The sequence below is a fragment of the Sphingomonas sp. Leaf22 genome (assembly GCF_001421715.1).
Lineage (GTDB): Bacteria > Pseudomonadota > Alphaproteobacteria > Sphingomonadales > Sphingomonadaceae > Sphingomonas.
Genome location: NZ_LMKP01000023.1, coordinates 1 through 115,343, shown reverse-complemented (window position 1 = coordinate 115,343; position 115,343 = coordinate 1). Strand labels below are relative to the sequence as shown.

Below are 115,343 nucleotides of genomic sequence, written 5' to 3'. Positions count from 1 at the left end.
GTCCGGCCGATTTCCTGCGCGCGAGCCTTGACCAGCTCGACGGTGTCGAGTGCGTTGGCACCCGCCGCCAGCCGGACGCCGAAGCCCGATGCCGGCTTCCCGTTATACTGCACGTCGAAACCGTAATTCTCGGCCCCGATCTCGACCCGCGCGACATCGCCCAGCCGGACGACCGCGCCGGTGGCATTGGTCTTCAGCCGGATATTGGCGAATTGCTCGGGGGTCTGCAGGCGCGACTGGACGCTGACCGTGGCGTTCAGCATCTGCTCCTTGGGGGCCGGCAACGCGCCGATCTGCCCGGCGGAAACCTGGGCGTTCTGTGCCTGCACCGCCGCCGTGACGTCGCCGATCGTCAACTGATAGCTGTTCAGCTTCAGCGGATCGACCCAGATGCGCATCGCATATTGCGCGCCGAACACCTGCAATTCGCCGACGCCGGACACGCGGCTGATCGGGTCCTGAAACTTCGAAACGACCATGTCGGACAGGTCGTTGTTGCTGTGCGATCCATCGGTCGACACGAGGCCGACGACCAGCAGGAAGCTGGCGGCGGACTTGGTGACCTGAATCCCCTGCCGCTGGACTTCCTGCGGCAGAAGCGGGGTCGCCGCCTGCAACTTGTTCTGGACCTGCACCTGCGCGATGTCGGGATCGGTGCCCTGTTCGAAGGTCAACGTGATCGACACCGTCCCCGCCGAAGAGGACGAGGACGAGAAATAGCGAAGGTTGTCGATGCCCTTGAGCTGCTGCTCGATGATCTGGGTCGTCGTGCGCTCCAGCGTCTCCGCATCGGCACCCGGATAGGTGGCGGTGATCGCCACCGCGGGCGGCGCGATTTCGGGGAACTGCGCGATCGGCAGGCTGCGGATCGCGATCGCGCCGGCCAGCATCATGACGACGGCGATGACCCATGCGAAGATGGGCCGGTCGATGAAATAACGGGACATCAGCGGTTACTTCGCCTGTGCCTGCGGACCGCCCGCAGCACCGGGGGCAGCGCCCTGCGGTGCCGCGCCGGCGGTCTGCGGAGTCCATGGATAGCCCTTGACCGGGGTGCCGGGCTGCAACATCTGCGCGCCTTCGACGACGACCTTGTCGCCGGGCTGCAACCCGCCGGTCACCAGCCATGCGTCGCCGATGGTCCGGTCGGTGGTCAGCGGACGCGGGGCCAGCTTGCCGTCGGCCCCGATGACCAGCACCGTCGCGCTGCCCTTGGGATCGCGGGTCACCGCACGCTGCGGCACCAATATCCCGTTCGCCTTGGTCCCCTGCGCCAGTTCGGCGCGGACATACATGCCCGGCAGCAACAGACCGCGCGGATTGGCGAAGACCGCCCGGATCGCCTGCGTCCCCGTGGCCGGGTCGACGGTCACGTCGGTGAACTTCAGCGTCCCCTCGATCGGATAGGTGCTGCCATCCTCCAGCTTCAGCCGGACCCGCGCCGCGCCGCTTCCGCGCGACAGGTCGCCGTCCATGATCTGCTGGCGCAGCTTCAACAGGTCGGCGCTCGACTGCTGGATATCGACATAGATCGGGTCGAGGCGCTGGATCGTGGTCAGCGCCTCGGTCTGCGCCGCCGACACCAGCGCGCCGGTCGTGGACACCGACCGGCCGATCCGGCCCGAAATCGGCGCGGTGATCGTGGTGCGCGACAGGTCGATCTGCGCCTGCCGCAACGCGGCCTGCTGCGCGGCGATGTCCGCCTGCGCCTGCTGCGCGCCGGTCACCGCATTCTCATATTCCTGCCGGCTGATCGCGTTGATCTTGACCAGTTCGCCATAGCGGCGGGCCAGATTGCGGGTGGACGCGATCGATGCCTGCGCCCGCGACAGGGCGGCACGCGCGCTCGCCACCGTGGCCTGATAGGGTGCCGGATCGATGCGATAGAGCGGCTGCCCCTGCCGGACCGTGTCGCCCTCCTGGAACAGGCGGGCGAGGATCAGGCCGTTGACCTGCGGCCGGACTTCCGACGTCTCATAGGCCGCTGTGCGACCGGGCAACTGGGTGGTCAACGTCACCGGCTGTGCCTGCACGGTCACGAAGCCGACCTGCGGCGGACCCTGCGGCGCCCCTTGTTGCTGTTGCGACTCGCCGCCACCCCCGCCACAGGCCGAAAGAATGAGCGCCAGTGCCAATGGGGCCATGCGATTTTTCATGAACGTCCTCAACGGATGTGCTAAACGTGAGTGATCGATCACTCACACATTGGCTGCGCGTACGCCGCCCGGTGGAAACTGGCAAGGGCTTACAGGTGAATCTGACGTGAATTTGTTGCAGTGCGAAGTCGCATGTCGGGCGAGTAAAGCAACGGCCCGGCGCGAAAAACTGGTGGCGGTCGCGCGGACGCTGTTCGCCGAACATGGCTTTCACGGTACTGGAGTCGCGCAGATCGCGGCGGTTTCCGGGATTAAGGTCGGGCAGATCTATCGCGACTTTGCCGACAAGGAAGCGATCGTCGCCGCGATCGTCGAGGGCGACCTCGCGACCTTTCTGCATGAGGCGGAAATCGAGCAGGCGGTCGAAAGCGGCGACATCGCGGCGATCCGCCACTGGCTCCAGATGTTCCTGCAATGCGGCAGGGACCTCGAGTCGCGGCAACTCATGCCCGAGATCATCGCCGAGGCCGCCCGCAACGACCGCATCAAAACCATCGCGCATGACGTCAACCGCCGGGTGAAGCAGGCGCTGTTGCGGTCGCTGACCGGCCTTGCCCCCCGTCCCGAGCAGGCCGAGTCGCGCGCCGAACTGGCCGAAATGATCATGACCATCGGCGCGGGGATCATGCATCGCCGTATCGCGGACCCCGATTTCGATGACGCGACGGCCTATCGTCGGCTGACGACGCTGGTAGAGCGCTGGGTTGACCAATTGTTGGACAGTCGGACGTACCCAAGTCTCCAAAAGAACCATTGCGGATTTGTTGCAGTGGACTAAACCGGTCCGGCGCACTCCCTTGCGCTGCCGTCGCAGGCCCCGTCCGGTCCCCCGGGCGGGGCTTGTCGTTTGGGGCATCATCGCGACAGGTCGCGTTGCAACACCACGAACGACAGCGGCTGGCGCGGCAGGCCGAACCGCACGTCGTCCATCGGGAACGGCCGGTTTTCGCCGGTCCTGACATAGCCCTGCCGTTCATACCATGCGATCAGCTCGCCGCGCGCGGCGATGACCGTCATCTCGATCCGCCCGGCACCCTGAACGCGCCCCGCATAGTTTTCCGCCGCCGCCACCAGCCGTCGCCCGAGCCCGCCGGCCTGCACGTCCGGACGTACCGCCAGCAGGCCCAGTGCCGACAGCCCCGGCGCGATGCGTGATACCTGAACGCAACCGGTCGCGTCGCCGGTCATCAGGATCGTCCGGTCGGGATCGGCGATCACGTCCGTCAGCGCGGCGCGATCGGTGCGTTGTCCGTCGAGCAGATCGGCCTCGTGCGTCCATCCGGCCCGCGCCGCATCCCCGCGAAACGCCGATTCGACCAGATCGTGCAGCGCCGGAATATCGGCCGCCGTCGCCACGCGGATCATGTCTCCGCCCCCCAGCCGCCGCCCATCGCCTGATACAGCGCGACCAGCGCGGTCAGCTGATCGGCGCGCACCTGTTCCAGCGACAGTTCGGCGCTGAACAACGCGCGCTGCGCGTCCAGTTGCTCCAGATACGGGCTGTATCCCGCACGGTAGCGATTGGTCGCATGGCGCAACGCTTCGGCGGTCGCGGTCCGCTGCGTTTCCAGCGCGCGCCGCTGCACCGCCAGCCGATCGACCGCGGCCAGCGCATCCTCGACCTCGCGGAACGCGGTCAGGACGCTGCGCTGATAGGCGAACGCCGCCTGATCGCGCCGCGCCGTCACCGCGTCGTAATTGCCGCGCAACTGCCCGCCCCGGAACAGCGGGGCCAGCACACTCGCCCCGATCGACCAGATGCCGACCGGGTTGGGCAAGGCGCTCGACAGCACCTCGCCGGTCGATCCGGTCAGTCGCAGCGACGGCAGGAATTGCGCCCGCGCCACTGCCAGCGACGCATCGCTCGCCGCCAGCGTCGCTTCGGCCTGCGCGATGTCGGGCCGACGGCGGAGCAGATCGGAGGGCAGCCCCGCCGGGATCGGCGGCGGGACAAGCGCGTCGAGCGAACGCCCCCGATCGATCGCGCGCGGCGGCGTTCCGGTCAGCAGCGACAGCGCGTTTTCCTGCCGCCGCGCCAGCAGTTCGAGCTGCGGCAGCGTCTGCGTCACCCCGGCATATTCCGCCTCGGCCTGTCGCAGTTCGAGTTGCGACGTATAGCCCGCCTCCGCGCGCGACCGGGCGATCCGCAGCGCCTCGCCGCGCGACGCGATCGTCGCCCGCACCGTTGCGATCCGGGCATCGAGCCCGCGCAACGTCACATAGCCGCTGGCGGTGGCGGCGGCGACCGCCAGCCGGACGCTGTCGGCGGCCGCCGCAGCGGCATCGCCGGTCAATCGCGCCGCCTCGATCGTCTGCCCGACCCGTCCGAACAGGTCGATCTCATACGCCGACTGGAACACCGGTTGCAGCGACGTACCGGTCGATGCCGTCCCGAACGCGTTGAGCGCGCGCTGTTCGATCAGGCCGACGCCGGCATCGAGAGTCGGGAAGCGGGCCGCCCGCGCCACCCGCTCTTGCCCGCGCGCTTCCGCGACCCGCGCGGCGGCGATGGCAATGTCGGGATTATTGGCCAGCGCCGCCTCGACCAGCCGGGTCAGTTCGGGGTCGCCGAACGCCTGCCACCAGGTCGCGGTGATCGGCGCGCTGCCCGGCAGCGGCGTCCGCCACCCCGCCGGCGGCGCAACCGCCGCCGCCTCCGGCCGGGGACGTTCGGCCGGGGCGCACGCGGCCAGCATCGCCAGCACTGCCAAGGCTATCCGCCGCTTCATCGCGCTGCCGGCGACACGCCGCTGCGGGTATCGACCCGCGCCTCGACCGACATGCCCGGCCGCAAACGCCCGAACAGGGGATCGCGCGGATCGATGGCGATGCGCACCGATATGCGCTGCGCGACCTTCACGAAATTGCCGGTGGCATTGTCCGCGCGGATCACGGCGAACTCATTGGCGGCGGCAGGCGCGATGCGTTCGACCCGCCCCCGCAATTCGGCGCGGTCGAGCGCGTCGACCCGGACGCGGGCCGGCTGGCCCGGCGCCATGCGCGCGGTCTGCGCTTCCTTGAAATTGGCGGTGACCCAGACGGTCGGCGGCACGAGGAACATCATCTGTGTCCCCGCCGTGACATATTGCCCCAGCCGCACCCCGACCTCGCCCAGCCGCCCGTCCTGCGGCGCGCGGATGATCGTGTTGGCCAGATCGATCTCGGCCAGCCGCACCGCCGCGCGGGCATTCTCGACCGCCGCGTTCAGCCCGCCGCGTCCGACCGTCACCGTGCGCACCTGTTCCTGCGCCACGCTGCGTTGCGCCTGTGCCTGCAACACGCCCGCCTGTGCGGCGCGCAGCGCCGCCAGCGTCTGGTCGCGTTCGCGCAGCGACACCGAACCTTGCGCCACCAGATCGTTGACCCGCGCCATATCGGCCTGCGCCCGCGCCAACTGCGCCTGCGCATTGACGACCGCTGCCGCCTGTCCGCCCAGACTGGCCTCGCTCGACCGCTCGCTCTGCTGCGAATTGGCGAGGTTGGCCTGCTGCGCCGCCAGCCCGGCCTGCGCCTGATCGACGCGCTGGCGATAGATGCGGTCGTCGATCCGCGCGAGCACCTGTCCCGCCTTCACGTCCTGAAAATCGCGGACCAGCACCTGCGTGACATAGCCGTTCACCTGCGGCGCGATGATCGTCGTCTGCCCGCGGACATAGGCGTTGTCGGTCGCCTGAATGGCGCTGCCGAACGGCCACAACCCCCACGCGTACAGCGCCAGCGCGATGCCGCCCAGCAGCAGCGCGACGAACCCGATCGTGGATTTCAGCGACCCGCGCGGGGGTGCCCATCCGCGCGCGCGCGCCGGTTCGCTCGGCACCTCGACCGGATCGATCAGTCGCTGCTTTTCGTCTTCGGAGAGTTTCGTATCGGTCATGACATCTGCTGCTGTCGCATGCGTTGAACGGCGGCGAGATCGGCGGCGAGCGGGTTCACGCCCTTCCACCGGAAGCGCAACCACAGCGCCCCCAGCCACACCACCATCGCCGCCGACAGGATGGCGACGGCAAGGAACACGTCGTTATAGGCGAGGATATTGGCCTCCCGCGTCACCTGTTGCCCGAGCAGCCCCGCGCCCGACGCCTGTCGCAGCGTCGGATCTCCGAGGACGCGGGTATAGGCACCACCCAGTTGCTGGATACGCTGCACGACCAGCGGGTCGGTGACGGTCAGGCTCTGGGTCAGTTCGAACGCATGAACCTTCTCGCGCACAATCTGGAACGAGCCGAGCAGCGCGGTGCCGGCAAGGCCGCCCATCGTCTGCGAAATGCTGAAGATCGCCGAGAAGCTGATGATATGGCTCGGCCCCCGCGCCAATGCGCGGAAGATGCCGATCATCACCATCGGCCCCAGAAAATAGAGCGCGGCAAAGGCGATGATCGCCTGACTGACATACAGGCTCGACGGGCGGGTCAGGTTGGTCGAATCCGAATCCATCCACGCGCCGAACCCGATCAGCGCGATCGCGATCACCACCGGCTTGTACAGGTCCTGCATGTTCAGCGTCTTCAGACAGACGACCAGCCCGGCGATCGACGCCAGCGTCATGACGAGGCTGAGCGTCACCATCTGGTCGTTGCCCATGCCGACCACGGTCAGCAGCCCGACCGTGCCGAACGTCTGTTCGGACAGCAGGATGCGCAGCGACGCGGCGACGATCGCGAAGCGGACGATGTTGCGCCCCAGCATCCAGCGGGTGTTGAGCAGCGGATTGGCGCGGTTATGCTCGACCAGCAGCGCCGCCCCGATCAGCGGGATCGCGGCGGCGGTGGCATAGCCCAGCCACGGCGTCGACCACCACTGGATACGCCCCTGCACCAGCACCGCGCACAACAGCGCGATCCCCGGCGCGAACAGCGCGAAGGTCAGGAAATCGATCCGTTCGAACGCCAGCGTCCGGTCCGACGGCGGCAACCGCAGCAGCGCGACCGAGGCGAGGCACATCAGCGTCAGCCCCAGTTCGAACAGGAACAGCGCCTCGATCCGCCCATCGGCCAGCAACAGCGGCGACAGGGTGCGCGCGAGCGGCAACGCCACCTGCGACGCGCCGAAGCCGATGATCATCCCCGACAGCCGCGCGGCGGCAGGCAGCGCCTGCATGATATACAGGAAGCACAGCGTCGTCAGCGCGCTGCCCGCGACCCCCGCCGCACCGCGCACGAGCAACTGCACGCCATAGCTGTGCACGAACACCTGCAACACGTTCAGGATCAGGAACGCGATCAGGAAGATGCGCGTGAACCGCTGCAATCCGAATTGCTGGCGGAACTTGATGAGCAGCATCGACATGCACACGCTGGTCATCGAATAGATCGCGGTCAGCCACCCGCCCTCGACCGGCGTCAGCCCCAGCGACCCTTGAATCTGCGGCAGGTTGGCGATCAGCAGTCCGTTGTTGAACCCGCCGGTGATCCCCAGCAGCATGCCGATCGCGAAATAGCCGATCCGCCGCGCGAACGGGTGCTCGGGCGTGGCGGGCGAACCGGGCAGGAACGGCCGTTCGTGCGGTTTGAATTCATAGGCCGTGGCGATCGCCGTGGCTCCATATCGGGATATTGCTCGGCAACAACTTGTAACGGAACAGATCGTTCCGGTTGAGGAATGGACGGCGGCCCTACTCCCCTCCCTTGTCAGGGAGGGGAGAAAGCTGGCGTCCTCCTCTGCATCCGCTACCATGGTGCCATGCGCACCCTGTTCCTCGCCGCCGCCCTTCTCACCACCGCCGCCACCGCCCAGTCCCCGCTCGAAGCCCCCCTGCCGCCCGTCCGCCCATGGCACGGGGCCAGCGAGAAGCTGGTCGCCAAACCGACCGACTCGTGGATCACGCCGGCCGAGGCCAGCGCCTTCGTCACCACCCCCAGCTACGCCGAAACCCGCGCGTGGCTCGACAGGCTGGTCGCCGCCTCGCCGCTGCTGACCATCGAAACCTTCGGCAAAAGTCCACAGGGCCGCGATCTCTACGCCGTCCGCGCACACAAGGGCGTAGCGGGCAAGCCGGTCGTGCTGGTGCAGGCGGGCATCCATGCCGGCGAGATCGAGGGCAAGGACGCCGGGCTGATGCTGCTGCGCGACATTGCGCTGCGCGGCAAGGACGGCCTGCTCGACAAGGTCGATCTGGTGTTCGTGCCGATCTACAATGTCGACGGCCACGAACGCTCCGGCCCCTATAACCGTCCGAACCAGCGCGGGCCCCGGGACATGGGCTGGCGCACCACCGCGCAGAATCTGAACCTCAACCGCGACTATCTGAAGGCCGATGCGCCGGAGACGCAGGCGATGATCGGCCTGATCCGGCGGCTCGACCCGGTGCTGTATCTCGATCTGCACGTCACCGACGGCATCGACCATCGCTATGACGTGACCTATGCCTTTTCCGGCTGGCGTGGGCTTTATGCGCGGTCGGCGGCGATCGGCCGGTTCCTCGACACGCGGTTGCGCCCGGCGATGGATGCCGCGCTCAAACGCGGCGGCCATACGCCCGGCTATTATGTCAGCACGCTCGACAATCGCGAGCCCGAAAAGGGCATGAGCCAGGACGTCGACACGCCGCGCTTCTCGACCGGCTATGGCGACATCGCCCACATCCCGACCGTGCTGGTCGAAACGCATTCCTTGAAACCCTATCGCCAGCGCGTGCTCGGCACCTATGTCTTTGTCGAGGAAGCGTTGCGCATCGCCGCCGGACAGGCATCGGCACTGCGCACCGCGATCGATACCGACCGCGCCGACCGCCCGGCGACCGCGACGATGACGTGGAAGGCGAACCCGACCCCGCTCTACAGCGTCGACTTTCTCGGGCTGGCGCACGACAGCTACCGGTCGCCCGCGTCGGGCCGCGACGAACTGCGCTGGCTGCCCAAGCCCGTGACGTTCAGGATGCCGGTGTTCGGCAGCCTGCCCGACAAGGTGGTGACCCTGCCGGCGGCATGGTGGGTGCCCGCCACCCTGCCCCATGTCATCGACCTGCTGAAGTTGCACGGCATCCGCTACGAAACCGTCGACGCCCTGCGAACGCTCGATCTCGACATGGCGCGCGCGACCGAACCGAAGCTGCAAGCCGCCAGCGAAGGCCATGTCCCGCTGGACGCCAGGATCGTCCACGAACGCCGCCGCGAAACCATGCCGTCCGGATCGGTCCGCGTCCCCGCCGACCAGCCGCTGGGCCTGCTGGCCGCCTTCCTGCTCGAACCCGAAAGCGAGGACGGGGTGCTGGCATGGAACATGGCCCCGGCAATGCTCGCCCGCACCGAATATATCGAAGGCTATGCGATCGCCCCGCTCGCCGACCGGATGCTGGCGACCGATCCGAAATTGAAGGCCGAATTCGACGCCAGGCTCGCCGCCGACCCCGATTTTGCGAAGGATGCCACCGCGCGGCTGCAATGGTTCTATGCCCGCACGCCCTATTACGATGCGCGCTACCTGCTGTATCCGATCGGGCGCGAGAATTGACCGGACGCCGGCCAGTGCTTAGCCCAAGCTGATCTCCCCTCCCTGACAGGGAGGGGCCGGGGGTGGGTCGGCCTGCAAGGGCCGGTAACGCCCGCCCCGACCCTACCCACCCCAACCCCTCCCTTGTCAGGGAGGGGCTTTATACCGCCTCAACCCTGCCGGGATGCCCATGATGATCCGCCTTCGCGCAATCCCCTTCGCAAGCCACCCCGCATGACGGCACCGTCGATCATCGTCGTCGAGGACGATCCCGCGCTCCGCACCCTCACCGCCCGCGCGTTGCAGGAAAATGGCTATCTCGTCCGCACCTGCTCCGCCGCCCCCGAAATGTGGCTGGCGCTGGAACAGGGACCGGTCGACCTGATCCTGCTCGACATTATGCTGCCGGGCACCAGCGGCATCGACCTGTGCCGCCAGATCCGGCAGAACAGCGCCGTGCCGATCATCTTCGTATCGGCCAAGGGCAGCGAGGTCGACCGCGTCATCGGCCTCGAACTCGGTGCCGACGATTACCTGCCCAAGCCGTTCGGCACCCGCGAACTGATCGCCCGCGTCCGCGCCGTGCTGCGCCGGGGCGAATTGAACGCGCAGGCGGCGCAGCGCGAGGAAGGCATCTACAGCTTCGAAGGCTGGACCGCGAACCTGCCGCGGCGCGAACTGACCTCGCCGACCGGTGCCGCCGTCGACCTTACGGGTGCCGAATTCGACCTGCTGGTCGTGCTGCTCGACCATGCGCAGCGGGTGATCGCGCGCGAACGGCTGATCGAATTGTCGCGCACCCGGCTGGGCGATTCGTCGGACCGCAGCATCGACGTGCTGATCAGCCGCCTGCGCCGCAAGCTGTCGACCGCGGGCGGCACCCCGCCGATCGTCACCGTTCGCGGTGTCGGCTATATGCTGAACGTACCGGTCGAGCGGCGCTGACGCCGTGCCGGCGCGGCGGATACCGACGCTTCCCGTCGGCCTGATCGGGCGGATCGTCGCGATCCTGCTGTTGACGATCGTCATCGAATTCGGCGTGTCGGTCCTGTTGTACGAACGCGCCAGCCAGTTTTCGGTGCGCGACGACGAAGCCCGCCGGCTGGCCGAACATCTGGTGATCGCGCGGCGGATCGTCGAGGAACGCACGGTCGGCGAACGCGCCGGCATGGCGGCCGAACTGACCACCGAACGCTATGCCGTCCAATGGCGCGCGACCGCGCCCGAACTGCCCGCCAGCGGCACCGAACTGCGCGAGATGGAACAGCAGGTGGTGGCGTGGGAACCGACGCTGGCCCCAACCGGCCTGCACCTGACGCTGATCGGACAGGGTCGCCGATCGGTGGTCAGCGGCGCGCTCCGGCTCGATGACAAGAGCTGGCTGTATTTCCGCACGCTCGAACCGCTGCGTGCCTTCGACCTCGCCATCGGCCGCATCCTGCTGGCGCTGATCCCGGCGATCGCGCTGATGGTGGTCGGCGGGCTGCTGATTCGGCGGACGCTGCGCCCGATGCGGCAACTGGCCGATGCCGTCGACCGGTTCGGCCCCGGCAGCGGATCGTCGCTGCCGATCGTCGAGGAAGCGGGGCCGAGCGAGGTGCGCCGCCTCGTCGTCGCGTTCAACGGGTTGCAGGCGCGCATCCACCGCCTGATCGACGAACGCACCCGCGCGCTGGCGGCGGTCGGCCACGATCTGCGCACCCCGCTTGCCCGGTTGCGGCTGCGCACCGATGCCATTCCCGACCGCGACGTCCGCGACACGGTGCAGAACGATCTGGCCGAAATGGAGGCGATGGTCACTTCGCTGCTCGCGTTCCTCGGCGGGGAGAGCGAGCCCGAACGCCCGGTGCTGGTCGACCTCGCGGTGCTGTGTGCCAGCATCGTCGACGATGCCGCCGACCACGGCCATGACGCACGCTATACCGGCCCCGACCATTTCGAGCGTGCCGTGCGACGCTCCGGCTTCCGCCGCGCCGTCGTCAATCTGGTCGAAAACGCGATCCATTACGGCGGGAGCGTCACCGTATCGCTGGCGGTAGAGAATGGCGCGACCGTCGTCCGGGTCGAGGATGACGGCCCCGGCATTCCCGACGAATCGCTGGGCGACGTGCTCGAACCGTTCGTCCGGCTCGACACCGCACGCAAACGCGACACGGTAGGCTTCGGTCTCGGCCTGTCGATCGTGCAGCGCGCGGTGGATGGCGAAAGCGGACGGCTGGAGCTTCGGAACCGCGAGAGCGGCGGGCTGTGCGCCGCCATCATCCTGCCCGCGCCGTTCGACGTTCAGCAATAATTCGTTACGCAGCAGGCGAACGCAGCAAGAATCTCCCGGCTATACCCTTTCCAAAGGGCGCAAGCGTGCGACCGGCCGAAAGTTTGAGGGAGACGAGCGTGAACGACGTGATCGGCCGGGTATTCGGGTTCGAAAAGGACGTGTTCGGCAGCGATGCCGACCTCTATTCGAAACTCGCGACCGATGGGCAAAGCCCGAAGGTCCTGATGATCTCCTGTTCCGACTCGCGCGTCGTGCCCGAACATATTCTTCAGGCAAAGCCGGGCGACGTGTTCGTCATCCGCAACGCCGGCAACATCGTCCCGCCCTTCACCCAGCAGAATGGCGGCACCACCTCGACCGTCGAATATGCGGTCGCCGTGCTCGGCGTCACCGACATCATCGTGTCGGGCCATTCGGGTTGCGGCGCGATGGGCGCGCTGATGAAGCCCGAAACGCTGGAGGGGCTGCCCAGCGTCGCCGCATGGCTGCGCCACAGCCACGCGGCGCACTCGGTGGTCGAAAATAGCTATCCCGATCTCGACGATGCCGCCGCGGTTCGCGCCGCCAGCCTCGAAAATGTCGTGGTCCAGATTTCGCACCTGCGCACCCATCCGGCGGTCGCGTCGCGCATCGCCAAGGGCGAACTGACGCTGCACGGCTGGTTCGTCGATATCCATACCGGCTCGATCCTCGCGCTCGACGGCACGACCGGCCGGTTCGCGCCGATCAACCCGGATCGGGCGCTGCCGGTGGCCTTGCCCGCCGCCAAGCGGCTGGCCGCAGATTTCGTGACGGCGGAAGCCGCCGAATAGCCGTTCCCGCGAGATCGGCGGGGCGAACCTTCCCTCCCCCGTTCCGTCGATCCCGGGCACCGCGCCGGGCGTGCTTCCCCCAAGCGCGCCCGGCGCACCACTTTTCAGAACAAGGCAATGCCTGCCATGTCGCAACCATCCCTGCTCGCCAATCTGCGCCAGGACATTCCCGCCTCGATCGTCGTCGCGCTCGTCGCCCTGCCGCTGTGTCTGGGCGTCGCACTGGCATCGGGCGCGCCCTTGTTCTCGGGGCTGATCGCCGGGATCGTCGGCGGCATCGTCGTCGGAGCGATCAGCAAGTCGCCGCTGTCGGTCAGCGGCCCCGCCGCCGGCCTGACCGTGATCGTGCTCGACGCGATCACCAAGCTGCCGAGCTTCGAGGCGTTCCTGCTCGCAGTGTTCCTTGCCGGCTGTCTTCAAATCCTGCTGTCCTTTTCCCGCTCGGGCGTGCTGGGCGAATTCGTGCCGTCGTCGGTCATCACCGGCATGCTGGCGGCGATCGGTCTGATCCTGATCCTGAAGCAGGTGCCGCACGCGATCGGCTATGACGGCGATCCCGGCGGCGATTTCGCCTTCCGCCAGGGGGACGGGCTGAACACCTTCAACACCATCCTCTTCGTCGCACGCGAACAGGTCGTTTGGGGTGCCACGATCATCGCCGCGATCAGCATCGCCTTCCTGTTCTGGTGGGACAAGAACAAGCCGAAGGACGGGCCGCTGCGCTTCGTTCCCGGCCCGCTGGTCGTCGTCCTCGGATCGATCGCGATCAACGCGCTGCTCGGGCTGATCGCCCCCGCCATTCAGGTGAAGCCAACCCATCTGGTCAGCGTGCCGATCGCCGACGGTATCGGCGGGTTCGTGAAGCTGTTCAGCCTGCCCGACTTCGGCCAGATCGGCAACGCGACGGTGTGGACGGTCGCGGTCACGCTGGCGATCGTCGCCAGCCTCGAATCGCTGCTGTCGGTGAAGGCGGTCGACGAACTCGATCCCAAGCGCCGCGTGACGAACAAGAACCACGAACTGCTGGCACAGGGTACCGGCAACATCGTCTCGGGGCTGATCGGCGGCCTGCCGGTCACCTCGGTGATCGTCCGGTCGTCGGCCAATGTCGATTCGAACGCCGCGTCGAAACTGTCGACGATCCTGCACGGCACGTGGCTGTTGCTCAGCGTCCTGCTGATCCCGTTCCTCCTCAACCTGATCCCGCTGTCGGCGCTCGCCGCGGTGCTGATTCAGACCGGCTATAAATTGACCAAGCCGGAACTTTTCGCCATACGCTGGAAACAGGGCATGACCCAGTTCGTGCCGTTCGTCGTCACCATCGTCGCGATCCTATTCACCGACCTGCTCAAGGGCATCGTCGTCGGTCTGGTCGTCGGTTTCGTGTTCGTCATCGCCCGCAATTTCCGCCCGGCGGTCACGTTCGTGCAGGACGGCGAAGGTCCCGGTGCCAGCTGCATGGTCCGCGCCAAGCGCAACCTGTATTTCATCCACAAGGTCGAACTGACCCGCGAACTGGAAAAGGTGCCCGACGAGTGCACCGTGGTGATCGATCTGTCGGCGACCAGCTATGTCGATCTCGACAATATCGACATCATCAACGGCTTCATCAAGAATGCCCAGTATCGCGGGATCAACGTACTGGTGCGCGGCGATATCGGTGAAAAGACCGCGCCGCAGATCATGGCGCCGCGCAAGGAGGTTGCCTACGCATGAGGGAATACAAGCATCTGCTCCTCGCCAACAAGGCATGGGCCGCCGAACGGCTCGAGGAAAATCCCGACTATTTTGCGCGCCAGACCGCCGGCCAGCAGCCCGAGTTTCTGTGGATCGGCTGTTCGGACAGCCGCGTCGCCCCCGACCAGCTGACCAATACCGAGCCGGGCGGCATGTTCATGCACCGCAACATCGCCAATCTGATCCACCCCGAGGACCAGAATCTGATGTCGGTGGTGCAATTCGCGGTCGAGGTACTGAAGATCGGCCACATCATCGTCTGCGGCCATTATGGCTGCGGCGGCATCCACGCGGCGCTGGAAGGCGGCGTGCAGGGCCATGTCCATGACTGGCTGGCCATCGCCCGCGACGTGATCGACAGCCACCGCGAGGAACTGGACGCCCTGCCCGCCGAACAGCGCGCCAACCGGCTGGTCGAACTGAACGTCCGCGACCAGCTGGTCGCCCTCGCCAAGACCGATATCGTGCAACACGCGTTCGCCGCGGGCCAGCCGCTGGAACTGCATGGCTGGGTCTACGACCTGCGCGACGGATTGCTCAAGCCGCTGATGGAAATCGACGCGACGACGCCGTTGGGCGCGGTGCCGACGCCGGAGAAGGTGCTGGTCTGACGACGCGGCTCCCTTCCTCGGGCAAGGAAGTATCTGGGGCGGGCAGGCCAATAGAAGCCACGAAGCCCCGCAAAAACCCCGTTCGGTTCGAGCAGCTTCGAGCCTGTCGAGAAGCGTCCGTCGAGAACTCGGTCGTTTGGGGCACCCCCTTCTCGACTACGGTTCTCGAGAGGCTCGAACCCCCGCTCGAAGCAAACGGGGGAATGAGGAAAGACTCGAAAACATCCCGCGACCGTTCGTCCTGAGTACCCATTGAGCTTGTCGAAACGGCGTATCGGAGGACCGCGAAAGAGGCTTCGATACGCCTTTCAACTTCGCTCAGGCCCTACGCAGCACGAACGGTTGCAAGTGGCGAAGATCGAAACCCTACCACGCCACCCCGATCTTGCCGAAATGATCGCCACCCTCCTGATACCGGAACGCCTCGGCCAATTCGCCCAACCCGAAGCGCCGGTCCACCACCGGCCGTATCCCGGTCACTTCCAGCGCGCGGACGAAGTCCTGCTGCTCGCGCCGGCTGCCGACGATCAGCCCCTGCAACCGCGCCTGTTTGGCCATCAGCGCCGCGGTCGGCACCTCGCCGCCGCGCCCGGTCAGCACGCCGATCAGCGAAATATGCCCGCCGACCCGCACCGCCGCGATCGACTGCGCCAGCGTCGCCGGGCCGCCGACCTCCACGACATGGTCGACGCCACGCCCGTCCGCCCATTTGGCGACGGTCGCACCCCAGTCGGGATCGCTGCGGTAATTGACGGTGAAATCCGCGCCCATCGCCGCCGCGCGCGCCAGCTTGTCGTCGCTCGACGAGGTGATCGCGACCTTCGCACCCATCGCCTTGGCGATCTGGAATGCCCAGATGGACACGCCACCGGTGCCGAGCAGCAACACCCGGTCGCCCGCCTTCAGCCCGCCATCGACGACCAAGGCGCGCCACGCGGTCAGTCCGGCAGTGGTGATCGTCGCCGCTTCGACGGCGTCCCAGCCCTTGGGCGCTAGGGTGAAGGCGGTCGCAGGCAGCACGACCACTTCCTGCGCGAACCCGTCGATGCCGTCGCCCGGCGTCCGCGCAAAGTCACCGATGGACGGCGCGCCGTCCTGCCAGTCGGGGAAGAAACACGACACGACCAGATCGCCGACCGCGAAGTCGCGGACGCCCTCACCCACCGCCTCGACCGTGCCCGCCCCGTCGGCCATCGGCACCCGACCGTTCTCGGCGGGCGACTTGCCACTGGCAACGATATAGTCGTGGAAGTTCAGCGAGCTGCCATGCAGCTTCACCCGTATTTGGCCTGGCCCCGGCTGCCCCGGGTCGGCGCGATCGACCAGTTCCAGCCGGTCGAGCCCGCCGGGCGCGCGCAGTTCGACCGCCTTCATGCGTCGTCTCCCACGGCATCGACTACCGCCTGCGTCATGCCGTTCGGCGACAGGATTTCGATCCAATAGCCATCGGGATCGGCGATGAAGGCGATATCCTTCATTCGCCCCTCGTCGGGCCGCTTGCGGAAATCGACGTCCAGTTCCTCGAACCGCGCGCAGGCAGCGGCGACATCGGGCACGCTGATGCCCAGATGCCCGAACCCGCGCGGATCGTCATTGCCGTTGTGATAACCGGCGAAATCGGGATCGTCCTCGGTCCCCCAGTTATGCGTCAGCTCCAGCGTCGTCTCGCGGCTGAACACGAACCGCGCGCGTTCCCTGGGATCGGCTGGCACCGTCTCGCCATCGCGCAGGAAACCAAGGAAATAGAGCGAGAACGCCGCCTCCTCGAAATCCAGCTTCTGGAGCAGCGTCATGCCCAGCACGTCCTGATAGAAGGCGATGCTGGCGCTCGGGTCGCGGACACGCAGCATCGTCTGGTTGAGGGTAAAGCCCTCGGTCCCTTCGGGTCGGGTCATCGCAATTTCCTTCAACGGTCGGTTGGGGTGCCCGCCAGCCCGGCGATCGCGCGGGCCAGTTCGGCCTCGCGGAACGGCTTGGTCAGGCGCGGCAGGTCGGGTGCGAGGCCGTCGATATCGGCATAGCCCGATACGATCAGCACCGGCAGTCCGGGATGCCGATCCTCAATCGCTCGGGCCAGCCAAACGCCGGTCCGGCCGGGCATCAGATGATCGGTCACCACCAGGTCGAAGCGCCGCTGCGCCAGCATTTGTTCCGCCTCGGTCGCGCTGTCGGCCTCGACCGTTTCGTAGCCGAGGCTCTGGAGCATGTCGGCGGTCGTCATCCGCACCAGCGCCTCATCATCCACTACCAGCGCCCGGCCCCGGAACCCGGTCTCGCCGTCGACCTCGTCGTCGCTCGCCTCCGCCGGCCGCGCGACTTCGCCGCTGACCGGCAGCCACAGGTCGATTCGGGTGCCGAGGCCCGGCGCGCTGACGATCGCCATCGTGCCGCCCAGTTGCAGCGCCAGCCCATGGACCATCGACAGACCCAGCCCCGTCCCGCGCCCGATGCCCTTGGTCGAAAAGAACGGCTCGACCGCGCGCGCCGCCGTCTCCGCATCCATGCCCGTGCCGGTATCGATCACCGACAGCCGCACATACTGGCCCGGCTCCACCCCCGCCGACGCCGTCGCTGGCGGATCGGGCGCATCGGCGGCGATGGTCAGCGTGCCGCCATCGGGCATCGCGTCGCGCGCATTCACGCACAGGTTCAGGATCGCCATTTCCAGCTGGTTCGTATCGGCCAGCGCCGGGGGCAGATCGTCGGCAATAGCGCTCCGGACGCCGACCGGCGATCCGACGGTACTGGCAATCAGATCGGTCATCCCGCCGACCAGCGCCAGCAGATCGACCGGTCCCGACTGCAACGGTTGCCGCCGCGCGAACGCCAGCAGCCGATGGACCAGTGTCCGCGCCCGTTCCGCCGATTGCAGCGCACCGTCGACCAGCCGCGCCTCCCGCGGCGACAGGCTGCCGCGCCGCTGCAACAGGTCGAGGCTGCCGAGGATCGGGGTCAGCAGATTGTTGAAATCATGCGCGACACCACCGGTCAGCTGGCCCATCGCCTCCATCTTCTGCGCCTGGCGCAACGCGGCCTGCGCCTCGCCCAGCGCCGTTTCGGCCCGGCGGCGGTCGGTCACGTCGGTGACGAACTGGAACGCGCCGATCTGTTGGCCCGCGCCGTCGCGGACCGAATTGAACTTCATCTCGTACACGCGGCGCATATGGCCACGGGCCGGGTCTCCGAACTCGGCAGTCGCAGTATATTCCTCGCCGGCCAGGGCCGGGTCCCATGCCGCCCGCACCGCCGCCTGCTGATCGGGCAGGTCGGCGAGCAGATCGAGGATATTGTCGCCGACCTGCGGCCGCTGACCGAACAACGCCTCGAACGCATCGGCCCCGGCGCGATTGATCGCCATCCAGTGATAATCGAGATCGATGACGTTCACGATCGAATCGGTCGTCTCGACGATCGAGGCGAGCAGGTTGCGCTCGGCCGTCCGCTGATCGACGCGCAATTCCAGCGTGCGGTTGAACTGGCGCAGGTCGTTCAGCGCCGTGGTCAGCTCGGCCTGGCTGCGTTTCAGCGCCGCATCGGACAGCACCCGCGCCGTCGTCTCGTTGGTGAAGATGAACAGCCCGGCGATGTCGCCCTGCCGGTTGAGGATGCGCGAATAGGAAAAGCTCCACCACGTGTCCGCCGCACCCCGGTCGGTATCCAGCTTCCACGGCACATCGACATAGCGCGGGCTATTCCCGGCAAAGGCCGCGTCGATGATCGGCATCGCCTGTTCGAGGCCATCGGCCCAGACCCGGTCGAAGCGTTCGCCCATTGCCCAGTCGAGCCGTGGCCCCAGCAACGGGAAATAGGCGTCGTTGAAGAAGAACCAGAGTTCCGGTCCCCAGCACAGGATCATCGACTCGGGCGAATTGACGACCAGGCTCAGCGCACTGCACAGCCCGTCGGGCCATCGCTCCGGCGGCCCCAGCGGATGATCCGACCAGTCGCGGGCGCGGATCATCTCCGCCGCGCGACCGCCGCCGTTCAGGAACGGCGCGATCGTCATGCCGGCCCCAGCGCCAGCGCATCAGCCGTCGCGCGCGGAATTCGCACCAGCGACCCGTGCCGCGCGCCCGCCGGCATCGACAGCCGGGCGCTGACGTCGCGCCACCGCACGAAATCGCGCGTCGCCGCCGCACCCCATTTGCCGTCGCGATAGACGTCCCAGTAACACACCGTTTCACCATCGATCGCGGTCGTCATCGGTCCTTCGACCCAGGACGGGGTGAACGGCGTGCCCGGCTTCCCGAACGGCCCGGTCGGCGACGCGGCCGAGGCGACCTGCAGATATTTGCGCGGCGGGGTCAGCGTCTCGTCCTTGACAATTAGGTGCAGCCGGCCGCCCGGTGCGCGCGCAAACGTCCCGTCGATCACGCTGAACCCCGGATCGTACAGCACCGCCGGATCGCTGAACGACACGAAATCGCGCGTCGTCACATACCATAGCCGGTGGTTGTAACCGGACTCGGACGTCCCCGCCGTCTCCGCGAACCGCCCGGCAACCGTGCTCGACCAGAAGATCACGAAGCGTTTGCTGCGCGCGTCCCAGATCGCCTCGGGTGCCCAGCAATTGCGCGTGCCCGGCACGCCCGCCATCACCGGCAGCGCGCGCTGCGGCGACCAGTGGCGCAGGTCGCGGCTGGTGGCGTGACCGATCGTCACCCCGTCCCATGCGGTCGTCCACACCATGTGCCACGCGGCGTCGCGCCCGGCCCCGCGAAACACGAACGGATCGCGCATCAGCTTCGCCTCGCCGACCATCGGTGCCAGATAGCTTTGCCCGCCGCCCAGTTCGCGAAACGCGAACCCGTCGTCGCTGATCGCGAGCTTCAGGCCCGTCGCCTCGCCCTTGCCGGTGCCGAAATAGGCGAAGAGCAGCGGATCGTCCTTCCGCGCGGCCAACGCCCCCGACGCGATCGGCAGGGAAGCAAGCGCGCCGATCATCTTCCGCCGGTTCAATCGCATAGTGCGCGCACTCGTCCCTGTTTCATGCCAGACGGCACGATTGCCGCACTCGCCGGTCGACCGCAACCATCGGTGCGCCAATGTCACAGCAAGGTCGGTATTCGTACCCCGCACGGTTGACGCGCATCGTATCACGGGCAACGATCATCCGTCCGTCCGTTCGAAAGGCCACCCCTTGCCCGCCGTATCCCGTCTCGCGCTGGTCGCGCTGTTGCTCGCCTCGACGCCCGCTTTCGCCGATCCGATCCGCCAGACCAAGGGCGACTGGCAGGACAAGTTCCGCCAGCTTGAGGGGGAGGACTGGCCGACGCCGACCGATTATCGCAACGCATCGGGTGCGCCGGGCTATCGCTACTGGCAGCAAAAGGTCGATTACGACGTCAAGGTATCGCTGAACGAAGCGACGAAGGTCGTGACCGGCACCGAGACGATCCGCTATCGCAACAACTCGCCCGACGCGCTGCCCTACCTCTGGCTGCTGCTCGACCAGAACCAGTATAAGCGCAGCTCGATCGCGCAGATGTCGCAGACCGTGCCCGACGCGACGACGATCAGCATCGGTGACATCCGCCGCGCCGAAGCGATGCAGAAATGGGAAGGCGGCTTCACTATCGCGGGCGTCCGCGGGCCGGACGGACAGCCGCTCGCCCACCGCGTCACCGACACGCTGCTGCGCATCGAACTGCCGACCCCGGTCGCGGGCAATGGCGGGGAGGTCACGCTGTCGATCGACTGGTCGTTCCCGATGGCCGAGCAAAAGGTCGTCGACGGTCGCTCGGGCTATGAATGCTTCACCGGGGCCGGCGAGGACGGCAACTGCATCTTCGAAGGGGCGCAGTGGTTCCCGCGCCTCGCCGTCTATTCGGATTACGAAGGCTGGCATAACAAGGCGTTTCTCGACGCCGGCGAATTCACCCTCGAATTCGGCGATTACAAGGTCGCGTTGACCGTACCGTCCGATCACGTCGTCTCGGCGACCGGCGTGCTGCAGAACGCCGATCAGGTGCTGACCGCGACCCAGCGCCAGCGTCTGGAACAGGCGAAGTCCGCCGCCGCGCCGATGTACATCGTCACCCCCGACGAAGCCGCCGCCGCCGAACGCAACCGCGCCTCGGGCACCAAGACCTGGACCTTCGCCGCGCAGAACGTCCGCGACTTCGGCTGGGCATCGTCGCGCAAATTCGCATGGGACGCGATGAACGTGCGGCAGGATTTCGCCGCCAATCCCAACGTCATGGCAATGTCCTTCTACCCGAAGGAAGCACGTCCGCTATGGGATGCGTACTCGACCAAGGCGATCGCCCATACCATCGACGTCTATGGCAAGTTCGCCTTCCCCTACCCCTATCCGGTGGCGCAGTCGGTCAACGGGCCGGTCGGCGGCATGGAATATCCGATGATTACCTTCAACGGGCCGCGCCCGGTGAAGGACGCCAAGACCAGCCAGCTGACCTATACCGAACGCGCCAAGACCGGTCTGATCGGCGTGGTGATCCACGAAGTCGGCCACGACTGGTTCCCGATGATCGTCAACAGCGACGAACGCCAATGGACGTGGATGGACGAAGGGCTGAACACCTTCCTCCAGTTCCAGGCCGAAAAGCTGTGGGACAAGGACTTCCCGTCGCGCCGTGGCGAGCCGAAGGACATCGCCGAATATATGCTGTCGAACAATCAGGTCCCCCTGATGACGCAGTCGGATTCGGTGCTGCAATTCGGTGCCAACGGCTATGGCAAACCCGCCACCGCGCTCACCATCCTGCGCGAGACGGTGCTGGGCCGCGAGCTGTTCGATCGTGCCTTCCGCGAATATGCAACGCGCTGGCGCTTCAAGCGGCCGACACCCTATGACTTCTTCCGCACGATGGAGGAAAGCTCCGGCGTCGATCTCGACTGGTTCTGGCGCGGCTGGTTCTATTCGACCGACCATGTCGACATCGCGCTGGACAAGGTGGTCGAGGGCCGCATCGCCGGGCGCGATCTGGACGCCAATGCCCGCGAACGCCGCGCACTGCGCGATGCCGAGAACACCTCGCTGACCGTGCGCAACAATGCCGGGCAGCGCACCGTCACCGAACGCGATCCGTCGACCCGCGATTTCTACGACCAGCAGGACGACCTGGCCGTCAGCCCGCAGCAGCGCCGCGACCTTGCCGAAAAGCTCGACAAGCTGACGCCCGAGGAACGCGCCGCATTCGACGTGAAGGACAAATTCTACCGCTTCTCGTTCCGCAACCTCGGCGGGCTGGTCATGCCGATCCCGCTGAAACTGACCTTCAGCGACGGCAGCAACGCGATCGTCCGCATTCCTGCCGAAGTATGGCGCTACGATCCGAAGGCGGTGACGTGGCAATATGTTACGGCCAAGACGATCACCGGGGCGGAGGTCGATCCGCTACTCGAAATCGCCGATGCCGACCGGTCGAACAATGTCTATCGCGGTGCCATCCGCCCGGCGGTGCTGGAGATCGAGGATATCGAGGATCTGGCCAACCGCATGAAGGACTTCGACGTGCAGGTGAAACCCGGCTCGCTGCGTACCTATCCCGCGCCGGTGGCGAAATGAGGGGGGCGCTCGCGCTCCTCGCTGTCGTCGCGGTGATCGCCCCGGCACAGGCGCATCGCGGCCACGACTCGCTCAGTGTCGTGACGCTGGCCGATGGCACGGTCACCGTGTCGCACCGCTTCGAAGCGCACGACATCGAACCGGCGCTGGCAAAGATCGCGCCGAAGGCGCAGACCAGCCTCGACGATCCCGAAGCGATGGCGGCACTGCGCGCCTATATCCAGCGCCGCTTCGTCCTGATGATCGACGGAAAGCCGGTCCCGCTCACCTATGCCACCACCGACCTGTCGCACGCCGAAGTCCGCATCGACTATACCGGCCGCGCACCGCGCAAGCCGAAGTCGGTCGCAGTCCGCTCGAGCGTGTTGACCGACGTCTATCGCGGACAGGTCAATCAGGTGAACGTCCGGCAGGGTAACACGGTGAAATCGCTGACCCTGCGCGGCGCGGGCACGGGTAGTGTGACGCTGTAACCACCGCCCCCGTCACTCCCGCGAAGGCGGGAGTCCATACACGCTGACGTCGCCCCTCCTGCCCAAGCGGCAGCGTCCATGGATTCCCCGCCTGCGCGGGAATGACGATAGATCGGGCAGTACCGCGAAACCCGGCCGTACCCCCGCGCAGGCGGGGGCCCAGAGCCAGGCAGAACAACGGTTTCGTGTTCCCCCCCCCCCCCGCCAGCGCGGGGCTACGGGCAAAATGGCTCTCCCACAGCCCCCGCACACGCGGCAACGGCGAAGGGTTCGCGCAGGTCCTTACCCCTCGCATTCCACGCGCATCGCCCGCGCACTCGCCGCCGTCATCCCGCCGCGATGCATCGCGCACGCCCGCCCGTCGCCGCCGATCGCGACGCTGAACGGCAGCCCCGCCGTCTTCGCCAGCAAATCGCCACGCAGTTCGGTCAGTCGCTCCATGTCGGGCCGCCACAGTTGCTCGGCGGGCACCGCGCGCAGCATCGCGTCGGTCGCGCGCCCGCGATCGATCGGCACCACCAGCACGCGGTACGCCCCCGCACCGGCCGCGATCGCCGGCAACTGCCGCAGCTCGCCGTGGCACGGCGCGCACCAGGAGGCGACGAACAGCAGGATCGATCGCGGCGGATAGCGCGCCGGTTCGGCCGGGGCGGCTCCGGTCAGCAGCAGCGCGCCGGCGATCAAGGTCCGATATCGTCGCATTCGTCCATCCCGCCCATCGACGCTGTCACATTGGCGTGCTTTGTTGCCGGGGGACAAGGGGATGACGAATGATCGACGCGATTTTGCACGGGCTGATGGCAGTGGCACAGGCGACCGCGCCCGCCGCACCCGCCGCCCCGGCCAAACCGGCAACGCTGCAGGCACAGTTCGACGCCGCCAACGCCGCCTATGAAGCCCGCCGGTGCAGCGACGCGATCAAGCTGTACGACGCGATCGAGGCACGCACCGCCGGGTCGACGAACGCGCTGCTGGTCGGCGCGGTGAAGGTGCGCAAGGGCATCTGCGTCACCCGCAACGGCGATACGCAGGGCGGCGCGGCGCTCATCCGGCAGGGCCTGCCCGCGCTGACGAAGAACGGTGCCGAATTCACCGCCGACCTGCGCGACGCCCATCTGGCGCTCGGCACCGCCGCGTCCGATGCGTTCGACTATGACGCGGCGGCAGCGTCGTACCGCGACGCGCTGGCGCTCGCGACCGGCATCGACCGGGTCGCCCCGCTGCTCGCGCTGACGCGGACGCTCGCCTTCGACCGCGATGGCAAGGCGCTGGCCTATGCGCAGGAAGCGCGCGACCTGGCGACCAAAACGCCCGGCGTCGGCAAGGACGTGCTGGCGCTGATCCAGACGCGCTACGCCCGCGTCCTGCTGAACGAAGGCAAGAAGGCGGAAGCCTATACCGTCCTGAAGGATTCGCTGCGCAAGCAGGGCGGTCTCGACCAGCGGGTCAGTTCCTCCGAAGTCGCCACCCGCGCCGACCTCGCGCTCGCGGCGCTGCTCAACGGCGACCGGCAACAGGCGCAGGTCTACATGGCCTATACCGGTGCCGGCCGGATGAAGGACGACGCCTTCGCCGCCGCGATCGACATGAAATCCGCGCCATGCGGATCGGCGACCGGCCTCAAGCCCGACGATTTCGCGGTCGTCGAATTTTCGGTCAGCGACACCGGCACCGTCGAGGCGGTGAACCCGATCTATACCACCGGCGGGCGCGACGTCGCAGTGGCCTTTGCCCGTGCCGTGTCGGACTGGTCATGGTCGCCGACCGAATCGGTCAAGATTCCCGCCTTCTTCCGCAACGCGACCCGCATCGAACTGAAATGCTCGACCGCGGCCGACCGGCCATGGCTCGGTCAGCCATTGAGCGACGCGTTCGACGCCTGGGTCCGCACCCGGGGCCATCGGCAGGACTGGTCGGACGTCGCCCCGGCGCGCGCCTACCCGCTGGTCCGGGCAGAGGCGACCCGCGCCCGCGCCGCCGGTGACAAGGGTGCGCTGCTCGCCGCCGATGCGTGGATCGCCAATTCGTCGCTCCCGACCGAGGCGGAGCGCATGGCGGCCGCCACCGAAGCGGTCGCGCTGGCCCGGACGATGCAGGCCCCCGCGCCCGTCACCACCTTTCTCGCGCTGATCGAGATCGACGCCGATCGCAGCCAGTACGATCAGAGCGTGCGCAGGCGGACCGCGCTGCTGACCCGCCCGGAAATCAACGGCGACCCGCTGTCGGCCGCGACGATCCGGATGATGCTCGCCAACCGCTCCTACCCGCCCGCGCCGAAGGGCGAGGCCGAGCAACTGCTCGCCGCCGTCATCGCCTCGCCGCTACCGGAGAATCATCCGCTCAAGGTCGCGGCACTGCTGCGGCAGGCCGATCTGCTGGCGCAGCGTGGCGACGTGGCGCAGGCGCGAGCCGTATTCGATCGCACCGGGCTGACCAGCGACCAGTGCGCGCTGATCGCGCCCAGCCCGGTCGTGCAGCGCAGCGGCGCGATGAGCAGCCTCTACCCGACCGAAGCGGTGCAGATGGGATTCCAGGGCTGGGCGCAGGTCGAATTCGACATCGCCGCCGACGGCCGGACCATGACCCAGCGGACCATCGCCGCCTATCCGCCGTTCGTCTTCGGCGATGCCGCGCAGAAGATGGTCGGCGCGACCCGCTATCGCAGCAGCTTCCGCCCCGAAGGCAACACCGCCTGTTCGGCTAATATCCAGCGATTCCGCTTCCAGCTTCCCGGCTGAGCGGCAGGGTGACGGTGGCGATCAGCCCGCCGCCGTCCGCCTCCCCCAGCGTCAGGCCCCCGCCATAGAGCGCCGCCAGATCGCGGACGATGGCAAGGCCGAAGCCATGGCCGTCGCCGCGCTCGTCCAGCCGGACGCCGGGATCGGTCGCCCGCACCCGGTCGGCGGCGGCGATGCCGGGGCCGTCGTCACTGACGGTTAGCACCGCCATGCCCCGCTCGACCGCCGCCGACAGCCGCACGCGCGACCGGGCATGGCGCGCGGCGTTGTCGATCAGATTGCCGACCAGTTCGTCCAGATCGGCCGCATCGACCGCTACCGACAGGGCCGGCACATCCGTGCCTATGGTCAGCCCGCGATCCCGGTGCAGCGCCGCCACCACCGCCACCAACCCCTCGACCGCGGGTTGCAGCGCGGTCGCCGCCCGCCGGTCGACCGTCCCGCCGCGCGCGCGCGCCAGATGGTGCCGGATCGTCGCATCGATCCGCGCCACCTGACTTGCGCGCGCGTCATTGCCCAACTCGATCGCCAGCGTCGCCACCGGCGTCTTGAGCGCATGGGCAAGGTTCGCCGCCGACGCCCGCGCCGTCGCCAGCGCCGCTGCATTGTCGCGGACCAGCGCGTTCAGCTCGATCGCCAGCGGGCGCAATTCGTCGGGCTGATCCTCGGGCACATCCGCCGCCGCCCCGCCGCGCACCGCCGCCACCCGGTCGCGCAGCGCCCGCAGCGGTCGCAACCCCAGCCGCAACTGCACCAAGGTCGCCACCGCCAGCACGACCGCCACGATCGCCAGCGTCAGCAGCATCGGCAGCATCGCCCCGCGCAACGGCTGGTCGATCTGACGGCGCGGAACCGCCACTGCCACGCGCCCGCCATCGCCGGGCAGGTCGAGCATCAGCCCATGCACGCGCGTCGCATCGGGCAGGGTCAGGTCGAACGGCGCGCCGAATCCCGGCCCCCACCCCGGCGGCGGTCCGCGCTCCGGTCGGCCCGGCGGCCCGCGTGCCGGCACCGCATCCAGTATCGGCAGACCTACGCCGACCGTGCCGCCCGGCGTATCGATCCGCCACACCGCATCCGCGCCGATCGCCGTCGCCAGTCCCGACCGGTCGAGCAGCGCCCGGTCGATCGTCCCGTCCTCGCGCACCACCGCGCGCAACAACCGCAACCGGTCGCCCAGCCGCGCGTCGATATTGCGCGTCACGAAATGGTCGAGCACCCCGCCGATCGCGAACCCCGCCACCGGCAGCGCGACCAGCGTCGTCGCCACCGACAGCGCCAGCATCCGGCCATGGATCGAACGGGGGATCGACCGGGCCAGCCTCACGCCGCGCCCGCCGTCAGCCGGTATCCCCGCCCGCGCACCGTCTCGATCAGCGACGCGCCGATCTTCTTGCGCAGTCGCCCGATAATGACTTCGAGGCTGTTCGAATCGACATCGGCATCGCCCTCATAGACCCGTTCCATCAAATCCAGCCGTTCGATCACCGCTTCCTTCGCCAGCATCAACGCGGCCAGCACCCGATATTCGAGCGCGGTCAGCTTGATCGGCAGCCCGTCGAGCTCGAACACCCCGGTCTGCGTCTCATAGGCCAGCGGACCGCAGGTCACCCGCGTCGCGCCATGCCCCGCCGCCCGCCGCACCAGCGCGCGCAGCCGCATCATCAATTCCTCGACCCGGAATGGCTTGGTCAGGAAGTCATCGGCCCCCGCCTTGAACCCGGCGACCTTGTCCGACCATCCGTCGCGCGCGGTCAGGATCAGCACCGGCAGGTCGCGGCCACCCTCGCGCCACCCCTTCAGCACCGCCGTCCCCTCACGATCGGGCAGCCCCAGATCGAGCACCGCCACGTCATAGCGTTCGGTATCGCCCAGATGCTGCGCGTCGATCCCGCTCGCCACCAGATCGACCGCGATATGCTCCGCGCGCAGCGCCCGCGCGATGGCAGGCCCCAGATCGGGATCGTCCTCGACAAGCAGGATACGCATGATCGTTCACTCTCCTTCCCGGCGACACCCGTTCCCGCTGCGCCGGGGCTGGACGACGTCGACGACCCGTATCGAAGCAGTTGGCGCGAAAATCCTTCGACAGGCCCGACGGCACCGGCACGAACCGTACCGCCCATGCCGACCGCGCTTAAACCGAAACTGAACCGCGGGGTTCAGCGTGGCGAGGGGGCGAATCGCTAGAACGGCTTCATCGAACAACGAATGGAGCGAAACACATGGCGAAATTTTCTCTCGGCGGTCCGGGCAAGCTGGGTCTGGGCGTGGCGATCGGCCTCGCCATCGGCGCGGCGGGCGGGGCGAGCGCGGTGTCGCTGACCCGCCCGGCGGTCGAAATGGCCCCGACCATCGCCACCCCGGTCGCAAAGCTCGCCGGCGGTAACGGCGTGGTCACGGTCAAGGGCCGCGTCGCCGAAGTCTTCGGCGACCGCTTCGTGGTACAGGACGGCACCGGGCGGACGATGGTCGACGCCGGGCGCGACGCCTCGGTGACGAAGGGCGCGCCGGTGCAGGTGCAGGGCCGCTACGACAACGGTCAGCTCCGCGCCTCCTATCTGGTCGACGCGAATGGCAAGGTCAATCCGGTCGGCCCACCCCCGCCGCGTCCCGGCCACGGCCCGAAGCACGGGCCCGAGGGCGCACGCGGTCCCGGTGGTCCGGGTGGTCCCGGCGGACCGGGCGCTCCCTGTGCCCCCGGCGCAATGCCCCCGCCCCCGCCCGCCGACGGCGCAGCCCCGCCGCCGCCCCCGGCCAACGGCCAGCTCCCACCGCCCCCGGCGGCAGGCACGGCACCGACAGCAACGCCGCCGCTGCCCAACGCAACGGTCCGCCCGACCCGCTAACCCCGGTGCCCTGACCAGCTCCGGCCCCCGCCGCAAACCCCAAGCGTACCCCTGCGCAGGCGGGGGTACAGGGTCCCGGGCACAGGCGGTGGTAATGCCTGGCTCTGGCCCCCCGCCTGCGCGGGGGGCGCGCCTGCTTCAACGACTGCTCTAATCCCGGATATTCCGCCGGAACGTCTCCGGCAGGAACAGCACGCCCAGCACCAGCGTCACCACCGCCAGCACCACCGGATACCAGAGGCCGTAATAGATATCCCCCGTCGCCGCGACCATCGCGAAGGCCGTGGTCGGCAGGAACCCGCCGAACCAGCCATTGCCGATATGATAGGGCAGCGACATCGACGTATAGCGGATGCGGCTGGGGAACAGTTCGACCAGCAACGCCGCGATCGGGCCATAGACCATGGTCACCAGCAGCACCATGAACCACAGGATCAGGATCACCAGCGGCTTGTCGATCGCCGCCGGATCGGCCTTTGCCGGATAGCCGGCCTCCGCCAGCGCCGCTGCGACCTCGCCCTGATAAGCGGTGATCGCCGCCGCCCGCGCCGGCCCGGTCACCTCCGCCGGATTGGGGGCGACCAGCATCCGGTTGCCTACTGCCACGCTGGCGATCGTGCCCGCCGGTGCCTCGACATTGGTGTAGCTGATGCCGTTCTTCGCCAGATAGGATTTGGCGATATCGCAGCTTTTCGCGTCGAACTTGTTGCGGCCGATCGGATCGAACTGCACCGAACAATCATCGTCATGCGCGGTGACGCGCACCGGCGACGCCGCCTGCGCCGCCGCCAGTGCCGGATTGGCGGCGTTGGTCAGCGCCCCGAACAGCGGGAAATAGGTCAGCGCCGCCAGCGCGCAGCCCGCCATGATGATCCATTTCCGCCCGATCTTGTCCGACAGCCAGCCGAAGAACACGAAGAACGGTGTCCCCAGCGCCAGCGAGATCGCCAGCAGCACGTTCACCGTCGCGCCGTCGACCTTCATCATCTTTTCGAGGAAGAACAGGACATAGAATTGCCCGGTGTACCACACCACCGCCTGCCCCATCGCCGCGCCGAACAGCGCGATCAGCACCAGCTTCAGGTTCGGCCAGCGCAGGAACGCCTCGGTCAGCGGGGCCTTCGACGTCTTGCCCTCTTCCTTCATCTTCAGGAACACCGGGCTTTCCGACAATTGCAACCGGATCCACATCGATACGGCCAGCAGCAGGATCGACACGAGGAACGGCAACCGCCACCCGAACCCGCCGAACGTCTCCTCGCCCAGCAATGTCCGGAACCCGATCACGACCAGCAGCGCCGCGAACAGCCCCATCGTCGCCGTCGTCTGGATAAAGCTGGTGTAGAGCCCCCGCTTCCCGTCGGGCGCGTGCTCCGCGACATAGGTCGCCGCGCCGCCATATTCGCCGCCCAGCGCCAACCCCTGAAGGATGCGCAGCGCGACGAGGATCACCGGTGCCGCGACACCGATACTGGCATAGGAGGGCAGCAGGCCGACCGCGAAGGTCGACAGGCCCATGATCCCCATCGTCACCAGAAACGTGTTCTTGCGCCCGACCAGATCGCCGATCCGCCCGAACACCAGCGCCCCGAACGGCCGCACCGCGAAACCGGCGGCAAAGGCGCCGAGCGCAAGAATGAACCCCGTCGTCTCGTTCACGCCCGAGAAGAACTGTTTGGAGATGTACGTCGCCAGCAACCCGTACAGGTAGAAATCATACCATTCGAACACGGTGCCCAGCGACGACGCGGCGATCACCAGCTTCTCGTTCTGGCCCTTGGGGGTCGCCCCGGCCGTCCTTGTTCCCGCCATGGCGGCATCCTCTCTTTTGCCCGACCGTTGTCCGATCCACGCGTTTCACTCCCCTCCCTGACAAAGGAGGGGCTGGGGGTGGGTAGGCCCGTTGTAGCGCGCCCACCCCTCCCTCGCGGGCCCACCCGCCCCCGCCCCTCCCTTATCCAAGGAGGGGAGTAAGGAGGAAACCAACCCGGTGCCGGGGCGCGATCGTTCGCCGCATCTCCCTGCCGCGCCAGTGTCATCTGCACGGGCCATGGCGGCCAGTACGACCTTGGTCGTAGCGGTATACGGGTTGACGCCCGCCCCCTCGACCACGGATCAAGGGCATAGGAGAGAGACATGACCCAGACGATTCACCCCGCCCCGCACGACGATGCCGCGCGCGTGGACGCGACCGAGTACGAAGCGCGCTACGCCGCGTCGGTCGCCGATCCCGAAAGCTATTGGCGCGAGGGCGGCACCTGCATCGACTGGTCGCGGCCCTATACCGAGGTCAAAGACACCTCGTTCGACGAAGCCGATTTCCGCATCCGCTGGTTCGCCGATGGTCAGACCAACGTCTCGGTCAACTGCCTCGACCGCCACCTGGAGAAGCGCGGCGATCAGACCGCGATCATCTGGGAAGGCGACGAACCGGGCGAGACCCGCAACGTCACCTACCGCGAACTCCACCAACAGGTCTGCTGCTTCGCCAATGTGCTAAAGGCCAGGGGCGTGAAGAAGGGCGACCGCGTCACCCTGTATCTGCCGATGATGGCCGAAGCGGCGGCGGCGATGCTCGCCTGCACCCGCATCGGCGCGATCCATTCGATCGTGTTCGGCGGTTTCAGCCCCGACAGCCTCGCCAACCGCATCGTCGATTGCGACAGCAAGCTGGTCATCACCGCCGACGAAGGCTGTCGCGGCGGCAAGCGCATCCCGCTGAAGGCCAATGTCGACAAGGCACTGGCCAACGCCCCCGGCGTCGAGACCGTCATCGTCATTCGCCGCAGCGGTGCCGACGTACCGATGGTCGAGGGCCGCGATGTCTGGCTACACGACCTCCTCGCCGACGCCTCGTCCGACTGCCCGGCCGAACCGATGGACGCCGAAGACCCGCTGTTCATCCTTTATACCAGCGGCTCGACCGGCAAGCCCAAGGGCGTGCTGCACACCACCGGCGGCTATCTGGTCTGGGCGCACACGACCTTTCGCGACGTGTTCGACTATCGCGACGGCGAGGTGTTCTGGTGCACCGCCGATATTGGCTGGGTCACCGGGCACAGCTATGTCGTCTATGGCCCGCTATCGAACGGCGCGACCACCGTCATGTTCGACGGCGTGCCCAACTATCCCGACCATGGCCGCTTCTGGGAAACGATCGACCGGCTGGGCGTCAACATCTTCTACACCGCCCCCACCGCGATCCGCGCGCTGATGCGCGAGGGCGACAGCTGGGTCACCAAATCCAGCCGCCAGTCGCTGCGCCTGCTCGGCAGCGTCGGCGAACCGATCAATCCGGAGGCATGGGACTGGTATCACCGCGTCGTCGGCGACCGCCGCTGCCCGATCGTCGATACCTGGTGGCAGACCGAGACCGGCGGCATCCTCATCTCGCCGCTCCCCTACGCCACCGACCTGAAACCCGGCAGCGCGACCAAACCGCTGCCCGGCGTGCAGCCGGTGATCGTCGATGCCGAGGGCAAGGTGCTCGACGGTGCAGCGCAAGGCAATCTGTGCATCGCCGATAGCTGGCCCGGACAGATGCGGACGGTGTGGGGCGATCACGACCGCTTCTTCCAGACCTATTTCACCACCTATCCCGGCAAATACTTCACCGGCGACGGCGTGCGCCGCGATGACGACGGCTATTACTGGATCACCGGCCGGGTCGACGACGTCATCAACGTCAGCGGCCACCGCATGGGCACCGCCGAAGTCGAAAGCGCGCTGGTCGCCCACCCCAAGGTCGCCGAAGCCGCCGTCGTAGGCATGCCCCATGATATCAAGGGGCAGGGCATCTACGCCTATGTGACCCTGAACGCCGGCGAGGAACCCTCCGACGAGCTGCGCGCCGAACTGCGGAGCTGGGTCCGGCAGGAAATCGGTCCCGTCGCCACCCCCGATGCATTGCAATTCGCGCCCGGCCTGCCGAAAACCCGCTCGGGCAAGATCATGCGCCGCATCCTGCGCAAGATCGCCGAGAACGACACGTCGAACCTCGGCGACACCTCGACGCTCGCCGATCCGAGCGTGGTCGACACGCTGGTCAGCGAACGCATTCGCCCGGCGTGAGCATTTAGCAGCGAGCATCGCCCTCACCCTTCCCACCGGCTCACGCCGGCGGGCCCCTTCCCTCTCCCGGCGGGAGAGGGAGGGAGCGGCGAAGTCGCGGAAGGGTGAGGGTGACGGCACGACGACCGGAAAGGATGCAATGACGACCATCCTCATCGCCGACGACCACCCGCTGTTCCGGCAAGCCCTGACCCTTGCCGTCACCCAGGTCCGCCCGCAAGCCCGCATCCTCGAAGCCGGCTCGCTCGACCGCGCGGTACAGGCGGTCCGCGAAGCAACCGACCTCGTCCTCATCCTGCTCGACCTCAACATGCCCGGCGCGGTCGGCTATAGCGGCGTGGCGCTGCTCCATGCCGAGGCACCCGACGTCCCCATCCTCGTCATCTCCGGCGCGGACCGCGCCGCCGCCTATGCGCAGGTCGCCCGCTTCGGCGCGGTCGGCTTCGTCGGCAAGGACGCCCCGCTCGACCATATCGAGTCCGCCATCGCCGCCGCCCTGTCCAGCGAGCGCATGACCCCCGACACCGCGCCCGAGGACGACATCGCCGCCCGCGTCGCCGCCCTCACCCCCACCCAGCTGCGCGTCCTGCTCGGCGTCCTCGCCGGCCGCCTCAACAAACAGATCGCCCACGACCTCGGCATCGCCGAAGCCACGGTCAAGGTCCACATGACCGCCGTCCTGCGCAAGCTCGACGTCGGCAACCGCACGCAGGCGGCAGTTGCGGCGCGCGCGCTGGGGCTGGAGGTCGCGGGGTAGGGTTGGTGGACGGGTTCTCGAAGACGATGGTGAAACGGGAATTTTTGAACGTTCTCGAAAGACAGTTTTGAGAACGGCGCCCATTGTTACCGTGCAACGGCTGTTTGCATCATGTGGAGGGGACCTGATCCTTCTCCAGCCAATCGGTCTTCGGGATTGCGCAACGGACAGTCATTAACGGACAGGCAGCCACAACCGATACACGTTTCGAGTTGATCCCTGAGCTGCGTTAATAGAGCGATGCGTCCGTCCAGATCCGATCGCCAATCATCCGCGAGGGCGACCCAGCCTTTTTTGCAGGAAGGCATAGCAAGAAGCCGCGCCTTTATTTCCGACAGAGGTATGCCGACCGTTTGCGCTACCTTGATGATGGCAATGCGACGCAGCGTTGCGCGGTGATAGCGACGTTGATTGCCTGCCGTTCGCCAGCCCTCGATCAAACCTTGCCGTTCCCAGAAATGCACGGCGGACACAGATACGCCACTACGGCGGGCTAGTTCCCCAACGGTAAGAATGCTCGACGGCGCTGCTATACGCATCTGATTCATCTGTTGACCTCAACCATGGTTGAGGTTTTATGGACGTCGGCAGACACCAGCACAACTGGAGATGCCGTGCTTCCCGACACCACCAAAACCCACGTCGCGCGAAATGCGGATGGATGGTTCGATCTCGTCTCGGAAGGTCGGCGAGCCATCCTGACATTACTGTTATTGGGCTGCTGGGTCGTTGCGGTGGACTCGCTTGTGGTCGCCACTATTTTGCCGAGCGTTGGAGCCTCGCTCGGTGGCTTTGCGTGGTTCGGCGCGGCATCGGCGATATTTCTGACGGGGCTTGTCGTTGCCGCGGCCTCATCGAGTTGGCTGGCTGATCGCGTCGGGTTGAGAACCGCCATGCTCTTGGCGGGGCTTGGTTTTGCGGCCGGATGCGGGATCAGCGCTGCGGGCGACCGGATGGCGTGGTTCGTCGCCGGACGCGCCGTCCAACGCTGTGCTGCCGGATGGGTAAGCGGTTTGATCTATATATCCGTTGCGACATACTTCCCCGGCCGTCACCTGCCGCGCGTCCTAGGTCTTTGCTCGACCGTCTGGGCTATCGCCTCATTAGCAGGGCCACTGCTGGGTGGGCTGTTTGCCGATTCAGGATTGTGGCGCGGCGTGTTCTGGCTGTTTGCCGGGCAAGGTGGCGTATTCGCTATAGTCAGCTACCTCCTGCTACCGGAATCCGATGGGCGGCGCGGGCGACCCAACCATGGCGGTTTTCCGGGCCGGTCCCTGGCGCTGCTTGCAGCGAGTATCGGCGCACTTTCTATTGCAAGCGCGATCATCGAACGGCCCAGCGCGATTTCGCTGGCAGTTGTCGGAGCGGCGCTCCTCGTTGCCACTGTCCGCATCGACCGCCGGCAGTCCGGAGGGGTGATCCCTAGACAGGCGGTCGACCCGGTGTTCCCTTTGGGATCGACCTACTTGGTATATTTCTTCGCCATGGCTGCCGGCACGGCGTTCGCGCTCTATGTGCCGATGCTACTCCAGCAGCACTTCGGCCTCAGTTCCCTCGAAGCCGGCTACATCGTCGCGATCGAGGCACTGACGTGGACCGTCGCCGCGTTGGCGTTTGCCGGCATCCGCGAACGGTAGCAAACTTGGTTGATCGTAATCGGTCCGTCGATGATCCTCGCGGGCACGATACTTAATATGATTTCGCTGCACCGTGGCGGCCTGACGTCGATCGCATTGGGTGGAGCCGCTCTCGGCGCAGGGTGCGGGCTGTGCTTCCCTTTCATTGGACAACGCATAATCGGCGCGTTTGACGATGCCGATCGTCGACGCGGATCGTCTGCGATCAGCGCAGCGCGCAACGCCGGTGGAGCATTTGGTGCCGCGATAGCCGGGATCGCCGCCAACATCGCTGGTTCTGGCAACGGCATGACCGACACGCATGTGGTGGTCGTCATCAGCGGGGCGCTCGGAAGCAGTATCCCACTTGCCATCGGCGCACTTTTCTTCGCTTGTCGCACAGCCCTTTATCGTCCCGAGCGGGTTTTCAAGTGTCCGTGACCGACCCACGCTCGGCAGGTGCGGGTTCCTCTCCTCTTCTTTACCTCTCCAACACGTAGGCGGTCTTGCACAATCCCGGTTCGCCGTTCCCGATTGGGAACGGCAGCAAGACAGGCGGAGCTTTCCATTGGGACGAATTTCGAAAAAAGCTGCAACTATGGCCCACCCGCGCCAACGAGGCACGGGCGGGCTTACCAGTTATTGTTCGGGGAAACTGGCGCGGCGCTGAACCTCGCGAAGAATTTCGACAGCCCTTGCCGCCATCGGTTCCGGGACGAACACGTTGTCGTGATAATAGGCCGCAACCATGTTGCAGGGGATGCCTTCATCCGCGAGGGCGGTCGCAACGCCAGCAGTTAGGCCCACACCATCAAGCGCCGAGAACACCTCCAATACGATCCACGACATTGGCATAGATAGGTCGAAACTATGCAATGTCGCATCGTCTTCGGCGAGTACCAACGCAGTGCCTTCCTCCTCCCGGAAGGTAGCTAGGCTCCGGTCTGACAGAGCGGTCAGAACTGCCTTGTCATTGGTCGTACAGAAGAAATATCTGCCGTTTTTAAGCGCCGGTTTCATACCTGCGAGCATAGCTTGCCGCTCGCGCACAAGATCGTGTGTCATCTATCACCCTGAACATTTGAATTAGCCGAGACTGACCCAGCCTGACGGATCAGGCTGGGCGGCTTATTTGATGATCGTTGGCGCGGCGATAGGTCACGGCGCTCATATATCTACACCGATGATCGGCCGCCACCCCGGTTCGCTGTTCCCGATTGGGAAGCTGCGGCGAGAATCCGGCCGCACCAATCGCGTCGACAGACGCCTGCGAGTGTCGTTTTCCCGAAATCTGTTCCCGATTCAAAATTCCCGAAACCACCATGCCACCATGCCACCATGGCGAAACGGGAACGACGGGAACCGCAAGAGTACCGATTTACGTCGCCATGCACCGCTGCGCAGATGGCGACCGTCACCCATCCTCCCGTCCCTTTCCTACAGCCGCATCCTCTGCCACCCTCACATCCGGCTCTTTCTCTCCGCTGCAACCCATCGCGCGCCACGCCACCAAAGCGCGACACGGTGCAAAGCGTGGCGAGTGTGACGTTCGTGACCTTTGGCGGTTTTCCGTGGGGTTTCAGGCCCCGCCGCAGGCAAAGCCCGCGTCGTCGGACGGCGCTTTTCGCGCCGCCGGCCGGCCGCGCCTAGTTCGGCTCGGCCTAGCTTCGCTACGCCTTGCCCGGCGCGGCCAGCCACGCGTCGAACGCCTCCCCTGACAACGGCTTCAGCAGCACCGCCACCCCCGCCGCCCAGGCCTGCTCGGCCAGCGTCCGGCTGGCATCGGCCGTCACCAGCGCCGCCCGCAATCCCGGCACCTCCGCCCGCAACATCGCGATCAGCGCCAGCCCGTCGACCGCCCCGCCCAGATCATGGTCGACGAACGCCACCGCCACACCCTCCGCTTGCGCCAGCGCCTCCTCGACCGTAACCGCCACCCGCACGCCATGCCCCCGGCTGGTGGCCAGCGCCGCCATCCCCCGCCGCACCCCGGCATCGTCGTCGACGATCAGGCATTCGATCGGCCGCACCGCCTGCGCCACCGCCCGCACCGGCGCGGTTGCCACCGCACCCGCCGCCATCGGCAGCGTCACCGCAAAGCGGCTCCCCCGCCCCATCCGGCTGTCGAGCGTCACCGCCGCCCCCAGCAACGCCGCGGTCCGCGCGACGATGGCAAGGCCCAGCCCCAGCCCGGCATCCTCGGCATTGGCCAGCCGCTCGAACTCGCGGAACACGCGCGCCCGGTCGCTCTGCGCGATCCCCGGTCCGCTATCGACGACCTCGATCCGCACCATGTCACCACGCCGCCGCACCCCGATCACCACGCCGCCCCGCGCCGTATAGCGCACCGCATTGCCCAGCAGATTCTGTACGATCGAACGCAGCAGCACCGGGTCGGTCTCGACCACCGCATCGCCCGGCCCCAGCCGCAGCGTCAGCCCCTTGGCCCCGGCCTGATCGACAAAGCCGTCGACCAGCTCGCCCAGCAACCCGTGCACCGCAAACCGCGTCGGCACCGGCACGATCCCGCCGGCATCCAGCTTCGATATGTCGAGCAGCGCGCGCAGCAACTGGTCCGCCGCCGCGATCGACTGGTCGATCCGCTCGACCAGCGGCCTCGCCCGATCGTCCGCGCCGCGCGCCAGCGCCGCGGTGAACAGCCGCGCGGCATGGAGCGGCTGCAACAGGTCGTGGCTGGCGGCGGCGAGGAACCGCGTCTTGTCGGCGGTCGCCCGCGCCAGCGCCGCGTTGGCATGGGTCAGCGCCCGTGTCCGCTCCGCGACCCGCGCTTCCAGCTCGGCCCGCGCCGTCTCCACCGCGCGCAGTGCCTGCGCCTCGGCGGTGATGTCCGAAAAGCACATGACATAGCCGCCGCCCGGCATCGGCCCGCCGATGGTCTTGAGCACCCGGCCGTCGTCGCGCACCCGTTCGAAACTGTGCCGCGTGCCGCGCCGCATATGCGCCAGCCGCCGGGCGACATGGTCGTCGACCTCGCCGGGGCCACAGTCGCCGCGCACGGCATTGAACGCGATCGCATCGGCGATCGGCGCACCGATCCGGATCATGCCCGGCGGAAAACCGAACAGGTCGAGATAGCGCTGATTCCACGCGACGAGGTTCAGTTCGGCATCGACCACGCTGACGCCCGGATCGATATGTTCCAGCGTCGCCGCCAGCAGCCGCTTGGAGAATTGCAGGCTCTGCCCGCTTTCATCCAGCATCCGCGCGACGTCTTCGGCCCGCAACGCCGCGCCCGACAGCGCCGATGCGATCAGCCGCCGCGACGACGACACCCCGACCACCTGCGCCACCAGCCGTTCGGCACGGCGCGCGGCGCGGGCGTCGACATGGCTGCCCTCGCCCAGTTCGGCCACCGCCCGCTCCTCGCCCACGAAGCGCGCGACCAGCCGGGTCAGTTCACCCAGATCGCGTACCGGCGGCACCCGCTCGTCACGGGCGAAGGGCAGGCGCGGTGCCCGCGACAACGCGACGATGGCATGGACGATCACGTTCGCCGCCAGCGTCGCCACCGCCGCCGCCGACAGCGGCCCCAGTCCCGGCACCCCCGACACCGGCAACGGCGCGCCGGTCAGCGTCGGGAAGAACAGCAGGACCGTCCAACCGATCAGCCCGGTCGTCAGCCCCGCCTTCGCCGCCAGCGGATCGCGACCGCCGCGCGCGATCGCCAGCAGCAGCGCCGGCGCGAACTGCGCCATCGCCGCGAACGCGACCAGCCCGATCGCGGCCAGCCCGCGGGTCAGCGGGATCAGCAGCGCACAGGCGGTCGCCACGCCGATGATCCCGGCGATCACCCCCCGCCGCACCCATGCCAAGTTCCGCCCGAGATGCTCGGCGGCGGCAAGGCGCGGGCTGCGCAGCAGCAGCGGCGCGATCAGGTCGTTCGACACCATCGTTGCCAGCGCCACCGTCTCGACCACGACCATCGCCGTCGCCGCCGAAAACCCGCCCAGAAAACCGAGCAGCGCCACCGCCGGCACCTCCGCCGCCAGCGGCATCGCGATGACCAGCAGATCGGGGCGCGCCATCCCGCCCTGCACCAGCGCCGCCAGCGTGATCGGCAGCACCAGCAACGCGGTCAGCATCAAATAGGCGGCGAACGGCCAGCGCGCCCGCCAAGGATCGACCGGTTCGGTCGCGGCGACCACCGTCACCTGGAACTGGCGCGGCAGACACAGCATCGCCGCCGCGGCCAGCAGCGTCGCGACGACGAAATCGGCGACGTCGGGCGCGCGTGCGAACCCCGCCGACAGCCGTGCCAGTCCCGCGCTCCGCACCTCGGGTGCCGCCTTCGCGACCAGCAGCACCGCGAACAATGCCACCCCGGCGAACGCCGCCAGCTTGACCACCGATTCGATCGCGACCGCCGCCAGCAGCCCCGATTCGGCGCGCGGCTCGGCATCGCCGCGTGGTCCGAACGCGATGGCGAAGCCCGCCAGCACGAGTGCGGTGACGACGACCGGCCGCGTGACGTCCGCCATTCCCGCCAGCGCGGCATAGCTGGTCGCGACCGACCGCAATTGCAGCGCGACATAGGGAATGGTGCCGGTCAGCGCGATCAGCGTGACCAGCGCCGCCACCCCCCGGCTGCGCGAGAAGCGCGATCCGATGAAGTCGGCGATCGACGTCGCGCCATCGGCCTGCACCGCGCCGACCATCCGCACCAGCAACCGCCCGCCCACCACAAAGATCAGGATCGGCCCCAGATAGATCGGCAGATACGCCCAGCCATCGGCGACGGCGCTGCCGACCGCGCCATTGAACGTCCAGCTGCTGCAATAGACCGCCAGCCCCAGCGTATAGACCAACCGCCGGTCGCGCGGCGTCCATCCGCGCCGGCGCGCGGCCCATGCCACCGCGAACAGCGATGCGGCATATCCGATCGCGACCGCGAACAGCAGCAATCCGTTCATGCCGACCCTCCCGCCTGGCGTCCTACGCGTAGAGGCCGGTCCGGCAAAGCCGGATCGGAACGGCACCGGCCCACTGCCCCACCCGCTGTCAGTGAAAATCGCGCGACTTGGGCACCAGCCGCACGTCGCGCGGATGGCGCGAGGCGACCGGGCGGACCGCTTCGTCGCCACGCGACGACGGCACCGGCGGCGGTGTCTCGCCCAGCATGTCGAGCAGGTCGCTGCGGTCATGGACCCGCGAACCCATCAGGTGGACGATGCCTTCGCGGGTACGCTGCACCTCACCCTCGACCAGCATCAGCCGCGCACCCATCACCTCGCGCCGATACGCCTCGAACAGCCGCGCCCACAGCACGACATTGGTGATGCCGCCCTCGTCCTCCAGCGTGACGAAGATCGCATTGCCCTTGCCCGGTCGTTGCCGAACGAGAACGAGGCCCGCGGCGGTGACCTTCGCCCCCGCCTTCGCCGCCATGATATCGGCGCAGCTGGTTACCCCCATCCGCTGCAACGGCACGCGCAGGAACTGCATCGGATGCCCTTGCAGCGACAGGCGGAGCGTCTGGTAATCGGTCACGACATGCTCGACCGCGGGCATCGCGGGCAGCGTCATGTCGGGCTCCGTGCCCAGTTCGGCGGCGCGGGCGTGCGCGAACAGCGGCAGTTCGGCATCGGGCGTGCGCCGCACCTCCCACAATGCCTCGCGCCGGTCGAACCCGATCGACCGGAACGCATCGGCATCGGCCAGCAGTCGCAGCGCGCGCTGCGGCAACCGCGCCCGCCGCGCCAGTTCCTCGACGCTGGCAAAGGGCCGCGTCTCGGCGATCGCCTCGGCCCAGCGTTCGCGAAACCCGTCCATCTGCCGAAACCCCAGCCGGAGGGCGAGCGATGCTCCCTCCAGCTTGTTGTCCCAGTCGCTGACATTCACATCGATGCCGCGCACCTCGACCGCATGGTCGCGCGCGTCGCGGACGATCTGTGCCGGGGCATAGAACCCCATCGGCTGCGAATTGAGCAGCGCACACGCGAACACCGCCGGGTGATGGCATTTGATCCACGACGACACATAGACCAGCCGCGCGAACGACAGCGCATGGCTTTCGGGAAAGCCATAGCTGCCGAACCCCTCGATCTGGCGGAAACAGCGTTCGGCGAAATCGGGTTCGTACCCGCGCCGGGTCATGCCCTGGATCAGCTTGTCGCGCAGCCGGTCGATCGTGCCCGGATTGCGAAAGGTCGCCATCGCGCGGCGCAGCGCATTCGCCTCGTTCGGGGTGAATTCGGCAGCGGTGATCGCCAGCTTCATCACCTGTTCCTGGAACAGCGGCACGCCATAGGTATTGCCGAGCAGGTCTTTCAACTCATTCGGATTGTGCGGGGGTTTGGGCGACGGATAGGTCACCGCTTCCACCCCCGACCGCCGCCGCAGATAGGGATGGACCATGTCCCCCTCGATCGGCCCCGGTCGCACGATCGCGACCTGTACCGACAGGTCGTAGAGACTGATCGGCTTCAACCGCGGCAGCATGTTCATCTGCGCGCGACTCTCGACCTGGAACACGCCCACGCTGTCGCCCCGGTGCAGCATGGCATAAACGTCCTCGTCATCGGCCTTCAGGTCGACGGTCAGGTCGTGGTCGCCGAGCCCATGCTGCCGCAGCAGGTCGAACGCCTTGCGGATGCAGGTCAGCATGCCCAGCGCCAGCACATCGACCTTCATCAGCCCCAGCGCGTCGATATCGTCCTTGTCCCATTCGATGAAGGTCCGCCCCTTCATCGCGCCGTTGTGGATCGGCACCATTTCGTCGAGCCGGCCCTGCGTCAGCACGAACCCGCCGACATGCTGCGACAGGTGCCGGGGAAATTCGAGGATCTGGTCGACCAGCCAGCGCAGTTGCGCGATGTCGGGATTGTCGATGTCGAACCCGGCACTGGTATAGCGCCGTGCCTCCATCTGCCCGGCGAAACTGCCCCATACGGTACTGCCCAGCCGCTGCGTCACGTCGCGGGTCAGGCCCAGCACCTTGCCGACCTCCCCCACCGCGCTTCTCGGCCGGTAATGGATGACGGTCGCGGCGATGCCGGCCCGCTCGCGGCCATAGCGGCGGTAGATATACTGGATCACCTCCTCGCGCCGTTCATGTTCGAAATCGACGTCGATGTCGGGCGGTTCGTCGCGCTCCTCGGACACGAAGCGCGAGAAGAGCAGATCGTGCTCGCTCGGATCGACCGAGGTCACGCCCAGCAGGAAGCACACGATCGAATTGGCCGCCGATCCGCGCCCCTGACATAATATCGGCGGGTCGCAGCTGCGCGCGAACCGGACGAGGTCGTGGACGGTCAGGAAATAATGGGCATATTGCTGCTGACGGATCAGCGCGAATTCCTCGTCCAGCCGCCGCCGCACGCCATCGGGCAGATCGGGACCGTACCGTTCGTGCGCGGCGGTCGTCGCCAGATGCTCCAGCCAGTCCTGTGCCGCCCAACCGTCCGGCACCGGTTCGTGCGGATATTCATATTTCAGGTCGGTCAGGCGAAAGGTGATGCGCTTGAGCAGCGTGATGCTTTCCGCGACCGCCTCCGGACAATCACGGAACAGCCGGACCATCTCTTCGGGGGATTTCAGGTGGCGTTCGGCATTGGCGGCCAAGCGCTTGCCGGCAGCGGCGATCGTCGTTCCTTCGCGAATACAGGTCAGCACGTCATGCAACGGGCGTTGTTCATGCGTTGCGTACAGCGCATCGTTGGTCGCCAGCAGCGGCACGCCAATCTGTGCTGCCAGCGCGATCCGGCCGGCAAGCCGCCGCCGGTCGCGCCCGCCGCGCGGCATCGTGGCCGCCAGCCAGACCCGCCCCGGACAGGCATCGCGCAGCCGCGCCAGCAGCGCGCCATCGGGCGCGGTGACGATCAGCAGCAATCCCTCCTGCCATTCCAACAGGTCGGCCAGTTCGAGGTGACAGTCGCCCTTCTTCGCCTTGAGATTGCCGCCGCTGAGCAACCGCGTCAGCCGCCCCCATGCCGCACGGTCGGTGGGATAGGCGACGATGTCCGGCGTACCGTCGGCGAACACCAGCCGCGCGCCGACGACGAGGTCGAAATCGTTCGGCGGCAATCCCTGCTCGACCAGCCCCGCATTCGCCTTTTTGAGCGCCAGATACGCCTGCACCACCCCCGCAACGGTATTGCGATCGGCAATCCCGATCCCGGCCATTGTCAGCTCGTTCGCCCGCGCCACCATGTCGGACGGCACCGACGCCCCGCGCAGGAACGAGAAATGCGTCGCGGCGATCAGTTCGGCAAAGGGCATGTCACGGGRTGACGGACGAGGAATGACACTCCGCCCCTATCTTCGTCATCCCGGCGCAGGCCGGGATCCACCGGCCCGCATATCCGATGGCTTCGGCGCTTGCGGAACCTTGGATCCCGGCCTGCGCCGGGATGACGAAGAGAGGACGAAGGGCGGCGAGACACCCGCTCACGCGAATACCCCGTGCACATACCACAGCGGATCGGGCGTCTCGCGATCGTACAACCCATGCCGGAAAATCCAGTACCGCCGCCCGCGCACATCCTCGACCCGGTAATAGTCGCGCGTCCGCACCTTCGCCTGTCCACGCCGCCACCACTGCGCCGCGATCCGCTCCGGCCCTTCGAAGCGGATCACGTCGTGCAGCACCCGCCGCCAGCGAAAGCGGTGCGGCGGGCCGTCGGGAACTTCGGCCATCACCTCGATCCGCTGCGGCGGGTCGAACAGGTGGATCGGACGCAGCGGCGGCTCGCCGATTTCGGGCGTGTCCCATGTGATCGGGGCCGGCGTATCGATCGCCGGCATGGTCAGCACCCCCTGTTCGGGCAGATGGCTGTCGCCCGGACAGACCCGCGCGATCCGCCCCCGCCCCAGCCGGGTGGTCAGCCGGTCGACCAGTGCCGCCATCGCCTCCTCGCTGACCGTACCGCCCTCCAGCTGCAATTGCGTGGGTGCCAGCGGTTCGAGCGCGGGAACGCTCATGCGGATCATGTCGAATCCGAACCCCGGATCGATCGGGTCGGCCAGTGCATCGATCCGTTCGTGGAACAGCCGCACGATCGACGGCGGATCGCGCAAGGGAAGTCCGCTTTCGACCGCCAGATCGCGCAGCGCGCCATCGGCCCGGTAGAGCCGCACCGCAAAACGCCGCCCGCCGCGGTCGCGCGCGGTCAGTTCCGCCTCTGCCTGCGCCGCGAGTTCGCCGATCGTCGCCAGCACATCGGCATCGCGCGCGATCGGTTCGACGAAGCGCCGTTCGAAGAACAATGCCGGCAACGCCCGGCGCGGCCGCAGCCGCTGATCGGCATCACCCAGCAACCGCGCCAGCGCCGCTACCGTCTCCTCGCCGAAACGTGCCGCGATCGGCGCGGTCGGGCGGCTGGCAAGATCGCCGATGGTGCGCAGGCCCGCCCGGCGCAGCGCGACCGCGATCTCGTCGTCCAGCCTGAGCGCCGCCACCCCCAGCCGCCGGATCGCCGCCGCCTCGCTCGCCGCCGGTGCGCTCTGAAACCGGGCCAGCGCCTGCGCCGCATCGGGCGTGTCGGCCAGCGCATGGCGCAGCGTCCCGAACCGGGCAAGCCGCGCCTCGACCTCGGCGACCAGCGCGCCTTCGCCACCGAACAGATGCGCGCAGCCGGTGATGTCGAGCGTCACCCCGTCACCGCCATCGAGGGCGACCAGCGGCGTGAACCGGTCGCAGGCATCGGCGATCCGCTCCAGCCAGCCATGATCGGCGAACGGATCGGCATCGACCACCGCCAGTTCGGGCAGTTGCGCCCGCGCATCGGCCAGCGCCATGCCGGGGGCGATCCCCTTGTCCAGTGCCTGACGATCGACCGAGGCGATGCGCAGTGCGCCGCGCACCATTTCGACACAGACGAACGGCGCATCATCCGGTACGGCGCAGGGGGATTGGCGCAGCAGCCGGTCGGCGGGCAGGAACGGCCACCACAGCGCCAGATGGCGCCGACCGCTGGGTCGGGCTGGTGAAGACGGCTTGCTCACGGTTCCACTCCACTTGCCAGCGGCCATCGGCACCCCGGCCGCGCTGACGCAATAATTCGAGGTCGAAGGTCGGGTGGCCCGGCGCGTTGGCGGGCAAGGGTTGCGACGCGCACGACCGCACCGCCCAGCGGGTATCGGCGGCACTCGCCACCGGCGTCGCCGCGATGCGCAGCAACAGCGCCGCCACCCCGCTTTCCTCCGCCGCCAGCGCGAGGCGGCGGCTGGCGGTCAGGTCGAGCACCTTGGGATCGCGGTGCAATTCGATCACCGCCACCCCGACTCCGGCACAGCGCACGACTTCGGCGGCGGCGCGCAGGACCGACAGCGCGTCGGGCAGCAACCCCAGCAGCAGCCGCGCCGGGTCCAGCCCGATCTCGACCAGGCCCGGCGCATGCAGGTGCCCGCCGCCGCGTACCGCCGATTCCTCGCGCAGCCAGACGATGCCGCCGCCCAGCCGGATCGACAGCATGCCCGCAAAACCGGTGGCGCTGCCGGCATCGCCTGCCTCAACCGCGAATATCTCGTGCAGCCGCCCGCGCGCGACTCCACCGTCCAGCGCGGCGTCGATATCGCCATGCCCGGTCGCGACTCGCACCGCCTTGCCCGTCGGCGCGCGCCGCTCCATGGCGGCGACTTGCCGCTTCAGCGCGGACAGGATGGGCGACTCTGCGTTCATGATTTGTTCTATATCCTCCAACCTTTATGGATTCGTCAATCCGGGTTGGGAGGGATGTGCGTTGCGCACGAAGAAGTAAGGTGGTTTCACGCGAAGGCGCGGAGACGCGGAGGAGTTGCACGGCTTGGCGATCGGGTGCCTTCGGCAGACGATCCTAACGCGGATGCCAAGAATGAAGCCGCTGGCGCGGGGCACGTTGCGTCAGGCGGAACCCCTCCGCGTCTTCGCGCCTCCGCGTGAAACCCTCTTCCTTTTACCGCCTTCGCGCGAACCAACTACCCGACCGGCAGGGGCTCCACATCGACCGACACGTGCATCGTCTGCGCGCCCGACCCCAGCACCACGCCGTCGATCGGCGCGATGTCGGCATAGTCGCGACCGATCGCCATGACGACATGATCCTCGGCCATCCAGATGCCGTTGGTCGGATCGACCCCGACCCAGCCGAGCACCGGCCCGGCCCATATCAGCACCCACGCATGCGTCGCATCGGCCCCGACCAGCCGCTCCTGCCCCGGCGGGGGCAGCGTGCGCAGATAGCCCGAGCAATAGGCCGCAGGCAGCCCCGCGCCGCGCAGGCCCGACAGCATGATCTGCGCGAAATCCTGACACACCCCGCCGCGCTTGGCGAAGGCTTCGGCGGGTGGCGTATCGACCAGCGTCGCGGTCGGATCGAAGGTGAAGTCGCGCTGGATACGTCGCGCAAGCGCGATCGCCGCGTCGAGGATACCGCGATCGTCGGACAGGTCTTCGGCACACCATGCCGCGATGTCGGGCACGATCGGAACATGCGCGGAGGGGAACAGATAGCTGACCGGACTGGCCGGGCCGGCATCGTTCACCCCGGCCACCAGCGTGCGGATCTCCGCCAGCGTCGGGTCGCCCGGCGATGCGAACGGGATCGGTCGTTCGACCCGGACCGTCGCCCGACTCTCGATCGTCAGCGTGCGTTCGGGGCGATCGACCTCCAGCCGGGTGACGTTGGCCAGCCCAGCCTGCGCACGTGCCGGCGCGGTCCGCCCGCCCGGTTCGACCAGCAGCGCATAGTCTTCCAGTTCCTGCCCCGACCACAGGATCGGCCGCAACCGCAGGTTGCAGCGCGCGAACCCCGCCGCCTCGGCATAATCGAAGCGGGTGATGTGGCGAATGGCATAGCGCATCATGCGAGGGTCAACCCGGCTTCGCGCAACGCCTGCGCGCCCTGCAGGAAATAGCGGGTGGCGATCGCATCCGAAAGTAATTGCAATTGCTGATTTATTTCCAAAACCCAGCCGCGGTCGAGGCGGTTGGCGGAGCCCATGGCGATGCCGGCGGTCAACCGGGCCGCGATGCGTTGTTGCGGTTCGGCGATGCCGGCATCGTTCAGGACCGGCAGCTTGCACAGATGCTGGACGATCGTATCCACCTGAAACGCGATCCCGCGCGGATTGCCGGGGTCGAGCGCGATCAGGTCGATCACCGGCACCCGCGCAAAGCCGATCAGGTAACGCTGGCGATAGCTGATCTGGCTGTCGGCAAGGTCGAGCAGCGTCGACAGGTCCTCGGCACTCGCCCGGCGCAGATCGACGGCCAGCAACGTTCGCGTCGTCGCCATCGCCCGTTCGATCCGCCGGCCCAGATCATGGAACCGCCACGCATCGGTCCGCCCCATATGTTCGGCCGACAGTCCGGCGAGCGCGGCGTAACGACGCTGCAACGTGCCCGCACGGTCGAGCAGCGTGCCCGTGGTCGGATGCGGCGCGTCGAGCAGGCGCACCATGTCCACCGACAACCGGTCGCGCGAGACGCCGCCGATGCCGGTCGCCATGCGGTTGATCGCGCGGACGCTGCCCCAGCTGTCGACCGACTCCATCGCCTCGCGCCCGAAATCGACCAGATCGCGGCGGCGGTGGCTGGGCGGCGGCGCGGCGGCACCGGTGTCGGCGATGATCTTCACCAGCCGCTCGACGGTTTCGGGGGCAAGAGCCGCACCGGTATCGGCCGAGATCGAATGACCGAACAGCACGCGGATGACGCCCAGCAACGCCTCGCCCCGCTCCAGATACCGGCCCAGCCAGAACAGATTGTCGGCGACCCGGCTGGGCAGCGTGCCCGGATTGCGGCGCAGTTCGACGCTGTCGGCACTTTGCAGCAGCGACACGGGCGCGACCGGATCGGGGCCATGGACGATCACGTCCGCCGACCACGACCCCTCACCCATCACCGCCGCGCGGGCATCCGGCTGATCGCCGATGCGGACGAACCCGCCGGGCAGCACCACCCAGCGGCCATCGGCACCGCGCGCGGCAAAGACCCGCAGCGAGAAGGGGCGGGGCTGAAGCCCCTCCCCGCACGCGGTCGGCATCGTCGACAGTTCGGCGATCTCCTGCCCGACATAATCCTGCGGGCGCAGCACCATGGCCGCCGCCAGCCGCGCGCGGGCATCGGCGTCGAGCGAGGCACCCAGCACCGGCCCCGCCAGTTCGGGCGTCGTCCCGGCAAAGGCAGGCCCCACCACCAGCTGGTCGAGCGAGGACAGCACATGATCGCGATCCGGCGCACGCCCGCACCACCACGTTCCGATCGACGACAGACGCGGTGCCCGACCCAGCAGCCTTTCGCCCAGCGCCGGCAGGAACGCGGCGAAGGCCGGCGATTCGAGCACGCCCACGCCCGGTGCATTGGCGATCACGACGTTGCCCGCCGCCATCGCGTCGATCAGGCCGGGCACCCCGATCGTCGAATTGGCATCGAACGCCAGCGGGTCGATCAGCCGCGGATCGATCCGCCGCCACAGCGCGTCGATGCGTTTCAGGCCCGCGATCGTGCGGACATAGAGCTGGTCGTCGCGCACCGCCAGATCGGCACCCTCGACCAGCAGGAACCCGAGGTATCGCGCCAGATGCGCCTGTTCGGCATAGCTGGGGTTGAGCTTGCCCGATGTCAGCAGCCCGATCCGCGGTTCGGCCCGGCGACAGGCGGCGGCGATACCCGCGCGCATCGCCGCGAAGAAGGGCGCATGGCGTTCGATGTTGAGCCGCGACGGCAGCCCGCCCAGCGTCCGCCCCATCGCCAGCCGGTTTTCGAGCGCATAGCCCGCCCCCACCGGCACGCGGACATGATCGGCCAGCACCCGCCAGCACCCGTCGGTACCACGGCACAGGTCGGCGGCGACGAAATGCAGCTGATGTCCGCCCGGCGGCACGACCCCGACCATCGGCCGCAGGAACAGCGGTGATCCGGTGACCAGCATTGCCGGCAACGTGCCGTCGGCGACCAGTTGCTGATCGCCGTGGATATCGGCAATGACGCTTTCGAACAGGTCGGCGCGTTCCGCCATCCCATCGGCGATGGTCCGCCATTCGTCGGCACCGATCAACAGCGGGACCGGCGACAGCGGCCAGCGGCGTTCCTCGCTCTCGCCCGCCGCGCGATAGGCGGTGCCGATATCGTCGGCATGGCGCTGCGCCCGTTCGCGCGCGGCGGCCAGGGTACTGCCGGGCAGCCCGGCCAGTTCCTCGAACGCGACCTCCCATGCCGCGCGGTCGCCATCGGTGGCGGCGGACAGCATGTCGCCGTGCGGCGCGCGAGCGCGATACTCTTCCAGCCAGCGCCCACTCGTCGCGCCAGCTTCGAACCGTCCGTTGATCGCGCGGCTGGCCATAGCGTTTCCCAAATCCCCGCCATTCCCAAGCACGCGGGCGGCGCAGGTGCAACCGGTTTGCGGGGGTGGGTGCGGATAGGGAAGTAGACGGGCGCTACCGAACCGCCCTGTCCTATGCCAAACAGCAAAGCCGTTCGTGCTGAGTAGGAGCTGAGCGAAGTCGAAGATCCGTATCGAAGCACCTGCCCTGCGGCAGTCCTTCGATACGCCCTTTCGACAAGCTCAATGCCTGTCCTGAGCGACTGCCGCAGGCAGGCAGTCGCAGGGGCTACTCAGGACGAACGGGTTGGGCGTGTCATCATTCTTTGGTTGTAACGATCAGGCCGCAGCCAGTCGCTGCTGCATCCGATGGACTTCGTTGGCGCCGCCCTCGCCCGGACCGGTGAGCCGGAACCGTGCCACCTCGTTCGCCAGCACCTCGGCCTCCTGCGCCAGCGCGCGGGCGTCGGCGGTGGCTTGTTCGACCATCGCGGCGTTGCGCTGGGTCACATTGTCCATTTCGGAGACGGCGGTATTGACCTGCTGCAAGCCCGTCGACTGCTGCGAGGCCGAGGTCGCGATGCCGGAGACGAGACTGCTGATCTCCCCGATCCGCACGATGATCCGTTGCAGCGCCTGCCCCGTCGCATTGACCAGATCGACGCCGACATCGACCTGTTCGGACGAAGCGAGGATGCGGGTCTTCACGTCCTTGGCCGCTTCGGCCGAACGCAGCGCCAGCGCGCGGACTTCGGATGCGACGACAGCGAAGCCCTTGCCCGCCTCCCCCGCCCGTGCCGCCTCGACACCGGCATTCAGCGCCAGCAGGTTGGTCTGGAACGAGATGCCGTCGATGACGCTGATGATCTCGCTGATTTCGGCCGACGACCGCTGGATACCGCCCATGGCATCGACGGCGCGGCGGACGATCTTGCCCGATTCCTCGGCCTCGCCGCGCGCCTCGCCGACGATGCGGTCGGCGCGCGACGCGCCTTCGGCGGTTTCGCGAACGGTGCTGACGATCTGATCCATCGCCGCAGCGGTTTCCTCAAGGCTCGCCGCCTGCTGCTCGGTACGCTGCGACAGGTCGTCGGACGCCTGGCGGATATTGCCCGATCCGATGCGGATCTGTTCGCCCGACCGGGTGACCATGCCCAGCGTCTCGCACATCTGCTGGCGCATCGTTTCGAAACTGTCGGCCAGCGCCTGATATTCGCGCGGCAGTCCGCTCAGCGATACGGTCAGGTCACCCTGCGCCATCCGATCGAACGCGACGCCGCAGCGTTCGATGACGGCCCGTCGCCCGGCCTGTTCCGCTTCGAAATAGGCGGCGAGCGCGATGTCCATGTCGATCAGCGACGCCTTGACCAGCGCGGTCGCCGCCCGCGCGCGTGCCCGCGCCCCGAACGGCCAGCCGATCGGTCCCAGCACCAGTCGCGGCAGGACATGTTCCAGCATCCGCGCATAGCCGCTGATATACCAGGTCGGCGCCAGCCCGATCCGGGCATGGACCTGCCCGATGTTCGATGCGGCGGCGGCATAGTCGCGGTTGATCGGCCCCGAAAACAGCTTGCGCCAATGTTCGAGCTGCTTGTCGCGGGCATGGTCCATTCGTGCCTGCGACTGGAACATGACACGGATCGACGGCGTCGCCGCGATGTGCCGGTACAGGCTGGTCAGCGCAGCGGGCGCATACCGTTCGATCGCACGTTTGACCTTGGGGAACGCACCGTAACTGCGTTCGTCATAGGCAAAGGCGGCCAGTCTCTTGTCGAAGTCGATCTCGTCGGTTGCGCTCACTGTCGGTACCCTCCCGTACCGAAACAGCTAACGATCGAAGGTTAACGTCGCGTAGCCTGAAATCCCGATAGGTCGCCCAAGTCCCGGTAATTCTAAGATTTCTCGACGAATCTCACACCGGTGTCGCGGCACGGCGCAGCCGGTCGTTGATCGCGGCACCCAGTCCGTCGTCCCGAATCGGCGCGACCGCGATTTCCCTCGCCGTCGACGCATCGGCAATGTGCAGCAGGTCGAACAAGCGCGCCGCCGCCTCGACCGGGTCGCCGCTCGCCGACAGCGTATCGTCGCCCGCGACCGGACCGAAACCGATCAGCCATTCGCCGGCACGCCGATCGGTCGCGTTCAGCCGGACCGGCTTCGACGGGGCATAATGGCTGGCGAGTTGTCCCGGTGCCTCGATCCCCGCCCCCGCCCCGCCGATCGGCATGGCCAGCAGGTCGGCGACCGCGCCGCGCGTCACCGGGCCGGGGCGCAGTTCGCGTACCTGCCCGCCGACACAGGCGATGATCGTCGATTCAATGCCGCGCATTGTCGCTCCGCCGTCGATGACCAGCGGGATACGCCCGTTCAGGCTGCGCAACACATGGTCGGCACGGGTCGGGCTGATCGATCCGCTGGCATTGGCGGACGGCGCGGCGAGCGGCCGCCCGGTCACCGCCAGCAACGCCTGCATCGCATCATGCGCCGGCACCCGGATCGCGACCGTCGGCAGCCCGGCGGTGACCAGCGCGGCGATCCCCGCCCCGTCGCGCATCGGCAGCACCAGCGTCAGCGGTCCCGGCCAGAACGCCTTGGCCAACCGCAGCGCATGGTCGTCGAACACCGCCAGCGCCTGCGCGGCCGCCATCGTCGCCACATGCACGATCAGCGGGTTGAAACCCGGCCGCCCCTTTGCGGCATAGATGCCGGCGACCGCGTGCGAATCGGTCGCGTCGGCGGCGAGGCCATAGACCGTCTCGGTCGGTACCGCGACGCAGCCGCCGTCGGCGATCACCGCCGCCGCCGCGTCGATCGCCGCGATGCCGTACGGTAAGGTGACGGTGGCGATGCGGGCGTTTGAAGCGGTCATGATTTGGGCGCTATACCGGCAAAAACACGTAATCGAGAGAGGGCAAATGGAGCTGATCCCCGCCACCGCCGAACAGCGTTTCGTGCTGACCCATGCCGCCGGGATCGACGAACTCGCCGCCGACGCGCGATTTGCCGATGCGACTCCCGACATGCTCGATGCGATCCTGACCGGGATCGGCGAATTCGCCGCCGGCGAATGGCGGCCGCTCGACCGGATCGGCGACACCGTCGGCGCGCGCTGGACCCCCGACGGGGTGGTGATGCCCGACGGCTATCGCGCCGCCTATCAGGCCTATGTCGCGGGCGGATGGGGCACGATCGGGTCGCCTGCCGATGTCGGGGGGCAGGCGATGCCGTTCGCCGTCGCGACCGCCGTGCTGGAGACGCTCGGCACCGCCAATCTCGGCTTCGCGCTCGCCCCGACGCTGACGGTCGGCGCGATCGAGGCGCTGACCCATCATGGCAGCGCCGACCAACAGGCGCGCTATCTGCCGAAACTGGCGACCGGCGAATGGACCGGCACGATGAACCTGACCGAGCCGCAGGCCGGATCGGACGTCGGCGCGCTGACGACGCGGGCGGAGCCGGTCGGCGACGGCAACTGGCGGATTCGCGGGACCAAAATCTATATCTCGTTCGGCGACCACGACATGGCGGACAATATCGTCCATCTGGTGCTCGCCCGCACGCCCGGCGCGCCGGCGGGGACCCGGGGAATTTCGCTGTTCCTCGTGCCCAAATTCCGGCTCGACGCCGATGGCCATCCGGGGGAGCCGAACGACATTCGCGTGGTGTCGATCGAACACAAGATGGGGCTGCACGCCTCGCCCACCTGCGTGCTGTCGTTCGGCGATACCGGCGATTGCATCGGCGAACTGATCGGCGCGGAGGGCGCGGGGATGCGCGCGATGTTCACGATGATGAACAACGCCCGCCTCAATGTCGGTCTGCAGGGGGTGCAGGTGGCGGAGGCGGCGACCCAGCGCGCCGTCGCCTATGCCCGCGATCGCGTCCAGTCGGCGCGGGCCTCGTCGGGCGGCGCGCCGGTCGCGATCATCGAGCATCCCGATGTGCGGCGGATGCTGTTGCGGATGACCGCGCAGACCATGGCGGGGCGGGCGCTGGTCTATTATGCGGCGGGACAGGTCGATCGCGCGACGCTGGGCATCGTCGGCGCGAAGGCACGGCTCGATCTAGTGACGCCGCTGGCCAAGGCACACGGCACCGATATCGGTTGCGAGGTCGCAAGCCTCGGCGTGCAGGTGCATGGCGGCATGGGCTATGTCGAGGAAACCGGCGCGGCACAGCATTATCGCGATGTGCGGATCACCCCGATCTACGAAGGGACCAACGGCATCCAGGCCGCCGATCTGGTCGGGCGCAAGCTGTCGGGCGACGGCGGTGCCGCGATCGACGCGCTGTTCGCCGACATGCGCGGCGACGTTGAACATGCCGCGCTCGGCGACCTGCTCGGCGATACGCAGGCAGTGGCACGCTGGATGCTGGAGGCCAGCGTCGACGACCGGCTGGCGGGCAGCTATGCGTTCCTGACGATGCTCTCCACCTGCGTCAGCGGTTGGCTGCTGGAGCGGCAGGGGCGCGCGCTGGCCGGGGTGGACGATGCCGACTTCACCGCGCGCAAGCGGGCGGCCGTCACCTTCTACCTCGACCGGATCGTACCGGAGGCGCGTGGCCTCGGCATGGCGGCGATGGCGGGTGCCGGCGGGTTGTACAGCCTCAGCGCGGAGCAATTCGCGGCGGGCTAACCGTGCCAGTCGATCCAGTGGCCATAGGCATGGCAGGTCGCCAGATGCCGGACAATGCCGTCGGGATAGGTGGTGAGCGTCAGATGCACCGCATCGCGGGCGTCGGTCCATTCGAACCCGATGCGCGCCAGCGGATAGTCGGTGGTCGCCATGGCCTCGGTCACCGCCGCCCGCGTTGCCGGGCTGCAATATTGCAGCGCCATCGTGTGGATCACGACCCGGCAGACCCCATTTGCAGGCGGACGGGCCAGTTCGGCCGGCAGCCAGCGCAGGATGTCGTCGCACGCGATCTGCGGCGGCACGTCGCTGGCGATCGCCAGCGCATGGCGCAGCCGTTCGGCGCGTTCGGGTTCGTCGGCCCAGACATAGGCCATCAGCCGTTCGCGCGCCTGATGATCGGCGGCGGCGAGCGGACGCAGGTCGACGCCGCGCGTCGCCACGATCTCCACCGGCCGCGCGACCGGGGGGGACCCGCGCCATTCGGGCGCGATCCGCACCGGCGAATCGCTGCGCCCGACCCGCACCCCGCCCAGATCATAGGCATAATGGCCGAGATTGAGGTTCAGCCCGGCACTCGCGCCCAGTTCGAGCAGTTCGACCGGCAGGTCGTACAATCCGCGCAGCGTCATCAGCGCCGCCATGACCGCGCCGGCGCGCCCGACCTCGTTGGTCTGCGGCGGCTGTTGCATCCAGTCGGCGATGAAGCCGTCCGCCGCCGCCATCGCATCGCCGATCACCGTATCGAAATCGCCGGTCCGGGTGGCATAGAGCGCGCCGAGCATCGGATCGTCGCCCCGCCGCGCCAGCGCGTGGAGCGCCCCGTTGAACCGCATCGCCAGCGCATCCGCCGCGGCATCGCCCGGCCAGTCGGCGATCAGCGCCGCGGTCAGGGGCGCGCGGGTCAGCTGTCGCTCCCCCGCCCCCAGTACCGCCGCGACGAACGCCGAGCCCAGGTCGCGAACGACCAGCGCATATTGCCCCAATGGACCCGGCATGTCCTTAGAACGCGTCCCAGTCGTCGCTCGCATTCACGGCGCGGCGCGGAGTCGGCTCGGGCGGCGCGACCCAGCGGCGCTGCTGCTTGCGCGGCGTGAATTTGGCAACGTTCGACGCCGCGCCGCCATCGATCGCAAAGGTCGCCACCGATCCGGCCAGCGCCTCCGCCTCCGACACCAGCTGCCGCGCCGCCGCCGACGTCTGTTCGACCATCGCCGCATTCTGCTGCGTCATCGCATCCATCTCGGCGATGGCGACGTTGATCTGGCCGAGGCTGGTCGCCTGATGATCCGACTGGCGCGCGATCGCGTCGATCGACCCGCCGACCGATGCGACCCGTTCGATGATCCGGCCCAGTGCCTCGCCGGTCTGCTCGACCAGTTCGACGCCGGCCTTCACATGGGTCGATGCCGCCTGCACCTTCGTCTTGACCTCGGTCGCGGCGTTGGCGGAGCGTTGCGCCAGCGCGCGGACTTCCGACGCGACGACCGCGAAGCCCTTGCCCGCCTCACCGGCACGCGCCGCCTCGACGCCGGCGTTCAGCGCCAGCAAATTGGTCTGGAACGCGATGCCGTCGATCAGGCTGATGATCTCGGCGATTTCGTTGCTGGCGCGTTCGATGCCGTGCATCGCGCCGATCGCCTGCCGGACGATCGCGTCACCACGTTCGGCCTCGTTCCGCGTATCGACCATCGCGCTGCTGGCACCGGTCGCGGCACCCGCGCCCTCGCGGATCGACCGGGTGACCTCGTCGAGCGCCGACGACGATTGCTGCAATGCCGCCGCCTCCCGCTCGGTCCGCTCGGCCAGGTCCATGGCGGCCTGCGAGATTTCATCGGAATTATGCTTGATGCTGTCGACGGTGCCGCGCACCTCGCCCAGCACGCGGTTCAGGCTGGACGTGGCGTTGTTGAAATCGTCCGACAGCCCCCGGAACGCGTCGGGCACATCGGCGACGCGGGCGGTCAGATCGGCCTGCGACAGGCTGCGCAGACCGCCGCCGATCGCGGTCATCGCCGCCGCCCGGTCGCGATCGTCGGTGATCTTCGCCGCCGCCGTATCGCGGAACACCAGCACGGCGCGCGCCATGTCGCCCAGTTCGTCGCTGCGGCCCGCCGCATCGACGGCGATGTCGTGCCGGCCATTGGCCAGATCGGCCATCGCCTGCGTCAGGGCGGTGATCGGTCGCGCAATCTGACGGCTGAGCATGATCGACAGCGCAACGGCGATCCCGATCAGCGCGACGCCGCCGATCGCCAGCGCGATCAGCGCGGTAGTGATCGCGCTTTCCTGCGCCGCGGTATTCGCCTCCATCTCCCCGGTCTCGGTTGCGCGCAACGAGCGCAGCGGCAGCGCGACCTTGCTGACCAGCACCTTCTGCCCCGCGCCGCGCACTTCCTCCTGCGCCGCGTCGCGTTCGCCCGCCTTCACCTTCGCGATCAGCCGATCGCCCCAGTTCTTGCGCCACGCCAGCGTCTCGCGCCGCGCTTCTTCCAGCTGGTCCTTCTCCGATGCGATCGTCAGCATCTCTGCCAGCGCGGCCGCCGTTTCGTCGAACTCCTGCCGTCCTTCGTCATAGGACTTCAGATAGGTCGGGTCGCCGGTCACCAGAAACCCGCGAAACTGGCTGTTCTGCCGCAGGATCGACGTCTCGAGCGTCAGCGCCTTGGCATAGACGTCGCGACTGTGGTTGTTCCGCTCGGCCGACCGCGCGATCATCATGATGCTGGTGAAGAACACCAGCATCACCACCGCCGCCGACGCGATGACGGCAAGGAACGACAGCCCCAGCTTGCGTGGAATTTTCATGGTTTCAGGTCATCCGTTGCAGGCAGGAATGGCATGATCAGAACCGCGACCGCAGCGTGATGCCATAGGTGCGGGGTTCGGCCAGGAAGGATGAGGTGACGGCGTTGCCGACGCCGAACGCGGGTGCGCCGAAGCGCGTCACCTGCGACACGCTGCCCGCCCCCTGGAACGGCGCGGCAAACGCGACCTGCTGATAGTCGGTGTCGAGGATGTTCTGCCCCCAGAACTCGATCGCCCAACGCTGTTCGGGTCCGCGCAGGCCGATGCGGGCGTTCATCAGGAAGAACCCGTCGAGCCGCTTTTCGGCGAACAGGTCCGATCCGGTGTTATAGTCGCTGGTCAGGCGGCTATCGACGTAGAAGAGCGCGCTCAGGTTGCGACCGACCGGCGGGGTCCACACCGCCGAATTGGTGATGGTGTGGCGCGGCGCGTTCGACATCTGGTTGCCGGGCAACAGGAACAGTGCCGCGTTCAGCGGCTCGCCCGCCTCGCTGCCAACGAGGTTGTTGCGATACTGGGTGTGGGCGAAGGTATAGCCGATGTTGAACGCGACATCGCGCGCCGGATAGGCGCCCGCTTCGAATTCGAAGCCCTGCGTGACGACGCCTGCGCCGACCTTGCCCGAACACGCGCCGGTCGCCGAATTGTTGTCGCGATCGGCACCGGCCAGCGACTGGTCGCACGCGCTGATGTTCTGGACGATGAAGTTGGTGCCGTTGAAGGTGTTCAGCTGGAAATTGCGGAAGGCCGAACGGAACGCGGCAAGGTTCGCGGTGAATTTCGCCGAGCTGTATTTGACGCCGAATTCCAGCGCCTGCACGGTTTCGGGATCGAACCGCAGGTTGCGCGCCGATGCGGCGGTCGGCGTGGCGAACACCGTCGCCGACAGGTCCGAACGGTCGAGATTATAGCCCCCCGCCTTGTACCCGCGCGCATAGGACGCATAGAGCAGCGTGCTGGGCACCGGTTTCCACGACAGCACGGTGGTGCCGGTAACCTGCCCTTCGCTCAGCTTGTCGCGGATCGGCACGCCGGTCAGCGCGGCGGTCGAATTGCCGGTGCAGGTCAACGTGACGATCCCGGCCGCCAGCGACCGCAGCGTCGCGTTGCTGCTGCCGAGCAACGGTGCCATCGCCGCCTGCTGCGTCGGGCAGACGGTGTTGTTGTTCAGGAAGCTGGCATCCAGCGATTTCTGTTCATGCGTATAACGCAGCCCGCCGGTCAGGCTGAGCGTATCGGTCACCTTGAAGATATTGTGGGTGAAGAACGCATAGTTGCTGCTGGTCTGGTCATACAGGTCGCGGACGCTGCCGAGGTCGTTGAGCGTGCTCAGCCGGTCGATGCCGCCGATGATCTGCGGCCCGACCGCCGGGGTCAGCGCGGCGCGGCCGGTGGCGCTCAGGCACCCGGCGGCCGCCGGATTGCGCAGCGCCGCCAGCGGGTTGATCGTCGCGACGACCCGGCACGCGGCGAACGCGCCATATTGCGTGCCGAAGCGGATATTGTCGGCGACCGTAAGATTTTCGTGCGCGTAATAACCGCCGACCATCCAGTCGAGCCGGTTGTTGAACAGCCCGCCGCTCAGCCGCGTTTCCTGCGTAAAGGTATGGAACTGGCGATAGGCGTTGCCGTCATCGGGACGGTAGGCGATGTCGACATTGCCGTAATCGACGTCGGCAGCACCGCCCGACTTATATTCGCGATACGCGCTGATCGAAATGAGTTGAAGGTTGGACAGGGTCCAGCCGATCCGGGCCGAGCCACCATAATCGGTCGTGACATTGCTGTAGGCCCGGCCGCGCGTATTGGCGATGCGGCGGTTGTAGGGATCGCCGTCGCTGGGCAACACTCCGCCAAGGCTTTGCAGGATCGACACGATGCGATTCTGCGCCGAGGGGGCATAGTCGCCCGCCACGCCCGGGGTCGGATCGACCTTTTCCTGCGTATCGACATAGACCGCACCGCAGCACTTTTCGTCGCGGTGCGTATAGTCGCCGATCAACCGGATCGAGAAATTGTCGACCGGTTTGAAGAACAGCTGTCCGCGCACGAAATAGCGGTTGCGGTCGTTGTAATTGGTGTCGTTGACGACATCGCGATAGAAGCCGTCGCGCTTGCCGACGACGCCGTCGACGCGGAACGCCAGCTTGTCGGCGACGATCGGCCCGGTCAGCGCACCGGCAAGGCGCACCGCGTTGAAATTGCCATAGCTCGCCTCGCCATAGCCGCCAAAGTCGAACGAGGGATATTTGGTGTAGATGCTGATCGCGCCGGCCGACGAATTGCGTCCCGACAACGTACCCTGGGGCCCGCGCAGCACCTCGATTCGCTCGACCTCGCCCAGATCATTGAGGCCGGAACCGGTACGGCTGCGATAGACGCCGTCGATGAACACCGCGACCGAGCTTTCGAGACCGGGATTGTCACCGACCGTGCCGATGCCGCGCAGGCGCGCCGACGCATTGGCTTCGGACCCGGTCGACGACACGATCAGCGACGGCGACAATTGCGCCATCTGGCGAATATCGGTCGCGCCGGAATTCTGGAGCGCAGCGGTGCTGTAGGCGCTGACCGCGATCGGCACGTTCGACAGGCGCTGCGACCGCCGAGTCGCGGTGACGACGATGTCGGCGGTGTTGGCCGACGCTTCCTCGCCGGTATGGGCATCGGGCTTCTCGCCGGCCTTGGTGACCACCCCGCGCAGCCCCTGCGCCGCGGCCGGGCAGGCGACCACGACACACGCGGTCGCCGCCAGCAGGTACCCCGATTTCCGCATTCCATCCCCCAAGCGCGTCAACAGCATCATGGACGAAGCAATAGGACGGTACCGAATACCAGATAGTTAATGCCGCCAAGAGGAAGCAAAAAAAGCGGCAAATTGCGGGCGTTACAATAGGGGCGCGAACCGAATCCAGCGGCCCGTCGACTATCGTTTCCGATAGTCGATCGATGTATCGTTCGCGCCCGTTCCCGATGCCGCGAACCCGCCGATGGGGATCAGGTCCCCCTTAGACTCGCAGCGGCCCGTTCGCGGCGGGCGGTTCGAACTGTGGTACGCCGGCGGCATCGTACCGCACCGGCTGCACACGGGTATGGCGATTCGGATCGAACAGCGGGTCGCCCGTGATCTTTTCGTAATCGCGCGCATGAAAGACCAGCATGTCGCGACCGCGTTCGTCGACGGTGAAGCTGTTATGGCCGGGGCCGAAAATCTTGCGCGCGGCGTCGGTCTTGAGCACCGGCTGCGGCGATTTGGTCCATGCCGCCGGGTCCATGATATCGGCATCGTCGCGCGCGGTCAGCATCCCCAGACAGTAGCGCGCATCGGTGGCGCTGGCCGAATAGGTCAGGAACAGCCGCCCGTTGCGCGCCAGCAGCGCCGGGGCCTCGGCGACCTTGTAGCCGCGAATCTCCCATGGCAGCGTCGGCACGGTCAGCCGGGCAGGCTTGGCGGCGAGCGTCAGCGGCGTGGCGAGCGGGGCGAGGTACAGGTTCGAATTGGTCTCGATCCCCGGCTCGCGCTGCGCCCATGCCAGATAGCGGGTGCCGCGGTGCACGAAGCTGGTCGAATCAAGGTTGAAGCTGTCCCACGGCGTTTCCAGCTGGCCCAGCACCGACCAGTTGCCGGTCATCGGATCGGGACCGTCGCACACCACCGCATAGGTGCGGATGCGGAACACGTCCTCGCCGCCGCCGCTGGGACCGGCGGCGAAATACATGATCCACTTACCGTCGATCTGATGCAGTTCGGGCGCCCACAGGAATCCCGAGCGCGGTCCCGATGCCTCGTGCCGCCACAGGACCTTTTCCTGCGCGGTGGTCAGGCCGCCGATCGTCTTCGACCGGCGCAGCACCAGCCGGTCATATTCGGGCACCGACCCGGTCAGGTAATACCAGCCGTCGGTGTGGCGAAACACCTGCGCATCGGCGCGGTTCTTGACCAGCGGGTTGACGATGCCGGTCGCGCCGTCGCGCCGGCGCTGCGCCCATGCGGGCATGGCCGTCGCGGCACCGGCGGCGGCAACCCCGCCGAGGAACAGGCGGCGGGACAGGGCGTCGTTCATGGTCATTCTCTCCTTCACCGGGCCGTCGGCCAGCCATCGCTGCCCCATTGCAGGGTCGCGACGCGCAGGGTCGGCGCACCGGCATTTTCCTTGTCGTAGGCATGATAGACGATGCGGTCGATGCCGTCGTCCCCCCGGCTGTGGCCGGCATGGCCGGGCCCGCGGAACCGGCCCTTTTCCTCCAGATCGGCCCGCAGCAGCACCGTGCCGCCACCGGCGAGCATCGAACTGCCGTCCTTGCCCAGATACGGCCCGGTGATCGTCTTCGACCGGCCGATGACCGTGTAATAGGTGCTGTTCACGCCCTTGCAGCAATAGTCGTAGCTGGCGATCAGCCAGTAAGTGCCACCGCGTTCGAAGATATAGGGTGCCTCGATGATCGACGGCGCGCCCGCCGGGACCGGACGGCTGGCCAGCGCGAGCGGCTTGGCGTCGGGGTTCAGCGGCTTGCCGGTCCGCGGGTTCAGCTCGACCAGTTTCAGCCCGCTCCAGAAGCTGCCGAACGACAGCCAGTGGCGGCCCGACTTGTCGGCGATGAACGCCGGGTCGATCGCGTTATAGGCATCGCCCGGCATCGATCGCAGCACCATGCCCTCGTCGCGCCAGCCATAGCCGGGTGCTTGGCGGTCGAGCGTCGCGTTGGTGGCGAGGCCGATCGCCGACCGGTTCGATCCGAAGGTCGAGACCGAATAATACAGGCGATAGCGGCCGTTCACGAAGGATATGTCGGGCGCCCACAGATTGCGTGCGCCGGGAATGGCCTGCGTCGCCCAGTCGGGCAGCTTGGCGAAGGGTGGCGTGCCCGCCTGCCAATGGACCAGATCGGGCGAGGTCCGCTCGGACAGCACCCCCTGCCCGTCGCGCCCGATGCCGGTCGAAAAGACGTGCCACGTCGCCCCCTGCCGGATCAGCACCGGATCATGGACCGGTCGGATATCGCCTTCCGGGGCGGCGGTCTGTGCGACCCCCGCCCCGGCGAGCAACACCGCCGCGAACGACGACAGCATGCGCGCGAACCCCATGTTACTGCGCCACCGGCCAGCCATCGGCATCCCATGTCAGCCGCTGGATCTGTAGCGTCGGTGCGCCGTTCCGTTCGCGGTCATAGGCGTGATAGACGATATGATCGCCGGTCGCCTCCTGCAGCACCGCGACATGGCCGCGCCCGACATAGCGCGAATCGGTCCCCTGCCCCGATGCCAGCACCAGCGAACCGCCACCGTCGAGCATCGATTTGCCGCTCTTGTCGAGATACGGCCCGGTCGGCGTCCGCGACCGGCCGACGACGGTGTTGTAGGTGCTGGCCGCCCCCTGACAACAGGCGTCGAACGATGCGAACAGATAGTAATAGTCGCCGTGGCGGACGACGAACGGCGCTTCGATCGCACCCGGTGCCGGGCGCGTCGCCAGCGGATAGATCGTCTGGTCGCTGGCAAGGCGCAGGCCGGTGGCGGGATCGAGCCGGACCATCTTGATGCCCGACCAGAAGCTGCCGAACGCCATCCATTCGCCGCCATCGGCGTCGGTGAAGACCGCCGGGTCGATCGCGTTGAAATTGTCGGTGGTGTTCGACTGGATCACCGCCCCCTTGTCGACCCAGCCGGTCGCGGGACTGTTGACGCTCAGCGCGTTGTTGACGGTCAGGCCGATCGCCGACCGGTTGCTGCCGAAGGTCGAGACCGAATAATACAGCCGATATTCGCCGCCGCGCTTGACGATGTCGGGGGCCCAGATACCCGACGTGCCGGGCACGGCGGTCGCGGTCCATGCCGGCAGCGCGGTATAGGCCGGACCGCGCCACGTCCATGCGGTCAGATCGGTCGAGGTCCGCGTCGCCAGCAACCCTTCGCGATCGGTGACCGACCCGGTCGCGAACAGGAAATAGGTGTTGCCGTCCTTCAGGATGGCCGGGTCATGGACCGGCATCGTGTCGCCGGTCAGCGCCAGCAGGCCCGACGTCGCGGTCGAGGTCGGCGTGGGAGTCGGCGTCGGAGTCGGAGTCGGAGCCGGTGCGACCGGTGCCGAGATATTGCCGCTGGCATCGGTACCCGAAATACCGTTGCAACCGGCGAGCAGGACGAGGGCGGCGAGCGGAAGCGTGGACCGGATCATGGGGGTCACTCCGTCAGAAAGGGATTGGATCACAGCGGGCGATGCGCGTCAGTCGAACGAGTAGCGCAGCCCGACCGCGAAGGTCCGCGAGAGCAGGGTGGTGCCGAGGTTGAACTGGTCGGCATTGCCGGCATCCTCGAACCGGTAATAATTCTGCTGCGTCTGGCTGGTCAGATTGACCGCGTCGAGCGTCAGCCCCAGCCGGTTGGTGACCGCATAGGTCAGCTGAAAGTCGAGGCTGCTTTCGGGACGCCGCCAGACGCCGATCGGATTGGCGAACAGCCGCGCTTCGTTGTTGGCGAGGAACGCCTTGCGCCAGACATAGGACAGACGCGCACCGAGGCCGCCCTTCTCATAGGCCAGCGTCGCATTGTACGACAGGTCGGACACGCCGAAGAAGGCCGACTGCGTCTCGCCGGTCACATTGCCGGCACTGTCGGTCAGCGGGATGTTCTGGTTCGAATCGAGCAGCGTCAGGCTGCCCTGAAACCCGAACCCGTCGAGGATCGCGGGCAGATAGGTCGGGAAATAGGTCAGCCCCAGCTCGATCCCCTTGAGCACGCCGTTCGAGGCGTTTTCGGGACGGGTGACGGCGAAGACGTTGGTGTTCAGCCCGGTATTGGGAATGGTCAGCACCGACGTCAGCGGCACGACCAGCCCGTCAATCTCCCGCCGGAACAGCGTACCATAGATCGCGCTGCCCCGTTCGAAAAACCATTCGGCCGACAGGTCGTAATTCTTGGCGATGGTCGGGCGCAGGTTCGGATTGCCCGACGACCCGCTGCCGCGACCGATATTGGTCAGGTCGCCGACCAGATTGGGATTGGGGTTGAGATCGCCGAACGCCGGCCGGCGCAGCGTCTCGCCATAGTTGAAGCGGATGCGGAAATCGTCGGCCACGTCGTAGCGCAACGTGGCGCTCGGCAGGAACCGCGCGGTGCCGTTCGATGCGCGGGTGACGGTGCCGTTATAGCGGTCGGTGAACACGAAATTCGTGTCGACATCGGTGTAGCGAAGGCCGGCCTGCACATGGAACGGCCGTCCGAACAGGTCGAACTGCCCATCGGCCATGGCATAGGCGCTCATGGTGATTTCGTTGATGTCGAACACGTCGGTCAGGCGCAGCTGATCCGACAGCAGGAAATTGGGGGCGACGGTGCTTTTGTACAACTGCCGGATCGCGTCGGCATTTTCGTAGATATAGGTGCCGTTGGGGACCAGCCACGACGTCGGCACGCTGGCACGCCCGTCGAAAAAGTCCTTGTTGGTCAGTTGCAGGCCCGGATCGAGATCGGAGAAGCGCCGCCCCAATGCGCCCGCATCCTGCGACCGCACCGAATCGACGGCGTTGCGATCGTCGACGCGGATGCCCGCCTTCACCCGGCGCAGGAAACCTTCGTCCCACTTATTCTCACCGTCGAGGTGCAGCGTCTTGGCATCGCCCTTCGACCGGTTGGCATTGTCGTAGAATTCGCCGACGGTCCACCGGGTCGGATCGACCAGCAGGTCGTTATTGTCGAAATTATAGGCGGGGATGCCGCCCCGGGTATTGAAATCGACATCGATCCGGCTGGCGACGCGGTTCAGGCGCATCGCGAGGAATTGGGTGTCGAACTGGCTGTTCTGATACGACAGATCGGCGGTGATCCGGCCGTTATCGCCCACTTTCCAGTCGGCGTTGAGCGCATAGACGAAGCTGTCGGTCTTCGACCGGGTATAGTCGCCGCTGTTGAACCCGAACACGTCGCCGACCGAGCGCGCCTTGACGATGTTGGTGTCGGGATAGAGTTCGATCGTCGAGGCCGGATTGGCGCCGAGCCCGCCCCACCAGTCGACGAAGCTGAAGAACAGGCTGTTCTGCGTCGTCGCGCGGAACTGGTTCCAGAAGAATTCGGCGGTGTAAGTCGAACTGCTGTTCGGCGACCATTGCACTGCGGCGTTCACCGCCGGACGTTCGCGCGTGCCCGCGACGTCGGGGCTGAACACCGCGTCGCGCGAGAGATAATAGGGGACGTCCTGCCCGTTGATCCGCAATGTCGATCCGGGCGCGGTTGGCAACCCGCGTTCGAGACCCGGCTGCCAAAGCGATTGCCCCGGAGCACGGCAATCCGTCGGCGCAATCCGTTCGAGCACGGTCCAGCCGTTCGGATTGGACGGCACGCAAACATTGGCCGCGCCGCTGCCGCGCGGCAGATTGGCGGTCGTTGCGAACGGCACCATCGCACCCGCCGTCACGCTCATGTCGCGATATTTGGTGCGCGCATAGCTGCCGCTCACCAACACGCCGATATCGCCGATCCCGGTTTCCCAGCGATTGCTGATCAGCCCCGACACGTTGGGATTAATGCTGTCGGCCTGTTCGTTATAGATGCCGCGCGCGACGCCCGAAAGCGCGAAGCCGTTGAAATCGAACGGACGCCGGGTGAACACGTCGATCTGGCCGGCGATGCCGGTCTCGATCTGGTCGGCGGCGCGCGTCTTGTACACGTCGATCCGCTTGACCAGGTTCGCGGGAATATCCGCCAGCGAGAAATTTTGCCCCGACGCGGTAAATATGTTGCGCCCATTCATCGTCGTCAACGCATCGGGCAGACCCCGGATCGAGATCGCGGCGGCTTCACCGCCCGCCCGGTTCGTCACCTGCACGCCGCTGACGCGTTGCAACGCTTCGATCGCATTATTGTCGGGCAGTTTGCCGACATCTTCGGCGACGATCGAGTCGACGACCTGCGTTGCGTTGCGCTTTACGTTCAGCGCACCGAGGATCGATGCCCGCACGCCGGTGACGATGATCTCGTCGCCTTCGTCGGTGGCGGGGTCGCGCGAAACGGTGCCGTCGCCGGCCTGTTCCGGGCCATCGGCGGGGACGCCGGGCGTTGCACCGGTCACCTGCGCATAGGCGGGCATGCCAAGGAACAAAGCGATTGCAGATGCCGACACCAGCATCCCGGCCCTGACGACCATGAAACTCTCCCCGATCAGGCCCTTGATTGGGCCTATCTATACTCTGACAATTACCGTGAGGATGGGGGAATGCAATGGGGACGATATGAAAAATGTCAGGGATGTTGCACTTCAGTCGCAGATCGTGATTGGCGCGCTAGGATCGGGTTCGCGCCTGATTAGGCCCGGATTTTATACAGCGGGATCGAACAGGCCGCACCATGACAAGCGCATTGGGTGGCGGCGATGATAGCGATATCATTGGCAGGATTGCGCCATCGCCGGTTGACGTTCTTTCAAAAGTCAGACAATTATTTCCTGAAGACGCAGCGATGCCAAACCGTCAGTCAGGACCGTCCATGCCGAACCCCGTCACGCCCCCGATCCCGCACGGCACCGGACCCGGCCGGGTCCTGCCGATCAGTCGCCGGAGCCTGATGATCGGTGCCAGCCTGTTGCCGTTCGGCACATCGGCGTTCGCGGCGACTCGGGCGATGCGTCGGGTCGAACCGATCCCCGCCCGATTCGTGACGTTGCAGCCATCGCCCTTCGCCGATGCCTTCGCCGCCAATCGCCGCTATCTGCTCGACCTCGACCCCGAACGGCTGCTGCATAATTTCTATATTTCGGCCGGACTGCCTGCGCCGAAGCCGGTCTATGGCGGTTGGGAGGCGCAGGGGATTGCCGGGCACAGCCTTGGCCACTGGCTGTCGGCCTGTGCGCTGACCGTCGCCAATACCGGCGACCCGGCGGTCGCGACGCGGCTCGACCATGCGCTGAAGGAGATGGCGCGGATTCAGGCGGCGCATGGCGACGGCTATGTCGGTGGCACGACCGTCGAGCGCGATGGCCGGGCGGTCGACGGCAAGATCGTGTTCGAGGAATTGCGCCGCGGCGATATCCGCAGCAACGGGTTCGACCTGAACGGCGGCTGGGTGCCGCTCTATACATGGCACAAGGTTCATGCCGGGCTGATCGACGCGCATGTGCTGGCGCGCAATCCACGGGCCATGCCGGTGTTGCTCGGCATGGCCGGCTATCTGGCCGGCGTGCTCGAACCGCGCTCCGACGAACAGATGCAGCGTATTCTGGCCGCCGAGCATGGCGGGCTGAACGAAAGCTATGCCGATACCTATGCGCTGACCGGCGATGCCCGCTGGCTGCGGATGGCGGAAAAGATCCGGCACAAGGCGGTGCTCGACCCGCTGACCGCCGGACAGGACCGGCTGGCCGGGCTGCACGCCAATACGCAGATCCCGAAGGTGATCGGCCTTGCCCGCCTCCACGAACTGACCGGCGCGCCGGCCCATGCGGCGGCGGCGCGCTTCTTTCACCAGCGGGTGACCGGGCATCACAGCTATGTCATCGGCGGCAATTCGGAACGTGAGCATTTCGGCCAGCCCGACCAGCTGTCGAACCGACTGGGCGAGGCGACGTGCGAGGCGTGCAACAGCTATAACATGCTGAAGCTGACCCGGCATCTCTATGGCTGGCAGCCCGAGGCACGCTGGTTCGATTTCTACGAACGGGTGCAGATCAACCACATGCTCGCCCATCAGCGGCCACGCGACGGCCGCTTCGTCTATTTCATGCCGTTGGCGGCCGGGGCGCGGCGGACCTATTCCAGCCCCGAGGACAGTTTCTGGTGCTGCGTCGGGTCGGGAATGGAGAGCCATGCCAAACATGCCGATTCGATCTGGTGGCAGGATGCGGACACGCTGTACCTGAACCTGTTCGTGCCATCGAAGCTCGACTGGAGCGAACGGGAACTGGCGGTCGATCTCGATACCGCGATGCCGCTGAAGGGCGACGGGACGCTCACCGTCCGGCGCGCACCGCGCGGCAGGCAGGCGATCGCGATCCGCCTGCCCGGCTGGGCGAAGAACCCGGTCGTGGCGCTGAACGGACAGGCGATCGCGCCGGTGATGCGCGGCGGCTATGCGGTGATCGACCGGCGGTGGCGCGCGGGCGATACCGTCGCGCTGACGCTGCCGATGACGCTGGCGACCGAAGCGACGCCCGACGATCCGACGATCGTCGCCTTCACCTATGGCCCGCTGGTGCTCGCCGCCGATATGGGCAGCGAGGCGAAGCCGTTCGACAGTACCGGGCCGGCACTGGTCAGCGACGGCGCGATCGCCGACAGCCTGACGCCGGCGGGCGACAACCGCTTCACCGCGACCGGCGCGCTGGGCGAGAAGCTGACCTTCCGCCCCTTCTATTCGCAATGGGACCGGCGGACGGCAGTGTATCTGCCGACCTTCACCAGCGATCGGTGGGCGGCGGCGCGAGGCGAGTATGTGCGGGCGCAGGCCGAGGCACGGACGCTCGGCCGGCGTACCGTCGACACGCTGTACATGGGCGAGATGCAGCCGGAGCGCGACCATCAGGTCGTACCGGGCGGCAGCGAGGTCGTGAACTGGTCGGGACGGTCGGCGCGGCGCATCAAGCCCGGCCAGACCCTGGGCATGACGCTGGCCCGGCGACCGGGACCGGCGGTGCTGCGGCTGCTGATCTGGGGCCGCGACGTCGATCGCGCGATCGACATCGCCCTCGACGGCGCACCGCTCGCCACCGCGACGCACAAGGGGCCGGCGGCGGACCGGTTCGTCGCGCTCGACTATCCGATCCCGTCGGCGGGAGCGCAGGGACGCCCGGCGGCGACCATCACCTTGACCGCGAAGCAGGGCGATGCGGTGATTTACGAAGTGCGGATGCTCACCGCCGAGGACGCCGCGCCGGTGACGTCGGTTTAGGGCCGATCGACATTCCGTAGGGTTTCGGCTGCCCCCCTCCCTGACAAGGGAGGGGTCGGGGGTAGGTTGGCCTGCGATGGAGCGACTCCCCAGCCACAGACCGACCCACCCCCAGCCCCTCCCCTGTCAGGCAGGGGAGCAGTTCGCTGACCTGATAGCTGAATGTCGATCGGTCCTAGCGCCGCCCCCACACGTCTGCCCGGGCATCGATCGCGGTCGTGATCGCCGCGGCGATCCTTGCGTCGTCGGCCAGATCGGGATGATAATGACAGCCGCCGAAGTTGAGGCCGGTGACGGGCACGACCGCAAGGCGCGTCTCGCCGGTCGCGCGGAGTCTGGTCGCGACCTGCTGGACCTCGCGCAGGATCTCACCATCGGCAAGGTCGGTCGCCCACAGCACGAACAGGGCGTTCGGGTCGCGGCGGCGCAACCCCTGGACGAAGGCGACATAGCGCGCCTCGTAATCGGCGTGCAGCGCGGCGCGATCGGCCCAGCGTTCGCCGGGCTTCAGCGGAGTCGTAAAGTCATTGGTGCCGAGTGCGATCACGATAACCTGCGGATGCCAGTTCGCGTCGTCGGCCGGGGTCTTGGCGTCGAACAGCGCGTAGGGATAGGCCTGCGGCACGGTCGGTGCTGCGAAACCGCCATAGTTGCGGACGATGCCCCGCCCGGAAATCGCGTTGACGCGGATGTCGGCACCGTAGCGTTTGCCGAGGCGGCCGGCGATCCCCTGCGACGTGTCGGTCGTCTCCCACACCTGCACGTCGGTGCAGTCGCGGCTGGTCGACGTGTTGCCATAGCCGACGGTGTGCGAGTCGCCGATGAATTCGATCCGGCGGGCGGCGGCCCTCGGCGCGGCCAGCGGCGTGGTACCGGCCGGCGCGAAGAGGCCGCCCAGACCGGTCGGGCCGGCCTGTGATTCGCTAACCACGTCGACGCGGATGCGATGGCGGCCGGCACCGGGCGCGGTGATGCGGTAGCGGCCGGGTTTGGGGCGGACCAGTGCGACGGGGGCCGCGCCGTCGATGCTGATGCGCAGCGAGACCTCGCCCGGACCGACCTTCAGGTCGACGGCGCGGCCTTTGAACGCGGCTTCGAGATAGGTGCCCGGCCATTGCCGCTGATACCCGCCGTCGACGGGGACGACGCGGCCGCCGATGTGCAGCGGAATCGGCCGGGTGGCGGTTTCGGCGACGGGGGCGACGGTCTGGGCCGGCGTGATGGCGGGGAGTGCCAGCAGGAGGGCGGCGATCAGGGGGCGGGGCATATCGGTCCTTTTGGTCCTCGGGCTATGCGGTTCTGGTTCGGGTGCGAAGGGACAGTTGCAACATGCTTGCCGGCGAATGCCGGGGGCCGGTCGGCCGACGCCGATGATAGGCGGCAAAACCTTTCCAACTACACTGCCAACCATGAGATCGTTCAGGGGTAGCGCATCGCAGCTCATTTTCTCCGGCGGTCGCGAACGAGCGTAACCGCTTCCGCCCGAGGAATAAACAAAAACGAAATACATATGTTGACAGCGATGCGCCGGTTCCGCAGTCTGCCGGGACAGACGGCACGACCGGCGTAGGGATGAGGGACTGGACGGCATGACGACGATCGCACGGCGCGGATTCATCGGATCGGGCGCGCTGCTCGCCGGCTGTACCATGGCCCCTCCCCTGTCGCGGCCGAACGCCGGTGGCACCAGCGGCTTCGTGCGGCGGGACGGGATGCGGCTGTCGCTCGACGGCCGGCGCTATCGCTTCGTCGGCGGCAATATGTGGTATGCCGCCTATTTGGGGGCCGATGCGCCCTATGGCGACCGGGCACGGCTGGGCCGCGAACTGGATGCGCTGGCGGCGATGGGCGTGACGAACCTGCGCGTGCTGGCGTCGAGCGAGGAAGGGCCGCTCAAGAATTCGATCAAGCCGGGCTTTCGCGGTCCCGGCAAGGATTACAACCAGACGCTGCTCGCCGGGCTCGACTATGCGCTGGCGGAAATGGGCAAGCGCGGCATTCGCGCTGTGCTGTACCTGACCAACTTCTGGGAATGGTCGGGCGGGATGATGACGTACCTGTCCTACGTCAACGGCGGCAACTACATCAACATGAACGATCCGGCACATCCATGGCCGGAATTCGCGAACTTCAATGCCCAATTCTATGGCAATCGCGCCGCCATGGACCTGTATCGCGACTGGATCCGTGCGGTTGTCGGGCGGACCAATGGCGTGACGGGCAAGCCGTACGCCGACGATCCGACGATCATGGCATGGCAGCTGTCGAACGAGCCGCGCCCGTCGGGCGACATGGCCCATGCGAACCTGCCGCAATTCTATGCGTGGGTCCGCGACAGTGCGCAGCTCATCAAGTCGATCGACCGCAATCATCTGGTCTCGACCGGCAGCGAGGGGCTGAAGGGCGGGCTGGAAAGCGCAGAGATCGTGCTGGCCGAACACGCCATTCCCGAGATCGATTATCTGACCGTCCATATCTGGCCCAACAACTGGGACTGGGTGAAGCAGACCGACCTCGCCAATACCGCCGCGCGTGGCGAGACGCTGACCGACCAGTATATCGCCGACCATGTCGCGCTGGCCCGCCGGCTGGACAAGCCGATGGTGATCGAGGAATTCGGCTATCCCCGCGACGGCGGCAGCAACGATCCGGCGGTGGCGACGACGTACAAGGACCGCTTCTACGGTCGCATCTATACGGCGGCGATCAAGGACATGCAGGACGGCGGACCGATCGCCGGCACCAATTTCTGGGCATGGAACGGCGAAGCGCGGGCGGCACATCCCGACTACCGGTTCCAGGACGGCGACCGCCAGTATATGGGCGATCCCCCGCACGAGCCGCAGGGCTGGTACGGCATCTTCACCGGCGATACGACGATCCGGCTGGTGTCCGACCATGCCAGGGCGATTGCCGCACTGCCGGCGTGACGGGGGTGCGGGCGGTCTTGCGCACCGCCCCTTCCCCTGCGCAGACTGCCGGCAGCCTAGTCGGAGAAGTCCATGCGCCACCTGTTCGTCGCCCTTGCAGCCGCCACCCTGCTCCCCGCCGCCGCGATCGCGCAGGATGCGCCGATCTCCGCTGCGGGCAAGGAAGCGCTGACGCTGCTGACGCGCGGCATCGCGTTCAAGACGGTGCAGGGCGAGGGGCAGGTGCCGGCCTATGCCGCCTATCTGAAGCAGCAACTGATGTCGGCCGGCTTTGCCGATGCCGAGGTGACGTTCGTGCCGCTGGGCGAGACCGGCTATCTGACCGCGCGCATCGCCGGGCGCGACCGCAAGGCGAAGCCGACGGTCGTGCTCGGCCATATGGATGTGGTCGCCGCCGATGCGAAGGACTGGACCCGCGATCCGTTCACGCCGGTGGTGGAGGGCGGCTATGTCTTCGGGCGCGGCAGTCTGGATAACAAGGCGAACGTGTCGCTGGTCGTAGCGACGCTGATGCAGCTGAAGCGCGAGAAATGGGTGCCCAAGCGCGACGTCGTGCTGGTGCTGACCGGTGACGAAGAAACCGAGATGAAGACGACGCAGGCGGCGGCAGCGGCGTTCGCCAATGCCGGCCTGGTGCTGAACGCCGATGCCGGTGGCGGCGCGCTGGGCGAGGATGGCAAGCCGATCGCCTATGGCCTGCAGGCGGCGGAAAAGGTCTATGGCGACTGGCACCTGACCGTCACCGATCCCGGTGGCCATTCGAGCCGGCCGGGACCGCGCAACGCGATCGCGGTGCTGGCCAACGCCGTGGTGCGGATCGCCAACTATCGCTTCCCGCCGCAGCAGAACGAGATCACCAAGGCATCGCTCGCCGGGACCGCCGCCGCGACGCCCGGCGAGCTGGGCGCGGCGATGAAGGCGTTCGCCGCCAATCCGGCCGATACCGCCGCCGCCGACATCCTGTCCGCCGACAAACGCTATGTGGGACAAATCCGCACGACCTGTGTGCCCACCATGTTCAACGGCGGCCATGCGCCCAACGCCCTGCCGCAGCGGGCGATGGCCAACATCAACTGCCGCATCTTTCCCGGCACGCCGCGCGCCGAGATCGAGAAGAAGCTGATCGAACTGGTCGCTGACCCGACGATCGCGGTCACCTTCCGCGACAACGGCACGATCGAAGCGGGTGCCTCTCCGCTCGACCCGAAGGTCGTGTCGGCGGTCAAAACGGTGGTCGCCAAACGCGCACCGGGTACGCCGGTCCTGCCGATGCAGGAAGCCGGCGCGACCGATTCGATGCATTTCCGCGCAAAGGGTATCCCGAGCTTCGGCGTCGGCGGCGTGTTCATGAAACCCGGCGAAATCTTTGCCCATGGGCTGAACGAACGCGTGCCGGTGGCGACGATCGATCCGGGCGTCGTGTGGTGGGCGGAATTGTTGAAGACGCTGGGGTAGCGTCCCCGGCTTCGGTCTGGCGCGAACGAGGCCTTGCCAAGCTTGCCGATCTAGCCAGATCTTCACCGTACCCCGGCGAAGGCCGGGGTCCAGTTGCGATGCCTTCCCGGTGAATTACCGGAATGCCTTAGCTGCGCCCCGGCCTTCGCCGGGGTAGGCTGAAATTGTGGTCGAGCACTGGAACGTTGCTGTTTGGCCCCTACCGAACGCCTTCCAGCCCCCCGCCCACCTCGGCACGCTCCGCGTAACGCGGCGCAATCCGTGCCTGCGTTTTCTGTTCATAGGCATAGCCGGCGTTCAATACCTGCTGGTCGGCACCACCCGTGCCGATGAACGACAGACCGACCGGCAGCCCCTGCGCAAGCCCCATCGGTACGGTCAGGTGCGGATATCCCGCCACCGCCGGCAGTTCGGACGCCGACGGGCCGCCATATTGGTCACCATATACCGGGTCGCTGAGCCACGCCGCGCCATAGGTCGGCTCGACCAGCAGATCGACTTTCGCGCTTTTCAGCATCGCGTCGATCCCTTCGGCACCCGCCAGCCGCAACGACTTCGCCCGCGCCGCGCGGTAGGCGGGGTCGTTCAGGCCCCCCGTCTTTGCCGCGGCCTCGAATGTTTCCTGTTCGAAGAACGGCATTTCGCGCGGCGCGTTCGCGCGGTTGAAGGCGATGACCTGATCGAGGGTGCGGGTCTTCACTGCCACCGGGGTGGTGGCGAGATAGGTGTTCAGGTCGGCCTTCAACTCGGTCTGGAGTACCAGCAGCTCGGCCTCGCCCAGCCCGTCGAGCTTGGGCGGCGTTACCTCGACCAGTGTCGCGCCGCCCGCGCGCAGCACCGCGAGTGCCGCGTCGAACCGCCGGGTCAGCGGCTGCGTCATCCCCTTTGGCCGGATCACGCCGATCCGCCGCCCTTTCAGCGCGTAGACCGACAAGCCAGCGACATAATCCCGGACCTCGGTCCGGGCGGTGGCGGGATCGGTCGCATCGGGTCCGGCCATTGCCGACAGCAACAATGCCGCGTCGCGCACCGATCGCGCCATCGGCCCGGGCGTGTCCTGGCTATGGCTGATCGGCACCACCCGGCTGCGGCTGATGAGGCCCAGCGTCGGCTTGAACCCGACCAGTCCGTTGATCGACGAGGGGCAGACGACAGATCCATCGGTCTCGGTCCCGACCGCCGCCGCCGCGAAGCTGGCCGCGACCGCCGCGCCCGATCCCGAGGACGATCCGCAAGCGGTACGATCGAGCGCATATGGATTGCGCACCAGTCCGCCGACCGCGCTCCACCCGCTCATCGACCGGGTCGATCGGATATTGGCCCATTCGGACAAATTGGTCTTGCCGAGGATCACCGCCCCCGCCCGCCGCAGATAGGCGACCAGCGGCGCGTCCCGCCCGGTCAAGTTGTCCCGCAACGCAAGGCTGCCGGCAGTAGTCGCAACCCGGTCCGCCGTCTCGATATTGTCCTTGATCAGGATCGGTACGCCATGCAGCGGCCCCCGCACCCGCCCGCCCCGCCGCTCGGCATCGAGCGCCGCCGCCTGTTGCAACGCATCCGGGTTCAGCGCGATGACGCTGCGCAGCGTCGGCCCGGCGCGATCCATCGCCGCAATCCGGGCGATATAGGCACGGGTGACCGCGACGCTGTCGGTCGCCCCCGCGCGCATCTGCGCCTGCAACTGATCGATCGACACTTCCTCGACCCGCTGCGCGGCAACAGGCGTCGCAGCCATCAGCACGGTCGCAGCGAGACCAATCCATCCGTAGCAGCGCATCGCTATTCTTCCCCTCATTTGGGAGAATGCTAACAAGGATCGCGTTACGCGCAATGGCCGTGGCCGAACCGGACGACGTACCTTCCCTGGCGTGGCGTTCATCCCGACCGCGACGAACCGCTGCGGGAACCAGCTATCGAGACGGCTACCCGCAACAAGATTCACGCACTGGCCGGACGGACCGCGGCCGGCTTGCCGAACTTCGGAAAGGCGAAAAGCCACTGCACGGGCTTCGATCGCTCAGACGAGACCGACAGGATCAGTCCGACCGACAATGCAAACACGATGCTGGCGACGACGAGAATGTCGGTATTGGTGACACCGAGCCGGACCGCCATGACATCGAACAGATAGATGGCGGGGAAATGGCTGACATAGAATTTCAGCGAATTGCGGCCGACATAATTGGGCAGATGCGTCCAGCGCCGGTCCGCGACCTTCCGCGACAGATGGCATGCCGCGATGACGAAGGCGAGGGTGAGCGCGATGAACGCCGGTCCGGACTTGAAGTCGAAATAGGCGGCAAGAACACCGCCAATCGCGGCGACTGCTGCCGCGATCAAGCTTTCGCGCCGATCGATGAGGGCGAGGAAGGCATCCCAATGCCGACCGGCAAATGCGCCGAGGAAGAAGAAAGTCATCAGGTAGAACATGCGCGTATGGACGACGATGCCGGGCGACCCGAACGACACCAGTACCGCAATCCCAAAGATAGCCGCGCCAACGATGAGGAAATTGAACGACTTCACAAGATAGGCAACGAAATAGAAGATGCCGATGAAATACAGAAACCAGAGGTAACTCCCGGCATTCAGGAGACTGAAGATCGCCGGGACGCTGCCCACGTCGCGGGAAAAGACGATGGCCGTGACCGCAGACCAGATCAGATAGGGCCACCAGACACTGCGCAGTTTGCCGAGGAAGTAGGTAGCCGACCCCTTTTCCAGCGACTTGGGCAACAACAAGCCAGACAGGAACATCAACGTCGGCATTCGGTAAAGCGCGAAGAAGTCGGTGATTTCTTTGAGCCAAGCAGGTGGTACCAGATCGACCCGGCTCAGGATCGTCACCGAATGGAACGCCACGACCAGCAGGATTGCCAGACCGCGCAGCAGATCCATCCACGATTGGCGAGGTGCCCGCCCTTCGTTACGTTTTGCCTGGTTCGTTACCGTCATGATCGCTGCCCCGTCCTCTGCACCCCCCGATGCAATCGAAAGCCGCAACATCAGATATACGCAGAAATGTCCAGTATATTTCTAATTACGCATTGTCCCGAATCAAATATGGCGGTCGACCCGTTAGCCGCGCGAGACATGATGACCGGTCAACTATAGATAAAATAATGCTGTTTCACAGCTTCGGAGTCGAAACATCCGGAACACCAATCGCAATGCTGGTCTATGGACTAAAGTACCAGATGCTTCGGGTTTAAAACCCCAAGCCTGTTCGATTTAAAGAATTCGAACCGGCGCTGACCCTATCCGTTCACCAGAACTTGAAGTATTCTGAACGAGCGGCGGCAAACGTTCAGGCGCGGGCGGCGTCACCCCCCGGTCGCGAGCATACCAGCCTACCGGCTGCCCGCCCGCGCCTCACGCCACATCGTGGCACCGCGAACCCGGTACCGGTCGAGGCGCAGGATGGCGCGCCTGACAGCCGACTGCATCGGCATTTCGTACAGGCGGAAGCTGACCGACGCCACGCCGACGACCGCGGCCAGAATGACAGCAATCTGCAGGGCGATCGGGACGTTCCATGCCTGCAACGCGTTCTGGACCGTGTCGGCGACCGGTTCGTGCAGCAGATAGATTGAGAAGCTGTACGCTCCAAGCCGCCGCATGACCCGGTTCGCAAAGAAGAGGCGCGCGAACTTCGTATCGATCGTGAAGGACAGCACGAACGCGCCGAACAGCAACGCCATCGGCAGGCTTTCGTAGACGCGTCCGCGCTCCCATCCGAAGCCGGTCTTGGTCGGATCGGTCGAGACGAACTCCACGAAGATCGACAGCATCAGGACGATCCCCAGACACTGGACGATCGTCGCCGAACGCTTGTCGATCCGGTCGAACTGCACGAAGCGGCACAGCACCGCCGCGCTGACGCCCGCGAGGAAAATTGGCAGCGAGTTGAAGACGGTGATGCCAGGGAACATCGGTTGCAGGACGAACATCGCCGCCAGCCCGAACCCGAAGACCGGCAGATAGCGCAGGACGTGCCGCCGCGCGACGACATACCAGAGACCGACGAACACGACGTAGAATTCGACTTCGGGCGGGATCGACCAGAAGACGTATTTGCTGCCGACAAATAGCAAATGCTTCAGCGTATCGAAGGTCGTCAGATAATAGACGAAGTCGCTGCCGAAGATGTTCGATGCGATATAGGAGCCGATGATCACCGCATAGAATAGCGGAATGACCCGCGCGATGCGCGATGCCATGAAATGGGTGACGGCGGCTCCGTCAAACGGCCGGAACAGGTAAAGATGACCCATCAGGAAGCCGCTGAGGACGAAGAAGATCATGACCCCGAACGTGCCCGAATGCGGAATATGATCATCGGACAGGCCAAGGGTCTGGAAATGGGAAACCACGACCAGCAGCGCGGCAGCGCCCCGCAGTCCGTCAAGCGCCGGAATATGCGCCGGTTTCCGGATCGGCACGTCCGTCGGTGCCTCCCCATGATGGTCTGACCGCGCCAATTCCATATCGTCTTCCCCCGAAGTTGTGGCCACCCCTTTCCCAAAAGCTGACCGGGGCGCAATGACATACAACCCCCTTTAATTTCAACCGATTTTTCGGAACGACCTTCCAAGCGAGATTAACTCTTCCGTGATTCTGACCGCTTGGAAGGACCAGCCTTAGCAATACTTCCGGCTGATGTCGCCTGATCGCGCCAGTACGCGTCGAATACGGGACGGGCCGTTTCATGGCGCAACCGCCATGCCATCGGAATTGCAAGGCGTCGCGCAGGCGGAGAACGTAAATGCCCAAGCGCCCATCGAGTCGGCGAGCCAACGCAACAACGAAAAAGCCCGCCAGGCATTCACCTGACGGGCTTTCTATATGGTGGGCGCGGCAAGGATTGAACTTGCGACCCCTGCGATGTCAACACAGTGCTCTACCACTGAGCTACGCGCCCGGCGATCTCTCTGTTGCCGGAGAGATCGAAACCGGAGTGGCGCTGTTAGCGGCGCGGTTGCCGCCTGACAAGCGCTTAATTGCTGGTCGGCACTCTTTCTTCCCCGAACAGCCGGTCGACCTCGGCAACCAGCTCGCGCAGGTGGAACGGCTTGGACAGGATACGGGCATGCGGCACCTGTCGTCCCGCCTTGAGCGTGACCGCCGCGAAACCGGTGATGAACATCACGCGCAGGTCGGGAACCATCTCGCCGGCGCGCTGGGCCAGTTCGATGCCGTCCATTTCCGGCATGACGATGTCGGTCAGCAACAGGTCGAAGCTTTCGGTGCGCAACAGCGGAATCGCCGCGGTACCGCGATCGACCGCGCTGACGCCATAGCCGGCACGTTCCAGCGCGCGCGTAAGATACTCGCGCATCACCTGGTCGTCTTCGGCCAGCAAAATCCTGTACATCCCAACCCCTTCGACCCGAGCCCGGACAGTATGCCGGTCCGGGTTAAGATTTTCCAGTGATATGCTCGACAACTGCGGCGGGCCGTGATCCTGTACGGGACATGATCCCCGCCCCCCTGTCCTTTCGCCGTTTCGGTCCGGCCGATCCGGTGTCGCCCGTGGTGGTGTCGGTGCCGCATGCCGGACGCGACTATCCGCCGGCGATGCTGTCGCTGCTGACGGTGCCGGTCGCGCGGCTGACGGCGCTGGAGGACCGGTATGTCGATGCGGTCGCACAGGGCGCGCACCGCGACGAAACGATGCTGGTGGCGACACGGGCGCGGGGCTGGATCGACCTCAACCGATCGCCGGTGCGCGACCGCGATCCGCAGGTCGATGCGGGCGCGGACCCACGCAATGCCGGCCATGCCGCATCGGACAAGGTCCGCAGCGGTATCGGGCTGATCCCCCGTCGCGCCGGCGGTGCAGACAATATGTGGCGACGCAAGCTGACCAATGCGGAAGTGGTCGAACGAATCACAACGGACCACGCCCCGTATCATGCTGCGGTGGCGGCGGCACTGGCGGCGGCGCATGCCCGATTCGGCATCGCCATCCTGCTCGACCTGCATTCGATGCCGCCGCTGGTTGGGCTCATGCCCGCGCAGATCGTGCTCGGTGACCGGTACGGGCGGAGCGCGGGCGGACAGCTGACCGCATCGATCGCGGCGGTAGTGCGCGATCATGGGCTGCCGCTGGCGATCAACCATCCCTATGCCGGCGGCCATATCCTGTCGGAACACGCCCGGCCGCGCGCCGACATCCATGCGCTGCAACTGGAGATCGACCGCAACCTGTACCTCGACGAGGCGCTCGACCGGCCCGGTGCGGGCCTCGGCAAGACCATCGCGCTGGTGCGGGCCGTGCTCGACCGGGCAGCCGACGTCGCGCTGAACATGACGCGCCGCATCGCAGCGGAATAGCTCAAGAAAAAAGCCACCCCGTGTATAACGCGGAGTGGCCAAGGTTCAGGGAGGAGGCGCGTGAAACGCGCCGCACGGTCCAACGAAAGGGGGGACATCGAACCGTGTAACCACTATTTAGGTAGCTGTCCGGACGGCTTCAAGAGCCTTTTTACATTTGACCGTGACTTTATCGCAACGCGCCTTAGCGCGTCCGCCGTCCGCCCGGCAGCATGCGCGAAACGATACCGTCGCGCAGCAGGAACTGGTGCCGCAGCGCCGCGCCGACATGGAGCGCGACCAGTCCGGCCATCAGGAAGCCGCCGACTTCATGGACCTCATGACCGGCCCCGGCAACGACAGGTGTAATCGGCAGATACGGGATCGGGAACAGCCCGAACCAGTCGAGCGGATAGCGCCTGGCCCCCGACACCATCGCCCAACCGCTCAACGGCAGGACGATCAGCAACCCATAGAACAGGCGATGCGTCCAGCTCGCCGCCAGCCGTTCCCAACCCGCAACGAAGGCGGGCAGTGGCGGCGGCGGGTTGGCGATACGCCAGACGATGCGCCCGGCGGTCAGCACCAGCACGGTGATGCCGACCGCCTTGTGAACGCCCATCGACCCGCCGACCAGGCCGATCCACAGATTGACCAGCACGAGCAGCGCGATCGTCCAGTGAAAGAAGATCGCACCGCGCGAATAACGCTGGGCGTGGAACGGCCGGGTGCCGCGCATCAGAAGGTGGGAACCGCCGCCGGCTGCGCCTGCACCTTGCCCTGCCGCATCTGCCGCGCGAACACGTCCCGCATCAGCGACAGCGAGAACAGGTGCGCGAAGATCAGCGGCAGCATGCCCGACTGCTGCATCTTGCGCAGCTGGTCGCCGCGCAGCTCGTTCAGCTTTTCTTCCGAGATCATCTGGAAACCGCGATAGACGAACGGCTGGTCGTTGCCTTCCTGCTGGATCGACACTTCGCCGTCCATCAGCAGGCCCATGTCCTTGATCTCCTTCATGAACATGCCGGTCTTCTGCCCGGCCTGCTCGAATTGCTCGTTGAAGGCGAGGATCTGCTTGGTGACTTCGCTGGGCTGATCGCCGTCGAACAGCGGCTCGCCCTCTTCGAACGGACCGATCACGTCCGACGTCGGATCGAAGCACAGCGACAGTTCGTCCGACTCCGGGCGCAGGCGCGCGAGGAGATAGGGATAGCGGCGGATATAGGCCGGGATGTAGGTTTCGGGGTCGATCAACCGGCCATCGTCGTCGAGGAAGGTGTTGACGCCTTCGTTCAGGCCCATCAGCGCCAGCGGCACGGGATCGTCACCGACCGAAAAGACAATCGGCATCCGGCGCTGCACCAGCGGGAATTCCTCGACCGTGACGGGAATCGCATGCTGCCCGGTCAGGAACGGCGCACGATCCGACGAACGGACCTTCCAGTTGCCGTGCGTCTGGCTCGAAAGCGGTTCGAGCTGGTTGTAGAACAGCGGAAGCGATTGATTCTGCGGCGCGCTGGCCATTTCAGGGTCTCCAGATACTCAATTCGGTCCGGCTGATTGCCGGACGGCCGCCCCCCCGGGCGTACCTCGTGCCACCGTCTATGGATTGGTCGCGCGGGGCGCAAGCGATACGAGCTTGCCCGGATTGAACAGCCCTAGGGGGTCCAGCCCGGCCTTGATCGCGCGCAACGCCGCCAGCCGGGCGGGCGGACCCAGCCGGTCCAGTTCGGCCAGTTTCATCTGGCCGATGCCATGTTCTGCCGAGATCGACCCGCCCGCCGCCGTCACCGCGTCATGGACGAAGCGGGTGATTACCGGCGCGTCCTGCGCATACCAGCGGGCCGGGTCGACACCCATTGGCGCGCGGACGTGGAAATGGACATTGCCGTCGCCCAGATGGCCGAAGGCGGTGGCATGGGTGCCGGGAAAGCGCGCCTCCGCGGCCGCGGCCGCCTGCGTCATGAACCGCGGCATGGTGTCGACCGGCACCGAAATATCATGCTGGACCGCCGGCCCGGTCGATTTCTCCGCCGCCGACAGCGAATCGCGCAACCGCCAAAAGGCGTCAGCCTGCGCTTCGCTGGTGGCGAGCACCGCATCCTCGATCCGTCCTGCGGCGAACCCATCGGCGAGCAGCGTTTCGAGCAGGGCCGCAGGCGGCGATTCGCCGGGGGCCGCGACCGCCTCGATCAGCAACTGCCACGGATGGTCGCCCACCAGCGGCGCACGCGCGCCGGGCACATGCGCGACGGCCAGCGTTAGCGTATCGGCGGGGATGATCTCGAAACTCTCGATCCGGTCGGTCTTTGCCTGCATCGCGCGCAGCAGGTCCAGCCCCGCCTGCGGATCGCCGATCCCGACCCAGGCGACGGCACGTTCGGCGATGGCCGGGGCCAGCCGCAAGGTCGCGGCGGTGACGATGCCGAGCGTACCCTCCGCCCCGACCAGCAACTGCGTTAGGTCGTACCCGCGATTGTCCTTGGGCAGTACCGCCAGCCCGTCATGCACCGATCCGTCGGGCAGCACCGCCTCGACGCCCAGCACCAGCCGCCGCATATTGCCCCAGCGCAGCACCTGCGTCCCGCCGGCATTGGTCGACACCAGCCCGCCGATCGTCGCACTGCCCCGCGCGCCCAGCGTCAGCGGGAATCGCTGGTCGGTATTGGCGGCGGCTTCGTGCAGGTTCTGAAGGATGACGCCAGCTTCGGCGACCGCCTGTCCCGGATCGATACGCCGCAGCCGATCCATCCGCCGGAGCGACAGCAACACCGCGTCGCCCTGCGCCGACGGGGTCGCGCCGCCGACCATCGACGTATTGCCGCCCTGCGGCACGATCGGCACGCCATGTTTCGCGGCCAGCGCGACCAGCGCAGCGACCTGTTCCGTAGCGGAAGGTTCGAACAGCGCCGCGCTTCGCCCATGAAAGCGCCCGCGCCAGTCGGTCAGCCACGGCGCGATCCGTTCGACATCGGTGGTGACGATCCGGTCGCCCAGCCCCGCACGGGCATCGGCGACCATTGCGGCGACGGGCGACGGCATCATGGAGCGGGCGGTAGCACCGCTATCCCCTTGCGACCAGTTCATCTGCGGTTAAATTCCGATCGGAGATGTTCACCGCGTGACCGCCCTGCCGCTTCCCGCAGCGACCCTGATGTTGCTCCTGCTCGCGCTGCCCGGTGCCGCGCAGCGCCGGCTCGCCGACCCGCCGGCGACGACGGTGTTGCGGACCGAGATGCGCATCCAGCGGATGATCATTCGCGTCCCCCGCGCGCCCTTCGCCCCCGTCGCGTTCAGTGCGCCGCGTGCGCTGCCGCCGATCCAGTGGATCGAAAAACGTACCGACCGCTGCCTGCCCCTACAGAATGTCGCGGCGGTGACGATCAGCCGCACCGACAGCGTCGATCTGTTGCTGAACGGTGGCGGGCGGGTGCGGGCGCGGCTCGCCGACAATTGCCCGTCGCTCGATTTCTATGCCGGCATGTATATCAAACCGAGCAGCGACGGGCGGATGTGCGCGTCGCGCGACGTCATCCGCTCACGCACCGGCGGACAATGCCGGATCGCGCAGTTCCGCGCGCTGGTCCCGGCGCGCTGAATTGCGGACGGCGCACACGCCAACCTTGACTTTTCGGACATTTTCCGCGACGCGCGGTCCGATTTACCGGAGCGCGGGCCTGTTGCGTTCCCCAGCCATGGAACCGCAATGACCTTCGCCGATCTCGGCCTGTCCGACGAACTGCTGCGTTCCGTCAACGATTCGGGCTATACCGAACCGACTCCGATTCAGGCGGCGGCGATCCCGTCGGTGCTGATGATGCGCGATCTGGTCGCGATCGCCCAGACCGGCACCGGCAAGACCGCGTCGTTCGTGCTGCCGATGATCGACATTTTGGCGCAGGGGCGCAGTCGGGCACGGATGCCACGCTCGCTGATCCTCGAACCGACGCGCGAACTCGCCGCGCAGGTTGCCGAGAATTTTGAGAAATATGGCGCGAACCACAAGCTGTCGATGGCGCTGCTGATCGGCGGCGTGTCGATGGGCGACCAGCTCGCCGCGCTCGAAAAGGGCGTCGACGTGCTGATCGCGACGCCGGGCCGGCTGATGGACCTGTTCACGCGCGGGAAGATTCTGCTGACCGGCTGTTCGATGCTGGTCATCGACGAAGCCGACCGGATGCTCGACATGGGGTTCATTCCCGATATCGAGGAAATCTGCACCAAGCTGCCCAAACAGCGTCAGACGCTGTTGTTCTCGGCCACCATGCCGCCGCCGATCAAGAAGCTGGCCGACAAGTTCCTCGACAATCCCAAGACGATCGAGGTGTCGCGCCCGGCATCGACCAATCTGAACATCGCGCAGCATGTCGTACCGGTCAGCGCCGCGAAGAAGCGCGAAGTGCTGCGCACGCTGCTGGCGACCGAAGAAGTCCGCAACGCGATCATCTTCTGCAATCGTAAGACGACGGTCCGCGAACTGAACAAGAGCCTGCAGCGCGCCCGCTTCCGCTCGGCCGAAATCCATGGCGACATGGACCAGTCCGCCCGCATCGCCGAACTGGAACGCTTCAAATCGGGGGACGTCTCGATCCTCGTCGCCTCGGACGTCGCGGCGCGCGGCCTCGACGTGAAGGGCGTGAGCCACGTCTTCAACTATGACGCGCCGTGGCATCCCGACGATTATGTCCATCGTATCGGGCGCACCGGCCGCGGTGGCGCGACCGGCATCGCCTATACGCTGGTCACGCCCGATGATGCCGAGAATATCGCCAATATCGAAAAGCTGACCGGACAGAAGATCCCGGTCCTGAACATGGACGATGCCGCCCCCGAACCGGCAACCGCCGAGGTTGAGGCGGTCGAGGAAGCACCGCGCCGTGGCCGTCGCAGCCGTCCCGCCGCCGAAGCCGAGGCACCCGAGGCCCCGCGCGAGCGCGAGCCCCGTCCCGAGCGCGAACCGCGTGCCGAGCGTGCGCCACGCGCCGAGCGCGAGGAACGCCGCCCCCGTCGCGAACGCGAGGAACGCGCACCCCAGCAGCGCGACGAACGCCCGGCGCGCTACGTCCAGCAGGACGCGGTCGAGGATGGCGGCTGGAACGGCCCCGTCCCCGCCTTCCTGAATGTCCGCATCCCGCTCTGATCCGGTGGACGACGTGTTCGAACCGGTCGCTGCGCAGGCGATCGAAAGCCCCTGCGTGCTGGTCTGTTCGATCGATACCGACACCGGCTGGTGCCTCGGCTGCGGACGGACGCGCGACGAGATCGCGCGCTGGACCGCGATCGACAGTGAGGCGCGCCGCGCGGTGATGGCGGTGCTGCCGCAACGGATGGCGGTGCTGGAACAATAGCTTGCCCGGACCCCGGACGGTTGCCGTGCGTTAGCGCGCCATCCAGACATTCGGAGGTTCCCCCATGGCCGTCACGCTCAAGCCGCTGTCCGAACAGACCATCGTCATCACCGGTGCCTCGTCGGGGATCGGCCTCGCCACCGCCCGCCGTGCGGCGCGTGAAGGCGCGAAGGTACTGCTGGTCGCCCGCAACGAAGACGCGCTGCGCGAGGCGACCGAATCGATCCTGCTGCGGGGCGGCAAGGCGGAGTTCCTCGCGATTGACATCACCGCCGCCGATGCGCCCGAACGGATAGGGGCGAAGGCACGCGAGGCGTTCGGCGGGTTCGACACCTGGGTGAACGACGCCGCCGTCGCGCTCTATGCGCGGTTGGAGGCGACCGGCATCGATGAGCAGCGCCGGGTGTTCGACGTCGGCTATTTCGCGACCGTCGCCGCCTCGCTCTATGCGGCGCGCGAACTGACGGCGCGGGGCAGCGGGGCGATCGTCAATCTCGGGTCGATCCTGTCCGACCGGTCGGTGCCGGTGCAGGGCGCGTACAGCGCAATGAAACATGCGGTACAGGGCTTTACCGAAGCGTTCCGGATGGAGATGGAGGCCGAAGGCCGCCCGGTATCGGTGACGTTGATCAAACCCGCCGCGATCGACACCCCCTATCCCGAGCATGCCCGCAACCGCATGGACAAGCCGGCGCGCGTCCCGCCGGTCGTCTATGATCCCGAACTGGTCGCCAAGGCGATCTGCTTTGCCGCCGCCCATCCCAAGCGCGACCTGACCATCGGCGGCACCGGCATGGCGATGACCAAGATGAGCAACCTGCTGCCGCGCAGCGCCGACCGGTTCATGGAAATGTTCTTCAAGGAAGAGGCGCAGACGATCGACACCCCCGCGACGCCCGGTGCCAAGGACAATCTGTTCGAACCGCGCAAGGACGGCCGCGAACGGTCGAACCAGGACAACCATGTCCGTAAGCAGAGCCTCGCGCTCGAAGCGCAGATGCGGCCATGGACGACCATGGCGATCCTGGGCGGAGTCGGCGTCGCGGCGGGCATGCTGCTGTCGCTCCGCGGATCGACACCGCGCCGGACCGACGACGAGGTGAAGTTGCTGCCGCCACCGACCACGGCGCATCAGGCGGATGGCAGCGATTCGTCGGCTTCCTATGCGGCGGGGAGTGCCGATGAGAGCACGATCCCCGAACCGCACGAACCGGTGTTTTCCGAACGTCCGGTCGGCGCAGTCGAAGCGCCGAATGCGGCCGATATCAAGGTCGCACACCCCTGAACGCCAGACGCCGCCCCTCCCTTCCGGGGGAGGGCGGCTTCACTCGCCCGGCGCGCGCAGCAGCTTGCGGATGAAGCCGATCAGCCCGGTCTGCCGCGACCGGCGCAGCCGTTCCGCAGCGAGGATCGTCTGCACCTTGCGGAAGCAATCCTCGACATCGTCGTTGACCAGCACATAGTCATAGCTGTCCCAATGGCTGACCTCGGCCGCCGATCGCGCCATGCGGGCGTCGATCACCTCTACGCTGTCGGTGTTGCGCGACACCAGCCGTTGGCGCAGCTCGGTCATCGACGGCGGCAGGATGAAGACGCGGACGACGTCACCGCCGGCGATCTGGAACAGCTGTTGCGCGCCCTGCCAGTCGATGTCGAACAGTACGTCCTTGCCCGCGCTCAGCATCGCTTCGACCGGCGCGCGCGGCGTACCGTAGCGGTTGCCGAACACATGCGCCCATTCGAGAAATTCATGGGCGGACACCATGCGCCGGAACTCTTCGAGGTCGACGAAGTGGTAATCCTTGCCGTCGACTTCCCCCTCGCGCGGTCCGCGGGTGGTGGCGGATACCGACATCGACAGGTCGGTTTCGGCGGCCAGCAGCTTGCGTGCGATCGTCGACTTGCCCGCCCCGGATGGAGAGGACAGGACGAACAACACCCCCCGGCGCTTGAAGCCGTGGAGGTCGGGGTCTGGCAGATGGCTCATGGCAGGGCCTCATCGCGCGTGCGGGCGCACGACGTCAAGGGGCGACGGAATACCGTCGCCCCTGATGTTCACCCACGTGTCGCGGATATCATGCCCGTCCGATGCGTCGGGTGGCAGCGGTTTCCGCCGTCGGCGGGAACCGCAACGCCATCAATAGCCGCGTCGCACCTTGTCGACCTTGCGGCGGTCATAGGCCTTTTTCGCGGCATAGCCGCCGCCGAGGATCATGCCGAGCGGCCCCATGCGCCGCATCACGCTGCCGGCGACCCAGCCCATCGCCGCACCCTTCACGCCACCGCGTCCGTCGCGGCGACCCATTTCGCGCCCGACCAGTGCGCCGATAATCCGTCCGATCATGCTGCATCCTCCGTTTCGAACAGTTGCGCCTTCAATTCGCCGGCACCGCGCAACACCGCCCAGCCGACGGCATAGGTAATCGCCATGGGCACGACAATCTTCAAAACATTGGCGACGACGGCACCGTTGATGGCACCGTCGAAGCTCGAATCATCATCACCGCTCATCTTGTCGATGGCGGCACCGACCAGTGCGCCTATCGTCGTTGCACCCATGACTTCCTCGCTAACATTATACGGATACAGCGCGGGAAAGGCCGGGATGTTCCCTGCAACCGACGCTCGCCGGATGCCCATCGACGCCAAAGGTCACAAAAGTCACACTCATGCAGCTTGCGCGCACTGTGCGACACCATCGAACCACCTTGTCAAACAACGTGGGCAGCGATGCTCAGCCGACGGCATGGCACAAGCCGACCGTGTAGGACAGGCGATCGGCGCTATCCGACCATCGTCTCCGGCCGGACCAGCCGGTCGAACGTCGCTGCATCGACCAGCCCCAGCGCCAGCCCGGCTTCACGCAGCGTCAGCCCCTCGGCATGGGCGTGCTTGGCGATCTTCGCGGCATTGTCATAGCCGATCTCGGGCGCGAGCGCGGTGACCAGCATCAGCGAGCGTTCGACCAGATCGGCGATCCGCGCGTGGTTCGACTCGATCCCGTCGACACACCGCTCGGCAAAACTTGCCATGCCGATCGCCAACAGATCGATCGAGCGCAGCACCGCCGCACCGATCAACGGTTTGAAGACATTGAGTTCGAGATGCCCCTGCATCCCCCCGACCGTCACCGACAAGTGATTGCCGATCACCTGCGCCGACACCATCGTCAGCATCTCGCACTGGGTCGGATTGACCTTGCCCGGCATGATCGAACTGCCCGGTTCGTTCGCCGGCAGGTCGATCTCACCCAGTCCCGAACGGGGGCCGGAACCGAGCAGGCGGATATCGTTGGCGATCTTCGTCAACGCGACCGCCAGCGTATTGAGCGTGCCCGACAGCTGGACCAGCGGGTCGTTCGACGCCAGCGCCTCGAACTTGTTGGGTGCGGTGACGAAGGCGTGGCCGGTGATCGCGGCGATCTCCGCTGCCACCCCCTCGGCAAAACCGGGCGCGGCGTTCAGGCCGGTGCCGACCGCCGTGCCACCCTGCGCGAGGCGGAGCAAGTCCCCTTCGGCGGCCTGCAACCGCCGCTTCGCATCGCGCAACTGCGCGACATAACCCGAAAATTCCTGGCCCAGCGTCAGCGGCGTCGCATCCTGCAGATGGGTGCGACCGATCTTGACGATGTCGGCCCATTCCTTCGCCTTTGCCGCCAGCGAGTCCGCCAGCCGGTCGAGCGCCGGGATCAAGTCGCGGTTCAGCGCGACGACCGCCGCGACGTGCAGCGCGGTCGGGAAACTGTCGTTCGACGACTGCCCCTTATTCACATGGTCGTTGGGGTGGACCGGCGACTTGCCGCCACGCTTGCCGGTCAGCGCTTCGTTGGCGCGCCCGGCGATCACTTCGTTGGCGTTCATGTTCGATTGGGTGCCGCTGCCGGTCTGCCAGATGACCAGCGGGAATTGATCGTCGAGCTTGCCCGCAATGACCTCGCCCGCCGCTGCCTCGATCGCATCGGCGATGCTGCCCTCCAGACCATGCGCCCGGTTCACCCGCGCCGCCGCCTGCTTCACGATCGCCAGCGCATGGACGATGCCGATCGGCATCCGCTCGGACGAAGGAAAGGGGAAATTCTCGATCGAGCGTTCGGTCTGCGCGCCCCAATAGGCGTCGGCTGGAACCTCGATCGCGCCGATCGAGTCGGTTTCGGTACGGGTGTCAGTCATCCCCCGAAAACCCGTGGGCGCGTCAGTCGATCCGTTTCGATAGGAAGAAGCGCGCATGGCCCGGCGGGAAATCGTCGATCGTGCCGAAATGACCGAAGCCCAGCTTCTCGTAAAAGCCGCGCGCCTGAAAGCTGAACGTGTCGAGCCAGATGCCGATGCAATCCGCCGCGCGCGCCAGTTCTTCGGCCCGCTGCATCAGGTCACGGCCGATCCCCTGCCCCTTCAACGCCGGGGAAACCGCCAGAAACTCGACGAACAGCCAGCGATAGCCGATCTTGCCCCACAGCCCGCCGGTGATCGTGCCCGCATCGTCGCGGACCACGATCGCGACCTGCCGTCGTTCGGTCGGCCCGACCGCGGCATCGTTATGCGCCGACAGGATGCGCAGGATCGCCTCGCGCTCGCCCTCACCCGGCGCGGCGACGACCTCGATCGTCACTTCTTGCGTTTGAAGTCCACCGCGACGACGTTCGACCCGTCCTCGCTGGTGGCGATCGGCGCGTCGTTTTCGGGCGGATCATGCGGCTCGGGTTCGTCGCCCGGTTCGTCATTCGCCTGAAAGCGCAGTTCGAAATTGACCGCCGGATCGTGGAAACCGGTGATCGCCGCGAACGGAATGACCAGCGTCGACGGAATGCCGCCGAAGCTCAGGCCGACTGAGAAGCGTTCAGCATCGACGGTCAGGTCCCAGAAACGATGCTGGATGACGATCGTCATCTCGTCCGGAAACCGTTCGATCAGCCGCCGGGGGATGTCGACGCCCGGTGCCTGCGTCTTGAACGTGATGTAGAAATGATGCTCGCCGGGTAGCGCACCGGTGGCAGAGACCTGCCCGAGCACGCGGCCGACGACGGCGCGCAGGGCTTCCTGGACGATCTCGTCATACGGGATCAGGCTGTCGGCGACGGGCTGGTTCATGGGCCTTGGGTTAGCGGCGTTTGCCCGCCCGTCAAGATTCGTTGCGTTGCATGGGCCACGCCACGCGCTATGGACACGGCCATGCGCACCGCCACCATCGCCCGCAAGACCAGCGAGACGTCGATCGACGTCACGGTCAATCTCGACGGCACCGGCACCTATGACGTGTCGACCGGCGTCGGTTTCTTCGACCATATGCTCGAACAGCTGAGCCGCCATTCGCTGATCGACCTGACCGTGCGGACGCTCGGCGACCTGCATATCGACGCGCACCATACGGTCGAGGATACCGGCATTGCCATCGGCGAGGCGTTCGCCAAGGCGCTGGGCGACAAGCGCGGCATCCGCCGCTATGGCGACGCGCTGTCGCCGATGGACGAGACGCTGACCCGCGTCGCGCTCGACATTTCGGGGCGGCCGTGGCTGGTGTGGAAGGTGACGTTCACCCAGGCGCAGCTCGGCACGATGGATACCGAGATGTTCGGCCATTTCTGCCACAGCTTCGCACAGGCCGCCGGCATCACGCTGCACGTCGAGACGTTGTACGGCACCAACAACCATCATATCGCCGAAAGCATCTTCAAGGGGCTGGCCCGCGCCTTGCGCACCGCGACCGAGATCGATCCGCGCAAGAGCGATGCCATCCCCTCGACCAAGGGAGTGTTGTGACATGGTAGCCCGTCCGATGCAGCCGATGAGCCTCGCGATGCTCACCTATGTGAAGCCGCTCGACGAGGTCGACGTCCACCGCGACGCGCATGTCGCGTGGATCAAGAAGGCGATGGACGAGGGTGTCATGCTGATCGCCGGACGCCGCACTCCCCCGACCGGCGGCGTGCTGCTGTTCCGCGGCGAAGCGGATGCGGTGCGCGCGGTGGCGGAGACCGACCCGTTCGTCGTCAATGGCGTCGCGACCGTCGAGATCGTCGCCTTCACCATGACGCTGGCGATGGACCAGATCGGCGACCTGTTTTGATCGCACTGATCGATTACGGTGCGGGCAATCTCCATTCGGTCGCCAATGCGCTGAAGGCGGCGGGCGCAGCGGACCTGTCGATCACCGCCGATCCGGAAGCGGTGCGGAGCGCCGATCGGATCGTCCTGCCCGGTGTCGGTGCGTTCGCGGCGTGCATGAACGGCCTGAGCGCGATCCCCGGCATGGTCGAGGCGATGCGCGAGCGGGCGCTGGCCGGCGGCGTGCCGTTCCTCGGCGTCTGTGTCGGCATGCAGTTGCTGGCCACCACCGGGGAGGAATTCGGCGTCCATGCCGGGCTGGGCTGGATCGACGGCACCGTCCGCCGGCTGCCCGCGTCGCCCGGCATCACCGTGCCGCATATGGGCTGGAACGATGTCGTGCCTTGCCGCGAGCATCCGCTGCTGGTGCCGGGCGAGGCCTATTTCCTGCACAGCTATGCGTTCGATGGCGATCAGGTGCTGGCCACCACCGACCATGGCGGCCCGGTGACCGCGGCAATCGGCCGCGACAATCTGCTGGGCGTGCAGTTCCACCCCGAAAAGAGCCAGCGCTATGGCATCGCGCTGCTGGAGAGGTTCCTCGAATGGCGTCCTTGATGTCCGCCGCGACGCAGCGCGTCGGTGGCCTGACCGTATTCCCCGCGATCGATCTCAAGGGTGGACAGGTCGTGCGTCTGGCCGAGGGCGATATGGACCGCGCCACCGTCTATGGCGACGATCCCGCGCAGCAGGCGCGGCTGTTCGCCGATGCCGGGGCGGATCATCTGCATGTCGTCGATCTGGATGGCGCATTCGCGGGCGAGTCGGTCAATGGCGATGCGGTCGCCGCGATCCTGCAGGCCTTTCCCGGCCGGGTGCAACTGGGCGGCGGCATTCGTAGCCGCGCCAATGTCGATCGCTGGATTGATCTGGGCGTCGCGCGGGTCGTGATCGGCACTGCCGCGCTGGAAAACCCCGATTTCGTCCGTGAGGCCGCCGCCGCCTGTCCGGGGCAGGTCGTCGTCGCGGTCGATGCGTGGGACGGCATGGTGGCGACGCGCGGCTGGGCCGATGTGTCGACCGTCTCGGTCACCGACCTTGCCCGCCGGTTCGAGGATGCCGGCGTCGCGGCGCTGCTGTTCACCGATGTCGGCCGCGACGGGATGCTGAAGGGCTGCAATGTTGAAGCGACCGCCGCACTGGCCGCTGCCGTATCGATCCCGGTCATCGCCAGCGGCGGGGTGGCGGGGATCGAGGATATTTACGCGCTGAAGGGCAAGCCGGGGATCGAGGGCGTCATCACCGGCCGCGCGCTGTATGACGGTCGCCTCGATCTGGCGGAAGCGATCCGGGTCGCCGGCGCATGACCGTTCGGGCGCGGGTGATCCCCTGTCTCGACGTCCATGCCGGGCGGGTGGTGAAGGGCGTCAATTTCGTCGAACTGCGCGATGCCGGCGATCCGGTCGAACAGGCGCGCGCCTATGATGCGGCGGGTGCCGATGAACTGACCTTCCTCGACATCGGCGCGAGTCACGAGGGGCGCGACACGATCATCGACGTGGTGCGGCGGACGGCGGAGGTGTGCTTCATGCCGCTGACCGTCGGTGGCGGGGTACGCTCGCCCGACGATGCCCGCGCGCTGCTGCTGGCGGGGGCCGACAAGGTCGCGGTCAATTCCGCTGCCGTCGCCCGGCCCGAACTGGTCGCCGATATCGCCGACCGCTTCGGCAGCCAGTGCGTCACGGCTTCGGTCGATGCGCGGCGGGTCGAGGGGCGCTGGGAAGTGTTCACCCATGGCGGCAGGCGGGCGACCGGCATTGATGCGGTGGACCACGCGCTCAAGCTGGCGGCGCTGGGGGCGGGCGAATTGCTGGTCACGTCGATGGACCGCGACGGGACGCGCGACGGCTATGACCTCGACCTGATCCGCATCATCGCCGATGCGGTATCGGTGCCGGTCGTCGCCTCGGGCGGGGTCGGCACGCTCGACCATCTGGTCGCGGGGGTGATCGAGGGGCATGCCAGCGCCGTGCTGGCGGCGTCGATCTTCCATTTCGGCGAGGCGTCGGTGGCCGATGCGCATGCCGCGCTGGCGGCGGCGGGAGTACCGGTCCGGTCTCCGGCGCGGGGGTAAGCGGGCTGTGCCTTCAACCCATTAGTCAGATCACCCTCACCCTTCCGCGGCTACGCCGCTCCCTCCCTCTCCCGCCGGGAGAGGGAAGGGGCCCGCCCGGCGCCGCCGGGTGGGAAGGGTGAGGGCGAATCAACAAGAGCGGCTTGCGCCCCCGGCCCCTTCCGAAACCGGCCTACTCCCCCGGAAACGCTACCAGCGCCGACACGCCGATCCCCTCGGCCCGCAACGCCGCCGCCCCGCCCAGATCGGGTAGGTCGATTACGAACAACGCCTGTTCGACGCTCGCCCCGGCCTTGCGCAGCAGCCGCACCGCCGCACGCGCCGTGCCGCCGGTCGCGATCAGATCGTCGATCAGCAGCACCCGCGCCCCGGGGGCGCAGGCATCGGCATGGATGGCGATGCGGTCGCTGCCGTATTCGAGGGCATAGTCTTCGGCGATGGTAGCACCGGGTAGCTTGCCGTCCTTGCGGATCAGGAGCACGCCTGCGCCGAGCGCAAGGGCGACGGCAGGGGCGAAGACGAATCCCCGCGCCTCGATCCCCGCGACCAGATCGACCGGACCGTTCACCGCCGCGACCATGCCATCGACCGCGAGTCGCAACCCTTCCGGGTCGAGGATCAGCGTCGTGATGTCGCGAAACCGGATGCCGGGTTTGGGGAAGTCGGGAATGGTGCGGATGCGCCGGGCAATCGCGTCGGCCCCGACGTCATCCGCAACGATCAATGCTTCATGCCCCGCCAGATGTTGCGATACGCGCCAAAGGCCAGACCGGTGAAGATCAGCAGGAAGATGACCGTTGCCAGACCCCAAGTGTGGCGCTTTTGCAGGTTCGGCTCGGCCGTCCATGTCAGGAACGCCGCGACATCCTTCGCCATCTGGTCGACAGTCGCACGGGTGCCGTCCTGATACTGGACCTGGTCGTTCGCGGTCAGCGGCGGGGCCATAGCGAGGTTCAGCGTCGCGAAATAGCGGTTGAAATGCAGGCCCTCGGGCGTCTTGGCCTCGGGGAACTTGCGGAGCAGATCGGCCGGCTGCGCGCTATAACCGGTCAGCAGCGAATAGACGTAATCCGAACCGTCGTCGCGCGCCTTGGTCATCAGCGACAGGTCGGGCGGCACCGCATTGTTGTTGGCGGCCCGCGCGGCGACGTCGTTCGCGAAGACCAGCGGGAAACGGTCGGACGGCAGGTTCTTGCGCGTCGCCGGCTCGCCGGTTTCCGGATTCACGCTCGGCTGTTCGATCGCCCAGTCGGTGGCGATCGTCTTGATCTGACCCTCGTCATAGCCAAGCGCCTGAAGGTCGCGGAACGACACCAGCCGCAGCGAATGGCAGGCCGAGCAGACTTCCTTGTAAACCTGAAACCCTCGCTGAAGCTGCCGGTTGTCGAAGGTGCCGAACAGCCCCGCCGATTGCAGCCCCGCATCGCGCGGCTTTAGGTGGAATTCGTGCTCGGCGGAATGGACCGGCTCGTCGTGCAGCATGCCGCCTACGGTCGAGAAGATGCCGAGCAGTAGTGCGAACAGGAAACCCGCGCCGACGACGAGGTTGAGGTTGCGGGCGAGAAAACGGGAAGCGAAGGAGAGCATCGTGATTCCCTTACTCGGCCGCGGCCGGGCTGTTGTGCCCCGGAAGGACGGACCCATGGGCGGCGGTCTGCGCGAGCGAGGTGCCGCCTTCGCCCTTCAGCACCGCTTCGGTGATCGAATTGGGCAGCAGGCGCGGCCGCTCCATCGCCGACACGATCGGCAGCACGACCAGGAAATGGGCGAAATAATAGCCTGCCGCGATCTGGCTGAGCAGCACCGTGACCGGCGTCGCCTCGGCACCGCCCAGATAGCCGAGCACCAGCACGTCGACCAGCAGCACGATCAGGAACAGGCGATAGGTCGGCCGGTAATTGGCCGACTTCACTGGCGACTTATCGAGCCACGGCAGGAAGAACAGCAGCAGGATCGAGCCAAACATCGCCAGCACGCCCCACAGCTTCGCCGGGAAGATGAAGTCGACGGTGAACGCCTTCAGGATCGCGTAGAAGGGCAGGAAATACCATTCGGGCACGATGTGCGCCGGCGTCGAGAGCGGGTTGGCCGGGATGTAATTGTCCGGGTGGCCGAGCAGGTTCGGCGCGAAGAAGATCAGCGATGCGAACACGATCAGGAAGATGCCGAGGCCGAACCCGTCCTTGGCGGTGTAATAGGGGTGGAACGGCACGGTATCCTGCGGACCCTTCACCTCGACCCCGGTCGGGTTGTTCGACCCCGGAATGTGCAACGCCCAGATATGCAGGACGATCACGCCCGCGATCACGAACGGCATCAGATAATGGAGCGAGAAGAAGCGGTTGAGCGCGGCGTTGTCCGGCGCATAGCCGCCCAGCAGCCAGACGCGGATCGTCTCGCCCACCCCCGGTATCGCCGAGAAGAAGCCGGTAATGACCTGCGCGCCCCAGAAGCTCATCTGCCCCCAGGGGAGCACATAGCCCATGAACGCCGTCGCCATCATCAGCAGGAAGATGACGACGCCGAGCAGCCACACCATCTCGCGCGGAGCCTTGTACGACCCGTAATAGATGCCGCGCGAGATATGCGTGTAGACGACGATGAAAAACATCGACGCGCCGTTGGCATGGGCATAGCGCAGGAACCAGCCCGACGGCACGTCGCGCATGATGCGCTCGACCGAATCGAACGCGACCGCGCCGTTCGCGGCATAATGCATCGCCAGCACGATGCCGGTGATGATCTGCACCGCCAGCGCAGCGCCGGCCAGCACGCCGAAGTTCCAGAAATAGTTGAGGTTGCGCGGCACCGGATAGCCGGCACCGACCGCGTTATAGACCAACCGGGGAAGCGGCAGCTTCTCGTCCAGCCAGCGCATCAGCGGCTGTTTCGGTTCGTAATGCTTGGCCCAGGGGAAGCTCATGACTCTCTCCTCAGCCGACCGTCACGATGGTGTCGGACGTGAATGCATATTCGGGAACGTGCAGGTTCTGCGGGGCAGGCCCCTGCCGGATACGGCCGGCCGTGTCATAGGCCGACCCGTGACACGGGCAGAAATAGCCGCCGAACGGGCCCTTGTTCTCGCCCTCGCCCGCGCCCAGCGGCACGCAGCCGAGATGGGTGCAGACGCCCAGCGTGATCAGCCAGTTGTTCTTGCCGGTCTTGGTCCGCTCGGCCAGCGTCTGCGGATCGCGCAGATCGGCGAGCGATACCGCATTCGCCTCGGCGATTTCCTTGGGCGTCAGGTTGCGCACGAACAGCGGCTGCTTGCGGAAACTTGCCTTGATCGCCTGTCCCGGCTCGATCGCCGACAGGTCGATCTCGGTCGTCGACAGCGCCAGCGTATCGGCGGCGGGCGACATCTGGTTGATGAGCGGCAGCGCGATCACGCCCGCGCCGACCCCGGCGAATGCCACCGCGCCGATCGACAGATAGTCGCGCCTGCGGGGATTGTCCGGCCCACCGTCCAGCGCGGTCGCGCCGCCTGCGGGTACGTGCTGATCGTCGTCAGTCGCCATTCAACAGCCCTTGTCGTCGGGCGCATGTCGCGCCCTGCCCCTCTCCGGTCGCCTTCGTGGAAGCGACGCCGGACCGATCGGTTCTCCGTCCAGTCGCACGGGGTGATAGCCGGGCGTGCGCCCGTTTGCCAATCCCTTTTGCCGAAACCGATCCATGCCGACCCATCGATGTTCAGATTGGCGCAAGCGACGACATGGTCTATGCGCCGCTGCCAGACCCAATATCCCTCGCGTGTTCCGGGAACTCCATGCGTCGTATCGCCCTATTGTTCGCTTTCCTCGCCTCGCTCCTCGCGCTGCCCGCCATGGCGCAGGTCATGGACGTGCCGGGACGCGCGCCGCCGCCGTCGACGACGGACCTGCGCAACCTGTGGATCCTCGACCTGTCGACCGGCGGGCGGGTCACAATCTGGCTGCGTCCCGACGTCGCGCCCAAGATGGTGTCGCGGATCAAGACGTTGACCCGCGAAAGATTCTATGACGGCCTGAAATTTCACCGCGTGATCGACGGCTTCATGGCGCAGGGCGGCGATCCCGATGGCGACGGCACCGGCGGCTCGAAGCTGCCGAACGTCGAAAAGGAGTTCAACTACCTGCCGCACGTCCGCGGTGCGGTGGCGGCGGCGCGGGCCAATGACGAGAACAGCGCGAACAGCCAGTTCTACATCATGCTCGCCCCGCGCCTCGCGCTCGACAAGAAATATACCGTGTTCGGGCGGGTGATCGACGGCATGCAATATGTCGATGCGATCGAAAAGGGCGAGCCGCCGGCCAACCCGTCGCGCGTCGTCCACGCCTATATCGCCAGCGACAATCCCCCGGCCTATCAGCCCGAAGCGCCGGTCGCCCTGCCCGAGACGGTCGCACCGCTGCCCGCCACCGCGCCGCGCCCCCGGCCCGCCGCCGCGCCCCGGCGGACCCAGCCCGCCCCCGCCCGCTAACCCCGGGCGAGCGACGACCGGCGATGCACGTCGACCTGTTCGATTTCGAGCTGCCGACCGAGCGGATCGCGCTGCGCCCCGCCGCCCCGCGCGACGCGGCGCGGATGCTGGTGCTCGATGGCGATGCCACGCTCGACCGGGGCGTGCGCGACCTGCCCGCCTGTCTGCGGCCCGGCGACCTGCTGGTGTTCAACGACACCCGCGTCATTCCGGCACAGCTGGAGGGGCGGCGCGGTGACGCCGGAATCGGCGCGACGCTGCACAAGCGTGAGGGGCCGCGCCGCTGGCGGGCGTTCGTGCGCAACGGGCGGCGGCTGCGCGACGGCGACACGATCGATTTCGGCGCAGGCGTCACCGCGATCGCGGGCGACCGGGGCGAGGATGGCAGCTTCGCGCTCGACTTCGCAGGCGACGAACCGGTCGAGCTGCTGCTGGAGCGTGCCGGCCGCATGCCGCTGCCGCCCTATATCGCCGCCAGGCGCGGCGGTGCCGACGTGCGCGACGCCGAGGATTACCAGACGCTGTTCGCGCGAGAGGCGGGTGCGGTCGCTGCCCCCACCGCCGCGCTGCATTTCACGCCGGCATTGATGGCGGCGCTGGACACGGCGGGAATCGGCCATGCGACGCTGACGCTGCATGTCGGTGCGGGCACCTTCCTGCCGGTCAAGGCCGAGAATACCGACGACCACCGGATGCATGCCGAATGGGGCCGCATCGACGCCGCGACCGCTGACCGCCTGAACGCGACCCGCGCCGCCGGCGGCCGGGTGATCGCGGTCGGCACCACCAGCCTGCGCCTGATCGAAAGCGCCTGCGACGACGCCGGCCGGGTCCAGCCGTTCGAAGGCGACACCGCGATCTTCATCACGCCCGGTTACCGGTTCCGTGGCATCGACGGCCTGATGACGAACTTCCACCTCCCGAAATCGACGCTGTTCATGCTGGTATCGGCGTTGATGGGGCGCGAACGGATGCAGGCGGCGTACGCCCACGCCATCGCCGAGGAATATCGTTTCTATTCCTATGGCGACGCCTCGCTGCTCCTCCCGGCTTGACAGCACGGTCCCGCCGGCTAAGGGCTGAACCATCGACGCGGGTGTAGCTCAATGGTAGAGCAGAAGCTTCCCAAGCTTACGACGAGGGTTCGATTCCCTTCACCCGCTCCACATTCGCGCTGAACCCACATAAATTCGCCGTTCCGGCGTCCGGCCGCGCCTCGCGGGACACCGGCCTGGGCACCAAACTGTGCACACGATGGTACCCTCGGCCCGCATGAGAGGCTCGCGCCGGCGACCGGGCGAGACTTGGATATGGCCTCGATTCCCTATCGGTGGTGGCGCAGCGCGCGCTAACACTATCGCCGCAGGTTGTACCTGCGGAAAATCGTCAACCGTCCTATAACGGTCCCTCTGACCACGGCAGATCCTGTCGAGGCACGTCGTCTCGCCACCCGGCTTTCGGCGAAGGGGGGGGATGACGATGCAGATGTTCGATCGTGCCGGTCGCGGCTTTCCGAAAGCGAACATGCTGGGTTAGCCGGTTACCCGCTGCTCGGCCTGTTCGAAGGTTAGATACCCGGCGGCACATGACGTTCACCGGTCAGGTGGACGCATGCTGCTCGATGAAAGCGAACTGCCCCGCGGCATCTCTGCAAAGCCTGTCTCGAGCATCGTCGAGAGGATGCCCACGGCTTTTTTTCAGGATGTCGCGCTCCATCCACGTCCGGTCCAACCCGCGGCGTAACCGCGCGATCTCCGACGCCTGATCCGCTGGCGGGGTGCCGCTCTCCTGCAACTTGCGCTGCCAGCGACGCAGCATCGTCGGCATGATCCCCAACTCAGCGGCCACCTCGGCCTACATCCGACCGCCCGTCTCCTACAGCGCTACCGCTTCGCGCTTGAACTCCTCCGTGAACCGACGCTTCGTCGTAATCGCCATCCTACACCTCCTGGCTCCGCAAAGCCTGTCATCGGTGTCCGTCAAACGAGGGAAGATCAAGCGATCGAAAGCCGCAGTTCCGGAAGGGCTCGCCTCCGTCAGGCCGCTTACTGCAACAGAGCGACGACGCTCCCGCAACAAGTTTCCGCACATCCACCTTCCGCCGCATCTTCAGGCGGAGTGGGTGCCTTGCCAGTGCCGATGGGAGACTGACGTCCAAGCCCTGCCCGTTACAATAATGGCGAAATTCGCCGCTATCAATGATGCAAATTCTAACGTGCCTGATGTTGATGCAGATCAATCCTGCTCTTTATGTATAAAAAGTACGGAGTAGATTGTATACATAATAAGTTTTGACGAGACAATTTGTATAGTTCATCGAAATACATCGTTAATACCGCTATGGCACTGTTCAGACACGGAGATTCGACACGGAGTATATCAATTGCGAAACGTTTTTTGCGCAGTTGCGCTTTCGACTTGCTTGGTGGCTGGTGCACCCATGGCGTTTGCACAGACAGCAAGCGGCGTGCTCACCGTTGAGGTCACGGTTGTATCGACCTGTGCTGTTGGCAGTGGGACGCTTGCTTTCGGAACAGTTGATCCGGCGGCAGGTACCACTACACCGACGCGGGTCAACGTCAACGTGACCTGTACGCAGGGCACTCCGTTCTCGGTTGGTCTGAGCGATGGTGCGAATGCCTCTGGCACGCAACGCCGCATGAAGGGTGCCAACCAGGCGCAGTATCTTGCTTACAATCTGTTCCAGGACGGTGCCGGTACGCAGCGCTTTGGCAATAGCGTCACGGCACAGCGTCTTATCGGTCAGACCGGTCTTGGCGCGACCGCCAACTCGATCCCGGTATATGGCTCGATCGTCGCCGGTCAGAGCGCGCCGGCAGACGTGTATTCGGACACCGTTCCGATCACGGTCTATTACTAGGGCCTGATCGTGAAAGCGGCTTTAGTCTCGTCGGCGTTGGTCTGGCTCGGCCTCGCGCTTTCGTCCGCACCAGTATCGCCGGTACTGGCGCAGACCGCGGGTAGCGCTGCCCAGGGGGGCGGCCTGTCGGTCGCGCCGGTGCAGCTGACGTTGGCCGAAGGGACGCGGAGTACTTCTACGATCGTCAGCAATCCGGGCAATGGTCCGGTGACGGTTCAGGTTCGGCTCTTCAGCTGGACGATGGCAGATGACGAAGAAGTCTACACCCCCGCCACGGATGCCGGGTTTAGTCCGCCGCTGTTCCGTCTTGAGGCAGGCGGCGCGCAGGCTGTCCGTGTCGTCGCCAAGGCACCCGCGGGTCCGGTTGAGCGAAGCTATCGGTTGGTCATCGACCAGTTGCCGCTGGCGGGTGCGCCAGGACAGCTGCAGCTTCCCGTGCGCATGATCCTCCCGGTATTCATCGCACCGGCCGCAGGAGTTGCTCGGTCCCAACAGCTGGAATGGAACGCACGCCAAGACTCAAAGACGAACCAGGTCACGATTAGCGTCAGGAACCGCGGACCGGTGCATGCCAAGTTCGTCGAACTCGCGGTGCACGACGGCGGGAAATCGGTGGTGATTGCGCCGGGTCTCGCGGGCTACGCCCTTGCCGGACAGGAGCGGTCGTGGACCTATACGCCGACCACGCCTACCAAAACTCTGGCGCTCACGGTCCAGGAAAGCGGCAAGCTCTTACGTGCATCCGTTCTGCTGACGCAGTGATGATAGCGTCATGGCCGGACTTCTGCTTGCGCTCGGCCTCCTGGCCGTTTCGCCCGGATCATTGGCACCTGCGGTTCCTCTCGTCGTCACCGAACAACCCGCAGCCAGCGAAACCTACGCGCAGGCATGGGTCAACGGCGTCGATACCGGCAGCGTCATTGAGCTGTTCGGGAGTGAAGACGATCTGGCAGCGAGTGCCAGCGACCTGAAAATGCTCGGAATCGATGCGGTAGCAGGCGACGGCCCGGTCCGCCTCCGTAGCATTGCCGGCCTCGCCTACCACCTCGATCAGGCCACGCAGATCCTCAAAATCGAGGTTGCGCCTTCAGCGATGGGTCGAAGCGAGATAGCCGTTACCTCGGCGCAGACCGATGCCGTATTCCCGGCATGGGGCGGCTTGTTCAACTACTCGGCATATGGCGATGATACCGGCAATATCGGCGCAACCGGCGAGCTTCGGCTATTCGGCCCTTTCGGTACAGTTTCGAGCGGCGTGCTCGTCAATCGTAATCGGGAGCGTCGCGCGTTGGACGTCCGACGTCTGGAAACGCGGTATGTGTTCGAAAATCCCGGATCGACCCAGCGGCTGACGATCGGTGATTTCATCGGCCCGGACGGTTCGGCCAATGGCGCTATTCGCGCAGCGGGCGTCCAGCTTGCGACGGACTTCACATTGCAGCCCGACCTCGTCACGATGCCGCTGCCGCAACTTACCGGTGGTAACGGCGTGCCATCGACGGTGGACCTGTACGTAAACGGCGTTCGTCGACTGACACAGGACGTGAAGGCAGGCCAGTTTGCCGTCTCCGGCGTGCCGATGGTCGACGGTGCCGGGCAGGTCTCGCTGCTGGTCCGCGACGCGCTGGGCCGCGAGAGTGTTCAGCAGCTATCCTTTTACAGCTCGCGTCAATTGCTGCGACCCGGGTTGACGGCCATGTCGGCCCAGGTCGGTCTGCTACGGCGCAATGCCTTCGCCCCCGGCGATCGATATGGTGCCGGCTTCGCCTCCGGCACCCTTCGCCACGGCATCAGCGACAGGCTCACCGCAGAGGGGCGGCTCGCCGTGGCGGGAACGGTACAGGTTGCCGGTACTAGCCTGACCTCGAAGCTGAGCGAGTTCGGCATCATGATGATTAGCAGCGACATCTCGCATTCGAACGGCGCAACGGGCGCGGACGCGACCATTTCGCTGCGGCGCGACGATCCGCGCATGTCTGCGTTCGTTGTCGCGCAGAAGCGCTTCGGGAAGTTCGAGACGCTGGCGAACCAACGGTTCGTCGGTGACGACTGGACGCTTCAGGCCGGCGGCGCATGGCGTTCACCCATTCTTGGCGGGCTGTCGCTTTCCGCTACAGTGCTGCATTCGCGGCGTTCGAATACCCGCATCATCGCGGCAAGCTGGTCGCGTCCCATCGGCGATCGATTGTCCGCCTTCATCAACGTTGTCGAAACCCGGGCGCGGCAGTCCGGTCTGTTGGCGGCGGTTGGCCTTACCTTACCCCTATCGAACCGCTCGTCGGCGGTTGTCCAGGCATCCCACAACATCCAGGGCTTATCGGGACAAGCGAGCTGGGCGCGGTTCGGTGAGGTTGATCAAGGCACCGACTTGCGCACTACCCTCTCGATGACGCCTGATCGCGCCACCTCCCTCGGCGGCGGCCTGACCTTTCGGGGGCGCTCAGGCGAGATTGGTGGCGACGTCCAGATTGATCGTCACCGCGCTGCCGGTCGGGTGTTCGCTTCGGGCGCGGCGTTGTGGGTCGGTGGACGGCCCGAACTGGCGACCGCTGTCGGGCAGAGTTTCGTCGTCGTACAGACCGGCCAGCCCGATATTGCCGTCAGCCTCGAGAATCGCCCGGCCGGGCGGACGCGTTCGGATGGCAGCCTCTTCCTGCCCGACCTTCCCGCCAATGCGATCGCGCGGATCGCGCTCGATTATGACGGGATCGATTTCGAGCATGAGGCGGCCAAAGCCGAGGTGCTTGTGCGGACGCGCGGCGCTGGTGGTGCTGTCGTTAGGTTACCGGTTCGTCGCGTGCGCGCTGCGGCCATTCACATCATGCTACCCAACGGACAGCCGGTGCCGATGGGGTCGATCCTAATTCGCACGGGGCATCCCGATGATATGATCGGCTATGACGGGGTTGCCTATCTGACTGATATTGATCAGAATGTTGCTGCCCAGGTGGAGATGGGAGGAGAGCGTTGCGGTATCAGCTTTCAGCAGGGAACCACTGATGCGGTTATTTGCCATCCGCTGTAAGCAGCGGCTCGCAGTAGCGGCGGCTCTACTTGCCTGCTCGCACCCGACCACGGCCGACGCAGTTTCCTGCACGGTTTCTACGATGCCCGTGAGGTTTGGCGTCTACAATCCGCTGCAGACTGCGCCGCTAACGACAACTGGAACAATCAACGTCGCCTGTACGTGTACGGTCGTTGATTGCATCGCATTCGGTTATCGTATCGACGTTTCAGCGGGACAGTCCGGCAACATCGCCCAGCGCGAATTAAGATCCGGCTCGAAGCGCCTCCAATACAATCTGTATTCGGATCCTGGGTTCAGCGGTATCTGGGGTAGCGGAATAGGTGCAACTGGAGGTGTCGGTGTCCTGTACCTGTTGTCCCTTTTTGGATCACGGCAACCAATGACAGTCTATGCTCGACTTCCAGCTCGGCAAACTGCGCAACCCGGTGCCTATTCTGACACGCCGGTGGTAACCATTATTTATTAAATGATGATGGAACCGAAATGGAGGTTCGGCGTATAGCAGCCCGTGAAGGGGGCTGTTTTGCGCATTTTACACCGTTTGATCGCCGGGGGGCTGTTAGCCTATGCTATGCCTGCTTGGGCAGAGACCGCGCCGGGGACGCTAACCGTCAGCGTCGTCGTCATCGATCGGTGTGTCGTTTCGAACGCCGTATCAACCACCGAAGTCGTGAAATGCAGTGCCGTAGCACCGCCTCACAGGGTGACGGATAAGGTAAAGCCGTTTGCTGATACCCGGGAGAAGGTCGGAAGAACCGTCATCTTCTAGGAAGCGATCACGGCGGTAAGTAAACCTTATGCCAGCCAGAATATTTGCTGTGGCAAACCAGCTCATGCCAACACTTTTGCCTAAGGTGACTGCTTTTGAGGTAGTGTCAGCAGGGCAATAGGCATCGGCAGTAAGAAATTCAGGCGTCCGAAGCCAAAACCTATCGACCGACGACCGCCATCAATTCTCCTCAACGCGGCTCCGTCGATAAGCCTGAACTTTGTACCGGCTTCGATTGATCTGCAATTGTGCGAAAGCGGTCGACCTCTCCCTCCGTGATACTGACCCAGTAGCGGTCGTTCCAAGTGCCCTGCCCGCTTCCCAACGCCGGTCGCTCATTAACCTCGGCGTCCGCGGTTCCCAACCGCTCCGCGCCGCTGCCCGGCTAGCTTTATTGGTTCGGCGATCGGGCCGACGAGGTATCGCGCCTGTATCCGGCGAATAACGACCGTGATGCCGCGTTCGCGGCCCGTATGCTCGCGCATGACAGCGGCTTTTCGACGATGATGCGTAGCTGGGCCAGGATGCAGGCGGCACATGGCCGCGCGCCGGTCTATGCCTATGTCTTTGAGCGTCGGCATCCCTACACGCCGGGTGTCGCCTTTTCCGATCTCGATCCAGCGACCGCCGCTGTCAATCATACCGACGACCTGCCCTATTGGCTCGATACCTTCGACAGCCTGAACGGACCTCGCCGTACGCGCAACTGGACTGCCGCAGACTATTTGCTCGGCGGCAGGATGCAGGCGGCGATCGTCGCCTTCGCCGCCACCGGCAACCCGAATACGCCAGCCCTTGGTCTCTCGTGGCCGCGCTACGATCCGAAGGGCGAGAAGATGATCGCTTTCGGCGATGGCGTCCGTCTGCGCGCCTGGCCCAATCGTGCATTGATGGACCGGCTCGCAGCGATCGGCATACCCGACCCCAGAACGGCAAAGGAAGAACGCAAGTGAGCGAACCTTGCGAAATCAGTTGGTTCTCCGCCTTGTGCGACGACGATTACGAATTTCTCGGCGTGCCCGATCCCATGCTGCGGTCCAGTTGGGAGCATTGCCGCGATATCGTGCTGCAGGCCGAAACCGGTGGGTACGATAATATCCTCCTGCCGTCGGGCTATGCGCTAGGCATCGATACGACAGCTTTCGCTGCTGCGATCGCGCCGATGTTGCGCCGCCTTGCGTTGCTGATGGCCGTTCGCATCGGCGAAAGCTGGCCACCACAGCTCGCCCGGCAAATCGCGACGATCGACCGGATGCTGGGCGGCCGGTTGAACATCAACATCATCTCGTCCGACCTCCCGGGCGAAACCCTCCCGTCCGGCCCGCGCTACGCCCGTACCGTCGAGGCGATGCGCATCCTTCGCACGCTGCTGAACGGCGAACCGCTCGATCATGATGGAGCGTTCTGGAAGCTGAAGGTCGATCCGCCGCGCATCACCACCATGTCCGGCCGGGCGCCGTTGCTCTATTTCGGCGGCCTGTCGCCGGACGCGCGTGACGCTGCTGCGCGCGAATGCGACGTATATTTGATGTGGCCTGACACGCGCGACAACGTCGCGGCGATCATCGCTGACCTGACCGAACGTGCCGCCCGTTATGGCCGGACGCTACGCTTCGGCTACCGTGCCCATGTCGTCGTTCGCGAAAGCGAGGCCGAGGCCCGGGCCGTTGCGGACCGGTTGCTCTCGCGACTGGACGTCGCGCAGGGTGCAGCGATACGGGCACGCTCGCTTGACGCACGCTCGGCCGGCGTCGCGGCGCAAACGGCGCTGCGGGAGGGTGCCGGCGGCGACGGCTATGCCGAAGACAATCTATGGACCGGCATCGGTCGTGCGCGGTCTGGATGCGGCGCGGCGATCGTCGGCGATCCGGATCAGGTCCTGGCAAAGCTGCAGATGTACCGTGATCTCGGTATCGACGCCTTTATCCTGTCGGGGTACCCGCATCAGGCCGAAGCGGATCTGTTTGCCCGCCACGTTCTGCCGCGGATCGATCATGCGCCACTTTCCAGGACATAAGCATCCATTTGGCTTCTTGCCGGGTTAGGGCGCATCATGTCCGTACGTGGTGCGCTACGCCCCACATCCAGACATTCGAAGCCGCCTGCCCAGCTTCGGACATCCGTTTATTGCGGTTCGACGAGCGGCCCCGTACTTGCCCGGAAGCGAGCTTTGGGAAATGCCTGCTGAGAGGTGCCCGGATTGACGGGGTCGATAAGTCATTTTGCCGATGATAGCGGATCGCGACGGAGAGAATGGGATGATCTTGAGCAGGCGCGAACTGGTGGTAGGCGGCGTGGCGACGCTGGGGTTTGCCGGGCACGCCGGAGCCGCCGTGCCGAAACGTACCTTGAGCAACCGATCCGCCTCGGCCGAGGCACGATCGCTCTACCGGTATCTGTGGTCGATCTACGGCCGCAAGACGCTCACCGGCCAGCAGGAGTCGCCCGGCAGCGAGCGTGACGAGTTATCGTACATCGAACGGCAGACAGGCAAGCTGCCGGCCGTACTTGGGCTCGATTATATTCACCCGCAGGACAATGCCGGCGTCAACGCACGCGCAGCCGAGTGGCATCGCTCGGGCGGCATCGTCTCGATCTGCTGGCATTGGGGGGCACCGGACATCGGCACGGGGTATGAGAACAGCAAGAAGGATTTCGACGTCGCGCGCGCGCTGACCCTTGGCACGCCGCAGAACCGGGCAATGATGGCTCAGATGAAGGAGATCGGGGCGCTGCTGGCCAAGTTGCGCGACCAGCGCGTTCCCGTGCTGTGGCGTCCGTTCCACGAATTCAGCGGTGACTGGTTCTGGTGGGGCAAGCACGGCCCGGATGCTTTCCGGGCGCTCTGGCAGCTGATGTACGACACGTATACGCGGTCGATGCAGCTCGACAATCTGATCTGGGTGCTGGGCTGGGCTGGGCAGAACGTCGACGCGGCCTATTATCCTGGCCGGGCGTATGTCGACATCGCTGGTGCCGACATTTACGCTGACGACCACGGCGCACTGGCTCCCATGTTCGGTCAGGTGAAGCAGATCGTGCGCGACACCGTGCCCATCTGTCTTCACGAGAATGGTCCGATTCCGAATCCCGCCGGGCTGGGGCCGACGGCGGACTGGCTGTGGTTCCTGACCTGGCATACCCGCTGGCTGAAGGGCGCCGATCAGAACACCGCCGAGCAGCTTCGAAGCTACTATGCGTCGGAACGATACCTCACGAAGGATGAGACAGGCTTCCAAAATCGACGGTAGCCGATGATGCTCCGGATCGTAGAAGCAAGAACCACATAAAGACAAGCGTTTCTGCAACAACGCCATCTGGACGTAAGAATATATCCAGATCGACCGCCTGTCAATAATTCTGATGATTTAACCCAAACTTGTCTATTCGTACTGCCCGTCCGGCTTTCCAGGATCGGACGCTCGTTTAGCTTCTCTCCGAATGGCATTGATTGAACGAAATCCCTGTTAGCTGACCGGGACGGTTAGACTGAACCCAAAGCATATTGCCGATTGGAAAGCAGACCATCCAAGAATCTGCGAAGAACGGCAAATTTTCGTTGTTTGTCGCAATATGTGTCGGTTTGGAGATCTTTCGGCTACCGTACTCTGGTCGATGGAGGACATGCTGCAAACTGCAATGGGAAACGGGCATCTGACCACCGCTCTGCTGATCGTCGACGACGATCCCGGCATCTGCGAGTTGACCGCGGCGTTCCTGCAGGGTCATGGCTATCAAGTCGATACCGCCGCCGATGGCGCGGGCATGCGTGCGGCGATGTCGACACGAACCTACGACCTCATCGTCCTCGACGTCATGATGCCGGGCGAGGATGGACTATCGATCCTGCGGTCGATGGACCGTTCGAAGGGACCGTCGGTTATCATCCAGTCGGTAATCGGGACCGATATCGACCGGATCGTCGGGCTGGAACTGGGGGCGGACGACTATATCGCGAAGCCTGCCAACCCACGCGAGTTGCTGGCGCGGGTGCGGTCCGTACTGCGCCGCGCGGCGGGAAGTGAAACGTCCAGCGCCGCCACTCCGGCGCGCCACTATCACCGGTTCGCCGGATGGCGGCTCGATACCACCGGGCGGCAACTGTTCGATCCGGAAGATGTCGCGATCAACCTGTCCGATGGCGAGTTCCGCCTGTTGCTCGCGCTGATCGAACATCCCCGGCGGGTGTTGAGCCGCGATCAGTTGCTCGACCTGTCGCGCGGCGTGAATGCCGAGCATTTCGACCGCGCGATCGATGTGCAGATGAGCCGGTTGCGGCGCAGGCTCGCTCGCGAGGGTAGCGAGGAGTTGATCCGCACCATCCGCAACGAAGGCTATTTGTTCACCGCCGAAGTCACTCGCGGATGAGTCACCCGCGCCCGGTACCGTCTATCGCGGTGCCCATCTTTCTGCTGGTCATCGCCGCCATCACCGTAGCGACGGCAGTGACGTTCGCGATAACCTTCGCCGGACCGCCGCCCCGCCCCGCCCCGGTAGCGTTGCACGATGCCGTCGCTGCCCTGCGCGGCATGCCGCTGCCCGGCGCTGGGGAGGCCGATCTGATCGTATCGACCGGCAGCGCGCCGATCCCGCGCGACGGCGAAGGACCCGATCCCGATCGCGACGCACGATTGCAGCGGATGATCGGGGGCGGCGAACTGCGGGGCTATTATGCCGAACCGGAGCGTGGGGGCAGCGAAGCATTGCGGGGCGGCTTCACCTTGGGTTGGCACGACGGCAAGCGCTGGCGCGTCGTGCGAAGCGCACCCGATCGGCTGTTCCGGCACTGGCTGTCGGTGACACTCGGCGGGATGGCAGCGGCAATGCTGGGCATGGCGATGATCGCGTGGTGGATCATACGCGCGATCGCCCGGCCACTACGCGATCTGGCACAGGGCGCGCGAGCGGCCCGACCGGGCATCGCTCCACCACCGGTCGATGGCCCGCGCGAAGTCCGGCTGTTGAGCGCGGAACTCACGGCAATGCACGAGCGGCTTGCCGGCCATGCCGACAACCGCACCGCTATGCTGGCCGCAATAGCGCACGATTTGGGTACTCCTTTGTCGCGCATCGCCTATTGGATCGAACAACTTCCCGAAACCGCCCGGCTACGCGCCGTCGCCGATATCGAGGAAATGCGCGCGATGCTGGGCGATGTGCTCCGCTTCGCCCGCGACGAACGCCATGCCGGCTATGTCACTGTCGATCTGGGCAGCGTTCTTGACGCGCTCGTCGACGATCTGGCCGGCGCGGGTGTTCCGGTGACCACCGATGATGGCCCGCGCGTGCTGGTGCGCGGCGATCCGGCAGGCCTGCGGCGCCTTTTTGCCAATCTGGTCGAGAATGCGGTGCGCTACGGTCACGCAGGGCATGTCGACTGGCAGGTCGACGAGCATGCGGTGACGGTCCGCATCGACGATCATGGGCCAGGGTTCGATCCGGCGTTGGGCGACCGGCTGTTCGAACCGTTCGTGCGCGGCGATCCGTCGCGCAATCGTGCGACCGGCGGCACCGGGCTCGGCCTGGCGATCGTCCGGTCGCTGACCGAAGCCCATGGCGGGCGCGTTATCCTTGGCCATGGCGAGCGTGGCGGGCGGGTCGAAGTCGTGCTGCCGCGCGTCTGAACCGGATTGCAACAGGCTGCAACATCACCGTGACCCGGTGTAATATTGCGGAGCGGTTCGGGGTTCAGGGCATGGGCACGAACAAGGAGACGCCCCGTGCCACAGCACCACACGATCGAAGACCATGACCTGGGCCTTGCCCACGACCTGAAGGTGATCGCCGCGATCACGGATCGCCGCCGCGCGCTGCGCCTCTTCGCCGGCGCGGGCACCGCAGCACTTCTGACCGGATGCGGCAGCGATTCAAGCGGGAGCAGCAGCGGCACCGTTGCGACCACCGCTACCGCAACGCCCACGCCGACGGCCACGCCAACCCCCACCGCTACCGCCACCACGACCCTGACAACCGGTGCCTGCCTCGTCGATCCGACCGAAACCGGCGGCCCCTATCCGGCGGACGGTACCAATACGTCGAACGGATCGACCTCGAACGTGCTGACTGCAAGCGGCGTCGTCCGCAGTGACATTCGGTCGAGCTTTCTGAACGGATCGACAACTACGGCGTCGGGGGTCGCGCTCAAGCTGACGCTGACCGTTGCCAACGTGAACGCCGCCTGTGCGCCCCTCGCCGGCTATCTGGTGTATCTATGGCATTGCGATGCGCAGGGCCGCTATTCGCTGTACGACGTGGCCGGCGAGAGCTGGCTGCGCGGGGCGCTGGTCACCGATGCCAATGGGCAGGTGACCTTCACCACCATCTTTCCCGGCTGCTATGCCGGTCGTTTCCCGCACATGCATTTCGAAATATTCTCGAGCGCGGCGGTGGCGACCAGCGGGCGGTTTGCGTCGCTCACCTCGCAGCTCGCGATGCCAACGGCGGCATGCAGCGCGATCTATAGCGGCTCGGCACTCTACAGCAGCAGCGTCGCAAACTATTCGCGCGTGTCGACCGCTAACGACAATGTCTTCGGCGACAATACTGCCGCGCAGATCGCGCAACAGACGCCTGCACTGACCGGATCGGTTACTGAAGGCTATGTTGGCACAGCGATCATCGGATTGGCACGCTGACTCAAACTTAACATCGGGCAGCGCCGTTGCGGTCGTCGGTATCGGACGATTGCGAGTGTGTCCGAATGATGAGGCGTTCGCCACGTTTCCAACCTGCGGACGCGCTGCGATCGATTACGTTATTGGCACCGACTACAAGGCGACCGGTAATCTGCGCGCCGTTCAGATTTTCCTCGGTCACGCAAAGATCGATAGCACCGTGCGCTATCTAGGCGTCGATGTAGAGAACGCTTTGGAATTGCCGAACGAACGGAGGTCTGAGCAGACCCACATGCGGTCACTCGGACTTCGCTTGTCTCTCCTCAGCTTCGGACGATCATTCATCTCGAACCATGGTAGGGTTGACGTGGCAGGCTTCGCTATCGGGAGCGCGCGGCTCCGGCACCTCTGGCCTTCCGGCCGATTCGCGGGAGAATGCCCAGCAGGCCAGTTGTTGCCGGGATCGATGATGCCGCTCGATCATGTGCAACTCGTGCAATCGTCGAGACATCTTGTTGCAGCCGATCGCTTCGCACGCTGTCTGCCGCTCTCCCCGGCGCGCATCGTTCGACGATGCTGACCGCCCCAGGCAACACCGCCCGCGGCTCGACATCGACGAGAAGCCGATAGTGGGAGGCCGACGCTGATCCCCGCAAAACTGGTCGCGTCTCCATCGGTCTTCGTTGCAGCCAAACGATGCTGCGTATAGCCTGCGGTCCGGGGAGCAATATAGCATGGACCGCATCGGCCAAATCGGAATGCCACAGCCGCGCGGCGCGCTATCGCCCGCTCAGCGCTGATGTTCGCGATCTTCCTGACGCCGGCCTATGCGCCGTTCGCAATCGCTTTCGTCGTGATGATCGGGATCGGCCTGATCGAAGCCATTGGGCTGGGCCTAGGCCATCTCGACCTTGACGGCGATTTGGCGATGGACGGCGAGAGTGGCGGCGTACTCGACTGGCTGGGTCTCGGCGGCGAATTGCCGGTGCTGATCTGGCTGACCTCGCTACTCGGGTGCTTCACGCTCGTCGGCATCGCGGTGCAGCAGGTCGCGACCACGTTGCTAGGCATGCCGCTTCATTGGAGCCTTGCGGTCGGCGGCGCGGTGGTAGGCGGCGGCCTGCTCAATATCTTGGCCGCGAACGGCCTCGCGAGGCTGATGCCCGGCTTTGAGACGACGGTGATCTCCAGCACCGACCTGCTTCGCCGCCGGGGCACTATTCTCGAAGGTACGGCCCAGCGCGGCCAGCCCGCCCGTGCGAAGGTCATTGACCATCATGGCCAGGCGCATTTCGTCATGGTCGAGCCGCATCACGACACCGACAGCATCGCGCAGGGCGAAATTGCCCTGCTCGTCCGCCGCGAGGGTGCGCTGTTCTACGCGCTGCCGGATACCGACGCGCTGCTTCACGCCATCTGACACTATAACGGGGGAGGCCATCCATGCCTGCATCGCTTCTGAATATCCTGATCTACGCCGGCATCGTCCTGATCGCGTTCGTCGTGATCGGCATCATCCTGACCCGGCTGTACCGCCGCGCGACCAAGGACGTGGCGCTGATCCGTACCGGTTTCGGCGGCGAGAAGGTGGTACTGAACGGCGGCATCATGGTCATTCCCGTGCTCCACGAACTCATGCAGGTCCGCTTGACCACGGTGAAGCTGGAGGTCTCGCGCCTTAACAAGGACGCGCTGATCACGCTCGACAAGCTGCGCGTCGACGTCGTCGGCCTGTTCCATATCAAGGTGAAGCCCGACGCCGAATCGATCGCCGCCGCCGCACAGACGCTGGGGGACTCGGTCAACAGCCCCGATGCGGTGAAGTCGCTGCTCGACGGCAAGCTCGTGTCCGCGCTGCGTTCGGTCGCGGCCACGATGACGATGGAGCATCTCCACGCCAACCGGGCCGACTTCATCCAGAAGGTTCAGGAGGCGCTGATGACCGACCTCGACATGAACGGCTTTCAGCTGGAATCGGTCAGCATTACGCATTTCGACCAGACCGCGTTCGAGCATTTCAACGAGAACAACGCCTTCGATGCCGAGGGTCTGACGGTGCTCACCCGCACGATCGAAGAGCGCAAGAAGATCCGCAACGACATCGTCGCGACCAACCGCGTCGAGATCGAACAGCGCAACCTGGAGGCGAACAACCAGTCGCTCGAAATCGCACAGGCCGCGGAACAGGCGCGGCTGACACAGGAACAGACGCTGTCCGCCCGCCGCGCCGAACAGGCAACCGCCATCGCCACCGCGGCGGCCGAACAGACCCGCCTCGCCGAGATCGCGCGCATCACCGCCACCCAGGCGCAGACGGTTGCGCAGACCGAGGCCGACAAGATCATCCAGACCGCCACCATCGCACGCGACGGCGCGATCCAGACCGCGACGATCGAGCGCGACCGTACGATCGAGATCGCGCGCATCACGACGGCGGTACAGACCGCGCAGAAATCCGAGGAGGAATCGACCGCGACGGCCGCCGCCAACGAAGCGCGCGCACTCGCCGTACGGGCCGAGGAAAGCGTCGCGACCGCCAAGGCGACCGAGATCGCCAACCGCAACAAGAACGTCGCCGTCATCGCCGCCACCCAGCGCGCGCAGGAGGAAGCGGTGCAGATCACCGTCGCCGCCACCGCCGAAAAGGAAGCCGCCGAAGCCCGGGCGAGCGCGCTGCGCACCGAAGCCACCGCCGAGGCCGATGCCGAAAAGGCCCGCGCCGAGGGCCGCGAGGCGGCGTTCAAGGTCGATGCCGCCGGTCAGGCTTCGCTCAACGAAGCCACCAACCTGCTGAGCGACAGCCAGACCGCGCTGCTCATCCGCAGGGCGATGCTCGACGCCCTGCCCGCGATCATCGCAGCCGCCAGCAAGCCCATGGAGAATATCGACAAGATCAGCATTCTCGACGCCCGTGGCCTGCACGGCGACGCCCCGGGAGCGGAGTCGTCCGGCGGCGGCCAGACGAACCTCGCCGATGCCGCTGTTGCCGCCGCAATGCGCTACCGCGTCGGCGGTCCGCTGATCGACGGGCTGATGGCCGAACTCGGTATGACCGGCGGGTCGCTCAACGGCATGTTGGCGGGAAGCGGATCGGACAGTGCGCGCGCCAATGGTGCCGCCGTGCAGTCACAACGCAAGCAACCGGCCGCACTTAACGGTGGCAACACAAAAGGCGATGCCACCGCGTGACGGTGCTGACTGACAGGGAGCTATGCTTCGAGCGAGACGGGCACAGTGCTTCCGCTGAGCAATCGACGACGGGGCGTGCATCGCGATCGAAGCGGCGCTTACCGAAGTGTTGGCCAACAAGGCCGACGTCGGGATCGGATCGGCGTTACTACGATGGAGGCTTATTCGACCCGCTTGCGGTCGTTCAGCGATCGCTGGTGTCCTCTCAGTGAGCTGCTGCCGGTTTCGTGGACACCGAGATAAGGTGTTTTTCGGAACCGGAGGATGGAGATGCAACGACGGAAGTTCAGCCGCGAGTTCAAGCTCGACTGAGCTGCTGCCGGTTTCGTGGACACCGAGATAAGGTGTTTTTCGGAACCGGAGGATGGAGATGCAACGACGGAAGTTCAGCCGCGAGTTCAAGCTCGAGGCGGTGAAGCTGGTTCGGGAACGCGGGGTGTCGGTATCGCAGGCGGCCCGCGATCTGGACCTGCATGAGAACGTGCTGCGCAAGTGGGTTCGCGAGCAGGCGGCCGATCCGGGATCAGCGTTTCCCGGGCACGGCGTGATGAAGCCGGAGCAGCAGGAGATTGAGCGGCTGCGCCGCGAGCTTGCCAGGATGAAGGCGGAGCGCGACATCTTAAAAAAAGCGGCGGCCTACTTCGCCAGGGACTCGATATGAGGTTCGAGTTCATCGCGAAGCACCGAGGGATCTGGCCGGTGTCGTGGATCTGCGAAGCGCTCGGTGTTTCGCGCAGCGGCTTTCATGCATGGCTGGTTCGGGCGCCCAGTACCCGTGCCCGGAACGATGAGGAGTTCGGGGCCAGGGTCCGGGCCAGCTTCATCTCCAGCTATAGGACGTACGGTGCACGCCGCGTCTGGCACGACCTTCTGGCCGAAGGCCTCTCATGTGGCTTGCATCGTGTCGAGCGGCTGATGCGTGTTCATGGCCTGAAGGCTCGACCCCGGCGTCGTGGTCTGCCGAAGGACGACGGTCTGCGGTCCATCATCGCCGGCAACCTCCTCGACCGCCAGTTCACGGCCGAGGCGCCAAACCAGAAGTGGATCGCCGACTTCACCTACATCTGGACCGCGGAAGGGTGGCTATACGTCGCCGTCGTCATCGACCTGTTCTCGCGCCGGGTGGTCGGCTGGTCGATGAGCGACACCATGGCAGCCCAGCTCGTCACCGACGCGCTGATGATGGCGATCTGGCGGCGCGGGAAGCCCGACGCTCTGCTGCACCACTCGGACCAGGGCAGCCAATATACGAGCGAGAAGTTCCAACGGCTGATGGCCGACAACGGCGTGACCTGCTCGATGAGCCGGTCGGGCAACGTCTGGGACAACGCGGCGATGGAGAGCTTCTTCTCCTCGCTGAAGACCGAGCGGGTCGGACGTAAGACCTACCGCACGCGCAATCACGCAAAGGCAGACGTGTTCGACTACATCGAGCGCTTCTACAATCCAACGCGACGCCACTCGACCCTGGGTTATCTCAGCCCCATGGACTTCGAGCGGCAGGCGCAGGTAGCTTAACCTCGTGTCTACCAGACCGGCAGCAGCTCA

The 115,343-nt window shown here is 66.4% G+C and carries 92 protein-coding genes, 2 tRNA genes and 3 pseudogenes (1 of these 97 running past the window's edge); 46 read left to right on the top strand and 51 right to left on the bottom strand.

The features are described 5' to 3' along the window. On the bottom strand, positions 1 to 947 hold the start of the coding sequence (locus ASE70_RS11290) for an efflux RND transporter permease subunit (RefSeq protein ID WP_056504810.1). 2,275 nt of this gene lie to the left of the window's left edge; only the first 947 of its 3,222 coding nucleotides appear in the window; its start codon is at positions 945 to 947; its stop codon lies beyond the left edge, outside the window. 6 nt (positions 948 to 953) lie between these two features. Further along, the gene (locus ASE70_RS11285; RefSeq protein ID WP_056394418.1) at positions 954 to 2,156 is read right to left on the bottom strand and encodes an efflux RND transporter periplasmic adaptor subunit; all 1,203 of its coding nucleotides are present in this window, start codon (positions 2,154 to 2,156) and stop codon (positions 954 to 956) included. A gap of 49 nt (positions 2,157 to 2,205) precedes the next feature. On the opposite strand from ASE70_RS11285, the gene ASE70_RS11280 reads away from it, so the two are divergent. Then, on the top strand, positions 2,206 to 2,934 hold the full coding sequence (locus ASE70_RS11280; protein WP_162235974.1) for a TetR/AcrR family transcriptional regulator: 729 nt from the start codon (positions 2,206 to 2,208) through the stop codon (positions 2,932 to 2,934). 77 nt (positions 2,935 to 3,011) lie between these two features. On the opposite strand, the gene ASE70_RS11275 is transcribed toward ASE70_RS11280, so the two are convergent. The 4 genes from ASE70_RS11275 to ASE70_RS11260 are packed head-to-tail and all read right to left on the bottom strand — an operon-like array spanning position 3,012 to position 7,577. Next, a complete protein-coding gene (locus ASE70_RS11275) occupies positions 3,012 to 3,521 on the bottom strand; it encodes a GNAT family N-acetyltransferase (RefSeq protein ID WP_056394412.1) in 510 nt (169 codons plus the stop codon). Then, positions 3,518 to 4,885 carry an efflux transporter outer membrane subunit gene (locus tag ASE70_RS11270; protein WP_056394409.1) on the bottom strand — a complete coding sequence of 456 codons (1,368 nt, stop codon included), beginning with the start codon at positions 4,883 to 4,885 and terminating at the stop codon, positions 3,518 to 3,520. Before ASE70_RS11270 ends, ASE70_RS11275 begins: the two co-directional genes overlap by 4 nt. Next, positions 4,882 to 6,030, bottom strand: coding sequence for an HlyD family secretion protein (locus ASE70_RS11265; protein WP_056394403.1), 1,149 nt, complete (start codon positions 6,028 to 6,030; stop codon positions 4,882 to 4,884). The genes ASE70_RS11270 and ASE70_RS11265 overlap by 4 nt, the downstream gene beginning before the upstream one ends. Next, positions 6,027 to 7,577, bottom strand: coding sequence for an MFS transporter (locus ASE70_RS11260; RefSeq protein ID WP_235519843.1), 1,551 nt, complete (start codon positions 7,575 to 7,577; stop codon positions 6,027 to 6,029). Before ASE70_RS11260 ends, ASE70_RS11265 begins: the two co-directional genes overlap by 4 nt. Before the next feature lie 258 nt (positions 7,578 to 7,835). On the opposite strand from ASE70_RS11260, the gene ASE70_RS11255 reads away from it, so the two are divergent. The 6 genes from ASE70_RS11255 to ASE70_RS11230 all read left to right on the top strand — a co-directional run bounded on the left by ASE70_RS11255 (position 7,836) and on the right by ASE70_RS11230 (position 15,019). Next, entirely contained in the window at positions 7,836 to 9,605 is a 1,770-nt protein-coding gene (locus tag ASE70_RS11255; protein ID WP_056504807.1) for a M14 family metallopeptidase, read from the top strand. Positions 9,606 to 9,818: 213 nt separating this feature from the next. Further along, on the top strand, positions 9,819 to 10,529 hold the full coding sequence (locus ASE70_RS11250) for a response regulator (RefSeq protein WP_056394389.1): 711 nt from the start codon (positions 9,819 to 9,821) through the stop codon (positions 10,527 to 10,529). A gap of 4 nt (positions 10,530 to 10,533) precedes the next feature. Further along, a complete protein-coding gene (locus ASE70_RS11245) occupies positions 10,534 to 11,877 on the top strand; it encodes an ATP-binding protein (RefSeq protein WP_235519841.1) in 1,344 nt (447 codons plus the stop codon). Positions 11,878 to 11,975: 98 nt separating this feature from the next. Next, a complete protein-coding gene (locus ASE70_RS11240; protein ID WP_056504805.1) occupies positions 11,976 to 12,671 on the top strand; it encodes a carbonic anhydrase in 696 nt (231 codons plus the stop codon). A 126-nt stretch (positions 12,672 to 12,797) separates the two neighbouring features. Further along, the gene (locus ASE70_RS11235) at positions 12,798 to 14,387 is read left to right on the top strand and encodes a SulP family inorganic anion transporter (RefSeq protein WP_200925628.1); all 1,590 of its coding nucleotides are present in this window, start codon (positions 12,798 to 12,800) and stop codon (positions 14,385 to 14,387) included. Continuing rightward, a complete protein-coding gene (locus ASE70_RS11230) occupies positions 14,384 to 15,019 on the top strand; it encodes a carbonic anhydrase (protein WP_056504799.1) in 636 nt (211 codons plus the stop codon). Before ASE70_RS11235 ends, ASE70_RS11230 begins: the two co-directional genes overlap by 4 nt. A 366-nt stretch (positions 15,020 to 15,385) precedes the next feature. Here the strand turns inward: ASE70_RS11230 and ASE70_RS11225 are convergent, their stop codons facing one another. Genes ASE70_RS11225 through ASE70_RS11210 form a run of 4 tightly spaced genes read right to left on the bottom strand, consistent with a single transcriptional unit; the run spans position 15,386 to position 19,963 of the window. Beyond that, positions 15,386 to 16,393 (bottom strand): zinc-dependent alcohol dehydrogenase family protein, encoded by a 1,008-nt coding sequence (locus tag ASE70_RS11225; RefSeq protein ID WP_056394375.1) that lies wholly within the window; start codon positions 16,391 to 16,393, stop codon positions 15,386 to 15,388. Further along, on the bottom strand, positions 16,390 to 16,914 hold the full coding sequence (gene gloA, locus ASE70_RS11220) for a lactoylglutathione lyase (RefSeq protein WP_056504975.1): 525 nt from the start codon (positions 16,912 to 16,914) through the stop codon (positions 16,390 to 16,392). The genes ASE70_RS11225 and gloA overlap by 4 nt, the downstream gene beginning before the upstream one ends. Before the next feature lie 11 nt (positions 16,915 to 16,925). Further along, complete coding sequence (locus ASE70_RS11215) at positions 16,926 to 19,025, bottom strand: PAS domain-containing sensor histidine kinase (RefSeq protein WP_056504796.1); 2,100 nt, start codon at positions 19,023 to 19,025, stop codon at positions 16,926 to 16,928. Continuing rightward, positions 19,022 to 19,963, bottom strand: a complete 942-nt coding sequence (locus ASE70_RS11210; RefSeq protein WP_056504793.1) for a glycoside hydrolase family 43 protein — start codon at positions 19,961 to 19,963, stop codon at positions 19,022 to 19,024. The genes ASE70_RS11215 and ASE70_RS11210 overlap by 4 nt, the downstream gene beginning before the upstream one ends. A gap of 196 nt (positions 19,964 to 20,159) precedes the next feature. Between ASE70_RS11210 and ASE70_RS11205 the strand changes: the two genes are divergently transcribed. Both ASE70_RS11205 and ASE70_RS11200 read left to right on the top strand, forming a co-directional pair. Continuing rightward, positions 20,160 to 22,550, top strand: a complete 2,391-nt coding sequence (locus tag ASE70_RS11205; RefSeq protein ID WP_056504790.1) for a M1 family metallopeptidase — start codon at positions 20,160 to 20,162, stop codon at positions 22,548 to 22,550. Then, on the top strand, positions 22,547 to 23,023 hold the full coding sequence (locus ASE70_RS11200; RefSeq protein ID WP_056394357.1) for a DUF6702 family protein: 477 nt from the start codon (positions 22,547 to 22,549) through the stop codon (positions 23,021 to 23,023). Before ASE70_RS11205 ends, ASE70_RS11200 begins: the two co-directional genes overlap by 4 nt. 282 nt (positions 23,024 to 23,305) lie before the next feature. Here ASE70_RS11200 and ASE70_RS11195 read toward each other — a convergent pair whose 3' ends face one another. After that, positions 23,306 to 23,725 carry a hypothetical protein gene (locus tag ASE70_RS11195; protein ID WP_056394354.1) on the bottom strand — a complete coding sequence of 140 codons (420 nt, stop codon included), beginning with the start codon at positions 23,723 to 23,725 and terminating at the stop codon, positions 23,306 to 23,308. A 68-nt stretch (positions 23,726 to 23,793) separates the two neighbouring features. Between ASE70_RS11195 and ASE70_RS11190 the strand changes: the two genes are divergently transcribed. Then, positions 23,794 to 25,761, top strand: a complete 1,968-nt coding sequence (locus ASE70_RS11190; protein ID WP_056394350.1) for an energy transducer TonB — start codon at positions 23,794 to 23,796, stop codon at positions 25,759 to 25,761. On the opposite strand, the gene ASE70_RS11185 is transcribed toward ASE70_RS11190, so the two are convergent. Both ASE70_RS11185 and ASE70_RS11180 read right to left on the bottom strand, forming a co-directional pair. Continuing rightward, positions 25,724 to 27,088 carry a sensor histidine kinase gene (locus tag ASE70_RS11185; RefSeq protein WP_235519835.1) on the bottom strand — a complete coding sequence of 455 codons (1,365 nt, stop codon included), beginning with the start codon at positions 27,086 to 27,088 and terminating at the stop codon, positions 25,724 to 25,726. The genes ASE70_RS11190 and ASE70_RS11185 overlap by 38 nt on opposite strands. Then, complete coding sequence (locus ASE70_RS11180; protein WP_056394346.1) at positions 27,085 to 27,750, bottom strand: response regulator transcription factor; 666 nt, start codon at positions 27,748 to 27,750, stop codon at positions 27,085 to 27,087. The genes ASE70_RS11185 and ASE70_RS11180 overlap by 4 nt, the downstream gene beginning before the upstream one ends. A 236-nt stretch (positions 27,751 to 27,986) precedes the next feature. Between ASE70_RS11180 and ASE70_RS11175 the strand changes: the two genes are divergently transcribed. Then, complete coding sequence (locus tag ASE70_RS11175; protein WP_056504785.1) at positions 27,987 to 28,610, top strand: hypothetical protein; 624 nt, start codon at positions 27,987 to 27,989, stop codon at positions 28,608 to 28,610. 150 nt (positions 28,611 to 28,760) lie between these two features. On the opposite strand, the gene ASE70_RS11170 is transcribed toward ASE70_RS11175, so the two are convergent. Continuing rightward, complete coding sequence (locus tag ASE70_RS11170; protein WP_056504782.1) at positions 28,761 to 30,422, bottom strand: MFS transporter; 1,662 nt, start codon at positions 30,420 to 30,422, stop codon at positions 28,761 to 28,763. Positions 30,423 to 30,746: 324 nt separating this feature from the next. Between ASE70_RS11170 and acs the strand changes: the two genes are divergently transcribed. Together acs and ASE70_RS11160 are read left to right on the top strand one after the other, a co-directional pair. Then, positions 30,747 to 32,681 carry an acetate--CoA ligase gene (acs, locus tag ASE70_RS11165; RefSeq protein ID WP_056504781.1) on the top strand — a complete coding sequence of 645 codons (1,935 nt, stop codon included), beginning with the start codon at positions 30,747 to 30,749 and terminating at the stop codon, positions 32,679 to 32,681. 139 nt (positions 32,682 to 32,820) lie between these two features. Further along, the gene (locus ASE70_RS11160; protein ID WP_056504777.1) at positions 32,821 to 33,438 is read left to right on the top strand and encodes a response regulator; all 618 of its coding nucleotides are present in this window, start codon (positions 32,821 to 32,823) and stop codon (positions 33,436 to 33,438) included. Between the two features lie 86 nt (positions 33,439 to 33,524). On the opposite strand, the gene soxR is transcribed toward ASE70_RS11160, so the two are convergent. Next, a complete protein-coding gene (soxR, locus tag ASE70_RS19250; protein WP_443024872.1) occupies positions 33,525 to 33,986 on the bottom strand; it encodes a redox-sensitive transcriptional activator SoxR in 462 nt (153 codons plus the stop codon). A 3-nt stretch (positions 33,987 to 33,989) separates the two neighbouring features. Here soxR and ASE70_RS11155 point away from each other — a divergent pair, with 3 nt between their 5' ends. After that, a complete protein-coding gene (locus ASE70_RS11155) occupies positions 33,990 to 35,075 on the top strand; it encodes an MFS transporter (protein ID WP_156356184.1) in 1,086 nt (361 codons plus the stop codon). A gap of 30 nt (positions 35,076 to 35,105) precedes the next feature. Next, positions 35,106 to 35,495, top strand: a complete 390-nt coding sequence (locus ASE70_RS11150; RefSeq protein ID WP_056504770.1) for a hypothetical protein — start codon at positions 35,106 to 35,108, stop codon at positions 35,493 to 35,495. A 198-nt stretch (positions 35,496 to 35,693) separates the two neighbouring features. On the opposite strand, the gene ASE70_RS11145 is transcribed toward ASE70_RS11150, so the two are convergent. The 9 genes from ASE70_RS11145 to ASE70_RS11110 all read right to left on the bottom strand — a co-directional run bounded on the left by ASE70_RS11145 (position 35,694) and on the right by ASE70_RS11110 (position 52,184). Beyond that, positions 35,694 to 36,119, bottom strand: coding sequence for an ACT domain-containing protein (locus ASE70_RS11145; RefSeq protein ID WP_056504765.1), 426 nt, complete (start codon positions 36,117 to 36,119; stop codon positions 35,694 to 35,696). 605 nt (positions 36,120 to 36,724) lie between these two features. Then, positions 36,725 to 39,985: a hybrid sensor histidine kinase/response regulator gene (locus ASE70_RS20905; RefSeq protein WP_056504762.1), complete on the bottom strand. Its 3,261-nt coding sequence runs from the start codon at positions 39,983 to 39,985 to the stop codon at positions 36,725 to 36,727. An 88-nt stretch (positions 39,986 to 40,073) separates the two neighbouring features. Beyond that, on the bottom strand, positions 40,074 to 43,292 hold the full coding sequence (locus ASE70_RS11135) for an error-prone DNA polymerase (protein WP_056504760.1): 3,219 nt from the start codon (positions 43,290 to 43,292) through the stop codon (positions 40,074 to 40,076). 168 nt (positions 43,293 to 43,460) lie between these two features. Then, positions 43,461 to 45,017: a Y-family DNA polymerase gene (locus ASE70_RS11130; RefSeq protein WP_056504757.1), complete on the bottom strand. Its 1,557-nt coding sequence runs from the start codon at positions 45,015 to 45,017 to the stop codon at positions 43,461 to 43,463. Next, positions 44,902 to 45,693: an ImuA family protein gene (locus tag ASE70_RS19245; RefSeq protein ID WP_082450988.1), complete on the bottom strand. Its 792-nt coding sequence runs from the start codon at positions 45,691 to 45,693 to the stop codon at positions 44,902 to 44,904. Before ASE70_RS19245 ends, ASE70_RS11130 begins: the two co-directional genes overlap by 116 nt. A gap of 275 nt (positions 45,694 to 45,968) precedes the next feature. After that, the gene (locus tag ASE70_RS11125; protein WP_056504973.1) at positions 45,969 to 46,853 is read right to left on the bottom strand and encodes a transglutaminase family protein; all 885 of its coding nucleotides are present in this window, start codon (positions 46,851 to 46,853) and stop codon (positions 45,969 to 45,971) included. Beyond that, positions 46,853 to 49,336, bottom strand: coding sequence for a circularly permuted type 2 ATP-grasp protein (locus ASE70_RS11120; RefSeq protein ID WP_056504756.1), 2,484 nt, complete (start codon positions 49,334 to 49,336; stop codon positions 46,853 to 46,855). Before ASE70_RS11120 ends, ASE70_RS11125 begins: the two co-directional genes overlap by 1 nt. Positions 49,337 to 49,654: 318 nt before the next feature. Next, positions 49,655 to 51,115: a globin-coupled sensor protein gene (locus tag ASE70_RS11115; protein ID WP_056504752.1), complete on the bottom strand. Its 1,461-nt coding sequence runs from the start codon at positions 51,113 to 51,115 to the stop codon at positions 49,655 to 49,657. A gap of 112 nt (positions 51,116 to 51,227) precedes the next feature. Continuing rightward, the gene (locus ASE70_RS11110; protein WP_200925627.1) at positions 51,228 to 52,184 is read right to left on the bottom strand and encodes an L-threonylcarbamoyladenylate synthase; all 957 of its coding nucleotides are present in this window, start codon (positions 52,182 to 52,184) and stop codon (positions 51,228 to 51,230) included. Between the two features lie 46 nt (positions 52,185 to 52,230). Between ASE70_RS11110 and ASE70_RS11105 the strand changes: the two genes are divergently transcribed. Further along, entirely contained in the window at positions 52,231 to 53,952 is a 1,722-nt protein-coding gene (locus ASE70_RS11105) for an acyl-CoA dehydrogenase (RefSeq protein WP_056504749.1), read from the top strand. Here the strand turns inward: ASE70_RS11105 and ASE70_RS11100 are convergent. The 7 genes and pseudogenes from ASE70_RS11100 to ASE70_RS11070 all read right to left on the bottom strand — a co-directional run bounded on the left by ASE70_RS11100 (position 53,949) and on the right by ASE70_RS11070 (position 65,897). After that, on the bottom strand, positions 53,949 to 54,947 hold the full coding sequence (locus ASE70_RS11100; RefSeq protein WP_235519833.1) for a DUF2332 domain-containing protein: 999 nt from the start codon (positions 54,945 to 54,947) through the stop codon (positions 53,949 to 53,951). The genes ASE70_RS11105 and ASE70_RS11100 overlap by 4 nt on opposite strands. Before the next feature lie 4 nt (positions 54,948 to 54,951). Further along, a complete protein-coding gene (locus ASE70_RS11095) occupies positions 54,952 to 56,757 on the bottom strand; it encodes a methyl-accepting chemotaxis protein (RefSeq protein WP_056504743.1) in 1,806 nt (601 codons plus the stop codon). Between the two features lie 37 nt (positions 56,758 to 56,794). Continuing rightward, positions 56,795 to 59,533 carry a TonB-dependent receptor gene (locus ASE70_RS11090; protein WP_056504967.1) on the bottom strand — a complete coding sequence of 913 codons (2,739 nt, stop codon included), beginning with the start codon at positions 59,531 to 59,533 and terminating at the stop codon, positions 56,795 to 56,797. Positions 59,534 to 59,774: 241 nt separating this feature from the next. Further along, positions 59,775 to 60,821, bottom strand: a pseudogene (locus tag ASE70_RS11085) (glycoside hydrolase family 43 protein); the annotation flags it as partial. A 14-nt stretch (positions 60,822 to 60,835) separates the two neighbouring features. Beyond that, the gene (locus ASE70_RS11080; RefSeq protein WP_056394303.1) at positions 60,836 to 61,843 is read right to left on the bottom strand and encodes an arabinan endo-1,5-alpha-L-arabinosidase; all 1,008 of its coding nucleotides are present in this window, start codon (positions 61,841 to 61,843) and stop codon (positions 60,836 to 60,838) included. Position 61,844: 1 nt separating this feature from the next. Next, on the bottom strand, positions 61,845 to 62,933 hold the full coding sequence (locus ASE70_RS11075) for an arabinan endo-1,5-alpha-L-arabinosidase (RefSeq protein WP_056394300.1): 1,089 nt from the start codon (positions 62,931 to 62,933) through the stop codon (positions 61,845 to 61,847). 48 nt (positions 62,934 to 62,981) lie between these two features. Further along, complete coding sequence (locus tag ASE70_RS11070) at positions 62,982 to 65,897, bottom strand: TonB-dependent receptor (protein ID WP_056394297.1); 2,916 nt, start codon at positions 65,895 to 65,897, stop codon at positions 62,982 to 62,984. Between the two features lie 338 nt (positions 65,898 to 66,235). Between ASE70_RS11070 and ASE70_RS11065 the strand changes: the two genes are divergently transcribed. Further along, positions 66,236 to 68,632 (top strand): glycoside hydrolase family 127 protein, encoded by a 2,397-nt coding sequence (locus ASE70_RS11065; protein WP_082450987.1) that lies wholly within the window; start codon positions 66,236 to 66,238, stop codon positions 68,630 to 68,632. A 175-nt stretch (positions 68,633 to 68,807) separates the two neighbouring features. Here the strand turns inward: ASE70_RS11065 and ASE70_RS11060 are convergent, their stop codons facing one another. Beyond that, positions 68,808 to 69,899 carry an SGNH/GDSL hydrolase family protein gene (locus ASE70_RS11060; protein ID WP_056504740.1) on the bottom strand — a complete coding sequence of 364 codons (1,092 nt, stop codon included), beginning with the start codon at positions 69,897 to 69,899 and terminating at the stop codon, positions 68,808 to 68,810. 322 nt (positions 69,900 to 70,221) lie between these two features. Here ASE70_RS11060 and ASE70_RS11055 point away from each other — a divergent pair, with 322 nt between their 5' ends. Next, on the top strand, positions 70,222 to 71,562 hold the full coding sequence (locus ASE70_RS11055) for a glycoside hydrolase 5 family protein (protein ID WP_056504738.1): 1,341 nt from the start codon (positions 70,222 to 70,224) through the stop codon (positions 71,560 to 71,562). Between the two features lie 72 nt (positions 71,563 to 71,634). Continuing rightward, positions 71,635 to 73,017, top strand: a complete 1,383-nt coding sequence (locus ASE70_RS11050) for a M20/M25/M40 family metallo-hydrolase (protein ID WP_056504734.1) — start codon at positions 71,635 to 71,637, stop codon at positions 73,015 to 73,017. Between the two features lie 199 nt (positions 73,018 to 73,216). Here the strand turns inward: ASE70_RS11050 and ASE70_RS11045 are convergent, their stop codons facing one another. From ASE70_RS11045 to cpdR, 5 genes are all read right to left on the bottom strand, one after another. Further along, on the bottom strand, positions 73,217 to 74,752 hold the full coding sequence (locus ASE70_RS11045) for an amidase (protein WP_235519832.1): 1,536 nt from the start codon (positions 74,750 to 74,752) through the stop codon (positions 73,217 to 73,219). Positions 74,753 to 74,955: 203 nt separating this feature from the next. Next, the gene (locus ASE70_RS11040; RefSeq protein WP_056504728.1) at positions 74,956 to 75,915 is read right to left on the bottom strand and encodes an acyltransferase family protein; all 960 of its coding nucleotides are present in this window, start codon (positions 75,913 to 75,915) and stop codon (positions 74,956 to 74,958) included. Between the two features lie 452 nt (positions 75,916 to 76,367). Continuing rightward, positions 76,368 to 77,459 carry an acyltransferase family protein gene (locus tag ASE70_RS11035; RefSeq protein ID WP_162235972.1) on the bottom strand — a complete coding sequence of 364 codons (1,092 nt, stop codon included), beginning with the start codon at positions 77,457 to 77,459 and terminating at the stop codon, positions 76,368 to 76,370. A gap of 404 nt (positions 77,460 to 77,863) precedes the next feature. Further along, positions 77,864 to 77,938 (bottom strand) — tRNA-Val (locus tag ASE70_RS11030). A 75-nt stretch (positions 77,939 to 78,013) separates the two neighbouring features. After that, positions 78,014 to 78,391: a cell cycle two-component system response regulator CpdR gene (cpdR, locus tag ASE70_RS11025; protein ID WP_056394277.1), complete on the bottom strand. Its 378-nt coding sequence runs from the start codon at positions 78,389 to 78,391 to the stop codon at positions 78,014 to 78,016. Between the two features lie 101 nt (positions 78,392 to 78,492). Here cpdR and ASE70_RS11020 point away from each other — a divergent pair, with 101 nt between their 5' ends. After that, positions 78,493 to 79,353, top strand: a complete 861-nt coding sequence (locus tag ASE70_RS11020; protein ID WP_056504727.1) for an N-formylglutamate amidohydrolase — start codon at positions 78,493 to 78,495, stop codon at positions 79,351 to 79,353. A gap of 184 nt (positions 79,354 to 79,537) precedes the next feature. On the opposite strand, the gene ASE70_RS11015 is transcribed toward ASE70_RS11020, so the two are convergent. The 3 genes from ASE70_RS11015 to ASE70_RS11005 form a co-directional block, all read right to left on the bottom strand. Continuing rightward, on the bottom strand, positions 79,538 to 80,071 hold the full coding sequence (locus ASE70_RS11015) for a cytochrome b (protein ID WP_056394268.1): 534 nt from the start codon (positions 80,069 to 80,071) through the stop codon (positions 79,538 to 79,540). Further along, positions 80,071 to 80,856, bottom strand: coding sequence for a SapC family protein (locus ASE70_RS11010; RefSeq protein ID WP_056394265.1), 786 nt, complete (start codon positions 80,854 to 80,856; stop codon positions 80,071 to 80,073). The genes ASE70_RS11015 and ASE70_RS11010 overlap by 1 nt, the downstream gene beginning before the upstream one ends. A gap of 78 nt (positions 80,857 to 80,934) precedes the next feature. Beyond that, positions 80,935 to 82,377 (bottom strand): FAD-binding oxidoreductase, encoded by a 1,443-nt coding sequence (locus tag ASE70_RS11005; protein ID WP_056504722.1) that lies wholly within the window; start codon positions 82,375 to 82,377, stop codon positions 80,935 to 80,937. Between the two features lie 76 nt (positions 82,378 to 82,453). Here ASE70_RS11005 and ASE70_RS11000 point away from each other — a divergent pair, with 76 nt between their 5' ends. From ASE70_RS11000 to ASE70_RS10985, 4 genes are all read left to right on the top strand, one after another. Then, positions 82,454 to 82,930 carry a hypothetical protein gene (locus ASE70_RS11000; protein ID WP_056394261.1) on the top strand — a complete coding sequence of 159 codons (477 nt, stop codon included), beginning with the start codon at positions 82,454 to 82,456 and terminating at the stop codon, positions 82,928 to 82,930. Positions 82,931 to 83,038: 108 nt separating this feature from the next. Then, positions 83,039 to 84,472 carry a DEAD/DEAH box helicase gene (locus ASE70_RS10995; protein ID WP_056504720.1) on the top strand — a complete coding sequence of 478 codons (1,434 nt, stop codon included), beginning with the start codon at positions 83,039 to 83,041 and terminating at the stop codon, positions 84,470 to 84,472. 4 nt (positions 84,473 to 84,476) lie between these two features. Beyond that, positions 84,477 to 84,680: a DUF1289 domain-containing protein gene (locus ASE70_RS10990; RefSeq protein WP_235519831.1), complete on the top strand. Its 204-nt coding sequence runs from the start codon at positions 84,477 to 84,479 to the stop codon at positions 84,678 to 84,680. Positions 84,681 to 84,744: 64 nt separating this feature from the next. Then, on the top strand, positions 84,745 to 85,965 hold the full coding sequence (locus ASE70_RS10985; RefSeq protein WP_056504716.1) for an SDR family oxidoreductase: 1,221 nt from the start codon (positions 84,745 to 84,747) through the stop codon (positions 85,963 to 85,965). A 39-nt stretch (positions 85,966 to 86,004) separates the two neighbouring features. Here the strand turns inward: ASE70_RS10985 and gmk are convergent, their stop codons facing one another. The 6 genes from gmk to ASE70_RS10955 form a co-directional block, all read right to left on the bottom strand. Continuing rightward, the gene (gene gmk, locus ASE70_RS10980) at positions 86,005 to 86,667 is read right to left on the bottom strand and encodes a guanylate kinase (RefSeq protein WP_056504713.1); all 663 of its coding nucleotides are present in this window, start codon (positions 86,665 to 86,667) and stop codon (positions 86,005 to 86,007) included. Positions 86,668 to 86,817: 150 nt separating this feature from the next. Further along, entirely contained in the window at positions 86,818 to 87,024 is a 207-nt protein-coding gene (locus ASE70_RS10975; RefSeq protein ID WP_056504710.1) for a hypothetical protein, read from the bottom strand. Beyond that, positions 87,021 to 87,320: a hypothetical protein gene (locus ASE70_RS10970; RefSeq protein WP_327196831.1), complete on the bottom strand. Its 300-nt coding sequence runs from the start codon at positions 87,318 to 87,320 to the stop codon at positions 87,021 to 87,023. Before ASE70_RS10970 ends, ASE70_RS10975 begins: the two co-directional genes overlap by 4 nt. A 143-nt stretch (positions 87,321 to 87,463) precedes the next feature. Continuing rightward, positions 87,464 to 88,849, bottom strand: coding sequence for a class II fumarate hydratase (gene fumC / locus ASE70_RS10965; protein WP_056504707.1), 1,386 nt, complete (start codon positions 88,847 to 88,849; stop codon positions 87,464 to 87,466). 22 nt (positions 88,850 to 88,871) lie between these two features. Continuing rightward, a complete protein-coding gene (locus ASE70_RS10960) occupies positions 88,872 to 89,288 on the bottom strand; it encodes a GNAT family N-acetyltransferase (RefSeq protein ID WP_056504704.1) in 417 nt (138 codons plus the stop codon). After that, the gene (locus tag ASE70_RS10955) at positions 89,285 to 89,767 is read right to left on the bottom strand and encodes an SspB family protein (RefSeq protein WP_056003134.1); all 483 of its coding nucleotides are present in this window, start codon (positions 89,765 to 89,767) and stop codon (positions 89,285 to 89,287) included. The genes ASE70_RS10960 and ASE70_RS10955 overlap by 4 nt, the downstream gene beginning before the upstream one ends. A gap of 81 nt (positions 89,768 to 89,848) precedes the next feature. On the opposite strand from ASE70_RS10955, the gene hisB reads away from it, so the two are divergent. From hisB to hisF, 5 genes are read left to right on the top strand one after another with little or no spacing between them, the layout of a single operon-like run. Continuing rightward, a complete protein-coding gene (gene hisB / locus ASE70_RS10950) occupies positions 89,849 to 90,436 on the top strand; it encodes an imidazoleglycerol-phosphate dehydratase HisB (RefSeq protein WP_056504952.1) in 588 nt (195 codons plus the stop codon). A gap of 1 nt (position 90,437) precedes the next feature. After that, complete coding sequence (locus ASE70_RS10945; protein WP_056504701.1) at positions 90,438 to 90,743, top strand: YciI family protein; 306 nt, start codon at positions 90,438 to 90,440, stop codon at positions 90,741 to 90,743. Continuing rightward, positions 90,740 to 91,339, top strand: a complete 600-nt coding sequence (hisH, locus tag ASE70_RS10940) for an imidazole glycerol phosphate synthase subunit HisH (protein ID WP_056504698.1) — start codon at positions 90,740 to 90,742, stop codon at positions 91,337 to 91,339. The genes ASE70_RS10945 and hisH overlap by 4 nt, the downstream gene beginning before the upstream one ends. Further along, entirely contained in the window at positions 91,339 to 92,088 is a 750-nt protein-coding gene (gene hisA / locus ASE70_RS10935) for a 1-(5-phosphoribosyl)-5-[(5-phosphoribosylamino)methylideneamino]imidazole-4-carboxamide isomerase (RefSeq protein WP_056504696.1), read from the top strand. The genes hisH and hisA overlap by 1 nt, the downstream gene beginning before the upstream one ends. Then, positions 92,085 to 92,855, top strand: coding sequence for an imidazole glycerol phosphate synthase subunit HisF (hisF, locus tag ASE70_RS10930; RefSeq protein ID WP_056504693.1), 771 nt, complete (start codon positions 92,085 to 92,087; stop codon positions 92,853 to 92,855). Before hisA ends, hisF begins: the two co-directional genes overlap by 4 nt. A gap of 172 nt (positions 92,856 to 93,027) precedes the next feature. Here the strand turns inward: hisF and ASE70_RS10925 are convergent, their stop codons facing one another. The 4 genes from ASE70_RS10925 to petA are packed head-to-tail and all read right to left on the bottom strand — an operon-like array spanning position 93,028 to position 96,373. Next, complete coding sequence (locus ASE70_RS10925) at positions 93,028 to 93,579, bottom strand: adenine phosphoribosyltransferase (protein ID WP_414881530.1); 552 nt, start codon at positions 93,577 to 93,579, stop codon at positions 93,028 to 93,030. Next, positions 93,576 to 94,442, bottom strand: a complete 867-nt coding sequence (locus tag ASE70_RS10920; RefSeq protein WP_056504690.1) for a cytochrome c1 — start codon at positions 94,440 to 94,442, stop codon at positions 93,576 to 93,578. The genes ASE70_RS10925 and ASE70_RS10920 overlap by 4 nt, the downstream gene beginning before the upstream one ends. A 10-nt stretch (positions 94,443 to 94,452) precedes the next feature. Further along, complete coding sequence (locus ASE70_RS10915) at positions 94,453 to 95,778, bottom strand: cytochrome b (RefSeq protein ID WP_056504687.1); 1,326 nt, start codon at positions 95,776 to 95,778, stop codon at positions 94,453 to 94,455. A gap of 10 nt (positions 95,779 to 95,788) precedes the next feature. After that, positions 95,789 to 96,373, bottom strand: a complete 585-nt coding sequence (gene petA, locus ASE70_RS10910; RefSeq protein WP_082450983.1) for a ubiquinol-cytochrome c reductase iron-sulfur subunit — start codon at positions 96,371 to 96,373, stop codon at positions 95,789 to 95,791. A 248-nt stretch (positions 96,374 to 96,621) separates the two neighbouring features. Here petA and ASE70_RS10905 point away from each other — a divergent pair, with 248 nt between their 5' ends. From ASE70_RS10905 to ASE70_RS10895, 3 genes are all read left to right on the top strand, one after another. After that, positions 96,622 to 97,314: a peptidylprolyl isomerase gene (locus tag ASE70_RS10905; RefSeq protein ID WP_056504684.1), complete on the top strand. Its 693-nt coding sequence runs from the start codon at positions 96,622 to 96,624 to the stop codon at positions 97,312 to 97,314. Positions 97,315 to 97,337: 23 nt separating this feature from the next. Continuing rightward, the gene (gene queA, locus ASE70_RS10900; RefSeq protein WP_056504681.1) at positions 97,338 to 98,369 is read left to right on the top strand and encodes a tRNA preQ1(34) S-adenosylmethionine ribosyltransferase-isomerase QueA; all 1,032 of its coding nucleotides are present in this window, start codon (positions 97,338 to 97,340) and stop codon (positions 98,367 to 98,369) included. A gap of 37 nt (positions 98,370 to 98,406) precedes the next feature. After that, positions 98,407 to 98,480 (top strand) — tRNA-Gly (locus ASE70_RS10895). A 436-nt stretch (positions 98,481 to 98,916) separates the two neighbouring features. Here the strand turns inward: ASE70_RS10895 and ASE70_RS19240 are convergent. Next, a pseudogene (locus ASE70_RS19240) lies at positions 98,917 to 99,252 on the bottom strand (transposase); the annotation flags it as partial. Positions 99,253 to 99,754: 502 nt separating this feature from the next. Here ASE70_RS19240 and ASE70_RS19235 point away from each other — a divergent pair. The 14 genes and pseudogenes from ASE70_RS19235 to ASE70_RS10825 all read left to right on the top strand — a co-directional run bounded on the left by ASE70_RS19235 (position 99,755) and on the right by ASE70_RS10825 (position 115,313). Beyond that, the gene (locus ASE70_RS19235) at positions 99,755 to 100,195 is read left to right on the top strand and encodes a Csu type fimbrial protein (RefSeq protein WP_082450981.1); all 441 of its coding nucleotides are present in this window, start codon (positions 99,755 to 99,757) and stop codon (positions 100,193 to 100,195) included. A 9-nt stretch (positions 100,196 to 100,204) separates the two neighbouring features. Next, positions 100,205 to 100,957 (top strand): fimbrial biogenesis chaperone, encoded by a 753-nt coding sequence (locus ASE70_RS10880; protein WP_162235970.1) that lies wholly within the window; start codon positions 100,205 to 100,207, stop codon positions 100,955 to 100,957. A 10-nt stretch (positions 100,958 to 100,967) separates the two neighbouring features. Beyond that, a complete protein-coding gene (locus ASE70_RS10875) occupies positions 100,968 to 103,220 on the top strand; it encodes a fimbria/pilus outer membrane usher protein (RefSeq protein WP_056504675.1) in 2,253 nt (750 codons plus the stop codon). Then, positions 103,129 to 103,689: a Csu type fimbrial protein gene (locus tag ASE70_RS21090; RefSeq protein WP_082450979.1), complete on the top strand. Its 561-nt coding sequence runs from the start codon at positions 103,129 to 103,131 to the stop codon at positions 103,687 to 103,689. The genes ASE70_RS10875 and ASE70_RS21090 overlap by 92 nt, the downstream gene beginning before the upstream one ends. A 776-nt stretch (positions 103,690 to 104,465) precedes the next feature. After that, positions 104,466 to 104,945, top strand: a complete 480-nt coding sequence (locus ASE70_RS10870) for a carboxylesterase family protein (protein ID WP_056504672.1) — start codon at positions 104,466 to 104,468, stop codon at positions 104,943 to 104,945. Between the two features lie 32 nt (positions 104,946 to 104,977). Beyond that, positions 104,978 to 106,009: an LLM class flavin-dependent oxidoreductase gene (locus ASE70_RS10865; RefSeq protein ID WP_200925631.1), complete on the top strand. Its 1,032-nt coding sequence runs from the start codon at positions 104,978 to 104,980 to the stop codon at positions 106,007 to 106,009. A 241-nt stretch (positions 106,010 to 106,250) separates the two neighbouring features. Further along, positions 106,251 to 107,243, top strand: a complete 993-nt coding sequence (locus ASE70_RS10860) for a glycosyl hydrolase (RefSeq protein ID WP_200925626.1) — start codon at positions 106,251 to 106,253, stop codon at positions 107,241 to 107,243. 373 nt (positions 107,244 to 107,616) lie between these two features. Next, positions 107,617 to 108,360 carry a response regulator gene (locus tag ASE70_RS10855; RefSeq protein WP_156356179.1) on the top strand — a complete coding sequence of 248 codons (744 nt, stop codon included), beginning with the start codon at positions 107,617 to 107,619 and terminating at the stop codon, positions 108,358 to 108,360. A 29-nt stretch (positions 108,361 to 108,389) separates the two neighbouring features. Then, positions 108,390 to 109,616, top strand: a complete 1,227-nt coding sequence (locus ASE70_RS10850; protein ID WP_056504663.1) for an ATP-binding protein — start codon at positions 108,390 to 108,392, stop codon at positions 109,614 to 109,616. A gap of 96 nt (positions 109,617 to 109,712) precedes the next feature. Continuing rightward, positions 109,713 to 110,627 carry a dioxygenase family protein gene (locus ASE70_RS10845; RefSeq protein ID WP_056504659.1) on the top strand — a complete coding sequence of 305 codons (915 nt, stop codon included), beginning with the start codon at positions 109,713 to 109,715 and terminating at the stop codon, positions 110,625 to 110,627. Positions 110,628 to 110,760: 133 nt separating this feature from the next. Then, a pseudogene (locus ASE70_RS20700) lies at positions 110,761 to 110,888 on the top strand (integrase); the annotation flags it as partial. 517 nt (positions 110,889 to 111,405) lie between these two features. Next, complete coding sequence (locus tag ASE70_RS10840; protein ID WP_056504657.1) at positions 111,406 to 112,026, top strand: OB-fold-containig protein; 621 nt, start codon at positions 111,406 to 111,408, stop codon at positions 112,024 to 112,026. A gap of 23 nt (positions 112,027 to 112,049) precedes the next feature. Next, a complete protein-coding gene (locus ASE70_RS10835) occupies positions 112,050 to 113,795 on the top strand; it encodes a flotillin family protein (protein WP_082450977.1) in 1,746 nt (581 codons plus the stop codon). A gap of 370 nt (positions 113,796 to 114,165) precedes the next feature. Continuing rightward, a protein-coding gene (locus tag ASE70_RS10825) for an IS3 family transposase (protein ID WP_156356189.1) occupies positions 114,166 to 115,313 on the top strand; the annotation gives its coding sequence in 2 pieces (ribosomal slippage) (positions 114,166 to 114,427 and positions 114,427 to 115,313; 1,149 coding nt in all). The last annotated feature ends 30 nt before the right edge of the window (positions 115,314 to 115,343 follow it).

Coding starts and splice junctions, on each gene's coding strand:
- ASE70_RS11285 (WP_056394418.1), bottom strand. CDS start 2,156: ATGAAAAATCGCATGGCCCCATTGGCACTGGCGCTCATTCTTTCGGCC.
- ASE70_RS11275 (WP_056394412.1), bottom strand. CDS start 3,521: ATGATCCGCGTGGCGACGGCGGCCGATATTCCGGCGCTGCACGATCTG.
- ASE70_RS11270 (WP_056394409.1), bottom strand. CDS start 4,885: ATGAAGCGGCGGATAGCCTTGGCAGTGCTGGCGATGCTGGCCGCGTGC.
- ASE70_RS11265 (WP_056394403.1), bottom strand. CDS start 6,030: ATGACCGATACGAAACTCTCCGAAGACGAAAAGCAGCGACTGATCGAT.
- ASE70_RS11260 (WP_235519843.1), bottom strand. CDS start 7,577: ATGCTGCTGGGGATCACCGGCGGGTTCAACAACGGACTGCTGATCGCC.
- ASE70_RS11255 (WP_056504807.1), top strand. CDS start 7,836: ATGCGCACCCTGTTCCTCGCCGCCGCCCTTCTCACCACCGCCGCCACC.
- ASE70_RS11250 (WP_056394389.1), top strand. CDS start 9,819: ATGACGGCACCGTCGATCATCGTCGTCGAGGACGATCCCGCGCTCCGC.
- ASE70_RS11235 (WP_200925628.1), top strand. CDS start 12,798: ATGTCGCAACCATCCCTGCTCGCCAATCTGCGCCAGGACATTCCCGCC.
- ASE70_RS11230 (WP_056504799.1), top strand. CDS start 14,384: ATGAGGGAATACAAGCATCTGCTCCTCGCCAACAAGGCATGGGCCGCC.
- ASE70_RS11225 (WP_056394375.1), bottom strand. CDS start 16,393: ATGAAGGCGGTCGAACTGCGCGCGCCCGGCGGGCTCGACCGGCTGGAA.
- gloA (WP_056504975.1), bottom strand. CDS start 16,914: ATGACCCGACCCGAAGGGACCGAGGGCTTTACCCTCAACCAGACGATG.
- ASE70_RS11215 (WP_056504796.1), bottom strand. CDS start 19,025: ATGACGATCGCGCCGTTCCTGAACGGCGGCGGTCGCGCGGCGGAGATG.
- ASE70_RS11210 (WP_056504793.1), bottom strand. CDS start 19,963: ATGATCGGCGCGCTTGCTTCCCTGCCGATCGCGTCGGGGGCGTTGGCC.
- ASE70_RS11200 (WP_056394357.1), top strand. CDS start 22,547: ATGAGGGGGGCGCTCGCGCTCCTCGCTGTCGTCGCGGTGATCGCCCCG.
- ASE70_RS11195 (WP_056394354.1), bottom strand. CDS start 23,725: ATGCGACGATATCGGACCTTGATCGCCGGCGCGCTGCTGCTGACCGGA.
- ASE70_RS11190 (WP_056394350.1), top strand. CDS start 23,794: ATGATCGACGCGATTTTGCACGGGCTGATGGCAGTGGCACAGGCGACC.
- ASE70_RS11180 (WP_056394346.1), bottom strand. CDS start 27,750: ATGCGTATCCTGCTTGTCGAGGACGATCCCGATCTGGGGCCTGCCATC.
- ASE70_RS11175 (WP_056504785.1), top strand. CDS start 27,987: ATGGCGAAATTTTCTCTCGGCGGTCCGGGCAAGCTGGGTCTGGGCGTG.
- ASE70_RS11170 (WP_056504782.1), bottom strand. CDS start 30,422: ATGGCGGGAACAAGGACGGCCGGGGCGACCCCCAAGGGCCAGAACGAG.
- acs (WP_056504781.1), top strand. CDS start 30,747: ATGACCCAGACGATTCACCCCGCCCCGCACGACGATGCCGCGCGCGTG.
- ASE70_RS11160 (WP_056504777.1), top strand. CDS start 32,821: ATGACGACCATCCTCATCGCCGACGACCACCCGCTGTTCCGGCAAGCC.
- soxR (WP_443024872.1), bottom strand. CDS start 33,986: ATGAATCAGATGCGTATAGCAGCGCCGTCGAGCATTCTTACCGTTGGG.
- ASE70_RS11150 (WP_056504770.1), top strand. CDS start 35,106: ATGATCCTCGCGGGCACGATACTTAATATGATTTCGCTGCACCGTGGC.
- ASE70_RS11145 (WP_056504765.1), bottom strand. CDS start 36,119: ATGACACACGATCTTGTGCGCGAGCGGCAAGCTATGCTCGCAGGTATG.
- ASE70_RS20905 (WP_056504762.1), bottom strand. CDS start 39,985: ATGAACGGATTGCTGCTGTTCGCGGTCGCGATCGGATATGCCGCATCG.
- ASE70_RS11135 (WP_056504760.1), bottom strand. CDS start 43,292: ATGCCCTTTGCCGAACTGATCGCCGCGACGCATTTCTCGTTCCTGCGC.
- ASE70_RS19245 (WP_082450988.1), bottom strand. CDS start 45,693: ATGAACGCAGAGTCGCCCATCCTGTCCGCGCTGAAGCGGCAAGTCGCC.
- ASE70_RS11125 (WP_056504973.1), bottom strand. CDS start 46,853: ATGCGCTATGCCATTCGCCACATCACCCGCTTCGATTATGCCGAGGCG.
- ASE70_RS11120 (WP_056504756.1), bottom strand. CDS start 49,336: ATGGCCAGCCGCGCGATCAACGGACGGTTCGAAGCTGGCGCGACGAGT.
- ASE70_RS11110 (WP_200925627.1), bottom strand. CDS start 52,184: ATGACCGCTTCAAACGCCCGCATCGCCACCGTCACCTTACCGTACGGC.
- ASE70_RS11105 (WP_056504749.1), top strand. CDS start 52,231: ATGGAGCTGATCCCCGCCACCGCCGAACAGCGTTTCGTGCTGACCCAT.
- ASE70_RS11100 (WP_235519833.1), bottom strand. CDS start 54,947: ATGCCGGGTCCATTGGGGCAATATGCGCTGGTCGTTCGCGACCTGGGC.
- ASE70_RS11095 (WP_056504743.1), bottom strand. CDS start 56,757: ATGAAAATTCCACGCAAGCTGGGGCTGTCGTTCCTTGCCGTCATCGCG.
- ASE70_RS11090 (WP_056504967.1), bottom strand. CDS start 59,533: ATGCGGAAATCGGGGTACCTGCTGGCGGCGACCGCGTGTGTCGTGGTC.
- ASE70_RS11080 (WP_056394303.1), bottom strand. CDS start 61,843: ATGGGGTTCGCGCGCATGCTGTCGTCGTTCGCGGCGGTGTTGCTCGCC.
- ASE70_RS11075 (WP_056394300.1), bottom strand. CDS start 62,933: ATGATCCGGTCCACGCTTCCGCTCGCCGCCCTCGTCCTGCTCGCCGGT.
- ASE70_RS11070 (WP_056394297.1), bottom strand. CDS start 65,897: ATGGTCGTCAGGGCCGGGATGCTGGTGTCGGCATCTGCAATCGCTTTG.
- ASE70_RS11065 (WP_082450987.1), top strand. CDS start 66,236: ATGCCGAACCCCGTCACGCCCCCGATCCCGCACGGCACCGGACCCGGC.
- ASE70_RS11060 (WP_056504740.1), bottom strand. CDS start 69,899: ATGCCCCGCCCCCTGATCGCCGCCCTCCTGCTGGCACTCCCCGCCATC.
- ASE70_RS11055 (WP_056504738.1), top strand. CDS start 70,222: ATGACGACGATCGCACGGCGCGGATTCATCGGATCGGGCGCGCTGCTC.
- ASE70_RS11050 (WP_056504734.1), top strand. CDS start 71,635: ATGCGCCACCTGTTCGTCGCCCTTGCAGCCGCCACCCTGCTCCCCGCC.
- ASE70_RS11045 (WP_235519832.1), bottom strand. CDS start 74,752: ATGGCTGCGACGCCTGTTGCCGCGCAGCGGGTCGAGGAAGTGTCGATC.
- ASE70_RS11040 (WP_056504728.1), bottom strand. CDS start 75,915: ATGGATCTGCTGCGCGGTCTGGCAATCCTGCTGGTCGTGGCGTTCCAT.
- cpdR (WP_056394277.1), bottom strand. CDS start 78,391: ATGTACAGGATTTTGCTGGCCGAAGACGACCAGGTGATGCGCGAGTAT.
- ASE70_RS11020 (WP_056504727.1), top strand. CDS start 78,493: ATGATCCCCGCCCCCCTGTCCTTTCGCCGTTTCGGTCCGGCCGATCCG.
- ASE70_RS11015 (WP_056394268.1), bottom strand. CDS start 80,071: ATGCGCGGCACCCGGCCGTTCCACGCCCAGCGTTATTCGCGCGGTGCG.
- ASE70_RS11010 (WP_056394265.1), bottom strand. CDS start 80,856: ATGGCCAGCGCGCCGCAGAATCAATCGCTTCCGCTGTTCTACAACCAG.
- ASE70_RS11005 (WP_056504722.1), bottom strand. CDS start 82,377: ATGATGCCGTCGCCCGTCGCCGCAATGGTCGCCGATGCCCGTGCGGGG.
- ASE70_RS10995 (WP_056504720.1), top strand. CDS start 83,039: ATGACCTTCGCCGATCTCGGCCTGTCCGACGAACTGCTGCGTTCCGTC.
- ASE70_RS10985 (WP_056504716.1), top strand. CDS start 84,745: ATGGCCGTCACGCTCAAGCCGCTGTCCGAACAGACCATCGTCATCACC.
- gmk (WP_056504713.1), bottom strand. CDS start 86,667: ATGAGCCATCTGCCAGACCCCGACCTCCACGGCTTCAAGCGCCGGGGG.
- ASE70_RS10975 (WP_056504710.1), bottom strand. CDS start 87,024: ATGATCGGACGGATTATCGGCGCACTGGTCGGGCGCGAAATGGGTCGC.
- ASE70_RS10970 (WP_327196831.1), bottom strand. CDS start 87,320: ATGGGCATCCGGCGAGCGTCGGTTGCAGGGAACATCCCGGCCTTTCCC.
- fumC (WP_056504707.1), bottom strand. CDS start 88,849: ATGACTGACACCCGTACCGAAACCGACTCGATCGGCGCGATCGAGGTT.
- ASE70_RS10955 (WP_056003134.1), bottom strand. CDS start 89,767: ATGAACCAGCCCGTCGCCGACAGCCTGATCCCGTATGACGAGATCGTC.
- hisB (WP_056504952.1), top strand. CDS start 89,849: ATGCGCACCGCCACCATCGCCCGCAAGACCAGCGAGACGTCGATCGAC.
- ASE70_RS10945 (WP_056504701.1), top strand. CDS start 90,438: ATGGTAGCCCGTCCGATGCAGCCGATGAGCCTCGCGATGCTCACCTAT.
- hisA (WP_056504696.1), top strand. CDS start 91,339: ATGTCCGCCGCGACGCAGCGCGTCGGTGGCCTGACCGTATTCCCCGCG.
- hisF (WP_056504693.1), top strand. CDS start 92,085: ATGACCGTTCGGGCGCGGGTGATCCCCTGTCTCGACGTCCATGCCGGG.
- ASE70_RS10920 (WP_056504690.1), bottom strand. CDS start 94,442: ATGCTCTCCTTCGCTTCCCGTTTTCTCGCCCGCAACCTCAACCTCGTC.
- ASE70_RS10915 (WP_056504687.1), bottom strand. CDS start 95,778: ATGAGCTTCCCCTGGGCCAAGCATTACGAACCGAAACAGCCGCTGATG.
- petA (WP_082450983.1), bottom strand. CDS start 96,373: ATGGCGACTGACGACGATCAGCACGTACCCGCAGGCGGCGCGACCGCG.
- ASE70_RS10905 (WP_056504684.1), top strand. CDS start 96,622: ATGCGTCGTATCGCCCTATTGTTCGCTTTCCTCGCCTCGCTCCTCGCG.
- queA (WP_056504681.1), top strand. CDS start 97,338: ATGCACGTCGACCTGTTCGATTTCGAGCTGCCGACCGAGCGGATCGCG.
- ASE70_RS19235 (WP_082450981.1), top strand. CDS start 99,755: ATGGCGTTTGCACAGACAGCAAGCGGCGTGCTCACCGTTGAGGTCACG.
- ASE70_RS10875 (WP_056504675.1), top strand. CDS start 100,968: ATGGCCGGACTTCTGCTTGCGCTCGGCCTCCTGGCCGTTTCGCCCGGA.
- ASE70_RS21090 (WP_082450979.1), top strand. CDS start 103,129: ATGTTGCTGCCCAGGTGGAGATGGGAGGAGAGCGTTGCGGTATCAGCT.
- ASE70_RS10870 (WP_056504672.1), top strand. CDS start 104,466: ATGCTCGCGCATGACAGCGGCTTTTCGACGATGATGCGTAGCTGGGCC.
- ASE70_RS10860 (WP_200925626.1), top strand. CDS start 106,251: ATGATCTTGAGCAGGCGCGAACTGGTGGTAGGCGGCGTGGCGACGCTG.
- ASE70_RS10855 (WP_156356179.1), top strand. CDS start 107,617: ATGCTGCAAACTGCAATGGGAAACGGGCATCTGACCACCGCTCTGCTG.
- ASE70_RS10840 (WP_056504657.1), top strand. CDS start 111,406: ATGTTCGCGATCTTCCTGACGCCGGCCTATGCGCCGTTCGCAATCGCT.
- ASE70_RS10835 (WP_082450977.1), top strand. CDS start 112,050: ATGCCTGCATCGCTTCTGAATATCCTGATCTACGCCGGCATCGTCCTG.